The following is an 84,006-nucleotide window of genomic DNA, read 5'->3' on the forward strand; positions in this document are numbered from 1 at the left end:
ATCGCTCCAACCGAGGGCTTTCACCATAACGGCAGAAAATAAAAAGCCTCTACAAACAGCGGCTTTGGGCATTATCGCTGTTCAGCATGGCAAGAGCACGCTCCTTTCCCGTAAGCTGATCAAGAACTCTTTCATCAACGACGGCAGGTTGCACAGCCTTATTTTGGCTCCTAAAAGTATAACAGAGCTACTAAGGTTTTCTTTCAGCTCATTCTTCAACGACGAAAACGGCAAGCTACCTTCCTTTATCGGACACATTAAGGCAAGTTCTATTACGATATCTAGTCCAACTCCCATGGATTACACGCAGGACAACAACCTGCTAAGTGCCAAAGAAATTGACCTGCGTATCAGCGTAAACAAGTTCCTGATTATACCAGGCAGGCACCTTGTGGCAGACAATTCTGCAGACGGAGCCGACGACAAGTACAGGGTAAGCGCATTGCCCACAGGAGAAGAACACCTGGTTGAAATTACGGCACGTCCGCTTCCTTTTATCTACCATGCCTCTACCGAAGAATTTAAAGGTTTATTTCAAGTACTAAGAGACAATGCAAAAGCAACAGGCTCTTATCTTACTTTAATGGTTTTGTCGAGTTTGCTGGCTACGTTCGGTCTGTTTGCAAATTCTTCACCTGTCATAATCGGAGCAATGATTTTGGCTCCGCTCATGGCCCCAATCATATCATTGTCTATGGGCGTGCTGAGGCAGGAGAAGAAACTGATGATCAGGAGTGCGCGAACCATCGGCTATAGTCTGTTACTTGGTTACCTGGCTGCCATACTGGTTACACTGATTATACCGCTGCAAAGTATAAACGACGAAATTATAGCCCGTATTAAACCGAACCTGATTGACTTGGGAGTTGCTATTGTGTCGGGTATAGCAGGTGCTTATGCCCATGCCCGATCCGAAGTGGCTAAAACGCTGGCTGGTGTTGCTATAGCAGTGGCACTGGTACCACCTTTGGCTGTTTCTGGTATAGGTATAGGTTGGGGCGATTGGCAGGTATTCACGGGTGCTTTGCTGCTCTTTTCAACTAACTTGGCGGGTATAGTGCTGGCTGGTATCATTACTTTTCTACTGTTAGGTTTTAGCCCCATGCACCTGGCCAAGAAAGGACTTGTTATCTCCATTCTAATCGCAATTATAGTAAGTCTTCCACTGGGCTACGGTACACTTACCATGATCACAAATTATAATGTTGTCAGGTCACTAAACGAATCCCAGGTTGGCGACATCACGATCAAAGAAGTATCCGTTATTCGTGGTAGCGACCCAATGGCATTGCGTGTTACTTTGGTAGCTTACAAACCTATAACAGAATCAGACATAGACAAAGTAAAACAATCTGTAACTGATAGACTTGGGCGGGAAGTAGAACTGGAAGTGCTAACCAGTATCAGACGGTAAAACAAAAGATTTAATTCTTCTTCTATTTCAAAACTATTTCCTGCAAAACACGAAAAGCCATATACTTCCATATGGCTTTTATGCTATATAAATATCTCAAAAACACACTCTAACTATGATCAACAAAAAAGTAAAGAACGCGCAGGAGGCATTACGGGGCGTGCAGGACAGCATGACGCTGATGCTCGGAGGTTTCGGCCTTTGCGGTATACCCGAAAACGCCATACAAGAATTGTTGCGACTTGGTGTGAAGAACCTTACCTGCATCTCAAACAATGCAGGAGTAGACGATTTTGGTATTGGCTTACTACTACAGAAGCACCAGGTAAAGAAAATGATTTCTAGCTATGTAGGTGAGAATGCCGAATTTGAGCGACAGCTGTTATCTGGAGAACTGGAGGTTGAACTGCTTCCGCAGGGCACACTAGCAGAGCGCATACGCGCTGGCGGTGCTGGCATTCCTGCCTTTTTTACACCAGCAGGTTATGGCACCGAAGTGGGCGAAGGAAAGGAGAGCCGTGAGTTCAACGGTAAAATGTACCTGATGGAAACCTGGCTAAAAGCCGACTTCTCTTTTGTAAAAGCCTGGAAAGGCGACACCGCAGGCAACCTGATTTATAAAGGCACAGCCAGAAACTTTAACCCCATGATGGCAACCGCTGGCAACATTACTGTGGCCGAAGTGGAGGAACTGGTACCAGCAGGAGAATTAGACCCGAACATGATCCACACCCCAGGCATTTACGTGCAGTGCATTTTTCAGGGGGAGAACTATGAGAAACGCATTGAGAAGAGAACAGTGAAACAGGAATAGCCTGAGTGAACTTGAAGATTTGGAGATGTACGAATTTGAAGATTTGGTAACATGGACGACCAAAAAGATAACCTGATTTTGACGCTTACACTGGATTTTGCTGTAGATACCATTCTATATGCAGAATTGCTGGAAACAAAGCGGAAGTATGTTATCTCTAATCAGCTACTAAAGAGCGGCACATCTATAGGAGCAAATGTTCGTGAAGCACAAAATGCAGAGAGCAAAGCAGATTTTATTCATAAGTTTAAAATAGCAGCCAAAGAAGTAGAAGAAACAGAATACTGGCTGCTACTCTGTCAGCGAGCTCCTACCTATCCTGATCCTGCACATCTCCAGGAAAAGCTCAAAGCTATCAAAAGAATCATCTCCAAAATCATTATCAGTTCTAAAAGCATCAGAAAGGAAAACTGAAGAGCATCTTCAAATCTCCACATTTTCAAATTTCCAAATCTAAAATAATGAGTCTAGATAAAAACGGAATAGCAAAACGCATTGCCAGGGAAGTAAAAAATGGCATGTATGTAAATTTAGGTATAGGTATACCAACGCTGGTAGCCAACTACATTCCTGAGGGTGTAGAAGTGGTGTTACAGTCGGAGAATGGTTTGTTGGGCATGGGACCCTTCCCTACCGAATCAGAGGTGGACGCGGACATGATTAATGCAGGCAAGCAAACCATAACCACGTTGCCTGGCTCTGCTCTTTTCAGTTCGGCAGAAAGCTTTGCCATGATACGCGGCGAGCACGTGGACTTAACTATCTTGGGTGCCATGGAGGTATCAGAGCGCGGTGATATAGCAAACTGGAAAATACCCGGTAAAATGGTGAAAGGCATGGGCGGCGCAATGGATTTGGTTGCTTCAGCCAAAAACATCATTGTGGCCATGCAACACACTGCCCGTGATGGTTCCTCTAAGCTTCTGAAAGAGTGTACACTCCCGCTCACAGGTGTGCAGTGCGTTAAAAAAATAGTTACTGACCTTGCTGTGCTAGAAGTAACAGGCGAGGGATTTAAACTTCTGGAACGTGCACCAGGCGTAAGTATAGAAGACATAAAAAAAGCAACTGCTGGCAACTTATTAGTAGAGGGCGATATACCAGAAGTTCAGCTGTAGCAAAGGTTAACTGGCACAAAAGGCATGGTGCCCAAACCCGTATTTTTTGTTTAATTTTGTAACAGGACCTGCAAGCGGCCATTCCGCACGAAAAAAATTGAACCGAAATGATGCTTGTTGTACGTATACTAGTACAGCAAAAGCAATATATAGCCACACATGAGCGAAAGAAACGAAGACCATACAGAACACACCGAACATAGATTATTACTGCGCCGGCTGGAGCTGAAGGATTATAAAGAGGTAAAGGAAATCATGAACCTGGTGTACCGTAACATAGACGGTGCCTGGACAAGAAAAGAGTTTTCTGACCTTTTGAAGAAGTTCCCTGATGGACAGATTTGTATAGAAGACAACGGAAAAGTTGTAGCCGCTGCGCTTAGTCTTATTATAAACTACGATAAGTACGGAGACAAACACACGTACGAACAGATTATAGACAACGGCACCTTCAAATCGCATGACCCAGAAGGGGAAACACTTTACGGTATAGACGTATTTGTGCACCCCGAATACAGGAACCTGCGCCTGGGCCGCCGTCTGTACGATGCCCGCAAGGAGATTTGCGAGAACTTGAACCTACGCGGTATTATTGCTGGTGGCCGTATACCTGGCTATAAAGATTATGCCGACAAATTGACTCCAGCGAAATACATTGAGATGGTGCGCAACAAGGAGCTTTCTGACCCTGTGCTCTCCTTCCAACTCAGTAACGGCTTCCACGTACGTAAAATACTGAAGAACTACCTGCCAGACGATAAGGAATCACGTTCTTACGCCACACTTTTAGAGTGGATAAACGTGTATTACGAAGAGAAGGAAAAGCTGATTGGCGGAACAAAAAGCGTAGTGCGTATCGGTATTGTGCAGTGGCAGATGCGTGCCGTAAAAGACCTGGAAGACTTTATGCAGCAGGTAGAGTTCTTTGTTGATACCGTGAGCTCCTATAAATCGGACATCGTTGTCTTCCCAGAGTTCTTCAATGCGCCACTAATGGCCCTCACTAACGAGGAAACTCCTTCTGAGGCTATCCGAAGTATGGCTGAGTATACGGAGGAGATTCGGGAACGCATGATTCACCTGGCGCTGTCGTACAACATCAATATTATTGCGGGTAGTATGCCAGAGTACTACGACAACAAGTTGTACAATGTGAGCTACCTCTGCCGCCGCGATGGTACTTACGATGCACAGTATAAACTGCACGTTACACCAGACGAATCGCACTACTGGGGTATGCGCGGTGGCCACAAGCTGAAGATATTTGATACGGATATCGGTAAAATCGGTATCTTGATCTGCTACGATGTAGAGTTCCCAGAACTTGCCCGTATGCTTTCTGACATGGATATGAAGATCCTTTTCGTGCCTTTTTGGACGGATACTAAGAATGCTTACTTACGTGTACGCCTCTGCTCCCAGGCTCGTGCTATCGAGAATGAGTGCTACGTAGCGATTACGGGTAGCGTGGGTAACCTGCCGAAGGTAGAAAATATGGACATCCAGTACTCACAGTCTGCTGTATTCTCGCCTTCTGACTTCGCTTTTCCGCACGATGCAGTAATCGCCGAAGCCACACCAAACACAGAGATGACGCTGATTGCTGACCTGGACCTGGATCTACTGAAAGATCTGAATGCAGCAGGAAGTGTTCGTAACTTAAAAGACAGGCGCAAAGACCTGTACAACCTGAGTTGGGTATCACGTAAGGAAGATTAAGAAAAGAGTTACTATAACACAAATAGCCGCTGCTTTAGCTAAAGCAGCGGCTATTTGTGTTTATGGCGAAGTAACAACAGAGCAGGTTAGCAACTACAGCTGCTCGAGTGCCTCGAAAAAAGCAAGCAACTCCGTAGTTGAATTTACTCTTACATCAGCATGAAGGCTGTCGTTGGCTGAAATGAAGATTGTATTGATACCTAATCCTTCTGCAGGGATTAAATCAGTTTCAGAGTCACCCACCATCCAAGAAGCTTCGAAGCGAATATCGAATTCTGCTGCGGCCTTGAGAAACATACCGTTTTTAGGCTTTCTGCAACTGCAGGCATCCTCCACTAAATGCGGGCAAACATAAAATTTATCTATGTTAGAACCAGTACGATCATTAATTTCATTGTTGATACTGTTTAAAGCCTCGAGCGTAAGCAGCTCTCTTCCAACACAACGCTGATTTGTGACAACAATGATTTGTTTAAACTTTTCCTTAGCCCAAGCCAGAAATTCAGTAATACCTGGAAGTATTTCTATATCAGAAGGCTTGAGCACATAACCATTTTCAATCTTTAAATTCAAAACACCATCTCTATCCAGAAACAGCGTATCGAACTGTTTGTAGTTATTGTATAACATCTTTCAGAACAGATTGAGCTAAGGCATAATCTTCAGGCACACCAATGTCTATAAACTGGCCTTCGAATTCTTTTCCAAAGGCTTTCATGTTGTGCAACTGATTTTGCAGGAAATCGACTTCGAATGAGAACTTTTTAGGCATCTGAAATTGGTGCATTAAGTCTTTTCTCATGTAGTAGATGCCGCCGTTAATGATATTATAAGCCCCTGTTACCTCTCCTTTTTCTTTGAAAGAAGTTATTTGGTGCGAATCAGAATAGAGCACATGCCCATAACGCTGCGAGTGCTCTACCCGCTTTAGAGCAATGGCAATATCTGCGGATTTCTCTTCGGCAAAAGCGGCCAAACCGTTTAAATTTACATCAAAGAATGTATCACCGTTAACCACAAAGCAATGGTCGCTTTCTATTTGTTCAGCAGCTTGAAATATTGCGCCACCAGTTCCCAGCAATTCTGTTTCTATACTGTAACTAAGTTCAATGCCAAAAGTGTTGTTCAGATTACGGTAATAATCTTGAACAACTTCATGTTTATAGCCTACAGCTAACACAGCTTTCTGCACCTTGTGCTGCGACAGAAAATACAGGATGTAATCCAGAAAAGGTCTTCCTGCCACTTCTGCCATGGGTTTGGGAACATCTTTTACTACCGACTGCAGACGAGTACCTAATCCACCCGCCAATATTATAGCTTCTTGCTTCATGTTAAAAAGTCCACTACTGTTTTTAGCCCTGTTTTGCCTTCCAAGTAATAACTCCTTTGTTATAGAACTGCACCCTTTCAACCTGTCCGCCAAACTGGTTCAGTACATTTATAACATCGTAAAGGGAATTAGATTCAGCATAAAACATCATATATCCACCTCCCCCAGCGCCAGATATTTTTCCACCCAAAGCACCGCTTTTCATAGCCGCTTCATAAATCTCGTCTACCACTGGGTTACTGATTTCATCAGCCATATCCTTTTTCGATATCCAGCTCTCATGCAACAAACGCCCAATATCCCGTACATTTCCTCTCAGTAGAGATTCCTTCATGTTATAGGCAAACTTTTTAAGCGCGTGCATCGCCTCTATCGATTTACTTGATTTGTCAGCAACATTTTTAACCTGCGCATCTATAATTTTAGAAGAAAGCCTGGAGGTTCCCGTGTAGTATTGTATTAGAGAATACTCCAACTCATTTATGTACTCTTCTTTGATGCGAAGCGGATTAACCACTACCCTGTCGGTGTAAAACTCCATAAAGTTAAACCCACCGAAGGCAGCAGCATATTGGTCCTGTTTACCACCCGACAAACCTAAATCTTCACGTTCAATACTATACGCCAGTTGAGCAATATCGTACTCACCTAGCGGCAGCCCCAGCCACTCAGCAAATGCCGCCACTATAGCCACTACCAATGTAGATGATGATCCTAATCCAGATCCAGGAGGCGCATCCACAAAGGTTTCCAGCTGATAGTACAGCGGCTTCTCTACTTTAAACTCCTTTTTTATCCTGTTATGGATTCCTTTAATGAGCCTTAAATTTTTATCATCAAGGTCGAAGTAATCTATATTTTCGAAGGATTGATGCTGGTTTATATCGAAGCATTTAAGCGTCACCAGAGGTGTATCCAGAGGAATAAGCGTTGCATAAGCAAACTTGTTAATGGTAGCGTTAAGAATTGCGCCACCAAACTGATCACTATAAGGGCTTACATCGGTGCCTCCCCCTGCCAAACCTAAGCGCAAAGGTGCTTTGGAACGTATTATCATTTACAGTTAGGCTTATAAGTTGTAGTGCAAGAACGAGGTTTTGGAATAGTTTTAAAAGAATTGCTGTAAGTTATTCAATCAAACTCAGTTTTGGAATACGGCATAATATTTAAAACAAGTTATAAAAGGGAAGAGCCGCTAATATTGTGTTAGCGGCTCTTCCCTTTTATATAATGGTTATATAAGGAGCTAGTATGTCAACTTCTTACGACTACGTGCTTGTAAAATTAAAGCTAAAATTACACCGGTAACAAATGCAACGAGACCACCAATTACAGTATATTTAAGTAGTCCTGGTCCAGTAGGACGCAAATGAGGTGCAAAACCATTTACAATTTGAATGTTATCTAGCTGATCTAACTCGGCTTCCAAATCAACCTGCTTCTGATACATTGAAATACTTTCTCGGTATAAGTTTGTTGGATCAATGGGTTGACCAAAAACGAACCCATTAACAGGGCCACGCGGAGATACTACAGTGGTTTTGACACTGTCAATAGACTTTATTTCTTCCTCAAGCTTAGATATCATACTTTCCATTTCTCGTTGCTTGATTCGCTTCAATTTAGAAAAGTATCTGTTACTTTCAAGGTAATTAGCGAGCGCTGGCTCCATTGAAGCAAAAAGATTGTTATTGTACAAGAATAATTCGATACGGAAAGGAGAACCTGTTAAAATACTGTCTTCTGCTACTCTTTCAGCATCAAGGCTAAAAAACTCCATGTCTTTTATGTCTCTAGCAGCGTCCTGGCTAATATCAAGCATTTCTGAAATAGCCAAAAAGTTATCCTCTTCCACAGCAATGCGAAGCTTATCTAACTGATTCTCAACAAACTCATTTCTTATATCAGAAAGCACAAAAGTCATTGCACCAGAATAATAAGGCTTGGTAACTTTATAAGCAGCAAAACCCAGTGCAACGCCAAAGAGAGAAAGTAAAGTCAGCATAACAATACGGCGCTGAATAGTGAAGAACACATATCCTACGCCTCTCCCAATTCTCTTAAAAAACCTTCCCACATACTCAAAAACAACTGCCAGATCAATTTCATCATGATTGTCTCGCACTCTGCTTTTATCAGGTTCCTCTACTTGATGCATACTTTTTTTTGACTCAAATATACAAGTATAGTTTCAGAAGCCCATAATACTCTTATTCCTTTTAGATAGATTTCGTTATTATAGCAATTTAATCTTTACTTTAATTATAAAAAATATTAGACTTCTAGTATGTGGGATATACTTCTCATTACTAAAAGAGATTAATTTATAAGACCCGATTATTTTACGCCCCAAGAGTCCTAATGTAATAAACAACAAATTATGAGTTGTAACTTAGTACCTTTGTAAACAACTTCACCAAGTTGAGAGAACTAATATATAGTTTTAAGCTTAGCACTTAATTAACTACAGACAAAAATTATAGTACAGGTCTGCTCCAATTCTATTCATTATAATTTCATATACTCTACTATTTATTCTATATAATATCGCAAGAACAAGAACTTTCCTAAATGCAATGGCAGTACAAATAGTCCACCTTATAAACTCATTAAGAGGCTGTTTTGATTTGTTAAAGTAGGTATACACAGCCTTTGATAAATTAAAATTGAAGAATGTGCTCATATGAGCTAATTTCAACGATTCAAATTTTTCTAATTCACCAAAAAGAAATTTTTATATCAAATTAAACCAGGCTCTAAAGATTTCAAAAGCAAGTGTTACAACTACAAAATCTTATGTAAACAAGTAGCAAATTTGGAAGATGTCACATATTAGTGTTATTTGTAACTAGTACAATAAAAAAGAAATGAAAGTAGCATATTTTATTGATCATATGGTCAGAACCTCCGAAACGTTCATTTATGATTTGGTAGCTGGCATAGAGAAGAAAGCAGGCCCAAATTCTTTTATAAATGTTGTTTTGAAAAAATCTAATAACAAGATATCAAAAAACACCATTTTCTTAAACCACAATACTGACAGTATAGGATTTATGCTAGTCCAAGAACTTGAAAATGTATTAAGAATAAAGAAAAGTGCTACGTTTAAGTACAATGAACGTCAAGTTTATAAAAAATTAAATATACTTAATAAGGTAGATATGCCTGATGTCGCATATATTGACTTCGGTCAACCAGCAATATATGTACAAAGATTCCTTTGGGAGAACAAAATTCCATTTGTTGTGCATTTTCATGGAGTAGATGCAAGCTCAGCTTTTAGCTCCTCAACCTATACTAGAGAAATAGAAAATGTATTTAACAGAGCTGCCTTCATTATCACACCTTCTTTTCATCTTAAGAGACTACTTATATTGAAAGGTTGTCATTCAGAAAAAATAAGAGTTATAAGATATGGTATAGATGTAGAGAATATAATTCCAGAAAGCTGGAGCGAAAAGAAAAAGGCAGATCCATCAGTGATATTTTTAGGGCGACTGACAAACAAAAAAAACCCACTTGCATTGTTACATGCTTTTGCTATCGTCAAGGAACAGATACCTAATGCTAAACTTAACATTATTGGAGAAGGACCTTTGAAGCAAGAGGTTGAGAAAAGAATAGTCAAATTAGGGCTTTCTAGTGCAGTTAATTTATTAGGTGAATTAGATCAAAAACAAGCTCACAAAATTCTAAGGAGTCACTGGGTTTATGCTCAGCATAGTGTAATAGCAATCAATGGTGACCAGGAAGGTTACCCTAATAGCCCTGCTGAGGCCTCTGCTTTTGAGCTACCTGTAGTTGCTACTATTCATAATGGGTTCCCTGAATATATAATTGAAGGGAGAACAGGATACCTGGTACAAGAATTTGATTATGAAAGTATGGGAAATAGAATAGTAACGTTACTCAAAAATCCTGATTTAGCAGAAAGGATGGGAAAAGAAGGAAGAAAAAGTATTTCAGAGTTAAATAACCCACATAAAAGAATTAATTCAGTGTATGAGTTACTTCAAAGAGCTTGTCTCAAAAAGAAACACAGCTGATCATATTAAGAGGAGATAATCAAAAGAAATAATAAATAAATGGGCTCTGACATCAAGGCAAAAGCCATTAAAGGAGTAAAATGGACAACAGCTTCCACTCTTGTTTTAGCGTTAACCAGTATTCTAAGACTCTCCATACTGTCGCGATACCTAGATAAATCTGACTTTGGTTTGATGGCCATAGTCTTACTTATATTAGGATTTATGGAGTTGTTTCAAGATATGGGATTATCAACAGCTATTTTACATAAGCAGAACATCAATAAAAATGAATATTCTAGTTTATACTGGACAAATATTTTATTTAGTTTTTTGCTGTATCTCATTATTGTACTTATCAGTCCATTAGCATCTGAGTTTTATTCCGAAAGTAGTCTGTTGAACTTACTCCCTATAATGGGAGTAAGTCTGCTTTTTTCTTCATTAGGCAGGCAGTTTCAAGTAATTGAGCAAAAGAATCTGAACTTCAAAAGGGTTGGAATTATTGAGATTTCAACATCAATATTATCTCTCGCTGTAGCCATACTTCTCGCAGTTTACAAGCTCGGAGTTTATTCATTAGTATACTCTTCTTTGTTTAAAGCTTTGACTTCTAATTGCCTTTATTTTCTGCTTGGTATTGTTCAAGGCAATAAAATACAATTTAGATATAGATTCCAAGAAGTGAAGCCTTTTATAAGAATAGGAGTTTATCAAACTGGTGGGCAAATTATCAATTATGTTAATCGAGATTTAGACATATTGCTAATTGGAAAATTCTTCGGTTCTGAGACACTAGGAGGCTATAGCCTAGCTAAGCAACTAGTACTTCGTCCCTACAGTGTTATAAATCCGATACTAACACGAGTGGCCGCTCCAGTTCTTTCAAGATATCAGTATGAGTTGGATTCTCTAAGAAATAACTACTTAAAACTTGTAAATTTAGTATCATCTGTTAACATACCGATATATATATGCATTATATTATTTGCTCCACTTATAATAAAGATAATGTATGGAGCAGATTTTATCAACATTGTGATGCTAGTAAGAATCTTATCTATTTGTATGATGATAAGATCTGTAGCAAATCCGATAGGATCATTAGTAGTTGCTACAGGCAGAACTGATCTTGAGTTCTTTTGGAACCTTTTCACACTAGCTGTTATACCTTTCTCTATAATAACTGCAAGCCAACACTCAATTGAATGGGTTGCAATAAGTATTACTGTTACAATGGCGCTACTAATAGTTCCAAACTGGTGGTTCTTAACAAGAAGGATGATAGCAATTAATTTGACTACATATTTGTATGCACTTGTACCAACCATAAATTTTATAAAAGTTTTAAAAAAATCGCTTTAACTAATAAAGACTTCATTAAAGTGATGATAGCTTGAAGTTTCTAAAATATGAACAACTTATACAACCAAAGTAAACAAGTCAAAGAGTGGTCTTTTCTGTTTAGAAGTTTCAAAAATATTGTTCGATATTAGAGCAATATTTATTTTGCTTTTGTTAATGATCAGGTTATTCCTGTTAAATTATTTTTTACTATCTCTGAATGATTGTTTTATTTATAACCCACTATACTGAACTCTACGGCGCTAACCATTCTTTACTAAATATGATTGAGGGACTAGAAGAGTACAATGTTAAGTCTGTTGTTCTTTGTCCAAGATCTGGAGATTTAACAGATGAACTTACTAATAGGAAGGTTCCTTTTATGATCCTTCCATATTTTAATTGGGTGTACAGTAAGAAATGGCAGCTACTTAAAGTTCCATTTAAAATAGTACCGACTATTCTTTTAATGCCGTACTATTTGTACAAGATCAAGAAATGTTCTCCTGACATTTTATATACTAATACATCTATAACAGGAGTTGGCGCATTATTAGCCTTAATAATGAAAAAACCCCATGTTTGGCATATACGAGAACTATTATCTGAGGATTATGGACTTAAATATTCAATAGGGAATCGATTGATGACTTCTTTGTTCAACAAGGCTAAATATGTAATAACAATATCAAAATATCTTCAAAGAGAACGGTTAGGAAATATAACATGTCCAACTGAGGTTGTCTATAATGGTGTAATCTCTAGATCAGCAATATCACTAGTCAGAAATATTGACACCAAGAAATATATAAAGTTTGGAATTGTGGGGTTTATACACCCCCCTAAAGGGCAAGAGGAAGCTATAGAAGCGTTTCATTTTTATTACAAACAACACAAGAATGCAAGTTTAATGATTGTAGGTGATGGGCCCCAGTATTATGTACAGAAATTAAAACAAGAGTGTAAAAGACTAGAAATTCAAGATAAAGTAGAATTCACTGGCTATCTTAGAGATACAAAGGAAATTTATAATAACATTGACATCTTATTAATGTGTTCAAGGACAGAAGGAATGGGGAGGGTAACTGTAGAAGCACTGGCTAGAGGTATCCCTGTAATTGGTTATAATGGTTCTGCAACCCCAGAGTTAATAAACAATAATGTAAACGGCCTTTTATATGAAAAAGATGCAGTTGATTTATTCAAAAAAATGAGCTTGTTAGCAAATGACCCTGAACTGTATAAGAAAATGAGCCAAGAAGCCATAAAAAGTACAAAAGCCAATTTCACTATCGAAAATTATTCTAGTATGATATATTCGGTTCTACAAAAGGTATCCACGATATAATTACAGTCAATAATGAAGTACTTAATTGATTTACCTACTATTGATGGTTATAAGGAGGCTCTTTACCAACATTTACAAAATCTTAAAAATAGAAAAACAGAGACTTTAGATAATTCAAGCCTTTATATTTCTATAATAACTATAGTTTTCAATGCTGAATCTACAATAGAAAGAACAATTAAGAGTGTAATTGAACAGAATTATAAGTTCATAGAGTATATAATAATTGATGCTGGATCAACAGATAATACATTAGAAATTATAAATAAATACAAAAATAGCGTTACCTATATTGTTAGCGAGAAAGATAAAGGTATCTATGATGCTATGAATAAAGGAATAACTTTAGCATCAGGGGAACTTATAGGCTTACTTAATGCAGATGACTTTTATGAACCTGAAGCAATATCTAAAATAGCTGAACATTACTTAAAAAATGGAGGAGATATAATACATGGAGACGTAAATTATATAAAAGATTGCAGAAAACTATTTACACTTAAACCTCCCACAATAATTACAAGGTACTCTTTTACAGAAATGCCATTAAATCACCCAGCTACATTCATTAGAAAAAAAATTTATGAAGAAATAGGTTTGTATAGAACAAACTATATGATTGCTGCAGATTGGGAATTCATACTTCGAGCGTTCACTCTTCAAAAAAGTTTTAGTTATATTCCTCATATTATTACAAATTATTCTTTAGAAGGTGTTTCTAGTACACAAGCTAAAGTTGGGTTTAATGAAATATTTACCACTCTTTCGGAACTAAATCTTTTGAACCCTATTCAACTATTCTTTTACCACCAGATTGCTAAGCTAAAGTTAGCTATTAAAAGAACAGACAACAAATTTGTTCGAAGCCTTCTAACAGGTGTTAGGAAACTAAAGGCAAGAACTGCCTAATCAATAAAACTTATAAAACAACAACATTGAAGCTGAAGGTAAAAAAATCTTCTTTCTGGCAAATTTGGCTGGTAGTTACAATATTTCTATCCACTGTACAAGATCTGAAAACAGTAGATTATTTTGGTGAAATAGCGAGAAACCCTATTGTTTTCCTTACACCGCTTTTCTTGCTAACTGAGTTAGTCTTTTTATCCAAAAAACACGAAAAGGAATTTAACTTCATTAACCTTATTTTTTTAATATTTATATTTCTCTTATTCCTTTCCAGCTTAGGGAATGTCTCATTATGGCTTTTCAAAGAAGGAACATTCATTGCCTTAGGTGAAAACATAGTAGTTAAAAGTCTTAAGGTTATTACTTACTATTTATCTTTTATGCTCTTGTTTAGACACACGTTCTTCGTGATGAGAGAAATAGGTGATATAAAAAAAGTTTCAAAATGTTTTTTTATTGTAACTCTTTTATACATCCCAATTCTAACTTTTGAATTATATACTATTCCAACCTCTTTTTCAGAATATCACGCTTCAATACCTCCATACTATCGAGTACGACTACTTACAGCAGAATCAAGTTGGACAGGAAGTGTCATTGTCTTACTGATAACTGGGAGCTTGATTACCTATAATAACTTTAGAAAACATTCTGTAAAATTCTTTATTGTAATTGCTTTCACCCTTATCTATTTCACTTTTACAACCTCAAAAATGTTTCTAATAACTGTTGTAATGGTTAGCTTTATTTTTATTCTTCTGAGAAAGAAAATAAAAATAAAATTATTATTCATTTCCGCATTCATCTTTATCCTTTCCTTATTTTATGTCATTCCTAAAGTAACTGAACATATTAAATCAGATTTACAAAACTATACTTCAGTGGTTACTCGTACCTCATCCTTTATAAATAGCTTTTATGTCACTCTCTTTTACCCACTAGGTACTGGAGGCCTCTACTATGCTTACTTTGTTGAATATGTAAAGGAGCCAGCCCATTTAGTAGCATCTATAACTGGAGGCAGGGCAGACGAAGTTAAGAATTGGGGTAAACAAGACAACGGAGACAAAAACATATCTCCTTCTTCAGAATTGGGACAATGGACAATAATGTTAGGAATTCCAGGATTCTTACTTTTCTTTTACTTTTACTTGAATCTCCTGAATTATAGTAAAGTAAATAACACCCTACTACTAGGAATGCTTTACTTCTTTATTACAGGTTTGTTGACAGAGACTTTAATGACAAAACCAAACATAATTATTTTCTTTGCTTTGGTGGTGTTTTGTAAAGTATGTTACAAAAAAATTATTACAGAATAGTTTTCATGAAGAAGATACTCATAGTAAGTCCCAGCTTTCCATATCCAGCTAATTATGGGGGAGGTGTTGACATATGGAGAAGAATTATCTCTTTAGTTAAAATGGGGAATAAAGTTGATTTAATAGCAACTGTTAAGGACTTGCCAAACAAAGAAGATTTAGATTATGTTAAAAATTTTGTAGATAAAGTTTATCTAATAAGCCGAGAAAACAAGATTATTGATCTATTTTCAATGTTCCCATTACAGGTTAAGTCAAGACAAAAGTTAAAGGAATTAGTCCTAAATGATTTGTATGATATTACACTTCTTGAAGGCGACTATGTCGGGCTGATTTTAGAAAATAAATCGTTAAAATCTACTCATCTTGTTCTAAGAAGCCATAATGATGAAAAAGAATATTTTAAAAAACTTGCTTTAAGCAGTGATGCACTGCTTAATTCTTTATATTACTTTAGTGAGTTTATTAAATTTAAATTTTACACAAAAAAAATTCTGCTTAAAAAAATAAAAAATATTTTATTTATTTCTTTTACAGAATTTTCTTCCTTCAATAATCAAGAAAAAAAAGATCAATATCAATCAGTGTTTTTACCAACTCCAATTGATAAAAAAGAATTTAAGACGAGAGAACTTAAAGGTAATACTGTTGTTTTTGTCGGTTCTCTTTTTATGCCCAATAATCAAGAAGCTATCTTGTGGTACCTTAAGAATGTTCATCCAGGTTTAGTATCTGTTCCTGATTATAAGTTTTTAATTATAGGAAGCACAAGAGGGCATGATATCTCTACCTTTGAAAACAAACTTAATAACTATAAATCGATAGAATATCACATTGATGTAACTAACCTTGAGTATATATATGAAAGGTCAAGTGTTTTTGTTAATCCTATGCTAAATGGTGCTGGTGTGAAAATCAAATCTATCAATGCTATCATTGAAGGACTACCTTTAGTATCAACAAGAGTTGGAATAGAAGGAACTGGGCTTATTAATGGACAACATTATTTAGAAGCAAATTCTCCAAATGAGTTTAAATCTTCCATAAAAAAATTGCTCATGTCAACTACAGAAAGAAAAAAAATAGCAGCTTATGCTCAAAGATTTTTAATAGAACACAATCATGATCTCATATTAGATGAATTTATAAGGGTGCTGCACAAGCAAGAAGTACATTAAAATATGACTTATGTTTTAATAATAATATCATGGTAACACATTTAGAAAAAGAGGGTCAAAAGTTAGAACAATTATGGGTAGTTTTAACAGCTGCTCTTTTTGCTTTTCCCCTTTTTAAGATTCCCATTTATACCTCATTAGTAGCAATTTGGTTAATTTCATCAATATTTGTTGCTAAAAAAAGTGGTTATAAAATATCCAAAGGCACTATCAAAATTTATCTGATTTTGATAATACCTTTTATCGTCCAATCTATCGGTTTTTTGATTTCTGATGAAAAGGGAGAAGCTCTTTACTATTTAGAAAGAAATTTATCAATCCCATTGATTCCAATAGGTTTTGCTTTAGGAGAGCATGCTTTTAAAAAAAAGCATGCTCTCCTTTTTTTTGTAATATTTATACTTAGTTGCTTTATTTTAAACAGCTATGTTTTACTATATCTAATTATAAATGGGTTCTTTTCCAGATTTAGTGAAGATAATTTGTACAATCCTATATTTAGAAATGCTTATACACAGCTTACTAATACCCACCTTCCCTATTTAGGCATATGGTTCTTATTTAGTTGTATCATTATCGTTTATATTCTTCAGCAAGAAAAACTAAAGTCCTATTACAAAATAGTTTTAACTCTTATTGGAATTGAATTATTTGTTGGAACATTTTTATTCTCTGCCAGGATGGCAATTATTGCCTTCTGCTTAACTTTAGTTGCTTCTTTCATCTTGTATTTCAAAAGCATTAAAAGAACATTAATACTTTTATTTCTTTTAACATTCACTTTATTTCTTTTATCTAAAATACCAACCATATCTCATCGCATTGATGAGATCGCAAATACATCTCTTCACCCACCTACTGGAAGCCCATGGGATCCCCAAGGCATTAACCAGTATAATTCAACAAACATTAGAGTTGGGATAATTGTTTGCTCCTTAGACATTTTGAAAGAAAATTGGTTAGTTGGTGTAGGAAGGTCTGAAGTACAAAGTTCGTTAAACAAATGCTATACAAGGTTTCCTATCGAAGGTTATAATGATTATAAAACCGTTGATTACAATACCCATAATCAATACATTGACTTTTGGTTATCTTCTGGTCTTATCGGAATAATTTTATTCTTAAGTTTTATTTTCTATATATTCCATAGAAGCTTTATTAGTAAAGACATATTCTTATTTGGCTTTATTATGTTTATTTCTATAAGCTTTCTTACTGAAAATATTCTATCTAGACATTCTGGGGTTGCTTTTTTTGCTCTGTTCAGCAGTTTCCTCTTCATCAGAAATTTCATTCTTAATACTGACTTGCCTTCAAAAGGAAAGCTATAGAATGAAAGTAATCTCGAACATTGTAGCAAAATGAATTTTAAGACAAAATCAGTCAAATTAGTTAAGAATATCTGTAAATAATAAGTTAAACTCTTATTCCATGCAAAATTTAAGTTTGCAAAATAATGTGGAAATGCTCAAAAAGCTGTACAATATTTGCAAAAAGTCAAACTCAAATTTTTATATAGTTTTAGTGAAGTACTTTTATTTCAAGGTAAAAGGAAAGAACATTATCTCTCACCAGAACACAATAATTAAAGGCTTGAGAAACATTTCAGTTAAAGGCTTGCTTAAGATAGGTGTAGATTATGTTGGGTTCGTACATAATAAGGATATTACCTACTTGAATATTAAAGGAAGATTAGAAATCTTAGGAAATTTTTCTATAAGTAGAGGATGTAGACTTGATATAGGAAAAAATGCAGTTGTTCAAATTGGAGGTGGTAGTTACATAAATCCATTCACTAATATTATTATCATGCATAGACTGAGTATAGGTAAAAATTGTGCAATATCCTGGAACTGCCAGTTCTTAGACGAAGACTTCCACCAGATACAATATGAAGAAAAAAAAGAAAATAATTCATTAGGAATCTCCATTGGTGATAGTGTTTGGATTGGCTCTAATGTATCAATATTCAAGGGTACAGTAATACCTAAAGGTTGCGTAGTAGCCTCGAACACAGTTGTTAAGAATAAATTTTATGAAGAAAATGTTTTGATTGCAGGAAACCCAGCAAAAATTATAAAGAGAAATGTCACATGGTGAGAAAATAGTTATTAACAAGTGCTCAAAAGCAGCCAGTAAAGTTTAAATAGTCATGTATAGTTTTAGATTAACGAGATACTAGTTTCTTTAATTTGAAGGCTTGTATATTTTAGAAATTAATTAAAAACTTCAATATCTATCCTCGTTATATCAAACTAGCTAACTTTGTATAATTATTATAGAAGTACCAAAGTTAAAATAGGGTGCCTTTATTAGTTCCTAAAGTAGAATAAATTGAAAGTAGCGATAGTACATGAGTGGTTTGTAGACTATTCTGGTTCAGAAAGAGTAGTAGAACAACTTATACAAATGTTTCCAGATGCTGATTTATTTTCTGTCATAGAATTTATGCCAGAACACCTCAGAAAGCATATACTTAACAAAAAAGTTACTACCACATTTATTCAAAAACTTCCTTTCGCTAAAAAGCATTATAGGAATTACCTTGCGCTTATGCCTATAGCAATTGAGCAACTTGATGTTTCCAGGTATGATTTAATTCTATCGAGTAGCCATGCAGTAGCTAAGGGAATTCTTACGAGTGCCAATCAAGTCCATATCTGCTATTGCCACTCTCCTATCCGTTACGCTTGGGATCTTTATCATCAATATCTAAAAGAGTCTGGACTTCAGAGAGGTTTTAAGGGCTTCATTGCTAAAGCCATTTTGCATTATATTCGCATGTGGGATTACACTACAGCAAACCGCGTTGATTATTTCATAGCGAACTCAGCATATATAAGCAGAAGAATTAAGAAGGTGTATAATCGTGACGCCACCGTTATTTTCCCACCTGTAGAAGTAGAAAACTATACCTTAGAGCCACACAAAGAGGATTTCTACTTAACAGCGTCCAGGCTTGTACCCTATAAAAAGATAGACCTTATTGTAGAGGTGTTCAGAAACCAGCCAGACAAGAAACTGATTGTTATCGGTGAGGGACCAGACTATAATAAGATTAAGGCAAAAGCAACAAGTAACATAACGCTGCTAGGCTATCAGCCTTATGAAGTGCTAAAAAGCCATCTGCAACGGGCAAAAGCTTTTGTGTTTGCCGCAGAAGAAGACTTTGGGATTGTACCAGTTGAGGCGCAGGCTTGTGGAACACCAGTCATTGCCTATGGCAAAGGTGGAGCCTGCGAGACTGTAATAGATGGAAAAACAGGCTTTCTGTACAAAGAGCAAACGTTTGAATCACTAACTGCGGCAATACTTAAATTTGATGCTTTGCAAGTGCCATTAGATCCTTTGATTATCAGAGAAAATGCCGAAAGATTTAGTAGAGCAGTTTTCAAAGATAAGCTTGCCTCGTTTATCAGAAGCAAAGTCAATGTTTAAACAGATGCAGCAGTAGAAAATATTTAATGCTACAAGTTTTCTTTATTGCTTTAATACTGATGAAGAATAAGCATAACTAAGCCTGTTGTTGCTTTTCAGCATTATTCATTTTCATTATTTTTGGCTTTTATTAGCAAACCATAATGCCAAGATTCTACCCAAAATACATTAGTTTAATTCATTCTACAGGAGACTTAGCAGTAATTGCTATATCTACTGCTACAGCTTTTTATTTTACAAAGGGAGAACAAGAAAGCTTTTTAAACAGCCCGCATTTTAGAGTACTGCCATACTGCATGCTTGCCTGGTTAGCCTGTGTAAGACTTTTAAATTCATATAAATCAACCCACGTAAACCGCAGAAGATATATAGTACTTGAGGTTTTAAAACCACTCTCTTTATACATAGTTCTAATTGAGGCGCTACAAAACATCTTTGATCTTACCTTCATCACAAGAGAATTTTTAATAATTAACTATATCAGCTTATTCTTCATCATAGTCTCTTGGCGACTTCTTGTTACTTCAGGGCTTAGATATTATAGGCTAAAGGGATTCAATCTTAAAAGATTCATTATTGTTGGTTATGGTCAAACAGGCCGCGATTTAAAAAAATATTTAGTACAGCACCCAGAATTCGGTTATCGCTTTTATGGCTTTTTCGATAATGCGCCAGAGGGTAAAGAAGATGTTGTTGGCAAAATAGAAGACTTAGAGCGTTTTGTACTCGATAATCATATAGATGAAATATACTGTTGCCCGTTTGAAGTAAATAAACAGCAGATTACGAGGCTAATTGATTTTGTGGACAATAATTTAATCAGGTTAAAGTTCTTACCCGAATCTAACACTACTTTCAACCAAAGTCTAAAAATCGATCTAGACAGTATTTTTCCTATTTTAATTACACGATCGATACCATTAGACGATGTAGTTAATAAAAGCATTAAACGTATTTTCGATATCTTTTTCTCCCTCTTTGTCATTGTGTTTTTGCTTTCGTGGCTTCTGCCTATTTTAGCAATTATCATTAAACTGAACTCGAAGGGGCCTGTATTTTTTCAGCAGGAGCGTTCAGGCATAAAAAACAAAACGTTTAAGTGCTGGAAGTTAAGGTCGATGTATGTGAACACAGAAGCAAACTCTCAGCTTGCACGCCGTGGGGATTCTAGAATCACTCCTGTTGGAGCCTTTCTAAGAAAAACAAGTATGGATGAGTTGCCCCAGTTCTTTAACGTGCTGATGGGGCAGATGTCTATAGTAGGGCCAAGGCCTCACATGTTGAAAGCAAATTCAGAATATGCTCTTGTGGCAGAGAAATACATGGTGCGGCACTTTGTTAAACCAGGAATTACAGGATTATCACAAGTTCGCGGTTATCGTGGCGAAACTACTACCATTTACCAGATAAGAGGCCGAGCTAAACTAGATATATTTTACCTGGAGAACTGGTCATTCCTGTTAGACCTCAAAATTATTTTCGTCACAGTTTATAATGTTTTCAAAGGAGATAATGATGTCTTTTAACATTTGCTAATCATCATCACAAGGCTGTCACAACCACTTATTATCTCTAACCTTTCTCACCTTTCCCCCTCATTTACTAACTTTGCCTTCAAATATTTGATGCATGAGCAAAGAGAAACCATCTATACCGAAGGGCACGCGCGATTTTGGACCTGCCGTAGTTGTAAAGCGTAACTATATTTTTGGAGTTATTCGCCGCACTTTTGAGAAGTTCGGTTACCTGCCACTCGAAACGCCTGCCATGGAGCAGCTTTCGGTGCTCACGGGCAAGTATGGCGATGAAGGCGATCAGCTTATTTTTAAAATCCTCAACTCAGGCGACTTTCTATCTAAAACCAATGCTGCTGATATAGAGCAAGGGCACAAGCACCTTACCCGCAAAATATCTGAAAAAGCATTGCGCTACGATTTAACGGTACCTTTTGCGCGGTTCGTAGTTATGAACCGTAACGAGATAACTTTTCCGTTCAAGCGTTACCAGATCCAGCCTGTGTGGCGGGCCGACCGGCCGCAGAAAGGGCGCTACCGTGAGTTTTACCAGTGCGATGCCGACGTAGTGGGCACCGATTCATTGCTTTGCGAGGCAGAGATTGTGCAGATGATAAACGAAACCCTAACCACGCTTGGCTTAACGGACTTCACCATCAAAATAAACCACCGTGGCGTGTTAGCGGGCATAGCAGAAGCCATTGGTGAGAAAGGTCGAGAAAGCGAAATCTGTGTAGCTATTGATAAGCTCGATAAAATTGGGCAGGAAGGTGTGCGTAAGGAGCTATTGGAACGTGGCATTGCGGCAACTGCCATAGACAAACTGGAACCACTCTATGCGCTGTCAGGCTCTAACGAAAATATTTTGGAGCAGCTACAGACTATTTTAGGGAATACTGAAGAAGGACAACGCGGACTACAGGACTTGCACCAAGTGTGGCAATATCTGAAAAGCCTAAAGAGCCAGGCATTAACAGCACAAAACGAATCGGGTAACCCAAGGCTGCAGCTGGATGTGACGCTGGCCAGAGGCCTCTCTTATTATACAGGCTGCATATTTGAGGTGAAGGTGAACAACGTAAGCATGGGCAGCATTAGCGGTGGTGGCCGCTATGACAACCTTACAGGCATGTTTGGTATGCCTGGCGTATCTGGTGTCGGCTTCTCGTTTGGCGTAGACCGCATTTACGATGTGTTAGAGGAGCTACAGCTGTTCCCCGACAGTACACAACTAGGTACGCAGGTGCTTTTGGTACAATTCGATAAAGAATCAGAGCTTTATGCGCTCCCTCTTCTACAACAGCTGCGTGATGCTGGCATTGCTTCGGAATTATATCCTGAGGCGGCAAAGCTGAAAAAGCAGATGAGTTACGCTGACCAGAAAAATATTCCTTACGTTATCCTGATCGGTTCAGAAGAAATAGCGACAGGCAAGCTGAAACTGCGTAACATGCAAACTGGTGAACAGCAAGATAGTACCTTGGAAGAGGTTATCGCCAAACTTAACTCTTAAGCATTACTTCATGAGCCAAGTACATTATATCAGCAGCCAGCCTTTAAGCCTGGAGGAGATACATACAATCATCAGCAGAAATTATACGTTGGCGCTGTCTGAAGAAGCCGAACAGAAAATACAAACGTGTTATGATTACCTCCACCAGAAAATAACGGCTGCAGACCATGCAATTCATGGTATAAATACTGGTTTAGGAGCACTTAGTAAAAAGGCAATTTCTACAGGTGACCTAGAGCAACTGCAGCGCAACCTCATGATGTCGCATGCTTGCGGAACGGGAGACGAAGTACCACAGGAAGTTGTTAAACTGATGCTGTTGCTGAAGGTGCAGTCATTGGCTTATGGGCATAGTGGTGTGCAGGTGCAAATGGTAAAACGCCTCATCGACTTCTATAATCGTGAGGTATACCCAGTGGTGTATCAGTTAGGCTCTTTAGGGGCTAGCGGCGATCTGGCTCCTTTGGCGCACCTTTGCCTGCCTCTTCTTGGTTTGGGTGAAGTGCATTTTCAAGGGTATAAGCTCGATAGTAAGCATGTGCTCGAAATGTTTAGTTGGGAACCTATCAGCTTAAAGGCAAAAGAAGGGCTTGCCTTACTAAATGGTACACAGTTTATGGCTGCTTACGGTGTTGCTGCTTTGTTACAGGCAAAGCGGCTGTCAGCACAGGCAGACTTAGTGGCTGCTCTCTCGCTGGATGCCTTTGATGGCAGCCTGGAGCCTTTTCATGAACTGATACACCGCATCCGCCCGCACAAAGGGCAATTGCAGACAGCGAAGACACTGACAGAAACCTTAGAAGGAAGTGAGCTAATTAAACAACCTAAAGCACATGTGCAGGACCCGTATTCCTTCCGCTGCATACCACAGGTACATGGTGCCTCTAAAGATGCCATACAGTACGTAGAGCAGGTTTTCGTAACAGAAATCAACGCCGTGACAGACAGCCTCAGTATTTTTCCTGAGGAAGATGAAATCATTTCTGGGGGGAATTTCCATGGGCAACCGTTGGCTTTGGCGCTTGATTTTATGGCTATAGCACTGGCGGAGTTGGGTAGTATTTCAGAACGGCGTACTTACCAGCTTAACGCTGGTACGCGCGGCTTGCCAGAGTTCCTGATAGCTGAACCAGGCCTGAATTCTGGCTACAGGGTCAGCCAACATACTGCTGCCTCCATTGTAAGCCAGACAAAACAGTTCTGTACACCAGCCTCCATCGACTCCGTTCCTTCTTCCAACAACCAGGAAGACCATGTAAGTATGGGTGCCAACGCTGCTACCAAAATGCACAAGGTAGTGCAAAACGTAGAGCGGGTATTGGCCATAGAATTGTTGAATGCAGCACAGGCTTTAGAGTTCCGCCGACCTTTGCAAACCTCTCCAGCACTAGAAAAATTGATAGCAGCATACCGAGAAGCTGTTCCTTTCGTTTCTACTGATAGAATATTACATACGGACATAGAGAAAAGCATCATGTTTTTGCGTAGCTATGGTATGTAATATTACTTTTCCTTTATGAAGCATTTCTAGCTTTTGAAACATAGGAGTATCATGCTTCATTTTTAACTTGAAGTGAACCAGTTAATTCAGAGCTGGATTAGTATTGAATTCCCGCATTTCTGATTAGATTACATCTTAGATAAACAGGCTAAAAGTTGAAACAGATTTTCCTTCTATTGCTGGTTTGCATCTCCCTAAGTGCTTTCGCGCTCCCCAATGACGGCTGCTTTAAGGTGATGCAAAACGGACAGGAGGTAGAAGTTATCTGTGTAGGCCAGCCTGTTTCTTTTGTGGACTGTACTTCTCAAAACGATCCGAATACTACTATTTTCTACTATCCTGGTCCAGAGGCTTATTCAAACCAAACAAATCTTTTGGTAAGAGACGAAGCGCATTTGTTCACAGAGGCAGGTACGCACATTGTCACGCAAATCATCAATAGAACGGGTAGTGGCGAGACAAAATTATTCTCTAAAACATACGAAGTTAAAGCCAGCCCCGCTCCTACTTTTACCGCCTATAGCTGTGCCAACAGCCGTGTTCAGGTAAATATTACCGACAGCAACTATAACAGCTACACCTTAGATTACGGCGATGGCAACGTGAATCAGGTAGGCAAAGGAAAACAACCTGTTTACACTTACACGTCAGCTGGCCCTTATACCATCACTGTAACTGGTAATTACACAAACTCCACCTGCTCTAATAGTAGTATTCAAACGATTGATGCACTACCTCCGATTTCAGCTCCCAGACTATCGGAACTAAGGATAACTTCAGAAGCTGCTAGTGGAGAAATTATGTTAAGTACACAAAACTTAGCACAAGGTTATATTTACATTGTGGAGCGCGCGTCAAACTCTCAAAGCAACTTCACCTTAGTCGATACACTTGATGTTACCAGTACATCAGGCAGCAACTTCACCATACCCAATGTGAATACAGCTGAGGCGGCACTTTACAGAATCAGGGTAACAGACAGATGCAGCAGCACCCTTTACACCTCTAACACCGTCAGCAGCCTGACACTACAGGCAACACCAGGAAATGAACTGGTAAGGTTAGATTGGCAGCAGATTAGTGGCTACAGCAGTGGCTTACAACTTTATAGGGATGGAACACTGCTGCAAACTTTGCCAAATAACGTCCAAACCTACACCGACACAGATGTTACCTGCGGACGAAACTACAGCTATCAGATTAGCAGCACAACTAGCGAAGGAGCTGTTTCTTTATCAGCTGCAAAGACTGCCTCTGTTACTTCTACAACAATTCCTCCAGCCCCTCTCCTGCTTTCAACATTTAACCTGAATAACGAAGTGGAGCTAACGCTGCAGTTACCGTCAAATCAAACTCTAAAAGAAGTAAGCCTCCAACGCAGTATGAACGGTGGAAATTACGGTCCATTGGCAACCTTTCAGCAGCCTCATTATACAGATAACTTAGCTAATTTTGCTCCCGTTTGCTATCGTGCCAGCTACACCAATACCTGCGATAACACCTCTACCTACAGCAGCCCTACCTGCCCTGTTATACTTCAGGCAACAAAGCCAGACGAGGCATCTGTAAACCTTACCTGGTCCGATTACGAAGGATTTGCAGATGGTGTGCGGGAATACACGGTAGAGGTGCTAGACCAGAATAATGACCTGATCGCTAGTTACCCTGCAACAGGAAATGCCTACACAGATCGTGTGCTGAGCGAGGAGGAACTTATACTCAGGTACCGCATCAAAGCAACTTCTAACAGCAACCTTGTCTCCTATTCTAACCTGCAGACCATAGAGCAAAGCCTCCGTCTGTACGTGCCCAGCGCCTTCACGCCTAACAACGACGGCCTGAACGATACATTCAAGGTAAAAGGCAGATTCTTCGAAGATTTCAACATTAAAATTTATAGCCGTATAGGCATTGTGGTTTATAGTTCTACAGACGCTACAGCTGGCTGGGACGGAACTTTGGAGGGCAAATTGCTACCTGCTGGTGCCTATGTATATGAGATAAACGTAAAAGTGGCAAATGGTACACCAAAACTGCGTACAGGAACAGTAACGCTGCTTAGGTGAAGCATGAATATAAGCTAATTTACTATATTTGTACCGATTCGAAGATCTTACGCTAGGTCTTCTTAACCTAAATAAGAAAGAACGCTATGTTTGATATGATGGGCATGATGGGCAAAATGAAAGAGGTCCAGGCCAAACTGAAAGAAGCTCAAGATAATCTACAACATATTACCGTAACCGCTGAAGCTGGCGCAGGCTTAGTTAAAGCAACCGTAAACGGCCAAAAGAAGCTTTTGAAAATAGAGATTGACGACTCTATTTTGAACACCAACGACAAAGACATGGTGAACGACCTGGTAGTGGCTGCAGTTAATAACGCCATGCTTACGGCAAACGAAAGAGCACAGGAAGAGCTTAAAAAGCAAACAGAAGGTATTTTGCCAAACATTCCAGGTTTAGACTTCGGAAACTTTGGCATATAGTACCAGTACCAGCCACACGGCTATTGTTATACTTAACTGGAACGGCCTGCATCACCTGCAGGCCTTTCTGCCGTCTGTTGTCAGTAACAGCCCCAATTGCGAAATTATAGTGGCCGACAATGCCTCCACCGATGCGTCTGTCGCTTTTGTGCGAGAGAACTTTCCAGAGGTGCGCCTTATTCAGTTGGACCAGAACTATGGTTTCTGCGAAGGTTACAACCTGGCGCTACGCCAGGTGCAGGCCAAATATTATGTGCTCCTGAACTCAGACGTAGCTGTTACCCCTAACTGGACGGTACCTCTGCTTGATTTGATGGAAGCCGATGAAAGTGTAGCCGTTTGCCAGCCCAAGATAAACGCACACCAGCACCCTGGCTTTTTTGAGTATGCTGGTGCTGCAGGCGGTCTGCTCGATACACTTGGCTACCCTTTCTGCCGTGGTCGCCTCTTCGAAACGCTGGAAGAGGATAACGGTCAATACAACGATGTGCAGGAGATTTTTTGGGCTACTGGTGCCTGCATGTTTGTTCGGGCTGAAGTTTATCATGCGCTTGGAGGCTTAGAGCCTGCTTTTTTTGCACACATGGAAGAAATAGATTTCTGCTGGCGAGCCAAGAATGCAGGGTATAAAATCATGTACAACGGCCACTCGCAGGTGTACCACCTCGGCGGTGGCACCTTGCACAAATCCAATCCGCGCAAGACTTATCTTAATTTCAGAAATGGACTGGCTCTAGTTTATAAAAATCTTCCTTCTTCAGAATTGATACCTACCCTTGCACTGCGTGTAGTGCTAGATTGGATAGCAGCGTTTAGAATGGTAATGGCCGGGCAAAACAAAGATGCTCAAGCAGTATTGGACGCACACGTAGACCTTTTCCGAAACCGCTCATACTGGCACAAAAGCCGCAAAGAGCAACAGTCTAAGGGAAACTTCCACAGCATGGCAGGAGTTTACAATGGCAGTGTCGTGTGGAAATACTTTATTCGGCAGAAACGAACGGTAAGGGATTTATAGATCCCAAACAGTGCTTCGCTCACGACGCAGGCTTTTTTGTACGTTCATCCAAAAGGCCAACATCAGGTATATGATAACTGGCGAGCCCATGGTAAGGAAAGAAACGTAAATGAAAGAAAGGCGTATGCTGCTGGTAGCAATGCCAAGCTTTTCGCCCAGCATCGTACACACGCCGAAGGCACGAGATTCGATATAGTACTGGAGACGTTTCATTTTAAAATTGTTACAATTATAAATTTATGGCTTATACTTTTATCTGCCAAACCAAACGGACAGAGTTTTAAAGCTATAACGTAAAAGACACATTTAGCCTTATATTTCTCTACGGTTAAATCCCGAACATGGATATGCAACAGCCAAAAATATATTTTCGACACATTTTCTTTCTTCCTCTCATATTCAGCTTTTTAACCTCTGGCTGCACACTGTCGCGCATGGTCAGAATTGCCAAGAAGCAGGAAATAACTGTGCAACCCAATCCTTTGGTAGCCGACGGTCAGAAAGTGGGTTTTGAAATAAAGGCCAGCATGCCCCGCAAAATAGAGAAAGATAATTACACCTATAAGCTAGATGTTTACTATACCTATGGCGAAGATAAGCGCGATCAAATTGGTACGCTTAACTTTGAATTTGGTGAATTTATTTACGAAAACAGAAAGCCAACCATCTTCAAATACTTTTCATTTCCTTATGCTCCTGAAAAAAATCCTGGGAAACTTTTTGTGCAAGGTAGAGCCATAAATAAAAAGAATGAAAAGGTAAAGCTTGCTGACCCCGTACAGGTGGCTATTGGCCTGAATACGACACCACTTTTGATCGTTCGCAAAAACGAGATTAATTTTATTCCTGATAATTACGTCGAAGAGGTAAACAAGCCTGCTACAGTTCTATTTTATTTTGATGAAGGGCAAGCACGTCTATATGAATCTTTCGGATCTACCTTAAAAGCCTTAGACCAATATGCCGCAGATGTAGTTCCTCAGCAAAAAATAATCGTAACAGCATCTCAATCACCAGATGAATACGGCACGGATATAGCTAAAAAACGAGCCAACATGCTGGAAGAGCACTACCGCAAAAGGATCAGTATTTTAGACTACAGCGACAAAAAAGTAAGCATCAGCACTAAAATAAACAGAAGCAACTGGCCCCTAATCGGGAAAAAGATACAAGCCACAGGTTTACCGAAAGGGCAAAAAGAGGAAGTACTCTATATTATCAACAGCAACAGTACAGACCAGGAAAAAGCTACAGCACTTCAGCAAACAGCAGCTTATGACTACTTACAACGGTATGTGTACCCGAGCCTCCGCTCTGCCAGCGTACAAATTGACTACAACCGCAGCCGCAAGGCTGATTATGAATTGTTTATTCTGGCGAAGAAAATAGCAGAAGAAAAAGTTGATGCTGACGTGCTAACACAGGAAGAACTGCAGCATGCTGCCACTCTGACCCCATTGCTGGCTGAAAAGAAAGCTTTTTATGAAGCTGCCGTGAAGACAACTGAAAGTTGGTCTGCTTTCCATAACCTGGGTAAGGTTTACGCCGAAATGGCCCGAAAAGAATACAGACCAAAAGTGAAGCAGTTATTGCTGGCAAAAGCTATTCATAACCTAACCTATGCTGGCTTCCGAAATCCTACAGCCGATGTGTATTATAGCCTGGCAAGTGCCTACCATTTAAGAGGCGAATATCTGGAGGCGCTGCAATACTATGACTACGCCATAAAGTTAGGTGCTGATGAGGCAATGCTTCAGCGTGTTTTCGCTGACAAAGCAGCGGTAGAAATAGAGATCGGGCAGTACGATGATGCCATCGAAAGCCTTACTTACGCTGGCGACAACTACCAAACGAACATGAACATGGGCTTAAGTTACCTGCTGAAAGAAAATTACGAGGGAGCCCAAGGCTTCTATAACAAAGCCCTGGAATTGAAGCCTGCCGATGCGCTGGCAAACTACAGTTTAGCCATCATTGGGGCCCGTACACAAAACGAGCAAATGCTGAGGCAACACTTGCGTAGAGCTACACGCGCTGACAACAGTTTTGTAAAAAAATCTATAGATGATCTGGAGTTCAGCTCTTACAGAGGCCGCCCAGCCTTTGAAGATGCCCTGATTCGGTAAGTGTATCTGATAAATCACGAAAAGTCACCTTGTAAATTCACAGACTTATCTTAATTTTACCTTCTGAACCGAGAATTAAACTTAAATATGCGAAGTATACAGTTTAGAGAAGCTCTGCGTGAAGCCATGACAGAGGAAATGCGCCGCGATGAGCGCGTATTTTTGATGGGTGAAGAAGTAGCAGAGTACAATGGCGCCTACAAAGTGAGCCAAGGCATGTTGGACGAATTTGGAGCTGAGCGTGTAATAGACACTCCAATTGCAGAGCTTGGCTTTGCTGGTATCGGAGTTGGTGCCGCTATAAACGGCCTGCGTCCAATTATCGAATTCATGACTTTCAACTTTTCGTTGGTAGCCATCGACCAGATAATCAACTCTGCCGCAAAGATCATGTCTATGTCTGGCGGACAGTATAGCGCACCAATGGTGTTCCGTGGTCCTACAGGTAGTGCAGGTATGCTGTCTTCTCAGCACTCTCAGAACTTCGAGAACTGGTTTGCGAATACAGCAGGTTTGAAAGTAATTGTGCCTTCTAACCCTTACGATGCAAAAGGCTTGTTGAAGTCTGCTATCCGCGACAACGATCCAGTTATTTTTATGGAGTCTGAGCAGATGTACGGCGACAAAGGCGAAGTGCCAGAAGAAGAATACCTGATTCCAATCGGGGTGGCTGACATCAAGCGTGAAGGCTCTGATGTAACCATCGTTTCTTTCGGTAAGATGATGAAAGTAGCTTTAGCTGCTGCAGAAGAACTTGCTCAGGAAGGTATCAATGCAGAGGTTATCGACTTACGCACTGTTCGCCCTATCGACTATAAAACACTGATTGAATCTGTAAAGAAGACGAACCGCATGGTAGTTGTGGAAGAAGCATGGCCACTGGCTTCTATATCTTCTGAGCTAGCTTACCACATCCAAAGCAATGCCTTCGATTACATGGATGCACCAGTTAAACGTGTAACTTGCCGCGACGTGCCGCTTCCTTACGCTCCAACGCTTATCGAAGCGTCTCTACCAAACGTAGAGCGTACTGTTAAGGCTGTAAAACAGGTATTGTACAAAGAAGCTTAACATACAGAGCTCTAGAGAATACAGCAAAAGGGGATGCAACATCGTGTTGTATCCCCTTTTTGCTTTTCTAGCTGTATATGCTTTAAACCACCCCTCATATAATGTGGGAAGCCTGCCGTACTCCCTTTTTTAATAAAGTATAGTTACTGGTTTAGCCCCAGAACCAGAAACAGGCGGCTGGTGAGAAGGACAACCTGCTTCTCAAAGAAAAAGGAGAACCATCTGGCAAGCCTGAATATCATGTTCAGCCACAGAAACAGCCAAAATGAAAACATCATACATTGTGAACCACAACCAAAAATTATACTGAAAGTAAGGAATGATTCCCCTCTATGGAGACGCGTCCAATTCGAAAATATAGCTGCTACTACAGTAAAGGCTGGAAAACTCATCTGTGAAAGCTCACATCCTTTATCCTTAAACAAGGTAAGGTAGTTGGATCATAGCATAGAAACCAGTCGCGTTTGCAGCTGCCGATTAGCCCTCCGTCTCAATTTCCGTCTTTTTTACTTTTACAGCATTGTCCTCAGGTATAATGCCTCGGTCGTGCTCACGGGAATAAACTTGTGTAAACTCGGCACCGAAAAGAAAAATAACTGAGGCATAGTAAATCCATATCAGTATCAGCACCATAGAACCCGCAGCACCATAACTGTCGGCAATCTCGTTGTACTGGAAGTAGACATTAAGGGCATACTTACCTAGGCCAAGCAGAATGGCAGTAACAAACGCCCCTACCCATACATTATGCCATCTTATTTTTGCGTCGGGCAGCACCTTGAATATGACTGCGAAAATGAGTGTACTGATCAGTATAGACATCAGCACATTGCCGACAGTGATAAAATAAACAGCCACACCTGAAAACTGCTCGCGCAGGTAGTCATTAACAACACCCATAATTATATCTACGGATAAAGAAACCAGCAGCAGAAAACCAAGGCTCACCACCAGTGCAAGCGACATTACTCTGTCGATTATCAGCTTCAGCCAGCCTTTTTCTGGTTTAGCCCTTACCTCCCACATAGCGTTAATGGAATCCTGTAAAGCGACAAACACAGTCGTGGCACTGAAAATCATAACGGAGATGCCTACGATAGTGGCCCAAAAACTAGACGATGACTGACTGGCGTTTTCTATTATATCCTGAATCTGGGAGGCACTGCCTTGCCCTACTATGCCACCGATCTGCTTTACCACCTGCCCTTTTACCGCATCCTGCCCAAAAACTGTAGAGGCAATCCGAATCATGATGATTAAAATAGCTGGCATCGAGAAGATGGTATAAAAACCGATGATGGCTGCATAATCCAGCGGTCTATCATCTGCAAATTCTTTGAATGTCTGCTTTGTTATGTCCCAGCCATTCCCTAATCCTTTGTAAAAACTCATAGCAGCTAATTTGATTTTGCCACTGTGTTAAAAGCTTTAGCAGTGGCCTTAATTTTTACTACGGAACAAAGCAAGCTGATGATATAGCCACAAAGCAAAAGCCTTGCACAATTTAATTTTGTTCGTTCTGTGGGATTTGCATAAGTAAACAGGGAAGGATTATACTTGCTTTACGACATATTAGTGCTGCAGCTTAAGCTTAGCAAGGTAATTACCGTATTCTCCATCGTAGAGCACTTCAAAGCTGTATCCATGCATTACTGCATAATTCTGCAAAAGATCAGCATCTATGTACAGCCATTTAAATGGGCCACTTTCATGGTTACCGTACTTCATGTTGTAAGTTATTTCGCCATAATAGCCAGCGTTCAAATCTAAGAGCACAGAGCCATCCTCCTCCTCGTACATATACAGTATGTCTGCTGATTCTAACAAAATCTGACCGCCAGGCAGCAACAGTTTTTTAGCATGCTCCAGAAAACGCTCCAGCCCCTCCAGGTTACCAACTATACCAATTCCGTTCATTAGCATAAGCAGTGTGGTATACTTCTGTCCTTCCATCTGCAACACATCCTGCCGCAAAACATGCTGTACCCCCCGTTCCCGCATTATTGCAGTGGCCTTTTCTGAAACATCTACTGCGGTAACTTCTAAACCTTTTTTTTGTAACTCCAGGCTATGTGTACCAACCCCTGCTCCAACATCCAGCACTATCCCGCTGCAATGTTCTAGTGCTATGTTCTCTAACTCTGGCATTTCGTCCCATGTTCTGAAAAGGTAGCTGGCAGGTATCACATCATCTTCGGTAATATTACTTTCTACAGTTATCTCTGCATCTGCTTCACCATTTAAATAAGCTTCTGCAGCAGCACCAATAGGGTCGTTTAATTCCATTTTTCATTTCGATTTAAGGCTGCAAATAACGATACAAATGTGCTTTTTTAAAAATAATTTGAACTATATCAATTATTTAAAGACACAAGCAAGATCACATACACCTAATAGTCAACATATTATGACTAAAAACAGAAACTAATGATTTGTATTAATCAGAAAAAGACGTAGCTTTATACCTACAACTGCTACAGATAAGGCTTATGACAACAATTGCTTATAGCCATATACAGGTTATGCATCCCAAACTGGAACAACTGTACCTAAGGCTTGAAAAGACCAGGAATAGACTTCTAGACGAGCTGGAAGGACTGGACGATGATCTTCTAAACTCAAAACCCACAGCTGAAAAGTGGTCTATAAACCAGATTGTGGCTCACATGCTCTTAGTTGAAAAAGTAACAGCAAGTTATGTGCATCGTAAGCTGGAAACTCCTGAAGAGTTGGAAGATTCTTCTCTGAAGAGTTCCTTTAAATCCCTCCTGATGAAAGTGCTACTCAAGACAGGGATAAAGTTTAAAGCGCCTTCAGTTGTTGCTAATGTACCTGCTACAGCCGATCTTTTAGCACTCAGATACGACTGGGACCAGCTTCGTTATAAACTGGAAGATATTTTGACTGAAATACCAGATTACCTGTTATACAAAAACGTTTTTAACCATCCTAAAGCTGGTCCGCTCACAGTCCACCAAACCCTTCACTTTTTGCAAGACCACTTCGACCACCACCTCCGCCAGATACAGCAACGGAAAGCTTCGCTACTTAGAGGCTAGTGCTTTCCATGATAGTTGTTCGCCAGGCAATTTTCCACCTAAGCCATAATGCCCTTTTAACTTTCTAGCCTCTTTTAATCTTAACTCTTTACCGTCTGTCTTCCCGCACCGAAGCCAAGGCTTTTACTTTTGCATTTTTGATGTGTTCAATTATGAGGTCCAGGTTGTAGCCATCCAGTGCACGGGCAAATACAAAAGGGCCTTCGCCGCGCATCTTTAAGGAGTCGCGCTCCATCACACCCAAATCTGCTCTTACCATATCGGCAATATCTATTTTATTAATTACCAGCAAATCTGATTGGGTAATGCCTGGTCCGCCTTTGCGTGGCACTTTATCACCTCCCGATACATCAATTACGTAAATAGAAAAGTCTACTAACTCACGGCTGAAGTGCGCGGCTAGGTTATCACCCCCGCTTTCCACGAAAAGGTAGTCAATTTTATAGTTGAACCGGCTCATAAGGCCTTCTAGCGCATCCATGTTTAGCGAAATATCTTCGCGTATGGCAGCATGCGGGCAACCACCTGTCTCTACGCCCACTATGCGGTCATCGCTCAGAGCGCTGTTGCGGATAAGAAACTCCGCGTCTTCCCGTGTAAAAATATCGTTTGTTACAACGCCTAGCTCAAAATCGTTACGCATCCGCTCGCAAAGTGCTTTCAGCAAAGCTGTTTTACCAGTGCCTACAGGTCCGCCTATGCCTACTGTAAAAGCTCGTTTTCGGAAATTACGGTACGAAGGCAGCTTACGGGTATCGCGCTCATTATAGTCTCCTGGAGATTCGTAAGTCTCGTGTGAGTGGCCGTGCAGCAGAAGAGCTAGTTTATCGACAAATGCCATGTTTTTAGTGTGTTAGTTGTAGTGAAGGTGTGAATTATATTGTCTTCTTAATCTTTTACTTGCGCGGCTAATTCTGAAACAGCTTTGAGTAAATATCTTCGTGAAAGACCTGTAAGGTATCAAGCAAAAAAGCTGATCGGGAAGCTTGACTATAGCCTTTCTTAACATTGCTTTCCATCAGGTTTTCGAAAACGGCATAAAAATCATGCTGCAGCTTATGTCCTTCCATCGGCCCTATAAAACCTAGCCTGATTGCGGCACTAAGTTGGTCGCGCAAGGTCATGTGCAAGTACATCAACTGGCAGTCATATAAAGCATAGCCCGACCTTTTAAGCCCAAGGGCATACACCAGCACAAAGTGCAGGCTTAACTGCCGCTCCGTAAACCACTGTTGCAACTCCTCTATACCTGCCTCTGGATAAAAGGATGTAAGCAGCTTTAACCAGTTTTTGCCTTGCACAATGCTGGCCTTGTGCATCGTCGGCACGAGCATCATAGCGTCGTACTCCTCGGCTATTGTTTGCAGTTGCTCATTCAGATCGTCTTGCTCTAATTTATAACAGGAAGTCATGAACGGAAACTCCATGCTCACCACCTGCTGCTGGTACGCATACAGGTAATTGCGCAGCCCGAACTGGTTTTTGATCAAGCCAAACGTTATACTGCTCTCCAACCCGTAAGAGTAGGCAAAAGAACCCGTCGGAATAGAGGAATCAACTAAGTGCAGCAGGCGCGCGAATTGCATGGGCTATGTTTTTTACATGAACAGTTCTTGGCACAGACATAAACTGGTCTGAAAGATGCTGTAAGGCCTATTGAGAAAATGAAGTACAAGCATTACCTGCTCAAGAACCTTTCTGGTTTTAATTCCTAAAACAGATTGTACAGCTGTGCCAGCGGCAGTTTAGTGGCTGGTTCACAAGTTAAATGCACACCGTCTACAGTTACTTTATAGGTCTCTGGGTCTACATCTATGTTAGGCAGATAGCTGTTTAGCTCCATATCCTTTTTGCTGACGCTGCGGCAGTTTTTTACGCCCACCACTTGTTTTTGCAAACCATAGTTACGCTTTACGTGCTCTACCGAAGCCTGCGACACAAACACCATAGAGGTCTGACCGATGGCTCCACCAAAAGCGCCGAACATGGGGCGCGAGAAGTATGGCTGTGGCGTTGGAATGGAAGCGTTGGCGTCTCCCATCTGCGATTGCACAATTACGCCACCTTTAATCACCATTTCAGGTCTTGATCCGAAAAAGGCTGGCTTCCAGAGTACCAGATCAGCCAACTTACCTAACTCTACAGAACCTATTTCGTCCGAAAAACCATGTGCTTTAGCTGGGTTGATGGTATACTTAGCGACATAGCGTTTCACTCTATAGTTATCGGCTTTTCCTTTCGTTGCAGCATCTTCTGGTAACAGATCGCGCTGCACTTTCATTTTGTGAGCTGTTTGCCAGGTGCGCGTAATCACTTCCCCTACGCGCCCCATCGCCTGCGAGTCGGAAGCGATGATAGACAAGGCTCCCATGTCATGCAAAATGTCTTCGGCAGCTATGGTTTCGCCACGGATACGGCTCTCGGCAAAGGCCACGTCTTCTGGTATGTTTTTATCCAGGTGATGGCACACCATCAGCATATCGAGGTGCTCGTCTATAGTATTTACCGTGAAAGGCCGTGTTGGATTGGTGGAGGAAGGAATGACATTGGGCTCGCCGCAGATTTTGATAATGTCTGGTGCGTGACCGCCGCCTGCTCCCTCGGTGTGATAAGCATGAATAGTTCTGCCTTTAAAAGCGTTGGTAGAAGTCTCCACAAAGCCGCTTTCGTTCAGCGTATCAGTGTGGATACAGACTTGCACATCGTATTGATCGGCTATACTTAAACAGTTATCGATGGCAGCAGGCGTGGTGCCCCAGTCTTCATGCAACTTAAAACCTAACGCACCAGCCTCCACCTGTTCTATCAGCCCCTCAGGTTTGGCAGAATTGCCTTTGCCCAGAAAGCCAAAGTTCAGCGGAAAAGCCTCTGTTGATTTTAGCATCATCTCTATAAAAAATGCCCCTGGCGTACACGTTGTCGCATTAGTACCAGCCGCCGGACCAGTACCGCCGCCTACCATGGTTGTAACACCCGAGGCAAGCGCCTCCGTTATCTGCTGCGGACAAATAAAATGAATATGACAATCAATACCGCCAGCCGTCAGAATAAGCCCCTCTCCTGCCACTACTTCTGTTGTTACGCCCACAATCATTCCTGGCGTTACTCCTGGCATAATGTGCGGATTACCAGCTTTGCCTATACCTGAAATTCTTCCATCTTTTATACCGATGTCTGCTTTATAAATACCTGTATAATCTACTACCAAGGCATTTGTAATAAGCATATCCAGTGCATCGGCCTGAGCTATACCTGCGGTTTGGCCCATGCCGTCGCGCAACACTTTGCCGCCACCAAACTTACACTCCTCCCCATAAACGGTATAGTCTTTCTCTACCTCCACTACCAGGTCAGTATCGCCGAGGCGTACTTTGTCTCCTACCGTGGGGCCATACATATCGGCATAAGCGCGTCGGTCTATTTTAAAACTCATAGGAAGTTGATTATGAAAGAGTGTATTTGTATGAATTGAATGTGAACAAATAATGTCCTAATGCAAGAAACCTTCGGACTTCATTTTGGCTACTGCCTCGGCTTTAGTCTCTTCGCTTAAGCTGCCCCCGATAAGGTTGTTGCCGCCGTATACTTTCCGCTCGCCTGACAGTGCTACCAACTGCACTCGCTTCCGTTCACCAGGCTCGAAACGCACCGCTGTACCTGCAGGTATATTCAATCTGTACCCAAAGGACTTTTCGCGATCGAACTGCAGTTTGGCGTTGGTCTCAAAGAACGGATAATGCGAACCCACCTGCACAGGTCTGTCTCCCATGTTGGTTACCTCCAAGTCTATCACCTCCCGATCTTTATTCAACTCCAGTTCCCCTTCTGAAAGCATGTAGGCTCCAGGATCGGCGTTAACTAGGTTATCAGGAGAATTCGTTTGATTTGATTTGGTGAGACCCGAACCGTAAAGGGCCAGTTCTGATATACCTCTTTCCCTGCACACAGGATGATGCACCGTTACTAGTTTCGTACCGTCGGGAAAAGTACCTTCTACCTGTACTTCGTGTAGCATGTCGGCAACGCCTTCCATCACATCCTCCAACCCCAGCAGCTTTTTGCCTTTGTCCATTAGCGTCGCCACGCTTTCACCGTCGCGAATAAACTCCAACAGCTGCGTCGCAATCAGGGCAACCGTCTCGGGGTAGTTTAGTCGCAGACCTCTGGCATACCTTTTCTGCGCCACAAAGCCAGCGTTGTGCAGCACCAACTTATCAATATCTTTTGGGGAGAGATGCATGTTTGAGTTAAAGAGTTAGAGGGTTTAGGAGTTAGAAAGTTATCGCTGTAAAAGGTTTTCGTAGATCATGTAGCTGCCGTAGAGAATGCAGATGAAGGACGAAAGTACGACAATGCCGCTTCGGAAGGCGCGGTTAATTTTCATGCGCTGCGTGAACGGAATACTGAACATGCCTGCTGCTATAAACATACCGATGATAGAGCCTACACCAAATACCAAAATATAAAGTATACCCAGTATCGGATCACTGATTTCGCTCATTACAATAAGCACCAGCGCACCACTCCCTGCCAGACCGTGTATAAGCCCGACAGTATAAGCCAAACCATGCTGGTACTTAGGTGCTCTAACCTTGGTATAGTTGCCTTTGTTGAAAAGTCGGCTGAAGCCCATAATGACCAGCACCAGGCCGACAAAAGCCTCAAAATAACCAGAACTAAAAATGGTAAGTCTGCTCAACAAAATAACAGAACCCACTATAAACAAGGTGGTAGTATGCCCCAAACCCCAATAAAAGCCATCCTTCACTGCCAGTACCACGCTATCCCGCTTCGAAACAATATTGCTAACCGCTAGCAGGTGGTCTGCTTCAAAAGCATGACCTATTCCTACAACGGAGGCAAACAGAATGGGCAATAAGGCTTCCATAGTTCTAGTAGTTGCTTTGCAGTTTTGTATGTAATATACCTATTTTTTGATTTGTTGCTAAATAAACTTTCATAAAGGCATCAAAATGATAAGCTTTTATAATTGAAAATCTCATGCCTACAACCTTCCCAATTAGCCTTAACTGGGAATGTGCTTGCGCAATCTCCTCTAGAAAAGGCAACCTTACGTGCAAGGGTAGGTATAGATTTTATAAACCAAAAAACTATGAAAACAGAAAATAAGAGACTAGAAGGCCAAGTAGCCGTTATTACGGGAGCAAGCTCAGGCATTGGGCAGGGCATTGCCATTGCGATGGGACGTGAAGGTGCTAAAGTAGTCATAAACTACTATTCCGATGAAGAGGGTGCTAACTACACAAAATCCGAAATTGAAAAAGCAGGCGGAACTGCTATTACCATCGGGGCGAATGTTTCGAAGGAAGACGAAGTGCAGAAGATTTTTGAGACAGCCAGAGAAGCTTTCGGAACGATAGACATATTGGTAAACAACGCAGGTATACAGCAGGATGCTAGTCTGCTGGAAATGAGCTTGGAGCAGTGGCAAAAAGTTATCAGCACTAACCTGACTGGTCCGTTTCTTTGTGCCAAAGAGGCTGCCAAAGAGTTCGTGAAGAACGGCGTGAAAGAAGGTGTTTCTAAAGCGGCTGGCAAAATCATTTTCATCAGTTCGGTACACGATATCATTCCGTGGGGCGGCCGCGTAAACTATACTGCTGCCAAAGGTGGAGTAATGATGATGATGAAAACGCTAGCCCAAGAACTGGCATCGGATAGAATACGCGTGAACAGCATTTCGCCTGGCGCTATTAAAACAGACATCAACAAAAAAGATTGGGAATCTGAAGAAGGAAAGCAGAAGATGCTGTCGCAGATACCTTACGGACGCATAGGAGAACCAGAAGACATTGCCAAAGTAGCCGTGTGGCTAGCCACTGATGAAGCCGATTATGTAACAGGTGCTACTATTTATGTGGATGGCGGTATGGTGCTGTATCCTTCGTTTAATGAGTAGAATTATGAAGCCTCTGCTGCTGTTGTGTTTTTTGAACAACAACCTGATGGAGGTACTGTTTTCTTAATGTTCGGCTTACAGATAGCAGCAGCTATTTTTAGTCAGACTATAGGATGAAAAAAAAGCAGGGGCAGAGGAAACTGCCTCCGCTCCTGCTTTTTTATTTTAAACTTGCTAATTAAGCAAAGTATAAAATGATGTATTACGAAGCATTAGAAAAGCATTACAGCACGCTTTTCTAATTTATAGCAGCGCTACCTACGCTTGTTTCACCAACTGAATTTCAGCATTCAGGCGAATATCATCACTTACTACTACATTGCCAGCTTCCGTTACAGCATCCCAGGTAAGGCCAAACTCTTTTCTGCTGATCTTGCCAGCTACAGTGAAACCTGCTTTTGTCTGTCCATAAGGGTCAACTACAATACCACCGAAATCTACATTCACGGTAACAGGCTTGGTTATACCTTTTATTGTCAGGTCGCCATGTAGTTTAGCCGTGTCTTCGTCTACTTTTTCGTAGTTTTTACCAACAAACCTTACTTCCGCGTTATTTTCTGCATCAAAGAAATCAGCAGATTTCAGGTGTGTGTCGCGCTGCTCGTTGTTGGTATTGATAGAGTTCACATCTGCCGTAAACACAATGCTGGAAGCCTTGGAGAAGTCATCTTCCTCTGTTTCAACCTCAGCATTGAAAGTCTGAAAATAACCTGTTACAGTTGTAATCATCAGGTGCTTTACCTTAAACTGAACTTCACTGTGTGTCGGATCGAGTGTCCATTTTACATTTGCCATAGTATTTATCTTTTAGGTTTGGGGTTTAAATATCAAATTAACTTCTCGCAAATATACGAGACTTTTATATTAATGTATATACAATAGTGATTACTACAGCAAACATTTTTTTAATCAACCTTCTTCAACACGCTATAGATCATTTCCAATCTTTAACATTAGGCTTAAGAAGTGCATGAGAAAAGCATAGGTTGATTAGTAGGCAATACAAAAGAGAAGCAGGCACAAAATAACTTGTTTCTAACTACTGTACCAGCTTCTTTAATGATTTTACAGAATTGATCAAAACAGCATAAATGTGGCTCTCAAGAATTAAATCAAATAAAATTTGAAAAATAATTCCTGTTAAAGGGGATAGTTTTAAACAAAGCCCGATATATATAAGCGAGGAGTAGCTCAGTAACAGACATTAAAATCACGAATGGACTACATAGACTACAGCGTAGCGGATTTTGCAGCTGATCCTTTCTTTATCGAATGGGTAAAGTATCCTGACGAAGAGAATGATGCTTTTTGGGTAGAATGGCTTAAGGAGAATCCGAAGAAACTGGAGACGGTGCAGGATGCACGTCAGATTGTGTTGGCAATATCTAACGATGAGGACCTAATTCCAGAGTGGGAGCTCGAAACAGTTTGGGCAAACATAAATGAAGCGCGAAAGGGGAATCCAGCCACAATAGTAAAAGAACAGGCAAAGAAATCTGTTTACTTATGGAAGTCTAACCTGTTCGCTGCCGCTGCCATGGCTGTAATACTCCTCAGTATTATGGCGCTTTTTCTCTACACGCTACAATCTGAAAAAACAGAATATGTAACCAACTATGGAGAAAGGCGCAGCATTGAATTACCAGACGGCTCTAAGGTTGTACTAAATGCAAATTCAAAGCTCGCTGTACCTAACAAGTGGCCGCATGACAAACCTCGAGAGGTGCAGTTGGAGGTTTATTTTACGGTTAGGCATAAGCACAACCACCAGAAGTTTATTGTGCATACTTCTGCTGGTAACGAGGTAGAGGTGCTAGGTACAGAGTTCAACGTTTCTGATCGGGGAAACAAAGAGCAGGTGGTGTTAACCTCTGGGGAACTGACTTTTAAGATAGCAAACAGCCGTGAAAACAGGAGAATAAAGCTTAACCCAAGCGAATTAGTGGAAGTAATGGAGACCACTGATAGGGTAGTTAAGAAAGATGTTCGCACTGAAAAATTCACCTCCTGGAAAGACAACAAAGTAATTTTTGATGCTACCCCCCTGCGCGATATTGCCACTCTGCTGGAGCATGATTATGGCTACGAAGTAGTGCTAAAAGACGAAAAGATTTCCAATTACAAAATAACTGCACAGTTTGTTGAGCGGAGCTTAAATAAAATATTAACTACACTTTCGGACATCTTGGGAGTAAAAGTTAAAAAAACAGAACAACAGATTATTATAAGCCCTTCCAATACCACCTAATAAAAAGGACGTTCTTTGTTTGTTGTATGTTTGTTTTAAATAGAAAGAGCAGTGATTACAGAGATACAAGGAGGACCCGCTAAATTTTACTGTGTAATGATCCCCTCCTACCATCCCTCACACCCGCAGGCCCTAGCGATGGCCACAGTACACAAAAAGTAGAAAAAGCCTTCTGTTTTACAAGGTAGTTTGTAGTTTTACTGTAGCTAAATTGCTATTAGCTACAACAGATTTAAACAGAACAAACAAAACTATGGCCTCAGAAGAACAGAACGAATCAACTATAACACAGGCACCTTTTGGTAAAACACCAGATGGCAGAGAAGCCACTCTTTATACCCTTACAAATAAAAACGGGGTTACCGTTAAAATCACAAATTACGGCGGCATAGTAGCTTCTATACTGGCACCAGACAAGGCAGGGAACATAGAAGACATTGTGCTGGGCTATGACCAAGTATACGGCTACATTCCGAACGACCCATACTTTGGTGCGCTCATCGGGCGTTTTGGTAACCGTATTGCCAAAGGCAAATTCTATTTAGACGGAAAAGAATATACACTTGCCACTAATAACGGTCCAAATCATTTACATGGTGGCCCTGCTGGCTTTCATACTGTTTTTTGGGATGTGGAAGAACTACCACAGCAGAATGCGCTAAAATTAACCTACACCAGCCAGGATGGCGAAGAAGGATACCCAGGCACTCTCACCACTACAGTAGTTTACACCCTTACAGACGACAACAGCCTGCTCATAGCTTACGAAGCGACTACAGACAAGCCAACACCAGTTAACCTAACCAACCACAGCTACTTTAATCTTTCTGCTGGTAAAACGCAGGATGTGCTCAGCCATGTTGCCACGATAGATGCAGATCGTTATACCGTAGTTGATGACAGCTTTATACCAACTGGCGAACTTAGACCTGTTGCTGACGGACCGATGGATTTTACAAGCCCGAAGGTGATAGGAACTGAGATTGAGGACGTAGAGGGTAACGGCTACGATCACAACTATGTAATCAATGATTATGATGGCTCCTTAAAGAAAATTGCTTCGGTATACGAGCCAACCAGCGGAAGAGTATTGGAAGTAGAATCAACTCTGCCAGGGGTGCAGTTTTACACAGGCAATTTCCTGAATGGGTCACTTACAGGTAAGGGAGGGCAAGTATACATTCAACGCGCAGGGTTCTGCCTCGAAACCCAGGATTTCCCAGATGCACCAAACCAGCCAAGTTTTCCAAACACTATTTTAAGGCCTGGTGAAATATATAAAGCAACAACAGTTTACTCGTTTTCTACCCGAGAAAAGTAAAACCTAAATACTAGTAGACTGGCAAAAAAGAGAGAGGCCACGCAGTTAAGAATTTCTTTAACTGCGTGGCCTCTTTTTTTTATACATCTTGTTACTAACAAGCAACCGCTTTATATACAGACGCTAGTTCGATGAACTTTAAAATGTCTCCTCTATCTTCTTTAGTCCCAGCACTTCGCTTGTGTAGGTTCTAACATGTTCGGCTAGCTTTGGATTACTAGCTAAAGACTCACCAAATGAAGGTATCATCTGCTTCAGTTTATCCTGCCATTCCTTCGATTTCATCTTCTCTGGAAAGCAACGCTCTAATAGGCTAAGCATAATCGAAACTGTGGTAGAAGCGCCTGGCGAAGCGCCGAGTAAAGCCGCTATAGAACCATCTTTAGAGCTAACAACCTCAGTACCGAACTGAAGAATACCGCCTTTCTTAGGATCTTTTTTGATAACCTGCACTCGCTGCCCTGCTACCTCTAAGTCCCAATCTTCCAGTTTGGCATCAGGGAAAAAGTTTTTCAAAGCCTCTAACCTGTCTTCTGGCGACTGGCGCACCTGGTTTATAAGATACTGTGTCAGCGGGATGTTCTTGATACCAGCTGTCAGCATCGGACGCAGGTTGTTTGGCTTTATAGACATAGGCAAGTCGAACAAAGAACCGTTCTTTAGGAACTTGGTTGTAAAGCCTGCATAAGGTCCGAAAAGAAGCGCCTTTTTACCGTTAATCATCCTCGTATCTAGGTGAGGAACAGACATAGGCGGTGCCCCAACCGATGCTTTGCCGTAAACTTTTGCATGGTGTTGCTCTACAATTTCTTCTTTGTTGCAAACCAGCCACTGTCCACTTACTGGGAAGCCACCGAAGCCTTTTCCTTCTGGAATGCCAGACTTTAACAGCAACGGCAAAGAGCCTCCTCCAGCGCCAATAAATACGAACTTAGAGTGAACTTTCGTCTTCTCACCTGTTTTCAGGTTCTTTACTTTTACACTCCACCTTCCGTCAGACTGTTTCTGTAGGTTACGAACCTCATACCCAAAGTGAAGCTTTACTCCTCCTTCGCTCTGTAAGTGGTCTAGCATACAGCGGGTCAGTTCACCAAAGTTCACATCTGTACCAATCTCCATACGGGTAGCAGCAATCTTCTCCGATTTGTCGCGCCCTTGCATAATTAGCGGAATCCACTCTTCTATCTGCTTTCGGTCCTCGCTGTATTCCATGCCCTTAAACAGGTGGCACTTTAGAAGTGCGTCGTAGCGTTTCTTCAAATAATCTACGTTATCCTCGCCCCACACAAAGCTCATGTGCGGAATGCTTCTAATAAAATCACCAGGTATTTTAATAAGGTTTTCCTGAATCAGATAGGCCCAGAACTGCCTCGAAACATCAAAAGACTCTGTTATCTGAACAGCTTTAGATGTTTCAATACTTCCATCTTGTAACTCTGGTGTATAGTTAAGTTCGCAAAATGCTGCATGGCCTGTTCCTGCATTGTTCCAGGCATCAGAGCTTTCTGCTGCCGCCACATCCAGCCTTTCATAAATCTCAATCTTCAGATCAGGGTCTAGCTCTTTAAGTAAAACACCAAGTGTTGCACTCATAATGCCTGCACCTATCAAAACAACATCAGGAGCTAATTCTGAAGAACTGTCGCTTTTAATCATATCTTTTATATAAGTATAATGTACTTTTCGGTTGCCAGCTAAATTGCCTTAAAGAAGAATACGGTATTTAGATTGTAAGGAGTTATAAATTTGTATTTTAAGCAAAATTCGATATTGATATCTTTTAAACCACTCAAAAATTGCTCTTACAAAAGCAAATATCGTAATTTTAATAGATATTTAGGCACAAAAAAATACAGCGAAGGCAAAACCTGCCTCCGCTGTAAATATTGAAGAGATTTTGTGTTATAATGCTTTTTTAGCTGCGTCTACGATACCACTTAAACCTTTGCCCCCAGTCATTTGCTCTTTTTGGGCATGTGCCTGCGGATGTGGCGCACCTAGTTCTGGTTTAGTACCTTGTGGTGCACCAGTTACAACCTTGAATTCACCTTTACCATCCATAGATTTTCCACTTCCCCAACGTGACTTCAGCATTTCTTCTGCTGTTCCCTCCATATCATTCACTTTAGTTGAAACGAAGGCGTAGTTAAAGTCATGGTTTTCCATTGTTTGTGGGAAACTGTTCGGAATTGGATGCACGCCGTTCAGGCCTCCAAGCTCTTCCAGCACAGCAAGCCACTGGTTCTGGTGCATTGTGTCGCGGGCAATAAGGAATGCTAGCATATCTTTCATGCCTGCATCGTCTGTAGCTTCCCAAAGGCGCGTAGCCAGCAACCTACCCGAAGATTCAGCCATTACGTTAGCATACATATCAGCAGCAAGGTTACCAGTACCTACTACCCAAGAACCGTTAAATGGCACACCGTTGCTATCCATCGCCATGGCTGCCATGCCTGAAGAAAGAACGTGGCGTGGGTTCATTCCTCCCATTACGGCACCTACTACTTTGTCTTTAGCCATTTCTTCCTGCATCGATACAGGTGCTCCTTCCAGGTTCAAAGCAACTGCCGTAGCCAGCATTTCTATATGTGCAATTTCCTCTGTACCTGTTTCCATCAGCATGTCGCGGTACTTTACAGGACCACGCTGCCCCCAGGCTTGGAATAAATACTGTAGACACACTCTAATTTCACCTTCGATACCTCCAATGGCTTGTTGCAACATGTTGGCGAAAGCTGGGTTAGGCTTATCTACCTTAACCTTGTACTGTAGTTTGCTATCATGATAAAACATAAAAGATTATAGTTTTAAGTTGTACATACCAATACTTTACGCGCCTCTGTAGCTGATGTTGTAACTATTATCTCTTATAGATAATAACTATAAAGTATAGGTAAAAATGATAACCCTTCTGTGTCTTAAATCAGTAAAAGCTTATGTAATAGCAAAATATACATCTTAGACAGAAATCTAGAAAGTTATGACTGAAAACAGCAACGGCAACCAGCAACAACCTGAGAATGGCTCTGCTAAAGGCATGCAGCAAGGTGACGGCAACAACAGACTTACTACACGACAGGGCCATCCTGTTACCGATAACCAAAACATCCGTACTGTCGGTAACCGTGGCCCTGCCACTATGGAGAACTACCACTTTATCGAAAAGATCTCGCACTTCGACCGTGAGCGTGTTCCGGAGCGGGTAGTGCATGCCAGAGGCGCAGGTGCCCACGGTGTTTTCGAGGCATACGGGAAAGTTGGCGATCAGCCTATCGCCAAGTATACACGAGCTAAACTCTTTCAGGAAAAAGGAAAGCAGACACCTGTATTTGTACGATTCTCTACAGTTGGGCACCCTTCCGGCTCTCCTGAAACACTTCGCGATCCACGCGGTTTTGCGGTGAAGTTCTATACCGAAGACGGCAACTGGGATTTGGTGGGCAACAACCTCAAGATTTTCTTTATCAGGGATGCGATGAAGTTCCCTGATTTTATTCACTCCCAGAAACCTGACCCTATCACGAACATACAAAGTGCGGAGCGTATTTTCGACTTCTTTACCGGCACCCCGGAAGCTATGCACATGGTTACGTTCCTGTACTCGCCGTGGGGTATACCTGCCAACTACCGCCAGATGCAAGGCTCTGGTGTAAACACCTATAAATGGGTGAATGCTGACGGTGAGGCTGTGCTGGTAAAATATCATTGGGAGCCAATTAAGCAAGGAATTCGCAACCTAACGCAAAAAGAGGCGCAAGAAATCCAGGCGAAGAACTTTAACCACGCTACCCAAGACCTTTATGAGGCGATAGAGCGGGGCGATTATCCTGAATGGGAACTGAATGTGCAGATCATGAGCGATGACGAGCATCCGGAACTGGATTTCGATCCGCTGGATGATACGAAGCTTTGGCCACAGGACCAGTTTCCGTTTATGCCAATTGGCAAAATGACGCTGAACAGAAACCCGGAAGATTATTTTAACGAGGTAGAGCTTTCTGCTTTCGGCACAGGTGTATTGGTAGATGGATTGGAGTTTTCGGATGATAAAATGCTGCAGGGCCGCACCTTCTCTTACTCCGATACACAGCGCTACCGTGTAGGCGCTAACTACCTGCAATTGCCGATTAACGCTCCAAAGAACCAGGTTTATACCAACCAGCGCGGAGGCGCGATGGCTTACAAAACAGATTTCGCCCCAGGGCAGAACAAGCACGTTAATTACGAGCCGTCTGTTTTGGGTGGATTGCAAGAACATCCGAAACCGGCGAAAGACTATGCTCCTCGTTATGAAGCTAGTCTGACAAAGCAGCACATCGACCGCACGAATCCATTTAAGCAGGCCGGTGAAACGTACCGTAACTTCGAGGATTGGGAACGCGATGAGTTAATCTCTAACCTATCAGGCGACCTTGCTGGCTGCGACAAGCGCATTCAGGACAAAATGGTAGAATATTTTACCCAAGCCGATGCAGATTACGGCAGGAGAGTGGCTGAAGGTATAAAGATGAAAACTGAAATGATGATGAAAATGAAGCAGGAAATGGGTACTGATGGGCCTCAGGGAAACACTACTGGTGAAGAAGCAGTGAAGCAGGCACAGGATAAATCTCACCCTGCTAAGCCTTATTAATCAATAATCTTACACTTAGAAAACAAAGCCACTCTAAAAGTTAGAGTGGCTTTTTACTTGCCTATAAAATGGTAAAGCTCCTTATACACCCGAGCCAACTCTTTTGGAGGAAAATGTGCATTTAAGCCACTTGGGTTAGGTAACACCCACAGTTGCGTATCTCCTACTGTATGCGCCTGTAAACCAATACTAGCCTTTTTATCGCCAAAGGCAACGCGATAAGCCGAAATACCCAACATGGCAAGCACCTTCGGTTTATACTTCATCAATTTTAATGTGATGTTAGCTCCACCTTCCAATAACTCCTCTTTCGATAGTTCTGCCGCAGCTGTCGTAGCCCTATCTACTATATTCGTGATGCCATACCCCAATTCCAAGAGCTCTTTATCTTCCTGTGGATGGTATAGCCGTGGCGTGAAACCTGCGGCATACAAGGTAGGCCAAAAACGATTTCCTGGTCTTGCAAAATTATGCCCGACGGCGGCCGTATAAAGGCTGGGATTTATTCCGCAGAACAACACATCCAATTCTTGCGCAATAATATCGGGCACAGTTTTACTGTGGGCAGCGGCTAATTCTTCTTTTGTAGGCTTTTTGATTAAGTGCATGCTCTAATTATTCTGCAAACCCGCCTTTCGTTTATCTGATGAACATTTCATAAGGAAAGCAGGGCACCATATGAGGCATTTTCATTATACAGAAGCAAATTTACTCTTGTACCTTGTCTATTGTCTTGCGCTTGTCTTCCTTTATTTCTTTAAAATGGCTTGGCGTAAATCCTGTTATCTTTTTAAACTGGTTTGATAAATGAGCAACACTGCTATAGCCCAACTCATAGGCAATCTCCTTTAAGCTAAGTTCATTGTATACTAAGAGCTCCTTTACCCTTTCGATTCGCTGCAAAATGAGAAACCGCTCTATGGTTATACCTTCAAAAGAGGAAAAGAGAGAGCTAAGGTAATTATAGTCCAGACCAACCTTTTCGGCAATGTAATCAGAGGTATTTATATGCAGGTCTGATTCGCCCTGACGATGCACAAGTTCAATAATAGCTACTTTAACCTGCTCTATCAGTTGCGTTTTGCGGTCATCCATCAGGCTAAAGCCATTTTCAGCCATCACTTCTCTTATCTCTTCCAGATCCAGCTCTTTACCCGCGGGTACATATAGATCCGCCTCGCCAAGCGTAATACGCTGCACTTGGTAACCCAGCTTATTTAACTCTTCGGCCACAACACGTTTACAGCGGTCGCAGACCATGTTTTTGATATATAGTTTTGTATCAGTCATTGTACAGATTTAAAAAGCAAATTAGAAACAGAAATAGGTTCGCCTGTTATAATTTTTCAAAATAGGTTTACAAAATTTCTAGAAAGTGGCTAGGTTCTCTTACTCATTTCATACACAAAAATTGTCTCATTTTCTTCGTTCTATTCAAGCGTCCCCTATTCATTTGAAACGCCATTCAGTTCTTCACGTTGAATAATTATAACGGTACTGCATGATTTGTACCTGATATAGAAGATGATAACGTGTCCTGAAGGTGCAACTCCTGATAAGGCTTCTATTTTGTTACATACAAAAAGCATGCTTCAAACTTGCACAAATACGAAGGGCTTAACTAAAACGAAGAGCGATGGCAAACATAGTACAAAGATTTAAGATAAACAGAGACAGACCAACGATAGGCATAACAGGACCAGACAAAGGTGGTGGAGTTGCTTGGTTTTTTGCAGCAATGGCTGTGCGCATGGCTGGGGGTAAGCCTGTAAGGATTACACCATCTAAACACAGGACTGCCGACGGATTGCAGGCACTTATAATCGGTGGCGGAGCCGACATAGACCCGCGTGCATTGCAGGACGAGAATGTGATAAACGAATACCTAGAACAGACAATCCGAAAGCCTAAGACAAATATTTTCCAAAAGGTAGGCCGTTTCACCAGTTGGCTTTACTATCCTGCTTTGTTCTTCCTGCGCAAGGCCTTTAGCCGAAAAAGAACGTGGACTATAGACCCCGACAGAGATCACCTGGAGTTCCAGCTAATTGACCAGGCGGTGAAGAAGGGGCTACCAGTTATGGGTATATGCCGAGGTTCACAGCTTATTAACGTTTATTTTCAGGGCACGCTGCACCAGGACATAAATGCTTTTTACCTCGAAGAGCCAAATCCTTCCAGTGTCTTCCCTGTGAAGAAGGTATACATAAAGCGAGGCAGTATGCTTGCTCAGATATTAGGCACTGAAGAACTAGAGGTTAACGCACTTCACCACCAAGCGGTAAAAGAACCAGGCACCGATTTACAAATAGTTGCAAAAGAAAGTATCGGTATTACCCAAGCTATAGAAACTACAACCCAAAAGTTTATACTGGGTGTGCAATGGCACCCAGAGTACCTGCCACAACACAAAGAACAAAGGAGCCTCTTTAAAGCTTTAGTATATCATGCTAAAGGAGTGCACTTCCAGATTGAAGATGATGATATGGAACAAGCGTTGTCTAGCCCAAGAGCTGCCGCACTCCAGCAAATGCAGGAACAGGAAGCAGCATTGCTAGAAGAAGTTGAGGGAGAAGAGTAGCTGGTATCGAAAAAGCTACTTAGCTATCGAACAATTGAGCAGTAGTAGCAAAAAAGTCTTTTGTTACCACTGCTCAAATCTTTAAATAATCTCCTTTAAGAGTGTGTTCATAGCTGCTGCTGAAACCAATACTATACCCTACCGTTGCTATAGAATATGAAGATACTACAGAAAGCTTCTTTGGTATTTCATGTTTGATGTAACACGATAACTATGAAAAAACACAAAAACACCTTATTTGCCGTCTCCATAGCGCTGCTGTTTAGTTCATGCGCCAAAAACCCTGTAACAGGCAACAGAGAAATCATGTTAATGTCTGAATCACAGGAAATAGCACTTGGTCAGCAATCAGATCCTCAAATTGTCGCACAGTTTGGTCTATACGAAAACGCAGCGCTGCAACGATTTATAAGTGAGAAAGGCCAGCAAATGGCAGCTATTTCGCACCGCGATAATCTTAACTATGAATTTAAAATAGTAGACTCGCCCGTAATTAATGCCTTTGCCGTACCTGGGGGCTATGTATACTTCACGCGCGGTATATTAGCGCACTTTAATAATGAAGCGCAATTTGCAGGAGTACTTGGCCACGAAATAGGCCATATAACTGCACGACATTCTGCGCAGCAACAAAGCAAAGCTCAACTGGCACAATTTGGCTTGGTGTTGGGTTCTGTTGTTTCGCCGCAGGTTGCTCGTCTCGGAAACGAACTTTCGCAAGGCGTGGGCCTGTTGTTTCTTAAGTTTGGAAGAGACGATGAACGGGAGTCAGATAGACTTGGTGTGGAATACTCCACTAAAATAGGTTATGACGCAGAAGAGATGGGTGACTTCTTCCTGACGTTGCAAAGAGCACAGGGTGGCGGAGAAGAAGGTAACGCTGTACCAGGCTTCTTGTCTACGCACCCAAACCCAGGCGAAAGATTTGAAACAGTAAATCAACTTGCGGCTGAGTGGCAACAGAAGTTAAACCAGCCAAACCTGAAGGTAAACAGAGAGTCGTACCTGCGCATGATCGATGGCATTATCTATGGCGAAGATCCAAAGCAGGGTTTCGTGGAAAACAATACCTTTTACCACCCAGAACTTAAGTTTAAGTTTCCGATACCTGCCCAATGGATGCACCAGAACAGTCCTCAGCAGTTCCAGATGGCTTCACAAGACGGTAACGCTATGATGGCGCTAACACTTGTACCAGGTGAATCGTTAGAGGCTGCAGCGCAACAATTACTACAGCAATACCAACTACAGCAAGTAGAGGCGCAGAAAACTACGGTAAATGGCCTACCTGCTATTGCTATGGTGGCAGATCAGCAGCAGCAAGGTGGAGTCATCAGAACACTTACCTACCTGATCCAGTACGGGGGCAACATCTATAGCTTAATGGGCATAAGTAGTGCTGCTAATTTTAACAACTATATGCAGGCCTTTACTTCTACTATGCAAAGTTTTAGCCAGCTAACTGAACCTGATAAGTTAAACCGCCAGCCAGAGCGCATACGTATCAAAACCGTTGCCCAAAGCACTACCTTAGCTCAGGCGCTACGTAATTTTAACACACCAGAAAACAGATTAGAGGAACTAGCCATCTTAAACGGCTTACAGCTGAATGATCGGGTAGAGAAAGGCATGCTGATTAAAACAGTTGCTCAGTAAATAAATTTGTGCTAGCAACTGTAACTACAGCTGCTAGCACAAATTAAAGATCATCCTTATGGAAGGATACTGCTAATTATAAAAAGTTAAAAGTTTTCACCGTTTAAAATGGATCTTGAAAGTTGACCCCACTCCTACTTGGCTTTCCACTTCTATTTTACCACCTGCGTTTTCAACAATTTTCTTTACGATGTAAAGACCTATGCCAGTACCTTCCACATGGTCATGCAGGCGCTTAAACATCGAAAACATCTTTCGTTCTTCAGATAAATCAATCCCTAAACCGTTATCGGCTACACTTAAAACTACATAATTAGCCGTAAGCTCAGTAGCTATTTTAATGTGCGGCTTCTTATCTGGAGCGCGGTATTTAAGTGCATTGCTCAATAGGTTGTATACTATACTTCTAACATTTTTCGCAGAAAATTGTATAGTGGAACCAGCCATAACTTCATGCTCAACTATTGCGTCTGTTTCAGCTATAATTGAGTTAAAGTCTAGCTTAACTTCTTCTACCACGTTGGCAAGATCTATTTGCGTTACGTCCTCTCCTGCCTCCCTTTGAATTTTAGCAACCTGTGTTAAATCGGAAACAGCTTTTTTGAACCTGTCTATGGAACTTTGGATGTAGTTTATTAGCTGCTGCACTATCTCAGATTCCAGCGTATCAGCAGAAAGTTGTGCTACCAACTCATGCATTAACCCTTCGATGTTAGAAATTGGTGCTTTCAAATCGTGTGAGGCAGAATAAACAAAGTTATCCAGGTCTGCATTGGTGGCTAGCAACTCCTTGTTCATGGCTTCAATTTCTTGTCTTGCCTTCACCTGTTCGCTTATGTCAATGGCAATGGCAATTACACCTATAATCATACCTAGGGAGTTGCGCACAGGATGGTAAACAAAGTTCAGGTAAAGCTGCTCCATTTGGCCGTTCCGTTCAAACGTTATGGGCAACTCGTTAGCCACAAAGGGTACGCCTGTGCTCACTACGCCATCAAGTAGTTCCTTTATACCTTGGCTGTTTACTTCTGGCAAAGCCTCAAGCACTGGCTTCCCAAGCACTTCTTCGGGTTTCCTTCCCCATATCTCGCAAACACCAGGGTTAGCGATATCAACCACATAATTTGGCCCGCTCACGATGGTTATGCCTACTGGAGCTTGCTGAAAAACATCGCGCAAAAACTGCTCCTGCCTGTTAAGTTCTTCCCTTGCCTGCACACTTGTGATAGAAGTAGCAAACTGGCCTGAGAGCAACTGATGGAAACTTTTGTAATCTGCATTGTACTCTAGACGCGGACTAATACCTGCAACAAAAAAACCGATGATACTATTGCGTCCTGGCCGAAAGATAGGGTGTATGGCGGCCTGCTTTGGTAAAGCAGCTCCAGGTGTGTTTATACCCTTAAAATAGTCCTCAGACAGGTTATCTACCACTACCACTTCTTTTGATTGCTGTACCTGCTTAAAATGATAAAGCCTATCTGTTACCTGTTGGTTAAGGTCTATCTCGTGTATTACCGCATCCTCGGCCAAATTTCCACTATAGCCAAGCAAGTGTGCTTTTTTACCTTCTTTATCAAAAAGGTAAATTAAATTGAATGGAATATCATCTGAATTCTCATCAAGTATAGTACTAGTAGCCTGGCAAGCCTGTTCCAGTGTTTGGATCAGGGCCATCTCCTCCGACACATCTTTAAGGGTTTTCAAGCGTCTCTGGCTCAAAACAGTGTTAGTAACCTCGTTACAGGCACAAAAAACACCTTCAACTTTTCCCGCTTCATTAAATATGGGGCTATATGAAAATGTCCAGTAAGTTTCTTCGATAAACCCCTTACGATCGAGCAGAATAAGTAAGCTATCCGCATAAAACTGATTGCCTTCTTTTAATATACCTTCTGCTACTACTCCAAGCTGTTCCCATATTTCCGCCCACATCTCGCGGGCACTTGCTCCCAATGCCTTCGGATGTTTTTTACCCAAAGCTGGTATGTAGGCATCGTTATGAAACATGTAAAGGTTTTCTGACCACCAGATAAACATCGGGAAGCCTGAATTGAGCATAAGTCGGAGATTAGTCTGGAGGGTATTAGGCCAGTTATCTGGACTTCCTAAGGGGTGGTTATGCCAATCGTAAGATCGCATTAACTCTCCCATCTCTCCTCCGCCGCGAAAAATATTAGCATAACTGCTGTTAGTTACTGCGGCACTATTTGATAAAGTCATTTATAGGTGAAATCGGTGCAAAGAAATAGATAGCTCTAAAATTACTTATTTAGATAGATTAGAACTAACGTTTAAATAAAGACCAAGTTAGCACTAGCGCTTCAAAAATGTGTAAGAGAAGCTCTTTACAGGTATAGTTGATAGAACTACAAAGCCTGTAATATTGCTTGGCAAGCAGCAATAGCCAACACTACTTTGACGCAAAGTTATAAAGCAGAAATGTTTATCTTTTTATACTTACATACGCTAGGCCCGTATGAAAATACATCATTTTCGGTAAAACAAAAGCAGTGTAGTGGAGAAGTTCGCTTTCACTTAAAGGCGCGTTTCAGTTAATATAAAGCCACCACAGCCCCATGACTTTATGATGCACGAAAATAAGCCCAAACCAAAAGAAAGCAAAGAGCAAAGAGCACAGCGACAAGCGTTTTTAAGCACAATGCCTACAAGCTTAAAATGGCTCCGCAAACAATTGTGCAGGCTTTAAAAAGCGGCAGGTATAGTTTAACATCTAAAACAGAAAGTATGAGCAAAGTAGCAATGGGTGACCCGATGGACAGAGTAGAAAGTCTGTTAAAAGTAACTGGGGGAGCTAGGTATGCGGTAGAATATAACCTACCAGACGAAGCCTATGGTGTGTTAGTGACTAGCACAATTGCTAAAGGACGCATCAAGAACATAGACACAAAAGCTGCTGAGCGGGCATCAGGTGTACTGGCTGTTATTACATATCAAAACTCACCTAAGGTACCAGGTTATGAAGCTTCTGTGAATAACGAAGGCGCCAGGGTATATGGACAGGAATTCCGCTTGTTTTACGATGACAAAATATACCATAACTACCAACCAGTAGCCTTAGTTGTAGCAAACACCTTGCAAAGAGCGGAAGACGCGGCTACTATGGTAAAAGTTAGCTACGCAGAGGAACCTCACCAGACAAACATGGAGAGCAACCTAAGCAAAGCCATAAAACCAACCCGCCACAACGACTATAGCAGAGGAACACCTGATGCCTATAAAACAGCGCCTGTAAAAATAGTGCGCGAGTACCGTACTCCAGTTCAGGTACATAACCCGATGGAACCACATGCTACAACAGCAGTTTGGGATGGAGAAGACAAGGTTCGGGTTTACAATAAAACGCAAGCCACAAAAATATCACAAAAGGAAATTTCAAAAGCCTTCGACCTGAAAGAAGAAAATGTACTGGCCCACTCTCCTTTTGTAGGAGGAGCCTTTGGAAGTTCATCACGGGTTTGGCCGCAGGAAATGGCTGCCATATTAGGTGCAAAAGTAGTAGGTAGGCCTGTGCAGGTAATGCTAAAGCGGGAACAGGTGTTTAATATGGTTGGTTACCGGCCGCGCTCTGTGCAAATTTTCGGAGTAGGTGCAACCGCAGACGGTAAACTTGTTGGAATAACGCACGAAGCTTATGGCACTACATCCCAGTACGAGCAGTTTACGGAGCGCCTTATTGATCCAAGCAAGTCGATGTACAGTTGTCCAAATTTTAACTCTTCTTACCGGCTGGTGCAGCTCGATATGAGCACCCCCTGCTGGACACGTGGCCCAGGCGAAACCAGCGGATCTTTTGCCCTGGAATCGGCGATGGATGAATTGGCTTATGCGCTTAAAATAGACCCGCTGGCACTCCGCCTAAAGAACTATGCTGAGAAAGACCCAGAGAATAACAAACCTTGGTCCAGCATCCACTTAAAAGAGTGTTTTGAAAAAGGTGCCGAGCGTTTTGGCTGGAGTAAGCGCAACCCCACTCCCCGCTCTAACCGCGCTGGCGACTGGTTGGTTGGTACAGGTATGGCCGCTGGTATTTATAAAGCTGCTCGAGACAGAGCAGTAGCCAGAGCCATACTGGATGCAGATGGTTCCCTGCTGGTGCAGTGTGCAGTGGCCGATACAGGACCAGGCTCAGCCACTATTTTTACACAAATAGCGGCCGACGTAATGGGCTTAGACCGTGAAAGCGTGCGTTTTGAATGGGGAAACTCAACATTACCATATGCACCTGGTCAGTTTGGTTCACACACCACAGCTTCAGTTGGTTCGGCTGTTTATGATGTCTGCTCGGCTTTAAAACAAAAGCTGCAGGAATTAGCAGTGAGTATACCTGGCTCTCCTCTGCAACAGGCACAGGATACAGATCTCATTTTCGAAAACGGAACAGTTAAGTTAAAAAGCGGAACAGCTAGTCAGAAGTATTCAGATATTCTGCAACAGCATAACTTGCCTGAGCTTGTACTGGTAAAGGAATCTAAAGGTGACGCCGTCTTAGAAGACTATTCCAGCAAGTCGTTTTGCAGCAATTTTGTGGAGGTACACGTACACGCAGCCACTGGTGAAGTTCGGGTTAAGAGAGTTGTTTCTGCCGTGGATGCCGGTAAGATTATGAACCATAAAACCGCCGAAAGCCAGGTATACGGCTCTGTTGTATGGGGAATTGGTATAGCACTGATGGAAGAAGGAATCATAGACCATCGCTTTGGCCGCCATATTAACAACGATCTATCTAAATACCATGTGCCTGTTAATGCCGATGTGCCCAATATAGATGTCATTTTTATTGATAAAGCAGATCCAATTGTGGACCCCATGGGTGCAAAAGGACTTGGCGAAATTCCACTGATAGGTTTAACGGCTGCTATAGCCAATGCTGTTTATCATGCCACAGGTAAAAGAGTGTATGAACTTCCGATAACACCTGCTAAGCTAGTGTAACCCAAGAGCAAATTTTGCATTATAAGGCACAAAAAGTTGCTGCTATACTCCTCACCGAACAATAAACAGTTTCAAGCATATCAATATCTGCTAAACCAAACGCCATATCTTCGGTTCACAACACAGTCCAATGTGCTGTTGCTTGCAATCAACTAATAGGCCTATTAGTTGAATGCAGCATTACAATCCTCATCAGCACTATAACTGCACCCACAATTTAATCTATAAAAGAGAAATTAAGGGTGTCATTTTTCCCAAAAAAGGAAAAATGACACCCTTAATTGAGTATTACATCCTGACTACGGTTGCTTCAGCACCTTTATAAAAAGACTGATTATTGCACACAAAACCCTGTAAATAATCAACATACTGGTTAATTCAAAATATTTTAAACTTATAATATACAATACAGAACATATTTGGTACAAAATTTAAGAATGAAGCGTGTTATAGCGACACTCAAGATGAAAATTTTACCCTTTTGACAAATGCTTCATGTGCGTGAGAAATGACCAAGACACAACATTATAATAGCAACTACTAACCAAGTCTAAAGCTATCAGCAGATTTCAAACACTAAACAGCGGCATGATTGAGAGCACCTATATTGTTGATGACGATAAGATAAGCACTTTTCTGACAGAGCACATTCTGGAAGGATTCTCAAAAGAATTGAAGTGCTTTTCTTCGGCGGAAGCTGCACTGGAGGAAATAATAACAGTTGAAGCCGAAAGAAAAACGCATCCTTTTGTTGTTTTTCTTGATCTGAACATGCCCATCATGGACGGTTGGGACTTTTTGGAAGCCATATCTCTTAAACAGGAAAGGCTTAAAAACAGGTGCAAAATAGTTATCCTTACCTCTTCTATAGATGAGGAAGAAAAACGAAGGTCTGCAGAATACAACTTGGTATTAAAATTCTTGTCAAAGCCACTCGATAAATCTGGACTGGCCTCAATTCAGGACATGATTTGCAACAACAAATATTGATTATTGCGAATATTAACAGCATCTTTGAATACTTATAAAGAAAATACCTATCAGCTAATACAACTACTCAGCTTCTATTATGCCTGCCCAGCACGAAAACAACAACGAGCGCTTAACCCTAAAATACTTAAGAGATCATTATGCTGTTCTTTACAAGACAGCTAATGTGTTTGTAGATCAGAACCAAGCAACCAAACGTGGCCATGTAGCCAATGCCATCTTTGCTTGCACCGATAGCAAAAACAGTTTCTTCATCGCCTCTCTGCATACGCAACAGTCGGAGCGGCTTGCAAAGCTTCTGATAAACTACAAGAAGAACGGGCTCAGCAAGTTTCGTTTTCTTTTAGCTTTTGTGGTTCTTATAGCCAGTCTCTTGGCAGGAAAGCAATTGGAGCATTGGGCATTTGTTTTCATCATGCCTGTAGTAGTAACTATAGCAACTTTTGTGATCCATTCACTTCTGGAAGAAAAAGGTTTAAAAAGGAAAATAAATAAAGTTGCAGATCAACTCAAAAAACAACCAGCAAACGAACAGTGGCTAAGCATGTCTGTCAGTAGTATCTGTTTTCGCAACAATTTGATGGCCTCTTACTTACTTCATTCACTCGAAGCACGAGGCATAGGTCTTGTAACTGTGGGTAAGCGTTCTAAGGTAATTGTAATGCAAAGGCCTAAAACTACTGTATGCCGTAAAGGTGACTTTATATCACACTACGCATCTGAAACTACTATTCGTAAAGCACTTCTTAATGAGCAATACCTGAAAGTAGCTTAGGCTACTTAAGGCAATTCATGTCATAAACACACAGCCCCAAGAGATAATCTCTTGGGACTGTGTGTTTATGAGTACTTCAATTGTAAACTTTCAATGTTTCATCAGGAAAACAGGATTTAAGATTTACTCATTCATAAGGCTGCATATAAGCTTTTTCAGTGAATATGTGCGTCCAGTCATATTCTGAATTGTAACATAATAAAGAGTAAACATATCCTTTAGCTCCTGTAGCACGTAAACTATAGTAGTATTAGGTAAATGAATATTTTGGTTTCAATACACAAGATATTTATTTATAGATGTATGAATTAAATTTAGACTTATGAAAAAATTATTTTTTGCGTGTGCACTGACATTAGGATCTCTTAGCCTATATTCTTGTGGAGGAAACAGTGATACAACCGCTTCTGACAATGAAAATGTAATAGAAAGAGATACAACTGTATCTGAACTTGAGGTTCAGGAAACTGTAGTACAAACTGATACTACAACTCAAACAGAGACTATTGATAGAGAAACAAATCAAGAGCAAAATCAATAATTGATTTTGTGCCTAAACAGCTTCTAACAGAGCTGTAATTGAAAAGGTAGGGTAAAGAAGCTTATTGCTGTATTTACCCTACCTTTTCAATTACAGCTCTAAAACCACTTTTACAGGTTCTCAAGTTGGTTTAACGAAAATTTAATCTAAAACATCGCTGCTTTTACCCGATACAACTACATCATCGTACCAAACCCAGCATGTATTAGAAGGAGCCCACTCAGCAGAACCTCCTCCGTGAAATGTGGAAAAGAAAAAATTATCGACTTGGTTTGAATTATTCACGAAACGTAACCCTGACAGACGAAGCACTTCTTCTCCGTTATACCAAACCTGTACTTCACCATCGTAGTTGGCTTTTCCATTTTGAACGGTATTTACTTTTACTCTTTGCACCAGCTTTACCCATTTCCCTTTAGGAAAAACCACTACAGAACCATCGGCTCGTTTTAGTGGATGATCCTCGCCCCATTCAGATGGCTTATCCATGTGGTACAGGTATAGCACGGCTTTGCCACCTTCCCTCCACATAAAGCGGGCAGAGAATCCATTTGTACCATCGCATTGTTGCCCGCCACTACAATTTTCACCTCCTGCAAGTCCTGGTAATTTTCCTCCTTCGTACTTACCGCCCCAGCTAAAGTTATCGCTAAAGCGCAGGCTATAAGAAGCGAAATACTCTCGTTGTGGCTCTAGCATTAGCTTAGCCTGTCCTCCACTACTACCAGGGCCAAATTCACCTTTAGGATAAGTCACTCTTAAAGACTTCTCTCCTTTATGTGCTTGGGCATCATCTACTGTAGCATTTTTATCAAGTGTTTGTACCCAGGCTACTTTAAAGCCATCCTTGCGCCATGCTTCAGCATTGTAGGTACCTGCTGGTTGCGTTTCGAAGTTAGTAGAAACTATGGCGTACGGCAAAGCCAAGAGCAGGCAAAAGACAGCTCCAAAAAGATTAATCTTAGACATAGGCTTGAAAAAAGTGGCGGGGAAAAATTTGCTGGCATAGGCGTTAACCTAGGCAAACAAGCAAAGCTATATTCAGGAAAGAAAAAAAGCTTACTTACATTAAGAAGAACAGGGAATCTGGTGACTATTAGAAGAAATAGGCACGAGCACTTTAATACCATCAGTTCGTCAACACTAAACTTATAAAGTCTCTCCTACCGCTGTACCCAGCGCAGGAGAGCTTTGAGTTAGTGTGTAACCAAACTGGCGTAACGCTACTTTGATGAAAATCTACAAAGTAATGACACTGTTCTGACCACCATACTCGTTAGAGCTTTGCTCATCGGCCTCTGGTTCATTTATCCAATCAGAACCGTTCACTCTATATTTAAATTCATGGCGGCTATTCTTAGGCAGTTGAACTTCAGTAGCAAAAGTGCCATCCTTTTTCTTGCTCATAGCAACAGGAGTATCCCAGTCTCCATTAAGTCCTAGAATTTCTACACTCTCTGCATTCTCTGCGTCTACTGTGAATTTCACTTTGCAATAATCCTTTGTCTTGTAACTGGTTTTCTGTATCATACCTTTAGTTTATTAGATATTTTAAACGGATTTAAAGCTCATACGAATATTACAAGAAAAGTATCCATTTTGCAAACTTTTATATACTAATACTTACATATTCGTGAAAAATCGGGTATTTATTACTATTCCAGCAGCAGCCAAAAGCCTTTTAAATAGCTTCATAAACTCTGACCAGCACAGCAGCGATTTAGGGTGTATCATTCCTATTTTTACCCTCTAATAATCAAAACAAAAAATCCCGCCATCTGATAAAGCAGCGACTCTACAAGAAGAGCTAAGTTTTCTCTTGTTCATTAATATCACCTTTAATAAATATAATCTCTTCCGATTATTTCCCGTACTGATGGCAGTAACCTTTATTTAAAACTAACAACATGGAATTTACTTCTACCAGACAAGAAGATTTACTTTTTGATGCTGCCCGAAAAGGAGATACAGCCTATATAAAAGAACTGATTGCAGCTGAGGCAAACTTAAACGTGCAGGACGGCAGAGGCTTCACCCCTCTTATAATTGCAGCCTACGACGGCCATGAAGAAACTTCTAGGTTTTTGATAGAAAATAAAGCTGATGTAAATGCCCAAGACTTTGGCGGCAACAGCGCCCTGATGGGTGTTTGCTTTAAGGGCTACCCTGAAATAGCCCGTCTGCTAATAGAAAACGGTGCCGACCTGAATCTGCAGAACGGCAACGGGGGCACGGCCCTGATGTTTGCTACTTTGTTCGGAAGAAACGAATTGGTAAAGCTGATGCTGGAATATGGTGCCGACACAACTATACAAGACGTGCGCGGCTTAACAGCTCGGGACCTGGCCATACAACAAAGCAATGAGGAAGCACTAAAGCTGTTTGATGCAGAATAACATGTTTTACTCGTAACTACGCTGCCCCAAGCATCTGTTTGTACCAGAGTTTTATATAATAAGCCTAAAACTATAACCTCAGTTCTAATCTCCAGGCTTCACAAACTCCTCATCTGTGAGTGTGTGCAGAAAGGCTATCAGTTTTGCTTTATCCGCGACTGAAATCGGTAGGCCCAATTGCTGCTGCTGTAGTTCTGGAGCTAAACTAGGCGAGGCAACTATACCTGTTCGGTAGTGCTCCAGCACCTGCTCCAGGGTAGAGAAACGCCCATCGTGCATGTAAGGGGCTGTGAGGGAAATGTTGCGGAGCGTCGGGGTTTTATACTTGCCGATATCAGCTGTAGATTGAGAGATGCGGCCACGGCCGTAAGCTAATTCCTCATACTCATCTGAAAAGCTGCTGTCGAGGCCGTTGTTGTGATAGCGGTTGTCGGTGAAGAAGTCGGCGGCGTGGCAACTGCTGAAATGCTGTTTAAAAAGCGTCAAGCCCTGCAGTTCCAACTCCGTCAGTTCTCCGCCAGCTTCTTTTCTAACAAATTTATCGTAGCGGGAGTTGGCTGATATAAGCGTACGTTGAAACTGCGCTAGTGCCCTACCTATAGCCGCAGAAGTAACAGAATCAGAACCAAAGGCTTTTTTAAAAAGCTGCGGATATTGCGAGTGCTGCTGTAGTTTCTTAGTCAGTGCCTTTAAGTCCTGCCCCATCTCGTCGGGGTGTGTTAGCGGCCCAAAGCTCACCGACTCCAGATTTTTGGCGCCGCCGTCCCAGAACAAACCACTCATCCAGGCCAGGTTCACCAGCGAGGGTACGTGCCGCAGCAAGGGCTTTCCTGTTACGCCAACTGTAGTTAAGGCACGACCATCAGGAAAGGCCCTTTCCTGTTGATGACAGGTGGCGCAGGAGACGGTGCCTGTACTAGAAAGTATTGGATCGTAAAAAAGCGTTCGCCCTAGTTCCACTCCTTCTTTCGTCATCAGGTTTCGCTCGGGCTGCGGTATATTTGTCGCTAAATTTGAGGGTAATTCGGATATAAATTTTTCCGCCACGGGTTCAACTACCTCCTGTTCCAGTTTACCGCAGCCATTCATAGCCAACAGAAAAATGGTCAACAGCAAAGTATAGAACAGGTGGCGAAGCATAGGCTATTGGGTTAATGTACCCCTACCACTTTCAAAAATCCATTACTATAGTTCTCGGCAATCATGCTGGGGCCAACACCATGACCGCCTGTATTCATCACGTCAAAATCAATTAAGTTCGGTCCCTGGAAAATCTCATTCACATCTGCCTGCAGTTGTAAACTATAGTTTGATTTGTGGTTCAGGTTGATGGGCTGCGGCAAGTTAAGTCTAATGGTTTTATAGTTAGCATCGCCCCCGATGTGAAAAACAAGCCCGCCGTTTCGAGTATCGCCCGTATAGGTACCCACCAACGACAGAAATTTGTAGCCTGTGTCCCAATCCCACACCATATCATTGCTCGGGTCCAGGTCACCTTCCTGGTCCGTAGAATGATTATGTGCTTCGTCTACGCCAATGCTTATTTCAATCTGATCATAGTTACCTGACGGCACATCTTTCAACTCAAAAGAAGATTTTTCATCCTGTGCAATGAGATGGTAACTCTCTGGTTCTACAAAAGTGTCTAGTCCTGAAATAGGTTGACAAAAATTCAACGAAAATGAAGGACAAAGCATTAAGAGAACGTATTGTAGCAGAGTATCTCACCTCTGGGCAGAGCTACCGTGAAGTGGCCGATAGGTGCGGTGTTGATTACCGTAGCCTGCACCGTTGGGTTAAGGAGTACCAAGGGCGCATGAAAAAACCACACAAAATCAGAAGAGCCAGGCTGCTGCGGGAACTGCCTACAGACAGGCTACCGACCGATGTCGAAACCCTGCAGTCGGAGCTGCGCAAAGCCAGGCTCTACATCCAGGCCCTGCAGGAGGCGATCCTTATAGCCGAGGAGGAGCTCGGAACTCCCATCCTAAAAAAGTCTGGTACCAAGCAATCCTGAGAGTGGAGCAAAGAACGCCTCTCCAAGCAGTTGGAGTGCTTTGCCGCTTGTTTGGTTACAGTAGACAGGCGTACTACCAGCATCTCAAAACAAGGCAGCAGCAAGCGCTGCAGGAGGACTTGCTTGTGCAAGAAGTACTGCGAATCCGTCGCACGCAGAAGCGGCTGGGTGCGCGTAAGCTGCTGGTGATGATGTCACCTTTCATGGTAGCCCATAGCATTGAAATAGGCCGAGACGCCTTTTTCGAGCTCCTGCGCGAGCGCGATCTGCTAGTCAGGAAGCGAAGGCGCTCCAGGCCCCAGACTACTTTCTCAGGTCACTGGCTGCACAAGTACGGGAACCTGACTGTCGGTTTTGTGCCCAAGGCAGCTGGGCAGCTATGGGTGAGCGACATCACCTATATTCACCTGGAGGAAGGCTTTGCCTATCTGAGTCTGATCACCGATGCTTACAGCCGCAAGATCGTCGGCTTTTACCTAAGCGAGGATCTTACCGCTTGTGGATGCATTCGGGCTTTGGAGATGGCCCTTGCCAGCTGTCCCATGCAGGGTTATCTGATCCACCACTCCGACAGGGGGATTCAGTACTGCAGCCAAGGGTATGTCAGGCTGCTGCAGGAGCGGCGCATTGGCATCTCCATGACCCAGAGCGGCGACCCGCTGGAGAATGCGCTGGCCGAGCGGGTGAACGGTGTCCTCAAGCAGGAGCTCCTGGAGACAGTTTACCCTGACTTCGCGGCGGCCCGACTGGCCGTGGCCACGGCAGTGAGCATCTACAACTATCAGCGCCCGCACTCGAGCGTGGACATGCTCACGCCTGTGGAGGCGCACGGCAGGACTGGCGAGCTGAAGAGGCACTGGAAAAACTACTATGCCGCCAAAAAGGGAAAGGAGGTGCCCGTGCAGTAAAGTGCAGGCCAAGAAGGCTATCGTTGCCAGAACCACTTAACTGTGGTGACGGTATAAGGTGTAAAAGGCTGGCAGGATTAAGAAACAGTTGTCAACCTGGTATAGGATTAATATTGTAAACTGTCAACTTTTTTCAGGACGAGTCAGCACTTATCATCACTATTCTAGGACTACCATTTTCTTTATGAACGTATGACTGCTTTATAGCAGCAGTTAGCTGAGTTACCTCATCCTCCTATTTAGCTAGCCTTCACCTCATTCTCAAGTACATACTGCTGCTCAAAAGCATGTATATTCTGTAGCGTGATATCAGCGATGTTTTGCAGGGCGTTACTAGTAAAGAAAGCCTGATGGCCCGTAATAAGCACATTATTGAAAGACAACACGTGCATAAAAACATCATCCTGAATCACTTTGCTCGACAGGTCTTCAAAAAACAGATGCGCTTCCTCTTCATACACATCCAATCCCAAATAACTGATCTGCTCCTTCTTTAGTCCCTCAATCACCGCCTGTGTGTCTATTAAAGCGCCACGACTGGTATTGATCAGCATCACGCCTTTCTTCATTTTAAAGATAGTATCCTCATTTATGATGTGGTAGGTCTGCGGCGTTAGCGGGCAGTGCAGTGAGACGATATCAGAGTCTGCATACAAAGTATCTAAATCTGTAAATTCTATACCTATAGTACCAGCTTCGGTTGGTTCGTAAATGTCGTAGCCCAACACTTTGCAGCCAAAGCCTTTCAGAATTCTGGCTGTGCACAAACCTATCTTTCCTAAGCCAATCAACCCGACTGTTTTCCCGTGCAGGTCGAAGCCCATTAGGCCGTTTAGCGCAAAATTCCCTTCCTTCACCCTATTGTAGGCGCGGTGGGTTTTGCGGTTCAGCGTCAGGATGAGGGCTATGGTATGCTCAGCCACGGAGTAAGGCGAATAGGCAGGTACCCGCACTACTTTTATACCTAATTCGGCAGCCGTTTTTAAATCCACGTTATTACATCCTGCACAGCGCAAGGCCAACAACTTTACTCCCTGTTGCGCCAGTTCCTGCAGCACATCGGCACTCACGACATCGTTCACAAACATACAAACCACCTCGTAGCCCTGTGCGAGCATTGCGGTGCTTATGTTCAGCGGCACCTCCAGGAACTTCAGTTCATATCCGTATTTCTCGTTAGCAGCATTAAAGAACTGTACATCATATGCTTTGGAGCTGAAGAAAAGAATTTTCATGCGTAAAGGAGTTATAGTTTAAGTTTGTTTTTTCTGCTCTGGCAAGCTTTTAAAGTTTGAAAATACCGTTACCTTTTTCTAGAGTACAAAATAACACTTCCCCATCCTCACCTATAATGACAAAAGTCATAGGTATAGTTGATACATATCAGTCCTACAGAAAAGTAAACGCTTTAAACAAAATGATAGGTGGCAAAAAGAGCTTCTTAAGCTATAGTTGCAGCTCATACTGGTGTTGCTCATTCACCTATTACTTTCATCCTATCATCTGTAAGTGAAGAAATCATTACTCACCCTTATCTGTTTCTTATTCTTTTTTGGTGCAGCACTGGCCCATAATGGCTCTATAAGAGGAGGCGTTTTTAGTCTGGAAGGTAACACACCGCTAACGGGAGCAACTGTTGTGCTGCTCAACCAAAACCAGAGCACAACCACCGATGTTTTCGGCACCTACACTTTTACTAACTTGTAAGAAGGAAGCTACGAACTGCAGATTGCTTACCTGGACTACAGTTCCGTTACACGCACTGTTGAGGTAATAGACAGCGAAAGCACTGTGCTTACTACCAAACTTACGCGCGGCGATTGTAAGCTATCGGAGGTGTCAGTAACGGCGAACAGGGAAAAACTTTTAAATACTATAAGCGCTGTTTATATTAACCTGCGTCCGAGGCAGAACTCACAGGAGGTGTTGCGGATGGTGCCTGGGCTTTTTATTGCTCAGCATGCTGGCGGCGGTAAGGCCGAGCAGATTTTCCTGCGTGGTTTCGATATAGACCACGGCACCGACATCAGTTTGACAGTGGATGGCATGCCTGTTAACTTGATATCGCATGCGCACGGACAGGGCTACTCCGACCTGCACTTCCTGATACCTGAAACCATCGAAGCCGTAGATTTTGGCAAAGGACCCTATCGGACAGACAAAGGCAACTTCACTACTGCGGGCTATGCCAGTTTCCATACTATGTCGGCCCTCAGCGAGAGCAGCGTGAAACTAGAAGCAGGTAGATTTGATACCTACATAGCCGTAGGTATGTTTGATTTGTTGGGTGAAGCCGCCAGACACAGGCTCGCAGAAACCATAACACCAACAGCTTCTGAATTATCTAATTTATCTGCTTTATAACGATTACCGCTGAATTTGTCATCTCGACGAAAGGAGAGATCTGAAGAATGAAGAGTAGCAGATTTCTCACTACCAGTCGAAATGACACGCAAAAGCTAGTCATGGAATAGCTTTGGTAAATTAAGCATGGGAAAGATTCCCACGCCAGGGTTTTCTTTACAGAGAAGTAGCCTTCTTTCTCCTCCGCATCAAACTGCTGTATTTTGAGCCTTGTGTTCCAAATACAGCAAAGTAGCGTTAATCGGGTTACACACCTTGTCTGTATAAAAAGAGAGGCCCTTCGTCTATTTAGCTTTTCTGTTGTAGCTACAAAGCTTGGCAGCAAATAGTTATTTGTGCATATTTAGTAAAGCATTCACCTAAACGTATACTATGATCTCAACTTTACTCATCCAGCAATGGAAAGAGACCAGCCGCTCTTCTGTTTTCCAGAAGAGCATCGCCGTAAATATTATCCTTGGCTTTTTCATAGTTTACTTTGCCCTAATCTTCATCCTGATGGGCTTTTTTGCAGACAGGCTGTTGGTGCAAATTTACCCTGGAATAAATCCTGTAGATTCTTTTAACAGCTTCCTGCTCTTCTATTTTCTGCTGGATTTGTTCGTGCGGTTTATGCTGCAAGACCTGCCAGTGCTGGGCATACAGCCGTACCTTCACCTGCCCATCAAGAAAAGCAAACTCATCCATTACGTGCTGCTAAAATCGGTGCCTAGCCTGTTCAATATCATGATCCTGCTGATTCTGGTGCCATTTATGCTTACGGCTATTACTCCAGCTTACGGACTAGGCACAGGACTTTCTTGGATAGGTTCCCTCCTACTACTGGTCCTGTTCAACAATTTTTTGCTGATATACTTTAAACGACAGCTGAGCACTAACCCTAAGCTAACGCTGTTCTTCGGGCTGGTGATAGTAAGCCTTATGCTGCTCGATTACTTTGAAATCTTTTCTCTGCGCAGCATTTCCACGGTGGCCTTCGGCTACCTGCTGCAGCAGCCTTTGCTTATAGTAGTGCCAGCTGTGCTCCTGGCACTGGTTTACAGTATCAATTACATATTTTTAGTAGCTCATACTTACCCTGAAGAAATTGCTATCAAACAAGACACAAACATCACAGGCAACGACATTTCCTTCCTCAACCGCTTCGGCCAAACAGGCAAACTGATAGCACTGGAACTGAAGCTGATCTGGCGGCACAAACGCTCAAAATCCGTCATCATGATGTCGACAATGGGCCTTTTCTACGGACTTATCTTTTACCCACAAAAGATCTACATGGAAAATTATGGCTTTCTTATTTTCGTCGGAATTTTTATGACAGGTATGGCCATCTTTAACTATGGCCAATTTATACCTGGCTGGCAGAGCGGCCACTTTGATGCCCTGCTTACCAAACGTATTTCTCCTTATCAGTTCTATAAAGCCAAGTTCTGGATGTTTGTTCCTGTTACGCTGCTGGCCTTCCTGCTTACGCTGCCTTATGCTTTTTTCTTTGGTTATAAAATAGTGCTGATTAACCTGGCTTGCCTACTGTTTAACATGGGTATAAACATTTTTGTCATCTTCTATTTTTCAGTGCTGAACAAAGAGAAACTAGACCTGAGCAAAAGCGCTTCCTTTAATTGGCAAGGCGTTGGCGCATCTAAGTTTGTGATGATGCTGCCCCTGATGCTGCTCCCAATCCTACTCTACTTCCCTTTCAGCCTTCTTGGTATTCCTTACTGGGGAATATTCACGTTAGGTTTAGTTGGCTTGATTGGCCTTATATTCCACAACCAGCTACTGCACATTGTTGCCAGAAGATTCTCAGTGCATAAATATAAATTGGCTGAAGGGTTTAGAAAAGGGTAAGCATTCGATCAATTCAACACAAGAACACAGCTGCTACAGCTTTAGAAATTTAAAATATCAATACTATGATAATTGAAGTTCAAAATATCGAGAAATCCTACAGCGGCACTACCGTTGTACAAATACCAAACTTCAGCATTGCACCTGGCGAATCTGTGGGTTTGGTAGGAAACAACGGTGCTGGTAAAACCACTTTTTTCCGAATGGTGCTCGACCTGATTCGCCCTTCCAAAGGCGAGGTTTACTCAAAGGGCCAAAATGTGGCGCAGTCTGAAAATTGGAAAGAGTACACTGGCTCGCACCTCGACGAAGGTTTTCTGATTGATTACCTGACGGCAGAGGAATATTTTCAGTTCATCGGCGACCTGCATGGCTTGTCTAAAGGCGACATAACAGAGCGCCTGCTCCCCTTCCTGGACCTGTTTAACGGCGAGATTCTGGAGCAGAAAAAGTATATCCGCGATTTCTCTAAAGGTAATCAGAAAAAAATAGGTGTGGCGGCAGCGGCACTTTCAAACCCTGAGTTCCTGATTTTAGACGAGCCATTTGCTAACCTAGACCCAAGCTCTCAGATTCGCCTGAAGAACCTGCTGAGGACGCTCCGCGAGCAACGCAAAATGACTATGTTCATCTCCAGCCACGACCTGAGCCATGTCATAGAAGTTTGCGAACGCATCGTGATTCTGGAAAAATGCAAAATTGTGCAGGACATGCAGACAACACAGAATACCTTACAAGAATTAGAAACCTACTTTACAGTTTAAAATTGGTGAAATGTCTTAGTATAGTGCCCTTATGCTTGCTGCTGTCATGCTTTATGACAGCAGTTTCTGTTTATGCAAACGGTAACGCTGACACAACTCGAATCAAGCAACATCTGACGGTGCTTACCAAAACAGATGGCTACCGCAACGCAGACAATGTCATGCTTTTGAACAAAACGGCCGACTATATCTACAACCACTTTGCACAGTTTGCTGACACTGTTTATTATCAGGAATATGCTGTGGGCCGTGAAACCTACAAAAATGTGGTTTGTATTCTTGGGGCAGACCATCCTAAAACAATCGTAGTAGGAGCACATTATGATGTTTGTGGAAACCAACAGGGAGCAGACGATAACGCAAGTGGTGTAGCAGGCTTATTGAAGCTATCCCAACTGCTTAAAGAACAGAAGTTAAATCACAGGGTTGAACTGGTAGCTTATACGTTGGAAGAGCCTCCTTACTTTCGGACAGAACACATGGGCAGTTATATACATGCTGCCTCTTTAGCCAACAGTAAAACAGAAGTTTATGGGATGCTCTCGCTCGAAATGATTGGGTACTTTAAAGATCAGAAGCATTCGCAGTCTTATCCTATAGGTGCTCTGGCTTTAGTATACGGCAAAAGAGGAGACTACATTACACTTGTAAATAAGGTTGGGGCAGGCAAGTTTGCCAAACGCTTTTCCAGAGAGTTTAAGGAAACAAAGGCCATAAAAACAAAAAAGTTTGTTGGGCCAAAAGCCTTACCAGGCATCGATTTTTCCGACCACTTAAATTACTGGAAATTCGGCTTCAGCGCTTTAATGCTAACCGATACTGCTTTTTACCGAAACAAGAACTACCACCAACCAATAGACACCATAGAAACATTGGATATTAAGAGAATGGCTAAGGTGATAGATGGCGTTGTAGGTGCTCTGACTGGTATAAAGTAAATGTAGTTTTGGTTTGCCTCTTGTAAAAAAGATGAATCAGGACTGCACTTCTCCCATCACAATTAGTTGCTCCAGCGTTGGGTTCTCACTTCCTCCCTCAGGCTCTAAGGTTACGGCAAAGGCCTGTGCAGTTCCAATCTCCTTCATCTGCTGTAAGCGGAAATTTGTATCATCCAATGCAATCATACCCGCATCAACTGGCTGTCCATTATCTAATGCCCATAGTTGGTACTGTTTTCCTTGCGGCGGTGCTGGCAGGTTTAATGCACCAACATACACCTTTTGCTGTTGCGGGTGCCAGAATACCTGCATTGCTGCCTCAGGGTGCCCCTCCACGCCCTGCAATTGCACATATCTTGTGTCAGGGTCTTGAAGAATAGATAACACCTGTTCCTGCTGCTGTATTTGTAAGTTTACAGTCTGCAAATTTTGCGCATACTGTTGTTCCGAAGCCAATGCCAACTGTAGTCTGTCTTCTGTCTGTTGCCATTTATTGTAAAAATAAAAGCTCAGTATTCCAGAGATCAGAAAAAGCACGACACTTGCTGCAAACATCCATTTGTATGGCGAACCTTCTCTTTCATGACCAGCATACATCGGAATCGGTGCTTGCTCCTGTTCAGTTACAACAGGCCCATCAGCAGCGGCACTTTCTTCCTGAATCCGTGCCATTACGTTTGTTTTAAGCACTGGCCTAGGTGCCATCTGGTGTAATTGGGCATAGCTTTCCATAGCAGCACAGGCTTCATCTAATGCTGCCTTTATTTCGGGCGAAGCAGCAGCACGCTGTTCCACCTCTTCCCGTTCAGATTGGGTGAGGCCACCAACGGCATAAAGCTCCAATACGCCTGATGCTATGTAATGTTCGTTAAGCACGTGTTTTAAATATTCTTGCTAAAAATTTTACAGCACTTCGTGCCCTTGTCTTTACTGTACCCAGTGGAATATTGAATGTCTCTGAGATTTGGTTTTGAGTGTATCCTTCAAAATACATCAAATCTATAATCTGCTTTTGTTCCGGATTTAGCTTTCCCACCATCTCCCTTACATCCAGGTGCTCGGAATTGAAAGACTCTGTTGTAACACTAATTTTATTGGACGCACCTAGCGTATCGGTGGCTCCCGTTACTCGGTATTCCTTCGAACGAACTTTATCAATAGCTAGATTCCTGCAAATGTTAATCATCCATGTAAAAAGCCTTCCTTTCTTTTCGTCATACATACTAAAAGAATTCCAGATTTTCACAAAGGATTCCTGCATGACGTCCTCTGCTACCCCTTCCACTTTTACAATCTGTACAATTACACCATACAGTGTCGCACTGTACATGTCGTACAACTGAGACATGGCAGCGGTTTCGCGAGAACGCAGGCGAAGCACCAGTTCTTCTTCACTTGGCTTATTTGCGGGCTGGTTAGGCAATCAAGTAAAAATTATGTACAAAGACAATTTTTAGCTCAGGCTATTATAAGAAATTATAGTTACCTGTAAGCATTTAACCATTTGGTGAAGAAAAGGTTTTACTTCATCTTCAATTGTTTAACAATGTACTGCTCTAGCTTTTTACTTGCTTACCCTATGATGCTTATTTGTTTAAACATTAGAGGGCGCTTCAATAAATAATAAGTAAAAGAGCTACCAGTAGTAGCTCTTTTACAGGAAAACATAGACAAAACCTATACATTAGGGTAGTAATCGTTTGTCCAGGGGGATAAACTATTCAAAAAGGGAAACTATGGCAGCTACTTGCGCTTTTGTAAGCGGCTCGTCGAACGCACCTGTGGCAATGGCAGAAGAATAACCCGCGCCAACTGTTGACACATTGTTTACACCACCTTGCATCAAGTTTCCTTCTCCCTCATATACAGGTTGAGCACCAGCTGGTACATTGCTGTTATCTCCTTCTCCAATAATCCAGCCTTCGTTGCCACGCATGCGCCTGATATAGGCTGCATGCCTTGCTTCTACTGAATGTATCTGCAATGCCGCTGTTAGTACCGCATCATTATTAATCAGGCGTGGAGCCTGACCTTTATAAGCACGTACACCCGTATCTTCAAAAGCCTGTGCCAGCGTCAGGAAAGTTTCGTAATTGGTGTTCCAGTTAGAAAAGTTCTTGCCAAAGTTAAAGGTAGGTTCATCTATAGGAGTCCCGTTCAGGCTGTTTATAGTTGCTATCAGTGCCTCCACGTGTGCCGCCTCATGATCACGGATAGTTTCTATAGCACCTCGTGCAGTGGCATCAGTTATCAAACCATTGGCCTGCAAAGCCTGGGTGTAAAAATTACGTTCCAGGTATTCCAGCTTCAGCGCGAAATTAAGTGCATCCAGCACATCATTGGAAGTTTGGCCATAGGCTTTTTGGAAAACAGAGCCCAAAGCTAACGGTAAGGCTGCCAGTGCTGCCTTTTTAGAAAAACTGCCCATGTGCTTAAACACCTTGCGACGTGAGTCTAAACGTTCATACACTTCTGGATCAACTTTCTCGATATCTTCAATTATTTTAAACAGGTTCATAGTCTATCCTCCTTATTGTGGTAAATTATTGGCAGAAATATTTGTAGTTATAAAGCTTGATGCTGCAGCCAGCACATCAGCTGGCATCATGGCTGGATCAAAACCCATACCGTTTGCAGAATCTGCAAAAGTGCCGTTAGAAATAAGGTCGCTGATAACTGCTGCATGGCGCGCCTCTACAGAAACTATTTTACCAGCCAGTGTCAAAAATCCAGCATCTTCTAACAGTCGGCCGGCTCCATTGTAAGCTGCAACTCCCAGGTCTTCAAAGGTTTTTGCAGTCATCAGCACACTGTTCTTATCGTTAAAGTTGACAGATGAGAAATCCACTTGTAGCGCAGGAATGGCAGAAGAGCCTAAGGCTGCTTGTAAAAAGTCGCGGTGTATCATTTCATGCCCTTTCAGATCCTGCATTATCTGCTGCTCTGTCTGGTTGAACATACTCAGCGACCTTGCCACCACTTCAGTATAATATGCGGCCTCTAATTGTTCCAGCGCGTAAGCGTAGTTCAGCACACCTATATCACCAGAACCAAGGTCCACAACGTCAGGATCCATTGCTCCCATGTCATCATCGTCGCAGGAGGTTGTTGCGAAAAGCAGCGCAGTGGCTGCTGCCGATGCGCCTGCATAACGGAAAAAAATGCGTCGCTGCATGGGTGCCACCAAGGCGTTCTTAAGACCAGCGTTGTCTTTGTCAAGCTTTTTTAGTTGTTTTTCCATAATTTCTGAATTAAAAAAAGGATACTTTCTCACCTGCAGAACAGCATGTACTTCTACAGATTTGAAACACTTACGACGTGGCTCAACTGCTTGGATTTAGGCAGCTGTTATTTTTTTGAAGAGAGGATACTGAGCTGCTTTAATTGGATAAGCATGGGGAAGGGTATTCTTAAAAACACGAAGCAGGCCATGCGGCTTTCTGCTGCTTTTGTAGCTGAGCCCATAATTTTGCGCAGCTCATACTGGTACAGCAGCAAAAAGAACTTATATTTACACCTTAAGGTGCTACCATAACACCGTAAAAAGCATTCGTGCAGCCATACATAATATAATCGTTACATGAGTAAGCTAATCATCAAGAACTTCGAAGAGTTTCAGCAACATGAAGGCGCAGAGCTAGGAGTGTCTGAATATCATAAGATTACACAGGAACAAATTAATCTCTTCGCCGATGCCACCCTAGATCATCAGTGGATTCATTTGGATGCTGAAAGGGCTAAGACAGAATCTCCTTTCCAAGCGACTATAGCACACGGCTACCTCACCGTTTCGCTCCTGCCCTACCTATGGGGACAACTTATAGCGGTGGAGAACCTGAAAATGCAGGTAAACTACGAAATCGAAAGCCTTCGTTTTAATCAGGCTGTTACTGTAAACAGCGAGGTAAGACTAAAAGCAAAACTTCTGTCGCTAAAAAACTTGCGAGGCATAGCTAAGGCCCAGATAGAAGTGACGCTTGAAATAAAAGACAGTAAAAAACCTGCCTTTACAGGTATTATTACTTTCCTTTATCACTTTAACAGTTAGTTTAGAACTGTATTTGTTTACTTATATCCTGCAGCTTTTAGTAAACTAAAAACTGGTTTATGAGCACAAAGGGGCTGGTACAGAAATCCATCTGCACTGGCCCCTTTTGTGTAGCTTCCGTTAAAGTGTTTTTTGCTAACAGCAGTTGAATTGATCTTCCCACTCTCCCACCTTACCTCAAAGTACAGAGAAGAAAGATTAAGTAGTTATCAGCTTTCTTTTGCTACTATTCTGCTGTTGTTTTAGGGTTTTAATAGTTTTTTTAAGCTCCGTTATCTCGCTCAGTAGCTTTACAGGAACCTTTCTTTTAAGCTTCGATGCCTCATGATCTCAAAGAAGCTGCCGCTTATTCAAAAGTTCTTGTTCTAAAAGCTGAATTAAATCCTTCATCACTTCTGCACGCTCTATTTCTTAAATTCTGTTATTTTCTGCTACCCATTTATGTTCTTCTTAACTGCCAGGAGGAAGACCGCTACCAGGCAAGCCTCCTGGAGGTCGGCCTGGGAAGTTCCTTTCGTTATTAACTGGAGCGCTACCGCTACTAAAATTGCGGAGGTTGTAAGTAAACGTTAGCATAAAATACCGCTGCAATGCACTCGACTGCACATCCTCTACATACTGCGCCGTTACGTTACGCTGCACACTCACGTTTTGCCTCAAAAGGTCGTTTACGCTCAGGCTTATTTCCCCCTGTTGGTTTCTGAAAATCTTTTTGCTGATGCTCATATTCCATAGCAGGTAGTTTGCATCGTAACCCTCAGACAGTCCAGAATTAAACTGGTGGTTCAGCTCCGTTCTGTACACCAAACCGTTTAAAAAGATCCAGTTGTACTTCAGACTCGTGTTCTGGTTAAAATAATTACTGTTCAGCTGTGGCTGTAAAGTATTATTTACCAAATTATAGCTGGAGTTAGAAGAAAGCGTAAAATCAATTTTTTCGCTGATGTTGCTGCTGAGCGTTATGCCTGCGCCCAGATTGGTGGTGTTAGCATAAGCAAGGATACCGTTGTTCAAACCTGGTATGCGGGTATAACCTACTGTTCCATGCAATCCGAGGTTAGAGCTTAATAAGTTTACTGGCTGCCCATAATGTAAGAACGTACGGACGTTATAATAACCATCTAGGTTTACAGGCCTTGTCAGCTGCTGGCCTTCTTCCAGCACCTCACCGTTGCTTAATGTTATAGATTCGTCTGTTGCTCTGGTAATGCTGCTGCCAACGTAGTCTTGGGTAATATTTCCGAAGAAGCCCATAAAGAATACACGGTTCGTCTCCATGTCAAAATTACGAAACCCTGTACGAAAGGTATGTTGGTAACTCTGCTGTAGGCTGGCGTTTCCCTGAGTTAGCTGCAGCGGGTTAGAGTTATCTATCACTTCCTGTAACTGGCTTACCGATGGGGCATTGGTGCTGGTGTTATAGTTAAAGTCGAAGCTTTGGGAATTTGAAAACTTGTAATCAACTTCCAGCGAAGGTAGAACATTTGTAAAGTTTCTCTCCAGGTCAAAGTCAGTCGGAAACAATTGGTCACTTTGCAGTTTAGCTGTCTGTAGCTTAGTATCAAACCTTATCCGTAGTTTATCAAAGTTATACTGGTAGCCCAAGCCAACGCGCTGGGTTAAATACTCACTTTCAAAAACGTTGCTCAACGTGGTGTCCAGAGAACTGTAGGACTGTGTATCCTCTAAGAAATTATAGGTTCTTTTATCTGATTCGTTCAGCTGGTTGCCGATGCTATACTGAAACTGCAGTTGCCCATTCTGCCCAAGTGATTCCGTAAAAGTTGCATCGCCAGACCATGAATAACCCGTTCTGATTAAGCTGGTATGTTGGTTTTGGCTTGTGGTGTTGTTGTTTCCCCTGAAGTATGTAGTCGCCGCCATCAAAGAACTTTCTCCGTCTGTGCCACTAACGCTGGTGTTCAGGCCAGCAGAAATCGTTCGGCCTGGTTTGCCAAAACGGTGACTGTAATATATGTTGTTGTTAAAGCTGTAGTTACTATTATCTGATGTTGTTTCATTCCTTGTCTCGTTCAGAGCACCGTTTTCGTTTACTGTACCTCCTGTTAAGCTCGTGTTCGATTCCGTTCGCTGTAAAGTAAAACTCGGTGTTATCAGCAGGCGGTTGTTTTCGTTTATCTTATAGTCTAGCCTAAAGTTAAACCGCTGGTTGGTTGTAGTGGTGTTGCTATACCTATCCTGTAAATAAACCTGCCCCGAGTCAGCTGGCAGCGTATATAACTGGCGCGTAAACTGGTTGTTGTTTATGCCCCGCTGTGTAAAGTTATAGTTGCCACTTACCTCTACCTTTTTGCCCCACATGTCGCTGTAGTTCAGCCCCAGGGTATTCGTTGAAATAAGACCTGTTGTGCTACCTCCTCCAGAAGGTGGCCTTCTGCCTCTCATTCCTCCTCCAGGGGTTTCACCTATCGAAAAGTCCAGCATGTTGATGTTATTGGAGAGCCCTGTAAAAGTAAATCGTTGGTCACCGTTGAAGAAGTTAACGCTTGCTCCAATCATGTACCGATCATCTGTTCCGTAGCCTGCAGAGGCTTTTCCAAACTGCCCTACCCTACGGTCTTGTTTTGTAACTATGTTGATGGTTTTGGCTTCGTTGCCATCGCTGACACCGCTCAACTCAGCTTGAAAGCTTTTCTTATCAAAAATCTGGACATTGGCAATCACATCGGCAGGAAGGTTACGAAGCGCGGAACTTGGGTCATCACCAAAGAAACGCTTGCCATCTACCAGCACCTGTTTCACGTCTTCCCCTTGCGCCTGTATGGTGCCGTTGCTGATAGTGATGCCTGGCATCTTCTGCACTAAGTCTTCGGCACTTGCATCAGGGGCGGTTTTAAATGCTCCAGCATTGTACTGCACCGTATCTCCTTTCTGCTCCCCTAGCGGAACCTTACCTACTACCTGTACTTCTTTCAGAGTAGCATTGCTTTCTTCCAGTAGCACCTGCCCTAGGTTTACAGCAGTGTTCTCCGCCTTAAAAGCTTTGGAAAAGGTTTTAAAACCAAGGTAGCTAACTTCCAGTATGTACTGCCCTGGCGAGATGTTTTCGAACCTGAAGCCGCCATTGGCATCGGTAGCCTTACCCATTTTATGGGCATCGGCCTGGCGTGTTAGCTGCACACTAGCACCTGGCAACTCCAACTTATCTTGTGCGCTCTGCACTGTTCCATACACTGTCACGCTTTGGGCAAATGCCTGCGAAAAGCCCAGGAGCGGCAGAAGTGCAAGCAACCACTTCAAAACTATTTTGTTTAAATTCATATCCACCTACTTTTTCTGATACAGAATGCTGTCAGCTCTTTGCTGATGCACAAATATCTTTATAGCAGCACTTTATTAATATCAGAAAGGAAGCGAAGCGGACAAAGCAGCGGTTGAAACGCCTATAACTAAAGTGAGTGATATAATGCTGTGGCAAACAAAATGCTAAGTAGATTAACCTCTAATTGCCACTGTACTTATGCCACATCTTCTTGATATTTACACGATTTATAAACGAGCAAAGAAGCTGAGGGTACTTTCAAAATTCAAAACTCGGCACTATTGATACTTAACATAAAAAAACAACTCTTCCCTTAAATAATATCCGTTTAAGGGAAGAGTTGCTAAAGGAATTTTAAGACTTACTACTGACTAGCCAGCCAGTCCAGGAACACGGGGCTTTTTGCTTTGCTCACAATCATATCTTCCTGAAACGGTATTGTTAAAGCTATATAGAGCTTCCGTCCAAAATACTGCGATGCTTCTTTTACAGCCTTGTGGTTTACCAGGTGCTGACGGTTAGCACGAAAAAACTGTGTTCCAAGTGTAGCCTCCAGCTCATCAAGGGTGTGGCTTACAACAAAGCTGCGCTGGTCGAAGCAAAGAGCGCGCGTTAACTGGCTCTCAACATAGCAAACTGCAATTTCAGCTACAGGCAAGGGTATAATTTTATCACGCTGGTATACTAGAATAGAACTGCGCTTCTGGGCAATCTTGCTTTCCAGCAAATCGTAAATCTGCTTGTAGGAAGTGTCTGGTTTCGACAAGCTTTTCTGCAGTTGTTTATACTTCTGAACAGTATGCTGAATAGAAGCAGTGGTAAAGGGTTTCAGTACATATTCTATACCGTTTGCTTTAAAAGCCTCTAAAGCATATTCATCGAAAGCCGTACAGAAAACAACAGGTGTGCTTGTTTGTACAGCCTTAAAAATTTCAAAGCTTAACCCATCACCCAACTGTATGTCAGAGAAAATGAGATCAGGAAATTCGTTTTCATTGAAATAACTGATTGCCTTTTTAACAGAAGGAAGAACAGCTTCTACCTCTATCGATTTATCAACGTGCACCAGCGTATCCGCCAGGTCATCAGCTGTCAGGGGTTCATCTTCAATTATTACTACTTTCATTTGTTCAGAATTGGAAGTTCAACAGAAAAATATTCTTCTGAGTCGGACACCATAACGCCTTTACCCGCTAACACCTGATACCGCTCAGACAGGTTCCTCAGCCCTATCCCAGAAGAAGGCTCATGCAGCTGCTTCGGTTTTTTATTGTTCACTACACTAATAAAACCGTCACTATTGTGCCTAATATAAATATGAAGTGGTTCATCGCTGGTGAAACCGTTGTGCTTAATGGCATTTTCTACGAGTAGCTGCAACGAAAACACAGGCAGGAAAGCAGCATCTTTTAACTTTTCGGGTATTTCGATGTAGTAGTTGAATGCATCTTTAAAACGCACTTTCTGCATTTCCAGATAATCTACACAAAGCTTCAGTTCATCTTGTAAAGCGACTATATCCTGTGTATTTGATGTTAAAGAAGCTCGCAAAAACTCCGAAAGCCGTAGCAGGTAGTCTTCTGCTTCCAATGGCTGCCGCTTTATCAACGACTTTAACGTATTAAGTGAATTAAAAAGGAAGTGTGGCTGCAACTGGTGCTTTAAATGCTGATGCTGTGCCATAATACTATTCATCTTCAGCTGAGAATTCTCCAGCTCTATCTGCGATTTTAAGCGCTGCAGCACAACCAGATCCAAGATAACAAGCACAATGGTATTGTTGGTTATACCCGCTATCAGCGGAAAAAACAAAGCCCTGCCGAACCTGGGATCTGGCCCTACATTTCGTAACACGATAAAGTACAGCACAAAAAGAAAAAACATAGCTATGTAACTTAACACGTAACGTGCTATGTTCCTGGTGTTCTCCTTTAACTTAAGGTTGCGAAACCTGCCATAAATAAGAATATTCACTACCCACAATATCAGCATCATAAGTGTGGTAGCCAAAATACTGGTGGTAAGGTGCTTGGAAGGAGGTGGCCCCATACCAGGGCCTGGGCCAGGCGGCGGCGGCGACACCAATGACACATGCCCTGCCAGTAACATAGGTAGCGCACTAAACACACCAAAGAAGATTGAAGTTACCAGAGCAACTATAAAAAGATCTCTAAAATGAAAAGGAGGTTTTTGAATCATACTTGCTGAGCTTCTTTCTGAAAGCTTTGCCAAAATTACATGCAGTATACCTGATTAGTACAGAGATAAAAGTGAAGCGGACAAAATTGCGCATGAATCAGTAGAAGGGCTACGATCTTCTGCACAATTAAAATTTGTTCAAAAAGAAAAGCCTAGCATGTGCCAGGCTCCTCTACTACCAAATCAAAATGTAAACAAAATTTTAAAATTGAGACAGGGCTCATTTGTGATCAGCACACCTAATCGGCCACAATGGTCGGGTCAAACTGCCACATATCATCAAAGCGATAGCCGCCGTTGTTGCCTGTAACTACATAGCCGTAGTTTCCTATAGCAAAGCCCACCGCTCCTTCTCTGGCAGAGCCTTCGAACGTGCCCATGGCTGTCCAAAGATCTGTTACAGGGTCGTACTCCCACACATCCGATTGAATTGCTCCGTTTGTGCCTCCCACCAAATATACTTTATTGTTTAAGACGAAGGTAACTGGCGAAACTCTGGATGCTGGATAAACTTCATCTTCGCGTTCGTCGCTGTCTAACCCCTTCAGCCTTACCCAAGAATCTGTGGCAGGATCGTATTGTAAAAAGTCTGTTACATAGAGGCCATTGTTCAGGCCGCCGCCAATATACCCTTTGCCGTTGTAGGTAAAGGCAAACGCATTCATTCTTTTTGTACCAATCAGGCCTACTTTTTCTTCCCATTCTCCCGTAGTAGGATCATACTGCCAAAAATCCTTCTGGTAATTTCCGTCGTAGCCAGCACCTACATAGCCGTAGTTGTCGATGCTGAGTGCCACGGCTCCATATCGGGCTGAGGCAGGAAAGTCGGCAATCTGCGTCCAGGCATCTGCTTCGGGGTCGTATTCCCAGAAATCTTTTAAATTACTAACACCGTCGTAGCCTGTGCCAACATAAGCTTTTCCGTTTGCCGTAAAACTTACCGCCGAGCTTCTTGCCGCACCTGGAAAATCTGCTATCCTGGTCCAGGCACTTTTAGCAGGATCGTACTGCCAAAAGTCTTTCAGCCTGGTTTTACCGTCGTAACCTGTGCCCACATAGGCTACATCTCCTATTGTAAAGGACACGGCACCGCTTCTGGCAAGGCCAGCAAAATCAGAGTCTTTTATCCAGTTGCCGTAAACAGTTTCTTCATCGCTGCTCTCGCAGGCGGTAAAGCCAGCCATCAGAAGCAAAAGCAATGTGTAGCGAAAAATTGATCCTAAGGGTTTAAAATGGTTCTTCATGTGTTGTATTAATAAATATTGATTACTGAATTTTAGTGTAATAAATTTTAATTTTAACCTTGTTTGAGGTGTGGTTAGGCCCACCCACAACAAGACGGTTTACTGTTTTAGTAAATGATTCTGCGGGAGCAGAAAGTAATAAGGCCTTTCCCGTTGATTGTTCTTCCTGAAGCTTATTGATAAGGTACTCCGTAATGTTGAACTGGTATTTGGAGTTGACTTGATATTCCGTATCCTCCTGCAGCGAAGCTACCTGCCCTGAAGTGGTAGTATAGTTAGCATATAGCAGATTGGTTGGCACGTTATTGAAGTCAGACTCATACAAGGCTACCTGGCTTGGCGCTGTAAAAGGATAGCCATAGGTGTTTGCAACTGGCTGTACCTCCAGAATAACACTATTTATAAGCTCTGGCTGCAGTATCTCCTTCAGCTTGCTCAGATAAGGAAACTCCAGCTTAACCATAACACCTGTACCTGCCTGCGTAAAGCTCATATCGGCTGTACTGGTACTGGCTAAAGGTTCCCCGCCCCGATTAAGCCCTTGGAAATTAGACTGGCTAAAATCATTAACCAGGTTGTTGTACTGTAAGCTGCCCGATGTTACCGGGAAGTCTTGGTAGTTGTCTGTGCTTCCTTCGCTATAGTACAACCTGATAACAGCACTCGCGGCATCGAAACCAATTACGGCACCACCTTGTCCTGCATTGGCGGTTGCAACTTTTAAGCCTTTAAAGTAATCCAGAAACGCATCGGACTGCGTTAATTTATTATCTCCTGCCATCTTTAAATTGAACCACTCTTGCCCCATTGCAGCAGGTAAGGGAATGTTAAGACTATCGCCGCTGCCAGGCCTTGGCTGAAAAGTGTGGGTGGCCAAAGGCTGCGTTTCCGCAGCTGTGCTGCTTATGTTATAGTTTCCAGAACCAGCATAAAAGTAAGAGGCAGACTCTTCGGTACCTACATAGGGCAACAGGTCGGTAGCAACTATGTTGTTTTTCAACTTATATACTTCCAGGTTAAGCGCCTGCGTAGTATCACCGTAGCTGTAGCCTGTGTAAGGCAGCACCAGCGCAATCGAATCAAAAACAGCATTGTCTGATAGGGTCCAGCTGTAGTAGTTAAGGTCCACCTGAAAAAAGGTACTGGCGGTTGTGTTTCCTACGATTGGGTCTGTATAGTTTCCCACCAGCATTGTTCCTGTTGCGGAAGTAACAACAGAATCCAACAACACTGTCGATACATCTACAGTGACAGTATCTATATAAACAGCCGATACGTTTCCGTCTATTAATTCCAGCCCCACATCTTCCGTATCCTCACAACTGGCTAGTATTAGCGGAAGGCTCAGCAAAAGGCTAAGGATGCCTGCCGATCTGTTATCCCTGAACTTACTTTTAATCATCTATTATTATTTTTTATGTTTAAGCCTTTTTAAGCTCCTGCCTTCCCTATTTTAAAGGCTTTCTGTTTAAACTGAGGTAAAAATTCTCTCTTAAACTTCACCCTTCATCAGACCGATAGGCAAAAGTGTAGCATATGAGCAGAGGTTATGAAGGAAATAGAACTGAAGTGGACAAAATGAACGATGAAGTGAACAAGATGGAACCTGATGAAAATCGCTTTGACTATAGTTACAATACCTGTTGGCTATGGAGCCAATTGCTTTAGTCGTAGCCTGTGCTGTCTTTAAAAAACTTGTTATAGCTTCTGTTTTCCTGTTCCTCCTTTTTCTGCTGCTCCTGCTTTCTAAATTCCTCTAGTTGTTTGAGTTGTTTTGCCTCATTGGAAAATAGATTGTACAACACACTTATAGGAGAAGCTACAAGTAAAGTAGAAGGAGGTGGAAGAGGAGCTTTTTGAATTGGAATGGGAGCAGATTTGGCCGCAACAGGGTTATCCAGTTGCTTGCTTCTAGCCTCCCGCATCAGCTTTTCAAGCGAAGACGGGCTTAGCACCTGGACTTCGCTAAGCGAAATGGTATCTTCTTCCAGCACTACTAGCAGTTCTTTGGCAGCACTTGTGGCTACATCTGCTTTTAAGGTATATTGACCTCCCCCCGAAAAACTGGACCGCTGTTAAGTAAAGGAAACGGGCAATAATCGTATAGAACTAAAAGAGAATTGC

Annotated in this window: 76 protein-coding genes (1 of these 76 cut by a window edge); 43 read left to right on the plus strand and 33 right to left on the minus strand. The window is 42.1% G+C overall.

Annotation, left to right across the window (positions count from 1 at the left end):
- The 5 genes from LN893_RS06935 to LN893_RS06955 form a co-directional block, all read left to right on the plus strand.
- On the plus strand, positions 1 to 1,414 hold the 3' portion of the coding sequence (locus LN893_RS06935; RefSeq protein ID WP_229969076.1) for a TIGR00341 family protein. It extends 497 nt beyond the left edge of the window; 1,414 of the gene's 1,911 nt are visible here — the last part of the coding sequence; its start codon lies off the left edge, out of view; it ends in the stop codon at positions 1,412 to 1,414.
- A 115-nt stretch (positions 1,415 to 1,529) separates the two neighbouring features.
- Positions 1,530 to 2,228 carry a CoA transferase subunit A gene (locus LN893_RS06940; protein ID WP_229969077.1) on the plus strand — a complete coding sequence of 233 codons (699 nt, stop codon included), beginning with the start codon at positions 1,530 to 1,532 and terminating at the stop codon, positions 2,226 to 2,228.
- A gap of 51 nt (positions 2,229 to 2,279) precedes the next feature.
- Positions 2,280 to 2,642 (plus strand): four helix bundle protein, encoded by a 363-nt coding sequence (locus tag LN893_RS06945; protein WP_229969078.1) that lies wholly within the window; start codon positions 2,280 to 2,282, stop codon positions 2,640 to 2,642.
- Between the two features lie 47 nt (positions 2,643 to 2,689).
- Positions 2,690 to 3,346, plus strand: coding sequence for a 3-oxoacid CoA-transferase subunit B (locus LN893_RS06950; protein ID WP_229969079.1), 657 nt, complete (start codon positions 2,690 to 2,692; stop codon positions 3,344 to 3,346).
- Between the two features lie 159 nt (positions 3,347 to 3,505).
- Positions 3,506 to 5,065 carry a carbon-nitrogen hydrolase family protein gene (locus LN893_RS06955; protein WP_229969080.1) on the plus strand — a complete coding sequence of 520 codons (1,560 nt, stop codon included), beginning with the start codon at positions 3,506 to 3,508 and terminating at the stop codon, positions 5,063 to 5,065.
- Between the two features lie 93 nt (positions 5,066 to 5,158).
- Here the strand turns inward: LN893_RS06955 and LN893_RS06960 are convergent, their stop codons facing one another.
- The 4 genes from LN893_RS06960 to LN893_RS06975 form a co-directional block, all read right to left on the minus strand.
- Positions 5,159 to 5,695, minus strand: a complete 537-nt coding sequence (locus LN893_RS06960; protein WP_255709927.1) for a D-glycero-alpha-D-manno-heptose-1,7-bisphosphate 7-phosphatase — start codon at positions 5,693 to 5,695, stop codon at positions 5,159 to 5,161.
- Positions 5,682 to 6,398 (minus strand): nucleotidyltransferase family protein, encoded by a 717-nt coding sequence (locus LN893_RS06965; protein WP_229969082.1) that lies wholly within the window; start codon positions 6,396 to 6,398, stop codon positions 5,682 to 5,684. The genes LN893_RS06960 and LN893_RS06965 overlap by 14 nt, the downstream gene beginning before the upstream one ends.
- A 22-nt stretch (positions 6,399 to 6,420) precedes the next feature.
- Positions 6,421 to 7,455, minus strand: a complete 1,035-nt coding sequence (locus tag LN893_RS06970) for a GHMP family kinase ATP-binding protein (protein ID WP_229969083.1) — start codon at positions 7,453 to 7,455, stop codon at positions 6,421 to 6,423.
- 189 nt (positions 7,456 to 7,644) lie between these two features.
- Entirely contained in the window at positions 7,645 to 8,556 is a 912-nt protein-coding gene (locus LN893_RS06975; RefSeq protein ID WP_229969084.1) for a chain length determinant protein, read from the minus strand.
- 709 nt (positions 8,557 to 9,265) lie between these two features.
- On the opposite strand from LN893_RS06975, the gene LN893_RS06980 reads away from it, so the two are divergent.
- The 15 genes from LN893_RS06980 to LN893_RS07050 all read left to right on the plus strand — a co-directional run bounded on the left by LN893_RS06980 (position 9,266) and on the right by LN893_RS07050 (position 27,993).
- A complete protein-coding gene (locus LN893_RS06980) occupies positions 9,266 to 10,444 on the plus strand; it encodes a glycosyltransferase family 4 protein (protein WP_229969085.1) in 1,179 nt (392 codons plus the stop codon).
- Between the two features lie 39 nt (positions 10,445 to 10,483).
- Positions 10,484 to 11,788 (plus strand): MOP flippase family protein, encoded by a 1,305-nt coding sequence (locus tag LN893_RS06985; protein WP_229969086.1) that lies wholly within the window; start codon positions 10,484 to 10,486, stop codon positions 11,786 to 11,788.
- A 199-nt stretch (positions 11,789 to 11,987) separates the two neighbouring features.
- Complete coding sequence (locus LN893_RS06990; RefSeq protein ID WP_255709928.1) at positions 11,988 to 13,115, plus strand: glycosyltransferase family 4 protein; 1,128 nt, start codon at positions 11,988 to 11,990, stop codon at positions 13,113 to 13,115.
- Between the two features lie 12 nt (positions 13,116 to 13,127).
- Positions 13,128 to 14,024: a glycosyltransferase family 2 protein gene (locus tag LN893_RS06995; RefSeq protein ID WP_229969088.1), complete on the plus strand. Its 897-nt coding sequence runs from the start codon at positions 13,128 to 13,130 to the stop codon at positions 14,022 to 14,024.
- 26 nt (positions 14,025 to 14,050) lie between these two features.
- A complete protein-coding gene (locus tag LN893_RS07000; protein ID WP_229969089.1) occupies positions 14,051 to 15,343 on the plus strand; it encodes an O-antigen ligase family protein in 1,293 nt (430 codons plus the stop codon).
- 5 nt (positions 15,344 to 15,348) lie between these two features.
- Positions 15,349 to 16,521, plus strand: coding sequence for a glycosyltransferase (locus LN893_RS07005; RefSeq protein ID WP_229969090.1), 1,173 nt, complete (start codon positions 15,349 to 15,351; stop codon positions 16,519 to 16,521).
- A 29-nt stretch (positions 16,522 to 16,550) separates the two neighbouring features.
- Positions 16,551 to 17,852 carry an O-antigen ligase family protein gene (locus LN893_RS07010; RefSeq protein WP_229969091.1) on the plus strand — a complete coding sequence of 434 codons (1,302 nt, stop codon included), beginning with the start codon at positions 16,551 to 16,553 and terminating at the stop codon, positions 17,850 to 17,852.
- Between the two features lie 100 nt (positions 17,853 to 17,952).
- Positions 17,953 to 18,621 carry an acyltransferase gene (locus LN893_RS07015; protein ID WP_229969092.1) on the plus strand — a complete coding sequence of 223 codons (669 nt, stop codon included), beginning with the start codon at positions 17,953 to 17,955 and terminating at the stop codon, positions 18,619 to 18,621.
- A gap of 234 nt (positions 18,622 to 18,855) precedes the next feature.
- A complete protein-coding gene (locus tag LN893_RS07020; RefSeq protein WP_229969093.1) occupies positions 18,856 to 19,959 on the plus strand; it encodes a glycosyltransferase family 4 protein in 1,104 nt (367 codons plus the stop codon).
- A gap of 143 nt (positions 19,960 to 20,102) precedes the next feature.
- Positions 20,103 to 21,485, plus strand: a complete 1,383-nt coding sequence (locus LN893_RS07025) for an undecaprenyl-phosphate glucose phosphotransferase (protein WP_229969094.1) — start codon at positions 20,103 to 20,105, stop codon at positions 21,483 to 21,485.
- Positions 21,486 to 21,588: 103 nt separating this feature from the next.
- The gene (hisS, locus tag LN893_RS07030) at positions 21,589 to 22,986 is read left to right on the plus strand and encodes a histidine--tRNA ligase (protein ID WP_229969095.1); all 1,398 of its coding nucleotides are present in this window, start codon (positions 21,589 to 21,591) and stop codon (positions 22,984 to 22,986) included.
- A 10-nt stretch (positions 22,987 to 22,996) separates the two neighbouring features.
- Positions 22,997 to 24,487, plus strand: coding sequence for a histidine ammonia-lyase (gene hutH, locus LN893_RS07035; RefSeq protein WP_229969096.1), 1,491 nt, complete (start codon positions 22,997 to 22,999; stop codon positions 24,485 to 24,487).
- 155 nt (positions 24,488 to 24,642) lie between these two features.
- Entirely contained in the window at positions 24,643 to 26,553 is a 1,911-nt protein-coding gene (locus LN893_RS07040) for a T9SS type B sorting domain-containing protein (protein WP_229969097.1), read from the plus strand.
- An 86-nt stretch (positions 26,554 to 26,639) separates the two neighbouring features.
- Positions 26,640 to 26,975 carry a YbaB/EbfC family nucleoid-associated protein gene (locus tag LN893_RS07045; protein ID WP_229969098.1) on the plus strand — a complete coding sequence of 112 codons (336 nt, stop codon included), beginning with the start codon at positions 26,640 to 26,642 and terminating at the stop codon, positions 26,973 to 26,975.
- Positions 26,965 to 27,993 carry a glycosyltransferase family 2 protein gene (locus LN893_RS07050; protein ID WP_229969099.1) on the plus strand — a complete coding sequence of 343 codons (1,029 nt, stop codon included), beginning with the start codon at positions 26,965 to 26,967 and terminating at the stop codon, positions 27,991 to 27,993. The genes LN893_RS07045 and LN893_RS07050 overlap by 11 nt, the downstream gene beginning before the upstream one ends.
- Here LN893_RS07050 and LN893_RS07055 read toward each other — a convergent pair.
- On the minus strand, positions 27,988 to 28,206 hold the full coding sequence (locus LN893_RS07055; protein ID WP_229969100.1) for a PspC domain-containing protein: 219 nt from the start codon (positions 28,204 to 28,206) through the stop codon (positions 27,988 to 27,990). The two genes, LN893_RS07050 and LN893_RS07055, sit on opposite strands and share 6 nt — an antisense overlap.
- Before the next feature lie 221 nt (positions 28,207 to 28,427).
- Here LN893_RS07055 and LN893_RS07060 point away from each other — a divergent pair, with 221 nt between their 5' ends.
- On the plus strand, positions 28,428 to 30,119 hold the full coding sequence (locus LN893_RS07060; RefSeq protein ID WP_229969101.1) for a tetratricopeptide repeat protein: 1,692 nt from the start codon (positions 28,428 to 28,430) through the stop codon (positions 30,117 to 30,119).
- 87 nt (positions 30,120 to 30,206) lie between these two features.
- Entirely contained in the window at positions 30,207 to 31,190 is a 984-nt protein-coding gene (locus tag LN893_RS07065) for a pyruvate dehydrogenase complex E1 component subunit beta (RefSeq protein WP_229969102.1), read from the plus strand.
- A gap of 477 nt (positions 31,191 to 31,667) precedes the next feature.
- On the opposite strand, the gene LN893_RS07070 is transcribed toward LN893_RS07065, so the two are convergent.
- The gene (locus tag LN893_RS07070) at positions 31,668 to 32,582 is read right to left on the minus strand and encodes a YihY/virulence factor BrkB family protein (protein WP_229969103.1); all 915 of its coding nucleotides are present in this window, start codon (positions 32,580 to 32,582) and stop codon (positions 31,668 to 31,670) included.
- 180 nt (positions 32,583 to 32,762) lie between these two features.
- Complete coding sequence (locus tag LN893_RS07075; RefSeq protein WP_229969104.1) at positions 32,763 to 33,476, minus strand: class I SAM-dependent methyltransferase; 714 nt, start codon at positions 33,474 to 33,476, stop codon at positions 32,763 to 32,765.
- Between the two features lie 203 nt (positions 33,477 to 33,679).
- Between LN893_RS07075 and LN893_RS07080 the strand changes: the two genes are divergently transcribed.
- Positions 33,680 to 34,249, plus strand: a complete 570-nt coding sequence (locus tag LN893_RS07080; RefSeq protein ID WP_229969105.1) for a DinB family protein — start codon at positions 33,680 to 33,682, stop codon at positions 34,247 to 34,249.
- 88 nt (positions 34,250 to 34,337) lie between these two features.
- Here the strand turns inward: LN893_RS07080 and ureG are convergent, their stop codons facing one another.
- The 5 genes from ureG to LN893_RS07105 all read right to left on the minus strand — a co-directional run bounded on the left by ureG (position 34,338) and on the right by LN893_RS07105 (position 39,137).
- The gene (ureG, locus tag LN893_RS07085) at positions 34,338 to 35,090 is read right to left on the minus strand and encodes an urease accessory protein UreG (protein ID WP_255709929.1); all 753 of its coding nucleotides are present in this window, start codon (positions 35,088 to 35,090) and stop codon (positions 34,338 to 34,340) included.
- Between the two features lie 67 nt (positions 35,091 to 35,157).
- Positions 35,158 to 35,835 carry an urease accessory protein UreF gene (locus LN893_RS07090; protein WP_229969106.1) on the minus strand — a complete coding sequence of 226 codons (678 nt, stop codon included), beginning with the start codon at positions 35,833 to 35,835 and terminating at the stop codon, positions 35,158 to 35,160.
- 125 nt (positions 35,836 to 35,960) lie between these two features.
- The gene (gene ureC / locus LN893_RS07095; RefSeq protein ID WP_229969107.1) at positions 35,961 to 37,682 is read right to left on the minus strand and encodes an urease subunit alpha; all 1,722 of its coding nucleotides are present in this window, start codon (positions 37,680 to 37,682) and stop codon (positions 35,961 to 35,963) included.
- A 57-nt stretch (positions 37,683 to 37,739) separates the two neighbouring features.
- Positions 37,740 to 38,489, minus strand: a complete 750-nt coding sequence (locus LN893_RS07100; protein WP_229969108.1) for an urease subunit beta — start codon at positions 38,487 to 38,489, stop codon at positions 37,740 to 37,742.
- 39 nt (positions 38,490 to 38,528) lie between these two features.
- A complete protein-coding gene (locus LN893_RS07105) occupies positions 38,529 to 39,137 on the minus strand; it encodes an urease accessory protein (protein ID WP_229969109.1) in 609 nt (202 codons plus the stop codon).
- 225 nt (positions 39,138 to 39,362) lie between these two features.
- Here LN893_RS07105 and LN893_RS07110 point away from each other — a divergent pair, with 225 nt between their 5' ends.
- On the plus strand, positions 39,363 to 40,169 hold the full coding sequence (locus tag LN893_RS07110; protein ID WP_229969110.1) for an SDR family oxidoreductase: 807 nt from the start codon (positions 39,363 to 39,365) through the stop codon (positions 40,167 to 40,169).
- A gap of 258 nt (positions 40,170 to 40,427) precedes the next feature.
- Here LN893_RS07110 and LN893_RS07115 read toward each other — a convergent pair whose 3' ends face one another.
- A complete protein-coding gene (locus LN893_RS07115; RefSeq protein ID WP_229969111.1) occupies positions 40,428 to 40,964 on the minus strand; it encodes a YceI family protein in 537 nt (178 codons plus the stop codon).
- Positions 40,965 to 41,385: 421 nt separating this feature from the next.
- Here LN893_RS07115 and LN893_RS07120 point away from each other — a divergent pair, with 421 nt between their 5' ends.
- On the plus strand, positions 41,386 to 42,417 hold the full coding sequence (locus LN893_RS07120; RefSeq protein WP_229969112.1) for a FecR family protein: 1,032 nt from the start codon (positions 41,386 to 41,388) through the stop codon (positions 42,415 to 42,417).
- A 253-nt stretch (positions 42,418 to 42,670) separates the two neighbouring features.
- Entirely contained in the window at positions 42,671 to 43,738 is a 1,068-nt protein-coding gene (locus LN893_RS07125) for an aldose epimerase family protein (protein WP_229969113.1), read from the plus strand.
- Between the two features lie 138 nt (positions 43,739 to 43,876).
- Here LN893_RS07125 and LN893_RS07130 read toward each other — a convergent pair whose 3' ends face one another.
- Both LN893_RS07130 and LN893_RS07135 read right to left on the minus strand, forming a co-directional pair.
- Positions 43,877 to 45,394 (minus strand): malate:quinone oxidoreductase, encoded by a 1,518-nt coding sequence (locus tag LN893_RS07130; protein WP_229969114.1) that lies wholly within the window; start codon positions 45,392 to 45,394, stop codon positions 43,877 to 43,879.
- A gap of 246 nt (positions 45,395 to 45,640) precedes the next feature.
- Complete coding sequence (locus LN893_RS07135; RefSeq protein WP_229969115.1) at positions 45,641 to 46,531, minus strand: manganese catalase family protein; 891 nt, start codon at positions 46,529 to 46,531, stop codon at positions 45,641 to 45,643.
- A gap of 244 nt (positions 46,532 to 46,775) precedes the next feature.
- Here LN893_RS07135 and LN893_RS07140 point away from each other — a divergent pair, with 244 nt between their 5' ends.
- Positions 46,776 to 48,371 carry a catalase gene (locus LN893_RS07140; RefSeq protein ID WP_229969147.1) on the plus strand — a complete coding sequence of 532 codons (1,596 nt, stop codon included), beginning with the start codon at positions 46,776 to 46,778 and terminating at the stop codon, positions 48,369 to 48,371.
- A 53-nt stretch (positions 48,372 to 48,424) separates the two neighbouring features.
- Here LN893_RS07140 and mug read toward each other — a convergent pair whose 3' ends face one another.
- Positions 48,425 to 48,979, minus strand: a complete 555-nt coding sequence (gene mug, locus LN893_RS07145; RefSeq protein ID WP_229969116.1) for a G/U mismatch-specific DNA glycosylase — start codon at positions 48,977 to 48,979, stop codon at positions 48,425 to 48,427.
- 100 nt (positions 48,980 to 49,079) lie between these two features.
- Entirely contained in the window at positions 49,080 to 49,661 is a 582-nt protein-coding gene (locus LN893_RS07150) for a helix-turn-helix domain-containing protein (protein WP_229969117.1), read from the minus strand.
- Positions 49,662 to 50,007: 346 nt separating this feature from the next.
- On the opposite strand from LN893_RS07150, the gene LN893_RS07155 reads away from it, so the two are divergent.
- A complete protein-coding gene (locus tag LN893_RS07155; RefSeq protein ID WP_229969118.1) occupies positions 50,008 to 50,952 on the plus strand; it encodes a gamma-glutamyl-gamma-aminobutyrate hydrolase family protein in 945 nt (314 codons plus the stop codon).
- A gap of 213 nt (positions 50,953 to 51,165) precedes the next feature.
- Positions 51,166 to 52,608 carry a M48 family metalloprotease gene (locus LN893_RS07160; RefSeq protein ID WP_229969119.1) on the plus strand — a complete coding sequence of 481 codons (1,443 nt, stop codon included), beginning with the start codon at positions 51,166 to 51,168 and terminating at the stop codon, positions 52,606 to 52,608.
- A 96-nt stretch (positions 52,609 to 52,704) separates the two neighbouring features.
- Here the strand turns inward: LN893_RS07160 and LN893_RS07165 are convergent, their stop codons facing one another.
- Positions 52,705 to 54,831, minus strand: coding sequence for an ATP-binding protein (locus LN893_RS07165; protein WP_229969120.1), 2,127 nt, complete (start codon positions 54,829 to 54,831; stop codon positions 52,705 to 52,707).
- A gap of 525 nt (positions 54,832 to 55,356) precedes the next feature.
- On the opposite strand from LN893_RS07165, the gene LN893_RS07170 reads away from it, so the two are divergent.
- From LN893_RS07170 to LN893_RS07185, 4 genes are all read left to right on the plus strand, one after another.
- A complete protein-coding gene (locus LN893_RS07170; protein WP_229969121.1) occupies positions 55,357 to 57,564 on the plus strand; it encodes a xanthine dehydrogenase family protein molybdopterin-binding subunit in 2,208 nt (735 codons plus the stop codon).
- A gap of 588 nt (positions 57,565 to 58,152) precedes the next feature.
- Complete coding sequence (locus LN893_RS07175; RefSeq protein ID WP_229969122.1) at positions 58,153 to 58,554, plus strand: response regulator; 402 nt, start codon at positions 58,153 to 58,155, stop codon at positions 58,552 to 58,554.
- A gap of 79 nt (positions 58,555 to 58,633) precedes the next feature.
- Positions 58,634 to 59,329 (plus strand): hypothetical protein, encoded by a 696-nt coding sequence (locus LN893_RS07180; protein WP_229969123.1) that lies wholly within the window; start codon positions 58,634 to 58,636, stop codon positions 59,327 to 59,329.
- A gap of 322 nt (positions 59,330 to 59,651) precedes the next feature.
- Entirely contained in the window at positions 59,652 to 59,870 is a 219-nt protein-coding gene (locus tag LN893_RS07185; protein ID WP_229969124.1) for a hypothetical protein, read from the plus strand.
- 141 nt (positions 59,871 to 60,011) lie between these two features.
- Here LN893_RS07185 and LN893_RS07190 read toward each other — a convergent pair whose 3' ends face one another.
- Complete coding sequence (locus LN893_RS07190) at positions 60,012 to 60,839, minus strand: polysaccharide lyase (RefSeq protein ID WP_229969125.1); 828 nt, start codon at positions 60,837 to 60,839, stop codon at positions 60,012 to 60,014.
- Between the two features lie 270 nt (positions 60,840 to 61,109).
- Positions 61,110 to 61,400 (minus strand): isoamylase early set domain-containing protein, encoded by a 291-nt coding sequence (locus LN893_RS07195; RefSeq protein ID WP_229969126.1) that lies wholly within the window; start codon positions 61,398 to 61,400, stop codon positions 61,110 to 61,112.
- 377 nt (positions 61,401 to 61,777) lie between these two features.
- Here LN893_RS07195 and LN893_RS07200 point away from each other — a divergent pair, with 377 nt between their 5' ends.
- Positions 61,778 to 62,266 (plus strand): ankyrin repeat domain-containing protein, encoded by a 489-nt coding sequence (locus LN893_RS07200; RefSeq protein ID WP_229969127.1) that lies wholly within the window; start codon positions 61,778 to 61,780, stop codon positions 62,264 to 62,266.
- Positions 62,267 to 62,350: 84 nt separating this feature from the next.
- Here LN893_RS07200 and LN893_RS07205 read toward each other — a convergent pair whose 3' ends face one another.
- Entirely contained in the window at positions 62,351 to 63,406 is a 1,056-nt protein-coding gene (locus LN893_RS07205; RefSeq protein ID WP_229969128.1) for a cytochrome-c peroxidase, read from the minus strand.
- Positions 63,407 to 63,417: 11 nt separating this feature from the next.
- Positions 63,418 to 63,942, minus strand: a complete 525-nt coding sequence (locus tag LN893_RS07210) for an MbnP family protein (protein ID WP_229969129.1) — start codon at positions 63,940 to 63,942, stop codon at positions 63,418 to 63,420.
- A gap of 5 nt (positions 63,943 to 63,947) precedes the next feature.
- Between LN893_RS07210 and LN893_RS07215 the strand changes: the two genes are divergently transcribed.
- Both LN893_RS07215 and LN893_RS07220 read left to right on the plus strand, forming a co-directional pair.
- Positions 63,948 to 64,283 (plus strand): transposase, encoded by a 336-nt coding sequence (locus LN893_RS07215; protein WP_229969130.1) that lies wholly within the window; start codon positions 63,948 to 63,950, stop codon positions 64,281 to 64,283.
- Between the two features lie 2 nt (positions 64,284 to 64,285).
- Complete coding sequence (locus LN893_RS07220; RefSeq protein ID WP_229969131.1) at positions 64,286 to 65,191, plus strand: IS3 family transposase; 906 nt, start codon at positions 64,286 to 64,288, stop codon at positions 65,189 to 65,191.
- A gap of 239 nt (positions 65,192 to 65,430) precedes the next feature.
- On the opposite strand, the gene LN893_RS07225 is transcribed toward LN893_RS07220, so the two are convergent.
- Positions 65,431 to 66,426 (minus strand): 2-hydroxyacid dehydrogenase, encoded by a 996-nt coding sequence (locus tag LN893_RS07225; RefSeq protein WP_229969132.1) that lies wholly within the window; start codon positions 66,424 to 66,426, stop codon positions 65,431 to 65,433.
- A gap of 274 nt (positions 66,427 to 66,700) precedes the next feature.
- On the opposite strand from LN893_RS07225, the gene LN893_RS07230 reads away from it, so the two are divergent.
- The 5 genes from LN893_RS07230 (at position 66,701) to LN893_RS07250 (ending at position 71,108) form a co-directional block, all read left to right on the plus strand.
- Positions 66,701 to 66,898, plus strand: coding sequence for a peptidase associated/transthyretin-like domain-containing protein (locus LN893_RS07230; RefSeq protein WP_229969133.1), 198 nt, complete (start codon positions 66,701 to 66,703; stop codon positions 66,896 to 66,898).
- Positions 66,899 to 66,982: 84 nt separating this feature from the next.
- Positions 66,983 to 67,555, plus strand: a complete 573-nt coding sequence (locus LN893_RS07235) for a TonB-dependent receptor plug domain-containing protein (protein ID WP_229969134.1) — start codon at positions 66,983 to 66,985, stop codon at positions 67,553 to 67,555.
- A 372-nt stretch (positions 67,556 to 67,927) separates the two neighbouring features.
- Positions 67,928 to 69,406, plus strand: a complete 1,479-nt coding sequence (locus LN893_RS07240) for a DUF5687 family protein (RefSeq protein ID WP_229969135.1) — start codon at positions 67,928 to 67,930, stop codon at positions 69,404 to 69,406.
- A 65-nt stretch (positions 69,407 to 69,471) separates the two neighbouring features.
- Positions 69,472 to 70,170, plus strand: a complete 699-nt coding sequence (locus tag LN893_RS07245; RefSeq protein ID WP_255709931.1) for an ABC transporter ATP-binding protein — start codon at positions 69,472 to 69,474, stop codon at positions 70,168 to 70,170.
- Positions 70,171 to 70,223: 53 nt separating this feature from the next.
- Positions 70,224 to 71,108, plus strand: coding sequence for a M28 family peptidase (locus LN893_RS07250; RefSeq protein ID WP_229969136.1), 885 nt, complete (start codon positions 70,224 to 70,226; stop codon positions 71,106 to 71,108).
- Positions 71,109 to 71,144: 36 nt separating this feature from the next.
- Here the strand turns inward: LN893_RS07250 and LN893_RS07255 are convergent, their stop codons facing one another.
- The 4 genes from LN893_RS07255 to LN893_RS07270 form a co-directional block, all read right to left on the minus strand.
- On the minus strand, positions 71,145 to 71,984 hold the full coding sequence (locus tag LN893_RS07255; protein WP_229969137.1) for an anti-sigma factor: 840 nt from the start codon (positions 71,982 to 71,984) through the stop codon (positions 71,145 to 71,147).
- The gene (locus LN893_RS07260) at positions 71,977 to 72,531 is read right to left on the minus strand and encodes an RNA polymerase sigma factor (protein WP_229969138.1); all 555 of its coding nucleotides are present in this window, start codon (positions 72,529 to 72,531) and stop codon (positions 71,977 to 71,979) included. The genes LN893_RS07255 and LN893_RS07260 overlap by 8 nt, the downstream gene beginning before the upstream one ends.
- A 294-nt stretch (positions 72,532 to 72,825) precedes the next feature.
- Positions 72,826 to 73,626, minus strand: a complete 801-nt coding sequence (locus LN893_RS07265; protein WP_229969139.1) for a ferritin-like domain-containing protein — start codon at positions 73,624 to 73,626, stop codon at positions 72,826 to 72,828.
- Between the two features lie 12 nt (positions 73,627 to 73,638).
- Positions 73,639 to 74,349, minus strand: coding sequence for a ferritin-like domain-containing protein (locus LN893_RS07270; protein ID WP_369427661.1), 711 nt, complete (start codon positions 74,347 to 74,349; stop codon positions 73,639 to 73,641).
- A gap of 339 nt (positions 74,350 to 74,688) precedes the next feature.
- Here LN893_RS07270 and LN893_RS07275 point away from each other — a divergent pair, with 339 nt between their 5' ends.
- The gene (locus LN893_RS07275; RefSeq protein WP_229969140.1) at positions 74,689 to 75,156 is read left to right on the plus strand and encodes a MaoC family dehydratase; all 468 of its coding nucleotides are present in this window, start codon (positions 74,689 to 74,691) and stop codon (positions 75,154 to 75,156) included.
- A 450-nt stretch (positions 75,157 to 75,606) separates the two neighbouring features.
- Here the strand turns inward: LN893_RS07275 and LN893_RS07280 are convergent, their stop codons facing one another.
- The 5 genes from LN893_RS07280 to LN893_RS07300 all read right to left on the minus strand — a co-directional run bounded on the left by LN893_RS07280 (position 75,607) and on the right by LN893_RS07300 (position 83,284).
- The gene (locus LN893_RS07280) at positions 75,607 to 78,438 is read right to left on the minus strand and encodes an outer membrane beta-barrel protein (RefSeq protein ID WP_229969141.1); all 2,832 of its coding nucleotides are present in this window, start codon (positions 78,436 to 78,438) and stop codon (positions 75,607 to 75,609) included.
- A 365-nt stretch (positions 78,439 to 78,803) separates the two neighbouring features.
- Positions 78,804 to 79,565 (minus strand): LytR/AlgR family response regulator transcription factor, encoded by a 762-nt coding sequence (locus tag LN893_RS07285; protein ID WP_229969142.1) that lies wholly within the window; start codon positions 79,563 to 79,565, stop codon positions 78,804 to 78,806.
- Positions 79,562 to 80,638: a sensor histidine kinase gene (locus tag LN893_RS07290; protein ID WP_229969143.1), complete on the minus strand. Its 1,077-nt coding sequence runs from the start codon at positions 80,636 to 80,638 to the stop codon at positions 79,562 to 79,564. The genes LN893_RS07285 and LN893_RS07290 overlap by 4 nt, the downstream gene beginning before the upstream one ends.
- A gap of 239 nt (positions 80,639 to 80,877) precedes the next feature.
- Entirely contained in the window at positions 80,878 to 81,882 is a 1,005-nt protein-coding gene (locus LN893_RS07295; RefSeq protein WP_229969144.1) for a Kelch repeat-containing protein, read from the minus strand.
- 22 nt (positions 81,883 to 81,904) lie between these two features.
- Positions 81,905 to 83,284 (minus strand): DUF4270 family protein, encoded by a 1,380-nt coding sequence (locus LN893_RS07300; protein ID WP_229969145.1) that lies wholly within the window; start codon positions 83,282 to 83,284, stop codon positions 81,905 to 81,907.
- Between the two features lie 134 nt (positions 83,285 to 83,418).
- Between LN893_RS07300 and LN893_RS20535 the strand changes: the two genes are divergently transcribed.
- Positions 83,419 to 83,550, plus strand: coding sequence for a hypothetical protein (locus tag LN893_RS20535; protein WP_255709932.1), 132 nt, complete (start codon positions 83,419 to 83,421; stop codon positions 83,548 to 83,550).
- On the opposite strand, the gene LN893_RS07305 is transcribed toward LN893_RS20535, so the two are convergent.
- Positions 83,547 to 83,876: a hypothetical protein gene (locus LN893_RS07305; protein ID WP_229969146.1), complete on the minus strand. Its 330-nt coding sequence runs from the start codon at positions 83,874 to 83,876 to the stop codon at positions 83,547 to 83,549. The genes LN893_RS20535 and LN893_RS07305 overlap by 4 nt on opposite strands.
- Positions 83,877 to 84,006 lie beyond the last annotated feature (130 nt).

The organism is Pontibacter harenae (genome assembly GCF_020907245.1).
GTDB classification, from domain to species: Bacteria; Bacteroidota; Bacteroidia; order Cytophagales; family Hymenobacteraceae; genus Pontibacter; species Pontibacter harenae.

Bases quoted from the DNA above. Each gene is read 5' to 3' on its own strand.
- LN893_RS07285 (WP_229969142.1), bottom strand. From the start codon at position 79,565: ATGAAAGTAGTAATAATTGAAGATGAACCCCTGACAGCTGATGACCTG.
- LN893_RS07075 (WP_229969104.1), bottom strand. From the start codon at position 33,476: ATGGAATTAAACGACCCTATTGGTGCTGCTGCAGAAGCTTATTTAAAT.
- LN893_RS07115 (WP_229969111.1), bottom strand. From the start codon at position 40,964: ATGGCAAATGTAAAATGGACACTCGATCCGACACACAGTGAAGTTCAG.
- LN893_RS07130 (WP_229969114.1), bottom strand. From the start codon at position 45,394: ATGATTAAAAGCGACAGTTCTTCAGAATTAGCTCCTGATGTTGTTTTG.
- LN893_RS07055 (WP_229969100.1), bottom strand. From the start codon at position 28,206: ATGAAACGTCTCCAGTACTATATCGAATCTCGTGCCTTCGGCGTGTGT.
- ureG (WP_255709929.1), bottom strand. From the start codon at position 35,090: ATGGCATTTGTCGATAAACTAGCTCTTCTGCTGCACGGCCACTCACAC.
- LN893_RS07265 (WP_229969139.1), bottom strand. From the start codon at position 73,626: ATGAACCTGTTTAAAATAATTGAAGATATCGAGAAAGTTGATCCAGAA.
- LN893_RS07110 (WP_229969110.1), top strand. From the start codon at position 39,363: ATGAAAACAGAAAATAAGAGACTAGAAGGCCAAGTAGCCGTTATTACG.
- LN893_RS07150 (WP_229969117.1), bottom strand. From the start codon at position 49,661: ATGACTGATACAAAACTATATATCAAAAACATGGTCTGCGACCGCTGT.
- LN893_RS07135 (WP_229969115.1), bottom strand. From the start codon at position 46,531: ATGTTTTATCATGATAGCAAACTACAGTACAAGGTTAAGGTAGATAAG.
- LN893_RS07160 (WP_229969119.1), top strand. From the start codon at position 51,166: ATGAAAAAACACAAAAACACCTTATTTGCCGTCTCCATAGCGCTGCTG.
- LN893_RS06985 (WP_229969086.1), top strand. From the start codon at position 10,484: ATGGGCTCTGACATCAAGGCAAAAGCCATTAAAGGAGTAAAATGGACA.
- LN893_RS06970 (WP_229969083.1), bottom strand. From the start codon at position 7,455: ATGATAATACGTTCCAAAGCACCTTTGCGCTTAGGTTTGGCAGGGGGA.
- LN893_RS07185 (WP_229969124.1), top strand. From the start codon at position 59,652: ATGAAAAAATTATTTTTTGCGTGTGCACTGACATTAGGATCTCTTAGC.
- LN893_RS07215 (WP_229969130.1), top strand. From the start codon at position 63,948: ATGAAGGACAAAGCATTAAGAGAACGTATTGTAGCAGAGTATCTCACC.
- LN893_RS07270 (WP_369427661.1), bottom strand. From the start codon at position 74,349: ATGGAAAAACAACTAAAAAAGCTTGACAAAGACAACGCTGGTCTTAAG.
- LN893_RS07295 (WP_229969144.1), bottom strand. From the start codon at position 81,882: ATGAAGAACCATTTTAAACCCTTAGGATCAATTTTTCGCTACACATTG.
- LN893_RS07060 (WP_229969101.1), top strand. From the start codon at position 28,428: ATGGTCAGAATTGCCAAGAAGCAGGAAATAACTGTGCAACCCAATCCT.
- LN893_RS07155 (WP_229969118.1), top strand. From the start codon at position 50,008: ATGGCAAACATAGTACAAAGATTTAAGATAAACAGAGACAGACCAACG.
- LN893_RS06990 (WP_255709928.1), top strand. From the start codon at position 11,988: ATGATTGTTTTATTTATAACCCACTATACTGAACTCTACGGCGCTAAC.
- LN893_RS07105 (WP_229969109.1), bottom strand. From the start codon at position 39,137: ATGGAAGCCTTATTGCCCATTCTGTTTGCCTCCGTTGTAGGAATAGGT.
- LN893_RS06965 (WP_229969082.1), bottom strand. From the start codon at position 6,398: ATGAAGCAAGAAGCTATAATATTGGCGGGTGGATTAGGTACTCGTCTG.
- LN893_RS07170 (WP_229969121.1), top strand. From the start codon at position 55,357: ATGAGCAAAGTAGCAATGGGTGACCCGATGGACAGAGTAGAAAGTCTG.
- LN893_RS07225 (WP_229969132.1), bottom strand. From the start codon at position 66,426: ATGAAAATTCTTTTCTTCAGCTCCAAAGCATATGATGTACAGTTCTTT.
- LN893_RS07045 (WP_229969098.1), top strand. From the start codon at position 26,640: ATGTTTGATATGATGGGCATGATGGGCAAAATGAAAGAGGTCCAGGCC.
- LN893_RS07120 (WP_229969112.1), top strand. From the start codon at position 41,386: ATGGACTACATAGACTACAGCGTAGCGGATTTTGCAGCTGATCCTTTC.
- LN893_RS07280 (WP_229969141.1), bottom strand. From the start codon at position 78,438: ATGAATTTAAACAAAATAGTTTTGAAGTGGTTGCTTGCACTTCTGCCG.
- LN893_RS06950 (WP_229969079.1), top strand. From the start codon at position 2,690: ATGAGTCTAGATAAAAACGGAATAGCAAAACGCATTGCCAGGGAAGTA.
- LN893_RS06940 (WP_229969077.1), top strand. From the start codon at position 1,530: ATGATCAACAAAAAAGTAAAGAACGCGCAGGAGGCATTACGGGGCGTG.
- LN893_RS06945 (WP_229969078.1), top strand. From the start codon at position 2,280: ATGGACGACCAAAAAGATAACCTGATTTTGACGCTTACACTGGATTTT.
- LN893_RS07015 (WP_229969092.1), top strand. From the start codon at position 17,953: ATGCAAAATTTAAGTTTGCAAAATAATGTGGAAATGCTCAAAAAGCTG.
- LN893_RS07080 (WP_229969105.1), top strand. From the start codon at position 33,680: ATGACAACAATTGCTTATAGCCATATACAGGTTATGCATCCCAAACTG.
- LN893_RS07100 (WP_229969108.1), bottom strand. From the start codon at position 38,489: ATGCATCTCTCCCCAAAAGATATTGATAAGTTGGTGCTGCACAACGCT.
- LN893_RS07165 (WP_229969120.1), bottom strand. From the start codon at position 54,831: ATGACTTTATCAAATAGTGCCGCAGTAACTAACAGCAGTTATGCTAAT.
- LN893_RS07200 (WP_229969127.1), top strand. From the start codon at position 61,778: ATGGAATTTACTTCTACCAGACAAGAAGATTTACTTTTTGATGCTGCC.
- LN893_RS07005 (WP_229969090.1), top strand. From the start codon at position 15,349: ATGAAGAAGATACTCATAGTAAGTCCCAGCTTTCCATATCCAGCTAAT.
- LN893_RS07275 (WP_229969140.1), top strand. From the start codon at position 74,689: ATGAGTAAGCTAATCATCAAGAACTTCGAAGAGTTTCAGCAACATGAA.
- LN893_RS07025 (WP_229969094.1), top strand. From the start codon at position 20,103: ATGCCAAGATTCTACCCAAAATACATTAGTTTAATTCATTCTACAGGA.
- LN893_RS07090 (WP_229969106.1), bottom strand. From the start codon at position 35,835: ATGCAATTCGCGCGCCTGCTGCACTTAGTTGATTCCTCTATTCCGACG.
- LN893_RS07070 (WP_229969103.1), bottom strand. From the start codon at position 32,582: ATGAGTTTTTACAAAGGATTAGGGAATGGCTGGGACATAACAAAGCAG.
- LN893_RS07205 (WP_229969128.1), bottom strand. From the start codon at position 63,406: ATGCTTCGCCACCTGTTCTATACTTTGCTGTTGACCATTTTTCTGTTG.
- LN893_RS06960 (WP_255709927.1), bottom strand. From the start codon at position 5,695: ATGTTATACAATAACTACAAACAGTTCGATACGCTGTTTCTGGATAGA.
- LN893_RS07245 (WP_255709931.1), top strand. From the start codon at position 69,472: ATGATAATTGAAGTTCAAAATATCGAGAAATCCTACAGCGGCACTACC.
- LN893_RS20535 (WP_255709932.1), top strand. From the start codon at position 83,419: ATGAGCAGAGGTTATGAAGGAAATAGAACTGAAGTGGACAAAATGAAC.
- LN893_RS07175 (WP_229969122.1), top strand. From the start codon at position 58,153: ATGATTGAGAGCACCTATATTGTTGATGACGATAAGATAAGCACTTTT.
- LN893_RS07195 (WP_229969126.1), bottom strand. From the start codon at position 61,400: ATGATACAGAAAACCAGTTACAAGACAAAGGATTATTGCAAAGTGAAA.
- LN893_RS07240 (WP_229969135.1), top strand. From the start codon at position 67,928: ATGATCTCAACTTTACTCATCCAGCAATGGAAAGAGACCAGCCGCTCT.
- LN893_RS07300 (WP_229969145.1), bottom strand. From the start codon at position 83,284: ATGATTAAAAGTAAGTTCAGGGATAACAGATCGGCAGGCATCCTTAGC.
- LN893_RS07190 (WP_229969125.1), bottom strand. From the start codon at position 60,839: ATGTCTAAGATTAATCTTTTTGGAGCTGTCTTTTGCCTGCTCTTGGCT.
- hisS (WP_229969095.1), top strand. From the start codon at position 21,589: ATGAGCAAAGAGAAACCATCTATACCGAAGGGCACGCGCGATTTTGGA.
- LN893_RS06980 (WP_229969085.1), top strand. From the start codon at position 9,266: ATGAAAGTAGCATATTTTATTGATCATATGGTCAGAACCTCCGAAACG.
- LN893_RS07290 (WP_229969143.1), bottom strand. From the start codon at position 80,638: ATGATTCAAAAACCTCCTTTTCATTTTAGAGATCTTTTTATAGTTGCT.
- LN893_RS07180 (WP_229969123.1), top strand. From the start codon at position 58,634: ATGCCTGCCCAGCACGAAAACAACAACGAGCGCTTAACCCTAAAATAC.
- LN893_RS07010 (WP_229969091.1), top strand. From the start codon at position 16,551: ATGGTAACACATTTAGAAAAAGAGGGTCAAAAGTTAGAACAATTATGG.
- mug (WP_229969116.1), bottom strand. From the start codon at position 48,979: ATGCACTTAATCAAAAAGCCTACAAAAGAAGAATTAGCCGCTGCCCAC.
- LN893_RS07125 (WP_229969113.1), top strand. From the start codon at position 42,671: ATGGCCTCAGAAGAACAGAACGAATCAACTATAACACAGGCACCTTTT.
- LN893_RS06995 (WP_229969088.1), top strand. From the start codon at position 13,128: ATGAAGTACTTAATTGATTTACCTACTATTGATGGTTATAAGGAGGCT.
- LN893_RS07250 (WP_229969136.1), top strand. From the start codon at position 70,224: ATGACAGCAGTTTCTGTTTATGCAAACGGTAACGCTGACACAACTCGA.
- LN893_RS07065 (WP_229969102.1), top strand. From the start codon at position 30,207: ATGCGAAGTATACAGTTTAGAGAAGCTCTGCGTGAAGCCATGACAGAG.
- LN893_RS07140 (WP_229969147.1), top strand. From the start codon at position 46,776: ATGCAGCAAGGTGACGGCAACAACAGACTTACTACACGACAGGGCCAT.
- hutH (WP_229969096.1), top strand. From the start codon at position 22,997: ATGAGCCAAGTACATTATATCAGCAGCCAGCCTTTAAGCCTGGAGGAG.
- LN893_RS06955 (WP_229969080.1), top strand. From the start codon at position 3,506: ATGAGCGAAAGAAACGAAGACCATACAGAACACACCGAACATAGATTA.
- LN893_RS06975 (WP_229969084.1), bottom strand. From the start codon at position 8,556: ATGCATCAAGTAGAGGAACCTGATAAAAGCAGAGTGCGAGACAATCAT.
- ureC (WP_229969107.1), bottom strand. From the start codon at position 37,682: ATGAGTTTTAAAATAGACCGACGCGCTTATGCCGATATGTATGGCCCC.